Annotated in this window: 75 protein-coding genes and 31 pseudogenes (1 of these 106 cut by a window edge); 61 read left to right on the top strand and 45 right to left on the bottom strand. The window is 64.0% G+C overall.

Annotation, left to right across the window (positions count from 1 at the left end):
* Positions 1-326: 326 nt before the first annotated feature.
* The 9 genes and pseudogenes from LN139_RS05875 to LN139_RS05920 all read left to right on the top strand — a co-directional run bounded on the left by LN139_RS05875 (position 327) and on the right by LN139_RS05920 (position 7,172).
* Positions 327-1,076, top strand: a complete 750-nt coding sequence (locus LN139_RS05875; RefSeq protein ID WP_236359136.1) for an electron transfer flavoprotein subunit beta/FixA family protein — start codon at positions 327-329, stop codon at positions 1,074-1,076.
* Positions 1,076-2,006, top strand: a pseudogene (locus LN139_RS05880) (electron transfer flavoprotein subunit alpha/FixB family protein). Before LN139_RS05875 ends, LN139_RS05880 begins: the two are co-directional and overlap by 1 nt.
* A 66-nt stretch (positions 2,007-2,072) precedes the next feature.
* A pseudogene (locus tag LN139_RS05885) lies at positions 2,073-2,874 on the top strand (ABC transporter substrate-binding protein).
* A 5-nt stretch (positions 2,875-2,879) separates the two neighbouring features.
* Positions 2,880-3,224: a DUF4398 domain-containing protein gene (locus LN139_RS05890; protein ID WP_442964389.1), complete on the top strand. Its 345-nt coding sequence runs from the start codon at positions 2,880-2,882 to the stop codon at positions 3,222-3,224.
* Positions 3,221-4,023, top strand: a pseudogene (locus LN139_RS25480) (OmpA family protein). The gene LN139_RS05890 and the pseudogene LN139_RS25480 overlap by 4 nt, the downstream one beginning before the upstream one ends.
* Positions 4,024-4,152: 129 nt before the next feature.
* Positions 4,153-5,600: pseudogene (locus tag LN139_RS05905) on the top strand (aminotransferase-like domain-containing protein).
* Between the two features lie 292 nt (positions 5,601-5,892).
* Complete coding sequence (locus LN139_RS05910; protein WP_236359139.1) at positions 5,893-6,195, top strand: translation initiation factor 2; 303 nt, start codon at positions 5,893-5,895, stop codon at positions 6,193-6,195.
* Positions 6,196-6,283: 88 nt separating this feature from the next.
* On the top strand, positions 6,284-6,538 hold the full coding sequence (locus LN139_RS05915) for a YkgJ family cysteine cluster protein (protein WP_236359140.1): 255 nt from the start codon (positions 6,284-6,286) through the stop codon (positions 6,536-6,538).
* A gap of 43 nt (positions 6,539-6,581) precedes the next feature.
* Complete coding sequence (locus LN139_RS05920; RefSeq protein WP_236360297.1) at positions 6,582-7,172, top strand: START domain-containing protein; 591 nt, start codon at positions 6,582-6,584, stop codon at positions 7,170-7,172.
* Positions 7,173-7,220: 48 nt separating this feature from the next.
* Here LN139_RS05920 and gltA read toward each other — a convergent pair.
* A pseudogene (gene gltA, locus LN139_RS05925) lies at positions 7,221-8,509 on the bottom strand (citrate synthase).
* A 349-nt stretch (positions 8,510-8,858) separates the two neighbouring features.
* On the opposite strand from gltA, the gene sdhC reads away from it, so the two are divergent.
* The 9 genes and pseudogenes from sdhC (at position 8,859) to sucD (ending at position 20,227) form a co-directional block, all read left to right on the top strand.
* Positions 8,859-9,245, top strand: a complete 387-nt coding sequence (gene sdhC / locus LN139_RS05930) for a succinate dehydrogenase, cytochrome b556 subunit (protein ID WP_236359141.1) — start codon at positions 8,859-8,861, stop codon at positions 9,243-9,245.
* The gene (gene sdhD, locus LN139_RS05935) at positions 9,239-9,607 is read left to right on the top strand and encodes a succinate dehydrogenase, hydrophobic membrane anchor protein (RefSeq protein WP_236359142.1); all 369 of its coding nucleotides are present in this window, start codon (positions 9,239-9,241) and stop codon (positions 9,605-9,607) included. The genes sdhC and sdhD overlap by 7 nt, the downstream gene beginning before the upstream one ends.
* Positions 9,608-9,610: 3 nt before the next feature.
* A complete protein-coding gene (gene sdhA, locus LN139_RS05940; RefSeq protein ID WP_236359143.1) occupies positions 9,611-11,383 on the top strand; it encodes a succinate dehydrogenase flavoprotein subunit in 1,773 nt (590 codons plus the stop codon).
* 11 nt (positions 11,384-11,394) lie between these two features.
* The gene (locus tag LN139_RS05945) at positions 11,395-12,099 is read left to right on the top strand and encodes a succinate dehydrogenase iron-sulfur subunit (RefSeq protein ID WP_236359144.1); all 705 of its coding nucleotides are present in this window, start codon (positions 11,395-11,397) and stop codon (positions 12,097-12,099) included.
* Between the two features lie 215 nt (positions 12,100-12,314).
* Positions 12,315-15,147 (top strand): annotated as a pseudogene (locus LN139_RS05950) (2-oxoglutarate dehydrogenase E1 component).
* Between the two features lie 40 nt (positions 15,148-15,187).
* Positions 15,188-16,411 (top strand): 2-oxoglutarate dehydrogenase complex dihydrolipoyllysine-residue succinyltransferase, encoded by a 1,224-nt coding sequence (gene odhB, locus LN139_RS05960; protein ID WP_236359145.1) that lies wholly within the window; start codon positions 15,188-15,190, stop codon positions 16,409-16,411.
* A gap of 111 nt (positions 16,412-16,522) precedes the next feature.
* The gene (gene lpdA / locus LN139_RS05965) at positions 16,523-17,959 is read left to right on the top strand and encodes a dihydrolipoyl dehydrogenase (protein ID WP_236359146.1); all 1,437 of its coding nucleotides are present in this window, start codon (positions 16,523-16,525) and stop codon (positions 17,957-17,959) included.
* 218 nt (positions 17,960-18,177) lie between these two features.
* Positions 18,178-19,343 (top strand): annotated as a pseudogene (gene sucC, locus LN139_RS05970) (ADP-forming succinate--CoA ligase subunit beta).
* On the top strand, positions 19,343-20,227 hold the full coding sequence (gene sucD, locus LN139_RS05975) for a succinate--CoA ligase subunit alpha (RefSeq protein ID WP_236359147.1): 885 nt from the start codon (positions 19,343-19,345) through the stop codon (positions 20,225-20,227). The pseudogene sucC and the gene sucD overlap by 1 nt, the downstream one beginning before the upstream one ends.
* Positions 20,228-20,320: 93 nt before the next feature.
* Here the strand turns inward: sucD and LN139_RS05980 are convergent.
* From LN139_RS05980 to LN139_RS06000, 5 genes and pseudogenes are all read right to left on the bottom strand, one after another.
* Positions 20,321-21,087, bottom strand: a pseudogene (locus LN139_RS05980) (class I SAM-dependent methyltransferase).
* Between the two features lie 57 nt (positions 21,088-21,144).
* Complete coding sequence (locus LN139_RS05985) at positions 21,145-21,930, bottom strand: sulfite exporter TauE/SafE family protein (RefSeq protein ID WP_236359148.1); 786 nt, start codon at positions 21,928-21,930, stop codon at positions 21,145-21,147.
* 123 nt (positions 21,931-22,053) lie between these two features.
* A complete protein-coding gene (locus LN139_RS05990; RefSeq protein WP_236359149.1) occupies positions 22,054-23,175 on the bottom strand; it encodes a M14 family metallopeptidase in 1,122 nt (373 codons plus the stop codon).
* A gap of 70 nt (positions 23,176-23,245) precedes the next feature.
* Positions 23,246-23,758, bottom strand: a complete 513-nt coding sequence (locus LN139_RS05995) for a DUF4880 domain-containing protein (protein ID WP_236359150.1) — start codon at positions 23,756-23,758, stop codon at positions 23,246-23,248.
* A gap of 360 nt (positions 23,759-24,118) precedes the next feature.
* Positions 24,119-24,406: a DUF6124 family protein gene (locus LN139_RS06000; protein WP_236359151.1), complete on the bottom strand. Its 288-nt coding sequence runs from the start codon at positions 24,404-24,406 to the stop codon at positions 24,119-24,121.
* Between the two features lie 146 nt (positions 24,407-24,552).
* On the opposite strand from LN139_RS06000, the gene LN139_RS06005 reads away from it, so the two are divergent.
* The 3 genes from LN139_RS06005 to LN139_RS06015 all read left to right on the top strand — a co-directional run bounded on the left by LN139_RS06005 (position 24,553) and on the right by LN139_RS06015 (position 28,307).
* Complete coding sequence (locus tag LN139_RS06005; RefSeq protein WP_236359152.1) at positions 24,553-25,209, top strand: LexA family transcriptional regulator; 657 nt, start codon at positions 24,553-24,555, stop codon at positions 25,207-25,209.
* A 1,374-nt stretch (positions 25,210-26,583) separates the two neighbouring features.
* A complete protein-coding gene (locus tag LN139_RS06010) occupies positions 26,584-26,907 on the top strand; it encodes a hypothetical protein (RefSeq protein WP_236359153.1) in 324 nt (107 codons plus the stop codon).
* A 692-nt stretch (positions 26,908-27,599) separates the two neighbouring features.
* Positions 27,600-28,307, top strand: coding sequence for a hypothetical protein (locus LN139_RS06015; RefSeq protein WP_236359154.1), 708 nt, complete (start codon positions 27,600-27,602; stop codon positions 28,305-28,307).
* On the opposite strand, the pseudogene xthA reads toward LN139_RS06015, so the two are convergent.
* Positions 28,299-29,110: pseudogene (xthA, locus tag LN139_RS06020) on the bottom strand (exodeoxyribonuclease III). The gene LN139_RS06015 and the pseudogene xthA overlap by 9 nt on opposite strands.
* Before the next feature lie 101 nt (positions 29,111-29,211).
* Between xthA and LN139_RS06025 the strand changes: the two are divergent.
* Positions 29,212-30,939, top strand: a pseudogene (locus LN139_RS06025) (autotransporter assembly complex protein TamA).
* Positions 30,936-34,612 (top strand): annotated as a pseudogene (locus LN139_RS06030) (translocation/assembly module TamB domain-containing protein). Before LN139_RS06025 ends, LN139_RS06030 begins: the two co-directional pseudogenes overlap by 4 nt.
* On the opposite strand, the gene LN139_RS24710 reads toward LN139_RS06030, so the two are convergent.
* From LN139_RS24710 to LN139_RS06055, 6 genes and pseudogenes are all read right to left on the bottom strand, one after another.
* Entirely contained in the window at positions 34,609-34,863 is a 255-nt protein-coding gene (locus LN139_RS24710; protein ID WP_268944826.1) for a hypothetical protein, read from the bottom strand. The pseudogene LN139_RS06030 and the gene LN139_RS24710 sit on opposite strands and share 4 nt — an antisense overlap.
* A complete protein-coding gene (locus LN139_RS24715) occupies positions 34,785-35,099 on the bottom strand; it encodes a DUF2589 domain-containing protein (protein WP_329611014.1) in 315 nt (104 codons plus the stop codon). The genes LN139_RS24710 and LN139_RS24715 overlap by 79 nt, the downstream gene beginning before the upstream one ends.
* An 89-nt stretch (positions 35,100-35,188) precedes the next feature.
* Positions 35,189-35,831: pseudogene (locus tag LN139_RS06040) on the bottom strand (DUF2589 domain-containing protein).
* A 61-nt stretch (positions 35,832-35,892) separates the two neighbouring features.
* Positions 35,893-36,264 carry a Mor transcription activator family protein gene (locus LN139_RS06045; RefSeq protein ID WP_236359155.1) on the bottom strand — a complete coding sequence of 124 codons (372 nt, stop codon included), beginning with the start codon at positions 36,262-36,264 and terminating at the stop codon, positions 35,893-35,895.
* Between the two features lie 128 nt (positions 36,265-36,392).
* Positions 36,393-36,884 carry a hypothetical protein gene (locus LN139_RS06050; RefSeq protein ID WP_236359156.1) on the bottom strand — a complete coding sequence of 164 codons (492 nt, stop codon included), beginning with the start codon at positions 36,882-36,884 and terminating at the stop codon, positions 36,393-36,395.
* A gap of 42 nt (positions 36,885-36,926) precedes the next feature.
* Positions 36,927-37,094, bottom strand: a complete 168-nt coding sequence (locus LN139_RS06055) for a hypothetical protein (protein ID WP_236359157.1) — start codon at positions 37,092-37,094, stop codon at positions 36,927-36,929.
* A gap of 154 nt (positions 37,095-37,248) precedes the next feature.
* Here LN139_RS06055 and LN139_RS06060 point away from each other — a divergent pair, with 154 nt between their 5' ends.
* Entirely contained in the window at positions 37,249-37,437 is a 189-nt protein-coding gene (locus LN139_RS06060; RefSeq protein WP_236359158.1) for a hypothetical protein, read from the top strand.
* On the opposite strand, the gene LN139_RS06065 is transcribed toward LN139_RS06060, so the two are convergent.
* Positions 37,427-37,789: a fe2+ zn2+ uptake regulation protein gene (locus tag LN139_RS06065; RefSeq protein ID WP_236359159.1), complete on the bottom strand. Its 363-nt coding sequence runs from the start codon at positions 37,787-37,789 to the stop codon at positions 37,427-37,429. The two genes, LN139_RS06060 and LN139_RS06065, sit on opposite strands and share 11 nt — an antisense overlap.
* Before the next feature lie 158 nt (positions 37,790-37,947).
* The gene (locus LN139_RS06070; RefSeq protein WP_236359160.1) at positions 37,948-38,265 is read right to left on the bottom strand and encodes a DUF883 family protein; all 318 of its coding nucleotides are present in this window, start codon (positions 38,263-38,265) and stop codon (positions 37,948-37,950) included.
* 114 nt (positions 38,266-38,379) lie between these two features.
* Here LN139_RS06070 and LN139_RS06075 point away from each other — a divergent pair, with 114 nt between their 5' ends.
* Positions 38,380-38,634 (top strand): hypothetical protein, encoded by a 255-nt coding sequence (locus tag LN139_RS06075; protein ID WP_236359161.1) that lies wholly within the window; start codon positions 38,380-38,382, stop codon positions 38,632-38,634.
* 6 nt (positions 38,635-38,640) lie between these two features.
* On the opposite strand, the gene LN139_RS06080 is transcribed toward LN139_RS06075, so the two are convergent.
* Positions 38,641-39,102, bottom strand: coding sequence for an LEA type 2 family protein (locus tag LN139_RS06080; RefSeq protein ID WP_236359162.1), 462 nt, complete (start codon positions 39,100-39,102; stop codon positions 38,641-38,643).
* A gap of 57 nt (positions 39,103-39,159) precedes the next feature.
* Positions 39,160-39,916: pseudogene (locus tag LN139_RS25485) on the bottom strand (SDR family NAD(P)-dependent oxidoreductase).
* A gap of 120 nt (positions 39,917-40,036) precedes the next feature.
* On the opposite strand from LN139_RS25485, the gene LN139_RS06095 reads away from it, so the two are divergent.
* From LN139_RS06095 to LN139_RS06115, 5 genes are all read left to right on the top strand, one after another.
* Positions 40,037-40,891 carry a LysR family transcriptional regulator gene (locus LN139_RS06095; RefSeq protein ID WP_236359163.1) on the top strand — a complete coding sequence of 285 codons (855 nt, stop codon included), beginning with the start codon at positions 40,037-40,039 and terminating at the stop codon, positions 40,889-40,891.
* A gap of 71 nt (positions 40,892-40,962) precedes the next feature.
* Positions 40,963-42,252, top strand: a complete 1,290-nt coding sequence (locus LN139_RS06100) for an MFS transporter (RefSeq protein ID WP_236359164.1) — start codon at positions 40,963-40,965, stop codon at positions 42,250-42,252.
* 3 nt (positions 42,253-42,255) lie between these two features.
* Positions 42,256-43,152, top strand: coding sequence for a LysR family transcriptional regulator (locus LN139_RS06105; RefSeq protein ID WP_236359165.1), 897 nt, complete (start codon positions 42,256-42,258; stop codon positions 43,150-43,152).
* A 63-nt stretch (positions 43,153-43,215) separates the two neighbouring features.
* Positions 43,216-43,920: a YebC/PmpR family DNA-binding transcriptional regulator gene (locus LN139_RS06110; RefSeq protein WP_236359166.1), complete on the top strand. Its 705-nt coding sequence runs from the start codon at positions 43,216-43,218 to the stop codon at positions 43,918-43,920.
* A 432-nt stretch (positions 43,921-44,352) separates the two neighbouring features.
* Positions 44,353-44,670, top strand: coding sequence for a hypothetical protein (locus LN139_RS06115; protein WP_236359167.1), 318 nt, complete (start codon positions 44,353-44,355; stop codon positions 44,668-44,670).
* Positions 44,671-44,756: 86 nt separating this feature from the next.
* On the opposite strand, the gene LN139_RS06120 is transcribed toward LN139_RS06115, so the two are convergent.
* Positions 44,757-45,413 (bottom strand): glycosyltransferase, encoded by a 657-nt coding sequence (locus tag LN139_RS06120; RefSeq protein ID WP_236359168.1) that lies wholly within the window; start codon positions 45,411-45,413, stop codon positions 44,757-44,759.
* Positions 45,414-45,586: 173 nt separating this feature from the next.
* Between LN139_RS06120 and LN139_RS06125 the strand changes: the two are divergent.
* A pseudogene (locus LN139_RS06125) lies at positions 45,587-46,470 on the top strand (EamA family transporter).
* 52 nt (positions 46,471-46,522) lie between these two features.
* Complete coding sequence (gene aroA, locus LN139_RS06130) at positions 46,523-47,791, top strand: 3-phosphoshikimate 1-carboxyvinyltransferase (RefSeq protein WP_236359169.1); 1,269 nt, start codon at positions 46,523-46,525, stop codon at positions 47,789-47,791.
* 14 nt (positions 47,792-47,805) lie between these two features.
* On the opposite strand, the gene moaA is transcribed toward aroA, so the two are convergent.
* Positions 47,806-48,804, bottom strand: coding sequence for a GTP 3',8-cyclase MoaA (moaA, locus tag LN139_RS06135; protein ID WP_236359170.1), 999 nt, complete (start codon positions 48,802-48,804; stop codon positions 47,806-47,808).
* A 177-nt stretch (positions 48,805-48,981) separates the two neighbouring features.
* On the opposite strand from moaA, the gene LN139_RS06140 reads away from it, so the two are divergent.
* From LN139_RS06140 to LN139_RS06180, 9 genes and pseudogenes are all read left to right on the top strand, one after another.
* Complete coding sequence (locus tag LN139_RS06140) at positions 48,982-49,848, top strand: alpha/beta fold hydrolase (RefSeq protein ID WP_236359171.1); 867 nt, start codon at positions 48,982-48,984, stop codon at positions 49,846-49,848.
* Between the two features lie 96 nt (positions 49,849-49,944).
* Entirely contained in the window at positions 49,945-50,415 is a 471-nt protein-coding gene (gene tpx / locus LN139_RS06145; protein ID WP_442964415.1) for a thiol peroxidase, read from the top strand.
* A gap of 263 nt (positions 50,416-50,678) precedes the next feature.
* Positions 50,679-51,974 carry an MdtA/MuxA family multidrug efflux RND transporter periplasmic adaptor subunit gene (locus tag LN139_RS06150; protein ID WP_236359172.1) on the top strand — a complete coding sequence of 432 codons (1,296 nt, stop codon included), beginning with the start codon at positions 50,679-50,681 and terminating at the stop codon, positions 51,972-51,974.
* A pseudogene (locus LN139_RS06155) lies at positions 51,971-55,162 on the top strand (efflux RND transporter permease subunit). The gene LN139_RS06150 and the pseudogene LN139_RS06155 overlap by 4 nt, the downstream one beginning before the upstream one ends.
* Positions 55,159-58,264: pseudogene (locus LN139_RS06160) on the top strand (efflux RND transporter permease subunit). Before LN139_RS06155 ends, LN139_RS06160 begins: the two co-directional pseudogenes overlap by 4 nt.
* Entirely contained in the window at positions 58,261-59,703 is a 1,443-nt protein-coding gene (locus LN139_RS06165) for an efflux transporter outer membrane subunit (protein WP_329611015.1), read from the top strand. Before LN139_RS06160 ends, LN139_RS06165 begins: the two are co-directional and overlap by 4 nt.
* A 129-nt stretch (positions 59,704-59,832) precedes the next feature.
* Positions 59,833-61,665: a glycoside hydrolase gene (locus LN139_RS06170; protein WP_236359173.1), complete on the top strand. Its 1,833-nt coding sequence runs from the start codon at positions 59,833-59,835 to the stop codon at positions 61,663-61,665.
* Between the two features lie 87 nt (positions 61,666-61,752).
* Positions 61,753-62,457, top strand: a pseudogene (locus LN139_RS06175) (3'-5' exonuclease); the annotation flags it as partial.
* A gap of 296 nt (positions 62,458-62,753) precedes the next feature.
* Positions 62,754-64,148 carry a DNA polymerase II gene (locus LN139_RS06180; protein WP_236359174.1) on the top strand — a complete coding sequence of 465 codons (1,395 nt, stop codon included), beginning with the start codon at positions 62,754-62,756 and terminating at the stop codon, positions 64,146-64,148.
* On the opposite strand, the pseudogene LN139_RS06185 reads toward LN139_RS06180, so the two are convergent.
* The 4 genes and pseudogenes from LN139_RS06185 to LN139_RS06200 form a co-directional block, all read right to left on the bottom strand.
* Positions 64,096-64,874 (bottom strand): annotated as a pseudogene (locus tag LN139_RS06185) (class I SAM-dependent methyltransferase). The gene LN139_RS06180 and the pseudogene LN139_RS06185 sit on opposite strands and share 53 nt — an antisense overlap.
* Positions 64,875-64,972: 98 nt before the next feature.
* A pseudogene (locus tag LN139_RS06190) lies at positions 64,973-65,880 on the bottom strand (helix-turn-helix domain-containing protein).
* 82 nt (positions 65,881-65,962) lie between these two features.
* Complete coding sequence (locus tag LN139_RS06195) at positions 65,963-66,886, bottom strand: MurR/RpiR family transcriptional regulator (RefSeq protein WP_236359175.1); 924 nt, start codon at positions 66,884-66,886, stop codon at positions 65,963-65,965.
* 147 nt (positions 66,887-67,033) lie between these two features.
* Positions 67,034-67,384: a response regulator gene (locus LN139_RS06200; RefSeq protein WP_268944871.1), complete on the bottom strand. Its 351-nt coding sequence runs from the start codon at positions 67,382-67,384 to the stop codon at positions 67,034-67,036.
* 278 nt (positions 67,385-67,662) lie between these two features.
* Here LN139_RS06200 and LN139_RS06205 point away from each other — a divergent pair, with 278 nt between their 5' ends.
* The 5 genes and pseudogenes from LN139_RS06205 to LN139_RS06225 all read left to right on the top strand — a co-directional run bounded on the left by LN139_RS06205 (position 67,663) and on the right by LN139_RS06225 (position 74,189).
* Positions 67,663-71,160, top strand: a complete 3,498-nt coding sequence (locus LN139_RS06205) for a response regulator (RefSeq protein WP_236359177.1) — start codon at positions 67,663-67,665, stop codon at positions 71,158-71,160.
* On the top strand, positions 71,161-72,000 hold the full coding sequence (locus tag LN139_RS06210; protein WP_236359178.1) for a CheR family methyltransferase: 840 nt from the start codon (positions 71,161-71,163) through the stop codon (positions 71,998-72,000).
* A gap of 52 nt (positions 72,001-72,052) precedes the next feature.
* Positions 72,053-72,598: a chemotaxis protein CheB gene (locus LN139_RS06215; protein WP_329611016.1), complete on the top strand. Its 546-nt coding sequence runs from the start codon at positions 72,053-72,055 to the stop codon at positions 72,596-72,598.
* A pseudogene (locus LN139_RS06220) lies at positions 72,568-73,760 on the top strand (hybrid sensor histidine kinase/response regulator). Before LN139_RS06215 ends, LN139_RS06220 begins: the two are co-directional and overlap by 31 nt.
* Positions 73,761-73,811: 51 nt before the next feature.
* Positions 73,812-74,189, top strand: a complete 378-nt coding sequence (locus LN139_RS06225; protein ID WP_236359179.1) for a response regulator — start codon at positions 73,812-73,814, stop codon at positions 74,187-74,189.
* Positions 74,190-74,294: 105 nt separating this feature from the next.
* On the opposite strand, the gene LN139_RS06230 is transcribed toward LN139_RS06225, so the two are convergent.
* The 4 genes and pseudogenes from LN139_RS06230 to LN139_RS06245 all read right to left on the bottom strand — a co-directional run bounded on the left by LN139_RS06230 (position 74,295) and on the right by LN139_RS06245 (position 79,281).
* Positions 74,295-74,528 carry a YheU family protein gene (locus LN139_RS06230; protein ID WP_236359180.1) on the bottom strand — a complete coding sequence of 78 codons (234 nt, stop codon included), beginning with the start codon at positions 74,526-74,528 and terminating at the stop codon, positions 74,295-74,297.
* Positions 74,529-74,561: 33 nt separating this feature from the next.
* A pseudogene (locus LN139_RS06235) lies at positions 74,562-75,739 on the bottom strand (osmoprotectant NAGGN system M42 family peptidase).
* Positions 75,740-75,756: 17 nt separating this feature from the next.
* Positions 75,757-77,505 (bottom strand): annotated as a pseudogene (ngg, locus tag LN139_RS06240) (N-acetylglutaminylglutamine synthetase).
* Between the two features lie 3 nt (positions 77,506-77,508).
* Positions 77,509-79,281: an N-acetylglutaminylglutamine amidotransferase gene (locus tag LN139_RS06245; protein WP_236359181.1), complete on the bottom strand. Its 1,773-nt coding sequence runs from the start codon at positions 79,279-79,281 to the stop codon at positions 77,509-77,511.
* Positions 79,282-79,930: 649 nt separating this feature from the next.
* On the opposite strand from LN139_RS06245, the pseudogene LN139_RS25490 reads away from it, so the two are divergent.
* Positions 79,931-80,101: pseudogene (locus LN139_RS25490) on the top strand (hypothetical protein); the annotation flags it as partial.
* 137 nt (positions 80,102-80,238) lie between these two features.
* Here LN139_RS25490 and mnmC read toward each other — a convergent pair.
* Positions 80,239-82,172, bottom strand: a pseudogene (gene mnmC, locus LN139_RS06250) (bifunctional tRNA (5-methylaminomethyl-2-thiouridine)(34)-methyltransferase MnmD/FAD-dependent 5-carboxymethylaminomethyl-2-thiouridine(34) oxidoreductase MnmC); the annotation flags it as partial.
* 88 nt (positions 82,173-82,260) lie between these two features.
* Between mnmC and pap the strand changes: the two are divergent.
* Together pap and LN139_RS06260 are read left to right on the top strand one after the other, a co-directional pair.
* Positions 82,261-83,751 carry a polyphosphate:AMP phosphotransferase gene (gene pap, locus LN139_RS06255; protein WP_236359182.1) on the top strand — a complete coding sequence of 497 codons (1,491 nt, stop codon included), beginning with the start codon at positions 82,261-82,263 and terminating at the stop codon, positions 83,749-83,751.
* Between the two features lie 2 nt (positions 83,752-83,753).
* Positions 83,754-84,717, top strand: a pseudogene (locus LN139_RS06260) (ribonuclease Z).
* Here the strand turns inward: LN139_RS06260 and LN139_RS06265 are convergent.
* Both LN139_RS06265 and LN139_RS06270 read right to left on the bottom strand, forming a co-directional pair.
* The gene (locus LN139_RS06265; protein ID WP_236359183.1) at positions 84,701-84,895 is read right to left on the bottom strand and encodes a DUF6316 family protein; all 195 of its coding nucleotides are present in this window, start codon (positions 84,893-84,895) and stop codon (positions 84,701-84,703) included. The pseudogene LN139_RS06260 and the gene LN139_RS06265 sit on opposite strands and share 17 nt — an antisense overlap.
* A gap of 43 nt (positions 84,896-84,938) precedes the next feature.
* Complete coding sequence (locus LN139_RS06270) at positions 84,939-86,333, bottom strand: class II fumarate hydratase (RefSeq protein ID WP_236359184.1); 1,395 nt, start codon at positions 86,331-86,333, stop codon at positions 84,939-84,941.
* Positions 86,334-86,518: 185 nt separating this feature from the next.
* Here LN139_RS06270 and LN139_RS06275 point away from each other — a divergent pair, with 185 nt between their 5' ends.
* Together LN139_RS06275 and LN139_RS06280 are read left to right on the top strand one after the other, a co-directional pair.
* Complete coding sequence (locus tag LN139_RS06275; RefSeq protein WP_236359185.1) at positions 86,519-87,049, top strand: DUF2059 domain-containing protein; 531 nt, start codon at positions 86,519-86,521, stop codon at positions 87,047-87,049.
* Positions 87,050-87,172: 123 nt separating this feature from the next.
* Positions 87,173-87,468: pseudogene (locus tag LN139_RS06280) on the top strand (BolA family protein).
* Between the two features lie 6 nt (positions 87,469-87,474).
* On the opposite strand, the gene LN139_RS06285 reads toward LN139_RS06280, so the two are convergent.
* The gene (locus tag LN139_RS06285) at positions 87,475-88,626 is read right to left on the bottom strand and encodes an aldose epimerase family protein (RefSeq protein WP_442964390.1); all 1,152 of its coding nucleotides are present in this window, start codon (positions 88,624-88,626) and stop codon (positions 87,475-87,477) included.
* Positions 88,627-88,895: 269 nt separating this feature from the next.
* Between LN139_RS06285 and LN139_RS06290 the strand changes: the two genes are divergently transcribed.
* The 8 genes and pseudogenes from LN139_RS06290 to LN139_RS06325 all read left to right on the top strand — a co-directional run bounded on the left by LN139_RS06290 (position 88,896) and on the right by LN139_RS06325 (position 98,864).
* A complete protein-coding gene (locus LN139_RS06290) occupies positions 88,896-89,900 on the top strand; it encodes a substrate-binding domain-containing protein (RefSeq protein ID WP_236359186.1) in 1,005 nt (334 codons plus the stop codon).
* 60 nt (positions 89,901-89,960) lie between these two features.
* Positions 89,961-91,468: pseudogene (araG, locus tag LN139_RS06295) on the top strand (L-arabinose ABC transporter ATP-binding protein AraG).
* A 16-nt stretch (positions 91,469-91,484) separates the two neighbouring features.
* Positions 91,485-92,459, top strand: coding sequence for an L-arabinose ABC transporter permease AraH (gene araH / locus LN139_RS06300; protein ID WP_236359187.1), 975 nt, complete (start codon positions 91,485-91,487; stop codon positions 92,457-92,459).
* Between the two features lie 191 nt (positions 92,460-92,650).
* Positions 92,651-93,585: pseudogene (gene trhO, locus LN139_RS06305) on the top strand (oxygen-dependent tRNA uridine(34) hydroxylase TrhO).
* Between the two features lie 3 nt (positions 93,586-93,588).
* Entirely contained in the window at positions 93,589-94,212 is a 624-nt protein-coding gene (locus tag LN139_RS06310) for a DsbA family protein (RefSeq protein WP_236359188.1), read from the top strand.
* Positions 94,213-95,039: 827 nt separating this feature from the next.
* A pseudogene (locus LN139_RS06315) lies at positions 95,040-96,796 on the top strand (EAL domain-containing protein).
* A gap of 30 nt (positions 96,797-96,826) precedes the next feature.
* The gene (locus LN139_RS06320) at positions 96,827-97,621 is read left to right on the top strand and encodes a TenA family transcriptional regulator (protein ID WP_236359189.1); all 795 of its coding nucleotides are present in this window, start codon (positions 96,827-96,829) and stop codon (positions 97,619-97,621) included.
* Positions 97,622-97,730: 109 nt separating this feature from the next.
* Entirely contained in the window at positions 97,731-98,864 is a 1,134-nt protein-coding gene (locus LN139_RS06325; RefSeq protein ID WP_236359190.1) for a radical SAM protein, read from the top strand.
* Here LN139_RS06325 and LN139_RS06330 read toward each other — a convergent pair.
* The 4 genes and pseudogenes from LN139_RS06330 to LN139_RS06345 form a co-directional block, all read right to left on the bottom strand.
* Positions 98,861-99,604, bottom strand: coding sequence for a YciK family oxidoreductase (locus LN139_RS06330; protein ID WP_236359191.1), 744 nt, complete (start codon positions 99,602-99,604; stop codon positions 98,861-98,863). The genes LN139_RS06325 and LN139_RS06330 overlap by 4 nt on opposite strands.
* Positions 99,604-100,275, bottom strand: a complete 672-nt coding sequence (gene mupP / locus LN139_RS06335) for an N-acetylmuramic acid 6-phosphate phosphatase MupP (RefSeq protein WP_236359192.1) — start codon at positions 100,273-100,275, stop codon at positions 99,604-99,606. The genes LN139_RS06330 and mupP overlap by 1 nt, the downstream gene beginning before the upstream one ends.
* Positions 100,276-100,277: 2 nt before the next feature.
* Positions 100,278-100,976 (bottom strand): bifunctional 2-polyprenyl-6-hydroxyphenol methylase/3-demethylubiquinol 3-O-methyltransferase UbiG, encoded by a 699-nt coding sequence (ubiG, locus tag LN139_RS06340; RefSeq protein ID WP_236359193.1) that lies wholly within the window; start codon positions 100,974-100,976, stop codon positions 100,278-100,280.
* A 37-nt stretch (positions 100,977-101,013) separates the two neighbouring features.
* Positions 101,014-102,329 (bottom strand): annotated as a pseudogene (locus LN139_RS06345) (TRZ/ATZ family hydrolase).
* A gap of 113 nt (positions 102,330-102,442) precedes the next feature.
* On the opposite strand from LN139_RS06345, the gene mtnA reads away from it, so the two are divergent.
* A complete protein-coding gene (gene mtnA, locus LN139_RS06350) occupies positions 102,443-103,519 on the top strand; it encodes an S-methyl-5-thioribose-1-phosphate isomerase (RefSeq protein WP_236359194.1) in 1,077 nt (358 codons plus the stop codon).
* A gap of 41 nt (positions 103,520-103,560) precedes the next feature.
* On the opposite strand, the gene katG is transcribed toward mtnA, so the two are convergent.
* The 8 genes and pseudogenes from katG to ribBA all read right to left on the bottom strand — a co-directional run bounded on the left by katG (position 103,561) and on the right by ribBA (position 114,483).
* Complete coding sequence (gene katG / locus LN139_RS06355; protein WP_236359195.1) at positions 103,561-105,816, bottom strand: catalase/peroxidase HPI; 2,256 nt, start codon at positions 105,814-105,816, stop codon at positions 103,561-103,563.
* 114 nt (positions 105,817-105,930) lie between these two features.
* On the bottom strand, positions 105,931-107,955 hold the full coding sequence (locus tag LN139_RS06360) for a prolyl oligopeptidase family serine peptidase (protein WP_236359196.1): 2,025 nt from the start codon (positions 107,953-107,955) through the stop codon (positions 105,931-105,933).
* A gap of 67 nt (positions 107,956-108,022) precedes the next feature.
* Positions 108,023-109,267: an SLC13 family permease gene (locus LN139_RS06365; protein ID WP_236359197.1), complete on the bottom strand. Its 1,245-nt coding sequence runs from the start codon at positions 109,265-109,267 to the stop codon at positions 108,023-108,025.
* A 61-nt stretch (positions 109,268-109,328) separates the two neighbouring features.
* Complete coding sequence (locus tag LN139_RS06370) at positions 109,329-110,435, bottom strand: ABC transporter ATP-binding protein (RefSeq protein ID WP_236359198.1); 1,107 nt, start codon at positions 110,433-110,435, stop codon at positions 109,329-109,331.
* A pseudogene (locus tag LN139_RS06375) lies at positions 110,432-111,252 on the bottom strand (ABC transporter permease). The gene LN139_RS06370 and the pseudogene LN139_RS06375 overlap by 4 nt, the downstream one beginning before the upstream one ends.
* A gap of 3 nt (positions 111,253-111,255) precedes the next feature.
* A complete protein-coding gene (locus LN139_RS06380; protein WP_236359199.1) occupies positions 111,256-112,176 on the bottom strand; it encodes an ABC transporter permease in 921 nt (306 codons plus the stop codon).
* Complete coding sequence (locus LN139_RS06385; protein WP_236359200.1) at positions 112,161-113,189, bottom strand: ABC transporter substrate-binding protein; 1,029 nt, start codon at positions 113,187-113,189, stop codon at positions 112,161-112,163. The genes LN139_RS06380 and LN139_RS06385 overlap by 16 nt, the downstream gene beginning before the upstream one ends.
* A gap of 184 nt (positions 113,190-113,373) precedes the next feature.
* Positions 113,374-114,483 carry a bifunctional 3,4-dihydroxy-2-butanone-4-phosphate synthase/GTP cyclohydrolase II gene (ribBA, locus tag LN139_RS06390; protein ID WP_236359201.1) on the bottom strand — a complete coding sequence of 370 codons (1,110 nt, stop codon included), beginning with the start codon at positions 114,481-114,483 and terminating at the stop codon, positions 113,374-113,376.
* An 81-nt stretch (positions 114,484-114,564) separates the two neighbouring features.
* Between ribBA and LN139_RS06395 the strand changes: the two genes are divergently transcribed.
* Positions 114,565-114,855: a DUF1330 domain-containing protein gene (locus LN139_RS06395; protein WP_236359202.1), complete on the top strand. Its 291-nt coding sequence runs from the start codon at positions 114,565-114,567 to the stop codon at positions 114,853-114,855.
* Here the strand turns inward: LN139_RS06395 and sulA are convergent, their stop codons facing one another.
* Positions 114,856-115,329, bottom strand: a complete 474-nt coding sequence (sulA, locus tag LN139_RS06400; protein WP_236359203.1) for an SOS-induced cell division inhibitor SulA — start codon at positions 115,327-115,329, stop codon at positions 114,856-114,858. It lies immediately after the preceding gene.
* Between the two features lie 13 nt (positions 115,330-115,342).
* Position 115,343, bottom strand: partial view of a transcriptional repressor LexA gene (lexA, locus tag LN139_RS06405; protein ID WP_236359204.1) — a 1-nt sliver only. Its footprint extends 608 nt past the window's final position; only 1 of the gene's 609 nt is visible here; its start codon lies off the right edge, out of view; its stop codon straddles the right edge of the window (only 1 of its three bases is visible, at position 115,343).

The following is a 115,343-nucleotide window of genomic DNA, read 5'->3' on the forward strand; positions in this document are numbered from 1 at the left end:
AGTTCCGCGTATTGACCGAGGGTGCCTATGCAGTCAAGATACGAGCGGTTCGCGCTTGAGGGTGCCATTGGAGCGGGTGTTCAGCCCCCGCTGTTGGCCGCCGCTCAAGGCTGGCTGTTCAGTGGCATGTGCCATGCAGCCGAGCAGTTTACACCGGTTGGCCAGGCTTTGCCGTTGCGGCATCTGGCCACCGCCGCAGGCCCTGGATTGGCAGGGCGCTGTGCCGTTTCATTGATGCAGGGTGCAGCCAGTTTCGGAAGCTGCACCACAGCGCTCGCAGGGCCTGGCCCGGCGATACCCTTTCACCGGAGAGTAACGAGGAATCCATGAAGGTTCTTGTAGCTGTCAAACGAGTGGTCGACTATAACGTCAAGGTTCGCGTCAAGGCGGACAACTCCGGCGTCGATCTGGCCAACGTCAAGATGTCGATGAACCCCTTCTGCGAAATTGCCGTGGAAGAGGCTGTCCGCCTCAAGGAAAAAGGCATCGCGACCGAAGTGATCGCCGTGTCCGTAGGCCCGACCGCTGCGCAGGAGCAACTGCGTACTGCCCTGGCACTGGGCGCCGACCGCGCCGTGCTGGTCGCTACAGATGATGAGCTCAGCTCGCTGGCCGTCGCCAAGGCCCTCAAGGCCGTGGTTGATAAAGAGCAGCCGCAGCTGGTGATCCTCGGCAAGCAGGCCATCGACAGCGATAACAACCAGACCGGCCAGATGCTCGCTGCACTGACTGGCTACGCCCAGGGCACCTTCGCGTCCAAGGTCGAAATCGACGGCGGCAACGCGCGCGTTACCCGTGAAATCGACGGCGGCCTGCAGACCGTTTCGCTCAAGCTACCGGCAATCGTCACCACCGACCTGCGCCTGAACGAGCCGCGCTACGCGACCCTGCCCAACATCATGAAAGCCAAGAAGAAGCCGCTGGAAACCCTGGCACCGGCTGATCTGGGCGTTTCCACCGCCTCGACCAACAGCATCGTCAAGGTCGAAGCGCCTGCCGCTCGTGGCGCGGGCATCAAGGTGGGCTCGGTCGCCGAGCTGGTGGAAAAACTCAAGAACGAGGCGAAGGTGATCTGATGGCTATCCTGGTAATCGCTGAACACGAAAACGGCGCACTGGGCGCCTCCACCCTGAACACCGTTGCCGCAGCCCAGAAGATCGGCGGTGATATCCATGTACTGGTAGCCGGTGCCGGCATCGACGCAGTAGCGCAAGCCGCCGCGCAGGTTGCTGGTGTCGCCAAGGTGCTCAAGGCCGACAACGCCGCCTATGACCACCTGCTGCCCGAGAACGTTGCCCCGCTGGTTGCAGAATTGGCCAGCGGCTACAGCCACGTGCTGGCGCCGGCGACTACCAATGGCAAGAACTACCTGCCACGCGTGGCGGCATTGCTGGACGTCGACCAGATCTCCGAGATCATCGCCGTCGAATCGGCAGACACCTTCAAGCGCCCGATCTACGCCGGCAACGCCATTGCGACGGTCAAGTCCAGCGCGTCGGTCAAGGTGATCAGCGTACGCACCACCGGCTTTGACCCTGTCGCTGCCGAGGGCGGTTCGGCTGCCGTCGAAGCAGTCGGCAGCGCTCATGATGCTGGCCTGTCCAGCTTTGTCGGTGAAGAGCTGGCCAAGCTGGACCGCCCTGAGCTTACGGCCGCCAAGGTGGTGGTCTCCGGTGGCCGCGGCATGCAGAACGGCGACAACTTCAAGCATCTCTACTCCCTGGCCGACAAGCTCGGTGCTGCGGTGGGTGCTTCCCGCGCAGCGGTGGACGCAGGCTTTGTACCCAACGACATGCAGGTGGGCCGAGACCGGCAAGATCGTCGCGCCGCAGCTGTATATCGCCGTCGGCATTTCCGGCGCCATCCAGCATTTGGCGGGCATGAAGGATTCCAAGGTGATCGTGGCGATCAACAAGGATGAGGAGGCGCCTATTTTCCAGGTTGCCGACTACGGCCTGGTTGCCGACCTGTTCGAGGCCGTGCCGGAACTCGAAAAGCTGGTCTGATACACTGCCGCGCCAGACGAACCCGGGCTTGCCCGGGTTCTTCATTGCGCACAAGGACATGCACCGATGAAACCCATGATTGCCTTGCTGGCGATGGCTTTGCTGGTTGGGCAGGCTCAGGCGGCCGAGCATTGCACGCGGCTTGTCGCCACCGGCAGCCCGGATGCGCCTCCATTTCTGTGGCGAGACCCGGCCGACCCGCAGCGGCTGATCGGTGCGAGCGCCGATGTGCTGGCGGAAATCGGCAGCCAGGTCGGGGTGCGCATCGACGTGCTTTACGGCGGGCGCCGCAGTGAAGCGCTCGGGCAGGTGCGCAGTGGCCGCATGGATTTGCTGGCTGACCAGCCGCTCATGGATGCCGAGCTGGAACACCTCGATTATGCATACCCGGCGCTGGCCCGAAACGATTATCTGGTGTGGGAGCGCCGGGGTGCCAGTGAGCCTCTGGATCGGCTGGCGGATCTGAATGGCAAGCCGGGTGCGCTGTCGGCCCGCGCGCGCGTAACGCCGGCGCTCCTGGCGCTTGCCCAGGGCAGCCTGTCGCTGGAGCGCCCGAGAACCTGACGCGCACTTTTCAGCGCCTGGTGCTGGGGCAGGTTCAGTACATCCTTGCCCCGCGCTATGCCGGCCAGGCCACCGCCAGCGCATTGGGCATCGAGGCGGATGTTCAACCTCGCGAATGGGTGGTCGACCGCCCGGCCTTTACCTTGCGTTGGGGCATGACTCCAGCTGCAACGATGCCTGGCTGCGTGGGCAGCTGGCGAAACAGATGACCGAGCTGGCTGCCTCTGGTCGCTTGCCTGGCATTGTGCAACGCAACGCACAGCGCTGGGCGGCACAGCAGAAAGCTCCGCAACCCTCCAGGTAATGCTTGTGAATTCGATACGCTACACCTTTCTGTTGCTGGCGGCCCTCGCGGGCTGTTCCAGTGACCCATTGCCCACCGAGCAATTGCGCGTAACCGACGAGGCAATCACCCAGGCGGTCGCCAGCGGTGCTGAAGACCGCCGGGAGCTTGCTCAGGCACGTGAACACGCCGCACAAGCGCGGGCAGCATTGGCCAACGGGCGCAACAAGCCTGCGCGGCTCGAGGCAGAGCGTGCCGAGCTGGACGCCCGGCTGGCCGAGGCGCTGGTGCTGCGAACTCAGCAGCAGGCACGTACCGCCCAATTGCAGGGCCGTATCGCGCGGCTGCGTCAGCAACTGGAGGGGCGATGAACAAGCACGGGTTGATCATCGCTGGTGCGCTGATGTGTTCGGCATGCGTGCATGGCGGCAGTGAGCCTGAGGCGTTGCCACGCGCTACGGCCGATGTGGCGGCGCTGCAGCAGGATGCCGATGCCAGGCGGCTTGCGCCGCTGGACGTCACACGCGCCGAGGAGTCGCTGGAGCGTGCCGAGCGCCTGGCCGAGTACTGGGGCGGCGGCGCCGATGCGAACCACTATGCCGAGCTGAGCTTGCGTTACGCCCAGATCGCCCGTGTGCATGCGAGCACTGCGCTTGCCGTTGAGCAGGCAGGGCGGCTTGAGGCAGACCGCCAGCGCCTGCAGGTGGCGCTGCGGGAGTCGCGCCTGAGCAGCGTGCAGCGCCAGAGCCAGTGGGTCGAGCAGCAATTGCTGGCCCTCGCCGCGCCGGAAGACGACCGGGGGCTGGTGATCAACCTGGGTGAGGATCTTTCGACACCGGCGATGCCCAGCTCAAGCCTTCGGCCAACCGCGTGTTGTTGCAACTGGCGCAGTTTCTTCAGCTCAACCCTCGCCGTGCGCTTCGCGTGGAGGGTTACACCGACAGCACCGGCAACGCGAGCGATAACCGGGCGCTGTCCCAGGCGCGTGCGCAGGCGGTGGTCGACCTGTTGGCGAGCCTGGGGGTAGCTCCTGAGCGAATGGCCGTGCGCGGTTATGGGGGGCAGTTCCCGATAGAAGCCAACGCCAGCGAGCGGGGCAGGGCGCTTAATCGGCGGGTGGAGGTTGTGGTTTCCGATCGCCAGGGCCGCCTCGGTGCTGAGCGAGAATAACCGTTCGTGCTGTACGCGCAGGGCCTTTGCATGCCTGTAAACGACACGCCGGCATCGTTCGCTGCTATTTGCCGGGGGATGCGCTACAGTTCGCCTGTTCGATGATCCTTATCCGGCAAGGCGTGGTGGATGACGCAACTGCTGCTGTACCAACGTATCGCCCAACAGCTGGCTGACGACATTCGCCTGGAGTGTATCGCCCAGGTGAGAAGGTGCCTTCTGTACGCAAGATGAGCGTTCAGCTCAACGTCAGCCATGCCACGGTGCTTCAGGCCTACGCGAGCCTGGAGGATCAGGGCCTGATCCGCGCGCGGCCACAATCTGGCTACTACGTTCACCAGACCCCGGCATTGACCGCCCCCACGCCTGACATCGCCAAGGTCGAGCGGCCGGGGCTGGTCACGCGCAGCAGCATCATCCAGCAGGTGCTCGACGAGTCCCGCCGTGACGGTGTGTTCCCCTTGGGCTCAGCCGTCGCACACCCATCCTATTTGCCGGTGCGTGCCTTGCACCAGCAGATGGCGCGCGTCACTCGCTTCCAGAGCCAGCGCGCCTTCAGCTACATGTACAGCCCGGGCTACGAACCGCTTCGGCGGCAGATCGCGATCCGCATGCGCGATTCGGGCGTCGTGGTTGACCCCGGCGAGGTGGTCATTACTCACGGTGCGGTGGATGCGTTGCAAATGGCCTTGCGGGTGCTTACCCGGCCGGGCGACCTGATCGCCGCAGAGTCGCCTACCTATTACGGCTTGTTGCAAATGGCCGACTTGCTTGGACTGAAAGTCATCGAGATCCCCAGCGACGCGGCGCTGGGGATCAGCGTCGAGGCGTTGCAGCTGGCGGCCAATCAGTGGTCGATCAAAGCCTTGGTGCTCTCGGCGCGGTTGAGCAACCCGCTGGGCAGCACCATGCCGGAGGAGCGCCAGAAGCAGCTGCTGCGGCTGGCGGGCGAGTTCGACATTCAGGTGATCGAGGACGATGTGTCTGGCGAGCTGGTGTTCGATCCGGGACGGCACAAGGCGCTCAAGGCATTCGACAAGGCAGGGCAGGTCATTTATTGCTCGAGCTTTTCCAAGACGCTGGCACCTGGCGTTCGCATAGGCTGGATGCTGGCTGGCAAGTACCAGCCCGAAGTGCAGCGCCTGCAAACGTTCAGTACGCACTCGGCCTGCAGCGTGACCCAGGTCGCAGTGGCCGCTTACCTTGAACATGGCGGGCACGACAGGCACTTGCGCTACATGCGCCAGGAGTTTCGCAAGAACCTGAGCGTCTATCAGCTTGCCGTGCAGCAGCATTTCCCTGCCGGCACGCAGATGAGCCGGCCCGTGGGTGGTTTCGTGCTGTGGGTCAGCCTGCCGGGCAGAGTGGACGCGCAGGAGCTGCATGTGCGGGCGCTCGAACATGGTTTGTCCATCGCGCCCGGTTTGATCTTCAGCAACACCGAGCAGTTCAACCATTGCATTCGCCTCAATTGCGGCATTCCCTGGAATGCCGAGACCGAGCAGGCAGTGATGACGCTGGGGGTGCTGGCCACACAGCTGTGCGAGGAAAACGGGAACATTCCCGCTTACCCTTGAGTCGATTTCTTCATTAGCCCTGGCTTGCCAGCCTCGACCTGAGGGGGGAGCATGGGCGGGTCAGTCAACCGTGGTCGTGGCTCTGTGAAAACACGCATAGTTCTTTTGATCGTTCTGATACTCTCGGCGCCTATGGCCGGGGCTACATCGTTCGCCCAGGCCAGCGCATCGCTGGTGCAACTGCTGTCCGAGGTGGGCAAGGGTGCCACGCCTGCAGTGCAAGTGCCTTTGGATAAAAAGCCCGCTACCGTTGCTGCCGTAAAGAGCAAGCCAGCCGCCGTGGGGGAAAAAGGTGGCCAGCAAAACCGCATCGCGCAAGAAGGCAGATACCGTCGCCAACGAATTGCCCAAGCCCAAGCTTGATCTGAGCCTTCCCAAGGACATGGTCGATACCCTCAAACCCGAGCCCAAGGCCAATGCCACCACGGCGAGGGCCTCAAATCGGCTGCCGGCCATGTTCAGCTCCAAACCTGCGGGCCAGGAAGACTTCGAACTCAACGGAAGGCTGATCAGCAACGAGATGGAGCTGAACCTGCGCAACGATGCACGCAGGGATGTCGAAGGCGCTGCGCTCGACTTCAAGTTCCGCCAGTAACGATGCGTGATCCGAGGTTTCAAACGCCTGTTTGAGGCGTTACTATCGGCGCTGTCGTGGTTTTGACATGCGAGGCTTTCTGACCATCATGCAATGCCGTCCAACGTGCGGGGCTTGCTGCACCGCACCCTCCATCAGTTCGCCCATTCCTGGCATGCCTCACGGTAAGCCGGCAGGCATCGCGTGTGTGCAGTTGCTCAATGACTACCGCTGCGCGATTTTCGGCCAGCCTGAGCGCCCTGCGGTGTGTGCGGGTTTTCGGCCTGAGGCCGAGGTCTGTGGCGACAGCCGTGAGGCGGCTATCCGCCTGATTGGTTGGCTGGAGGCGGCAACGGCGGCATGAGGCCAGGGCTATCTGATCTTCAATAAAAAGGAAAACCCATGAGATCGATTCGCTCCATTGCAGTGCTGGCATTACTTGCTGCCCCCTTGCCCAGGCAGAAGACTGGCAGGTGGCCAAGCAGGCTGACGGTATCACCGTATCGCTCGCCGAAGTGCCCAACTCCACCTTCAAGGCCTATCGCGGAGTCACGCTGATTCACGCCAGCGTTGCGCGCATTCGTGCGTTGCAGGAAGACCTCACCGGTGCCTGCAAGTGGATTCACGAATGCAAGCTGCAGAAGTTGCTCAAGCATCAAGGCAACGAAGCCTGGACCTATGGGCAGTTCGACACTCCCTGGCCGGTTACGCCACGCGACTCGGTGCTGCACGTGATTACTCAGGAAGGCAGCGATGGCAGCCTCACCCGTACGCTGGAAGGTGTGCCGGGCTATGTGCCGGAGGAGAAGGGTTTTGTGCGTGTAACCGAGGTCAAGGGCTTCTGGAAGCTGGTGCCCAAAGGTGCGGACAACACCGAAGTGACGTATCAGGTGCACACGGAGCCTGGCGGCAGCGTGCCGGCCTGGGTGGCCAACAAGTTTGTGGTGGATGCGCCGTTCAACACCCTCAAGGGCCTGAAGGCTGCTGCCGAGCAGTGATGAGCGACAAGGCCGCCTTGCGGCGGCCTTGTGAGGTGTGGCGTTGTGTTACTTGCGTTGCTCCAGCTCGACCATGTCGCGCTGGGTGGCGCCGGTGTAGAGCTGGCGAGGGCGGCCGATCTTGTACGGGCTCGACAGCATCTCTTCCAGTGGGAAATCCAGCCGACGGTGCGTGCCAGGGCGAAGATCACCGTGAACATGCTGGTCGGAATGCCGATCGCCTTGAGGATGATGCCCGAATAGAAGTCGACGTTCGGGTACAGGTTGCGCTCCTTGAAGTAAGGATCGTTCCGTGCGATTTCGTCGAGCTTCATCGCCAGTTGCAACTGAGGGTCGTCTTTGACGCCCAGTTCAGCCAGGACTTCGTCGCAGGTCTGCTTCATCACCTTGGCGCGCGGGTCGAAGTTCTTGTACACGCGATGGCCAAAGCCCATCAACTTGAACGGATCGTTCTTGTCCTTGGCCTTGGCCAGGTACTTGTCGATGTTCGACACATCGCCGATCTCGTCCAGCATGGCCAGCACCGCCTCGTTGGCGCCGCCGTGGGCAGGGCCCCACAGTGCGGCGATACCTGCGGCGATACAGGCAAACGGGTTGGCGCCCGAAGAGCCTGCCAGGCGAACGGTGGAGGTGGAAGCATTCTGCTCATGGTCGGCGTGAAGGATGAAGATCCGGTCCATCGCGCGCGCCAGTACCGGGCTGATCGGTTTGATCTCGCACGGGGTGTTGAACATCATGTGCAGGAAGTTTTCGGCGTACGACAGATCGTTGCGCGGGTACATCATCGGTTGGCCGATGGAGTACTTGTAGACCATCGCGGCCAGGGTCGGCATCTTGGCGACCAGGCGGATCGCGGAGATCTCGCGGTGCTGCGGGTTATTGATGTCGAGCGAGTCGTGATAGAACGCCGACAGTGCACCGACCACGCCACACATCACCGCCATCGGGTGAGCGTCACGACGGAAGCCGTTGAAGAAGGTCTTGAGCTGCTCATGAACCATGGTGTGGTTCTTGACGGTGCTGACGAACCTGGCTTTCTGCTCGGCGTTGGGCAGCTCGCCGTTGAGCAGCAGGTAGCAGGTTTCGAGGTAGTCGGATTTCTCCGCCAATTGCTCGATGGGGTAGCCGCGGTGGAGCAGGACCCCTTTGTCACCATCGATATAGGTGATCTTCGACTCGCACGAGGCGGTGGACATGAAGCCCGGGTCGAAGGTGAACACGCCAGAGGCGGTCAGAGTGCGGACGTCAACGACATCAGGCCCAACGCTGCCAGTTAGAATCGGCAGTTCGACGGGGGCGGCGCCCTCGATGATCAACTGCGCTTTTTTGTCAGCCATGTGGCCTCCTGTTCATGCTACAAATCATCTGAAAGCCCCCACGCAGGGCCCGCACCACTATAGAGCCATAAATCTCAAAGTCAATTTGCGAAAGATTAGCCTTTAGCCGCACTGCGGCGGGCTTTTGCCGCCACAATCGAGGCCATTTACGCCTTTTGCCCGGCTATTGCAATGCGCCGTTCGGGGAGGTTCTTCGCGTTGTCATTAGTATCCTAACTGTCTATACTCGGCGTCCGACCGCCCTGGGCTTTTTTGGCCCGTTCCAGTGGCGTCGTCACTCCCTGGGTGGTGGGTACCTGACCAGTACACTTCCCGACAACTTGCCCTGCTTGCAAGGGGGCTCTTCAGTGTGAAAAAAGCCGTGAATAGCCAACGACCTGTAAACCTAGACCTAAGGACCATCAAACTCCCCGTCACTGCTTACACGTCCATCCTGCACCGTATCTCTGGCATCATCCTGTTCGTCGGCATTGCCATCGCGCTCTACGCGCTGGGCAAGTCGCTGGGCTCGGAAGAAGGCTTCGGTGAGGTGAGGGCGTATCTGACCAGTCCGCTGGCCAAGTTCGTGATCTGGGGGCTGCTCTCTGCCCTGTTGTACCACCTGGTGGCCGGTGTGCGTCACCTGGTCATGGATGCGGGTGTCGGCGAAACGCTGGAAGGCGGCAAGCTGGGCTCGAAAATCGTCATCGTTGTCTCGGTGGTGCTCATCGTTCTGGCGGGGATCTGGGTATGGTAACCAACGTCACTAACTTTTCTCGTTCCGGCCTCTACGACTGGATGGCCCAACGGGTTTCTGCGGTCGTTCTCGCGGCTTATTTCCTGTTCCTGATCGGCTACCTCGTAGCTCACCCGGGGATGGACTACGCCCAGTGGCATGGTCTGTTCTCCCATAACGCGATGCGCATTTTCAGCCTGCTGGCCCTGGTCGCCCTGAGCGCCCACGCCTGGGTCGGCATGTGGACCATTTCCACCGACTACCTCACGCCCATGGCGCTGGGCAAGTCGGCCACGGTCGTGCGTTTCCTGTTCCAGGCGGTATGCGGCGTCGTGATGTTCGCTTACTTCGTCTGGGGTGTGCAGATTCTCTGGGGTATTTGATTCATGTCTAGCATTCGTACACTCAATTACGACGCCATCATCGTAGGTGGCGGCGGCGCCGGCATGCGCGCCGCGCTGCAACTGGCCCAGGGCGGCCACAAGACCGCCGTGGTCACCAAGGTGTTCCCGACCCGTTCGCACACCGTTTCTGCCCAGGGTGGCATCACCTGTGCAATCGCTTCGGCCGACCCGAACGACGATTGGCGCTGGCATATGTACGACACCGTCAAGGGATCGGACTACATCGGTGACCAGGACGCGATCGAGTACATGTGCCAGGTCGGCCCGCAGGCGGTCTTCGAGCTGGACCACATGGGCCTGCCGTTCTCGCGTACCGAGACCGGCCGCATCTATCAGCGCCCGTTCGGTGGCCAGTCCAAGGACTTCGGCAAGGGCGGCCAGGCCGCGCGTACCTGCGCCGCTGCCGACCGTACCGGCCACGCACTGCTGCACACCCTGTACCAGGCCAACCTGAAGAACGGCACCACGTTCCTCAACGAGTGGTACGCGGTCGACCTGGTCAAGAACCAGGACGGCGCCTTCGTCGGTGTGATCGCCATCTGCATCGAAACCGGCGAAACCGTCTACATCCGTTCCAAGGCGACAGTGCTCGCCACCGGCGGTGCCGGCCGTATCTACGCCTCCACCACCAACGCCCTGATCAACACCGGTGACGGTATCGGCATGGCGCTGCGCGCCGGTGTGCCGGTGCAGGACATCGAGATGTGGCAGTTCCACCCCACCGGCATCGCCGGCGCCGGTGTGCTGGTCACCGAAGGCTGCCGTGGCGAGGGTGGCTACCTGATCAACGCCCATGGCGAGCGTTTCATGGAGCGCTATGCGCCCAACGCCAAGGACCTGGCCGGCCGCGACGTGGTCGCCCGTTCGATGGTCAAGGAAGTCCTGGCTGGCAACGGCGTTGGGCCGAACAAGGACCACGTACTGCTCAAGCTCGACCACCTGGGCGAAGAAGTGCTGCACAGCCGCCTGCCAGGCATCTGCGAGCTGTCCAAGACCTTCGCACACGTCGACCCTGTGGTCGCGCCGATCCCGGTCATCCCGACCTGCCACTACATGATGGGCGGCGTTGCCACCAACATTCATGGCCAGGCGATCACCATGGACGCAGACGGCACCGACCACATCATCCCGGGCCTGTTCGCCGTGGGTGAGGTCGCTTGCGTATCGGTCCACGGTGCCAACCGCCTGGGCGGCAACTCGCTGCTCGACCTGGTTGTATTCGGCCGCGCTGCTGGCCTGCACCTGGAGAAGGCACTCTCCGAAGGCATCGAATACCGCGACGCCAGTGACACCGACGTCGATGTGGCCCTGTCTCGCCTGGCTTCGCTCAACGAGCGCAACAGCGGCGAAGACGTCGCCACGCTGCGCCGCGAGCTGCAGAGCTGCATGCAGAACTACTTCGGCGTGTTCCGTACCGGCGAATACATGGAGAAGGGCATCGCCCAACTGGCCGGCCTGCGCGAGCGCATCGCCAACGTCAAGATCAACGACAAGAGCCAGGGCTTCAACACCGCGCGTATCGAGGCGCTGGAGCTGCAGAACCTGCTGGAGGTTGCCGAAGCCACGGCGATTGCCGCCAATACCCGCGAAGAATCCCGTGGCGCTCACGCCCGTGAAGACTTCGAAGACCGTGACGACGAGAACTGGCTGTGCCACACCCTGTACTACCCGGGTGAAAAACGCGTAGCCAAGCGCGCCGTCAACTTCGCGCCGAAGACAGTTCCTGCCTTCGAACCTAAAGTCCGGACTTACTGAGGGTGAACACCATGTTGCAAGTCAGCGTCTATCGTTACAACCCGGACCAGGACACCGCACCGAAAATGGTGGATTTCCAGGTCGACACCGACGGCAAGGACCTGATGGTTCTCGACGTACTGGCCCTGATCAAGGAACAGGACGAAGGTTTCTCGTATCGTCGCTCCTGCCGTGAGGGCGTATGCGGCTCCGACGGCATGAACATCAACGGCAAGAACGGCCTGGCGTGCGTGACGCCGCTGTCTGCCGTGGTCAAGGGTGGCAAGCTGGTACTGCGCCCGTTGCCAGGCCTGCCGGTCATTCGTGACCTGGTCGTCGACATGAGCATCTTCTACAAGCAATACGAGAAGGTGAAGCCATTCCTGCAGAACGACACGCCGGCACCTGCCATCGAGCGCCTGCAGACCCCGGAAGACCGCGAGAAGCTGGACGGCCTTTACGAGTGCATCCTGTGCGCTTGCTGCTCGACGTCCTGCCCTTCGTTCTGGTGGAACCCGGACAAGTTCCTGGGCCCCGCCGCGCTGCTGCAGGCCTACCGTTTCCTGGCCGACAGCCGTGACACCCGCACCAGCGAGCGGCTGGCGTCGATGGACGACCCGTTCTCGGTGTTCCGTTGCCGCGGGATCATGAACTGCGTGAACGTTTGCCCCAAGGGCCTGAACCCGACCAAGGCAATCGGCCACGTGCGTAACATGTTGCTGTCCAGCGGTACCTGATTCACCACGCTGTACCGCCAGTTGCCGGGCGAATGCCCGGCAACTGGCAACATCGGGTGGAGGCTCAAAAGGCCACTGCCTTTACTTTGAAGAAATGAGACCAGCAGGGGCTTCCGGGCTGGTACCCGGAACATCTGTGGGAACCTTGGCAGTTCGCGTGAGCGAGCAGGCGGGGATTTACCCGGATGATGGCCCCTAACCGAGGGTGACCAAGCATGCAAGAAAGCGTGATGCAGCGCATGTGGAACAGCGCCCACCTTTCAGGTGGTAACGCTGCCTATGTGGAAGAGCTCTATGAGCTTTACCTGCACGACCCTAACGCTGTGCCAGAAGAGTGGCGCACCTACTTCCAGAAGTTGCCCGCCGACGGCAGCACCGCCCCCGACGTTTCCCACTCGACCGTTCGCGATCATTTCGTCCTGCTGGCAAAGAACCAGCGCCGCGCTCAACCGGTATCGGCCGGGAGCGTGAGCAGCGAGCATGAGAAGAAGCAAGTTGAAGTACTTCGGATGATCCAGGCCTTCCGGCTGCGTGGCCACCAGGCGGCCCAGCTGGACCCGCTGGGCTTGTGGCAACGGCCCGCACCGGCAGACCTGTCGATCAATCATTACGGCATGACCAATGCCGATCTGGATACGACCTTCCGTACCGGCGACCTGTACATCGGTAAGGAGGAAGCAAGCCTACGCGAAATTCTCGATGCCTTGCAGCTGACATATTGCCGCACCATCGGCGCCGAGTTCATCCACATCGTCGATTCCGAGCAGCGCGGCTGGTTCCAGCAACGCCTCGAGAGCGTGCGCGGTCGTCCGGTGTATTCCTCGGAAGTCCAGGGCCATGTGCTCGAGCGTGTCACCGCAGCCGAGGGCCTGGAAAAGTACCTGGGCACCAAGTACCCCGGCACCAAGCGGTTCGGCCTGGAAGGCGGCGAGAGCCTCATACCGCTGCTGGACGAAGTGATCCAGCGCTCCGGCTCCTATGGCACCAAGGAAGTGGTTATCGGCATGGCCCACCGCGGCCGCCTCAACGTGCTGGTGAACACCTTCGGCAAGAGCCCGCGCGAGCTGTTCGACGAGTTCGAAGGCAAGAAGAAGGTCGAGCTCGGTTCCGGTGACGTCAAGTATCACCAGGGCTTCTCCTCGAACATCATGACAACCGGTGGCGAAGTCCACCTGGCCATGGCGTTCAACCCGTCGCACCTTGAAATCGTTTCGCCTGTGGTGGAGGGCTCGGTACGTGCTCGCCAGGACCGTCGCAATGACAAGAGCGGCGAAAAGGTCCTGCCGATCAACATCCATGGCGATGCGGCATTCGCAGGCCAGGGCGTGGTGCTCGAAACCTTCCAGATGTCGCAGACCCGCGGCTTCAAGACCGGCGGCACCATCCACATCGTGGTCAACAACCAGGTCGGCTTCACCATCAGCAACCCGCTCGATGCGCGCTCCACCGAGTACGCCACCGACGTTGCCAAGATGATCCAGGCGCCGATCCTGCACGTGAACGGCGATGATCCCGAAGCCGTACTGTTCGTCAGCCAGTTGGCCGTCGACTACCGCATGCAGTTCAAGCGCGACATCGTGATCGACCTGGTGTGCTACCGCCGCCGCGGCCACAACGAGGCCGATGAGCCGAGTGGCACCCAGCCGCTGATGTACCAGCAGATCGCCAAGCAGCGCACCACTCGCGAGCTGTTCGCCGAGCGCCTGATCACCAGCGGTGCGCTCAGCACCGAGGCGGTACAGGCTCAGGTCGACGAATACCGCAACGCGCTGGACAACGGCCTGCACGTGGTCAAGAGCCTGGTCAAGGAGCCGAACAAGGAACTGTTCGTCGACTGGCGCCCCTACCTGGGCCACACCTGGACCGCTCGCCATGATACCCGCTTTGACCTCAAGACCCTGCAGGAGCTGTCCGGCAAGCTGCTGACCATCCCTGAAGGCGTCGTGGTTCAGCGCCAGGTCGCCAAGATCCTCGAAGATCGCCAGAAGATGCAGGCCGGTGGCTTGCCGATCAACTGGGGTTACGCCGAGACCATGGCCTACGCCACGCTGATCTTCGAAGGCCACCCGATTCGCCTTACCGGCCAGGACGTTGGCCGTGGCACCTTCTCGCACCGTCATGCGGTGCTGCATAGACCAGAAGGACGCCACCAGCTACGTGCCGATGACAAACCTGTTCGAGGGCCAGCCCTCGTTCCAGCTGTACGACTCGTTCCTGTCGGAAGAGGCGGTGCTGGCGTTCGAATACGGCTACTCGACCACTACGCCAAATGCGCTGGTGATCTGGGAAGCCCAGTTCGGTGATTTCGCCAACGGCGCGCAAGTGGTGATCGACCAGTTCATCACCAGCGGCGAGCACAAGTGGGGCCGCCTGTGTGGCCTGACCATGCTGCTGCCACACGGTTATGAAGGGCAGGGCCCCGAGCACTCCTCGGCACGCCTTGAGCGTTACCTGCAACTGTGCGCCGAGCACAACATCCAGGTGTGCGTGCCCACTACGCCAGCACAGATCTACCACCTGCTGCGTCGCCAGGTCATTCGCCCGCTGCGCAAGCCGCTGGTGGTGCTCACGCCCAAGTCGCTGCTGCGCCACAAGCTGGCCGTGTCGACTCTGGAGGATCTGGCCGAAGGCTCGTTCCAGACCATCATCCCCGAGATCGATGCCCTGGACCCGGCCAAGGTCGAGCGCCTGGTGCTGTGCAGCGGCAAGGTCTATTACGACCTGCTGGAAAAACGCCGTGCCGAAGGCCGCCAGGACATCGCCATCCTGCGTGTCGAGCAGCTGTATCCGTTCCCTGAAGACGACCTGGTGGAAATCCTTGCGCAATACACCCAGCTCAAGCATGCGGTGTGGTGCCAGGAAGAGCCGATGAACCAGGGGGCCTGGTATCAGAGCCAGCATCACTTCCGCCGTATCCTGGCCAGCCACAACAAGGCGCTGGTGCTGGAATACGCCGGCCGTGACGCTTCGGCCGCGCCAGCCTGCGGTTATGCGTCGATGCACGCCGAGCAGCAGGAAAAACTGCTGCAAGATGCCTTTACTGTCTAACGCCTTCGAGCAAACGAACCCGAATTAAGGAATCCCTGCAATGGCTATCGAGATCAAAGCCCCCACCTTCCCGGAATCGGTTGCCGATGGCACCGTGGCGACCTGGCACAAGAAGCCGGGCGAAGCGGTCAAGCGCGATGAGCTGATCGTCGACATCGAGACCGACAAGGTCGTGCTGGAGGTCCTCGCCACCGCTGACGGCGTACTGGGCGCAATCGTCAAGAATGAGGGTGATACCGTGCTCTCGGACGAAGTCCTGGGCTCGATCGAAGCAGGCGGCGCTGCCGCGGCTCCGGCTGCTGCCGCACCTGCTGCTGCCCCTGCAGCTGCAGCGTCTTCTCCAGCTGCCGCCGACGAAGACGCCATCGGCGCACCTGCAGCACGCAAACTGGCCGAAGAAAACGGCATCGCCCTGTCGAGCATCAAGGGCACTGGCAAGGATGGCCGCGTGACCAAGGAAGACGTGGTCGCGGCTATCGATGCGAAGAAGAACGCACCGCAAGCGGCCGCCAAACCGGCCGCACCTGCCGCTGCAGCACCTGTGGTTCAAGGCGCGGGCGACCGCACCGAGAAGCGTGTACCGATGACCCGCCTGCGCGCCAAGATTGCCGAGCGCCTGGTCGAGGCTCAGTCGAACATGGCCATGCTGACCACCTTCAACGAAGTCGACATGACCGAAGTCATGGCCCTGCGCTCGAAGTACAAGGACCTGTTCGAGAAGTCCCACAATGGTGTGCGCCTGGGCTTCATGTCGTTCTTCGTCAAGGCCGCTACCGAGGCGCTCAAGCGCTACCCGGCAGTCAACGCCTCGATCGATGGCAACGACATCGTCTATCACGGTTTCGCCGATGTCGGTGTCGCTGTCTCCAGCGACCGCGGCCTGGTGGTTCCGGTGCTGCGCAACGCCGAGTCGATGAGCCTGGCCGAAATCGAGAACGGCATCGCTACCTTCGGCAAGAAAGCGCGTGACGGCAAGCTGGCCATCGAAGAGATGACCGGTGGCACCTTCACCATCACCAACGGCGGCACCTTCGGTTCGATGATGTCGACCCCGATCGTGAACCCGCCGCAAGCTGCGATCCTGGGCATGCACAACATCCTCCAGCGTCCGATGGCAGTCAAAGGCCAGGTGGAAATCCGCCCGATGATGTACCTTGCTCTGTCTTACGACCACCGTTTGATCGATGGCAAGGAAGCGGTAACCTTCCTGGTGACCATCAAGAACCTGCTCGAAGACCCGGCGCGCCTGCTGCTGGACATCTAAATCAGTGACAAGCTGCAAGCTCGAAGCTGCAAGCGGGTGCGCTCGGCACCCATGCATTGCGCTTCGGCTTGCCGCTTGAAGCTCGAAGCTTGCAGCTATTAAGGAACGAATATGACTCAGAAATTTGACGTAGTAGTGATCGGTGCCGGCCCTGGTGGCTACGTCGCCGCGATCAAGGCTTCCCAGCTGGGCCTGAAGACCGCGTGCATCGAGAAATACACGGACAAAGACGGCAAGCAGGCGCTGGGCGGTACCTGCCTCAACGTCGGTTGCATCCCTTCCAAGGCATTGCTCGACAGCTCCTGGAAATACAAGGAAGCCAAGGAAAGCTTCAACGTTCACGGCATCTCCACCGGTGAGGTGAAGATGGACGTGGGCGCGATGATCGGCCGCAAGGCCAACATCGTGAAGAACCTCACCGGCGGTGTGGCCACTCTGTTCAAGGCCAATGGCGTGACCTCCATCGAAGGCCACGGCAAGCTGCTGGCCGGCAAGAAGGTCGAAGTCACCAAGCCCGACGGCACCACCGAAGTGATCGAGGCTGACAACGTCATCCTCGCCTCCGGTTCGCGCCCGATCGACATCCCGCCGGCCCCGGTCGACCAGAACGTCATCGTCGACTCCACCGGCGCGCTGGAATTCGCGGCCGTGCCGCAACGCCTTGGCGTGATCGGTGCCGGTGTCATCGGCCTGGAGCTGGGTTCGGTCTGGGCCCGCCTTGGCGCTCAGGTCACCGTGCTCGAAGCGCTGGAAACCTTCCTGATGGCCGCAGACACCGCGGTTTCCAAGGAAGCCTACAAGACCCTCACCAAGCAAGGCCTGGACATCAAGCTGGGCGCTCGCGTGACCGGCTCCAAGGTCAACGGTGACGAGGTCGAAGTGACCTACACCGACGCCAACGGCGAACAGAAGATCGTGTTCGACAAGCTGATCGTTGCCGTCGGCCGCCGCCCCGTGACCACCGACCTGCTGGCTTCGGACAGCGGCGTGGACATCGACGAGCGTGGCTTCGTGTACGTCGACGACTACTGCGCCACCAGCGTGCCGGGCGTTTACGCCATCGGTGACGTGGTGCGTGGCCTGATGCTGGCGCACAAGGCGTCGGAAGAAGGCATCATGGTTGTCGAGCGCATCAAGGGCCACAAAGCCACCATGAACTACGACCTTATCCCGTCGGTGATCTACACTCACCCGGAAATTGCATGGGTCGGCAAGACCGAGCAGTCACTGAAGGCCGAAGGCGTTGAAGTCAACGTTGGCACCTTCCCCTTCGCCGCCAGCGGCCGCGCCATGGCCGCCAACGACACCGGTGGTTTCGTCAAGGTCATCGCTGATGCCAAGACCGACCGCGTACTGGGTGTGCATGTGATTGGCCCAAGCGCTGCCGAACTGGTGCAGCAGGGTGCGATCGGCATGGAATTCGGCACCAGTGCCGAAGACCTCGGGATGATGGTGTTCTCCCACCCGACGCTCTCCGAAGCCCTGCACGAAGCAGCCCTGGCCGTGAATGGTGGTGCCATTCACGTCGCCAACCGCAAGAAGCGTTAACAAGAAGAAACCACAACGGTACCTTGCCCGTCGTTCGCCGCCCAGGCGGCGAACCGCGGAACGGATATCGGACTCGACCTTGCAGTGCCAGGCATGCTTTGGGTGAACCACGCGATCCCTGAGCCTTGCCAGACGCTGCAAACGGAAGTCACAGGTGGCGCGGCACCCCACGGGGCGCAGCGCCGAAAGCGCAGTACCTAACGAAGACGGTAAAAAGCATGAATCTTCACGAGTATCAGGGTAAGCAGCTGTTCGCTGAGTACGGCCTGCCAGTATCCAAGGGCTACGCAGTAGACACCCCCGAGGCCGCCGCTGAGGCGTGCGACAAGATCGGTGGCAGCGAGTGGGTCGTCAAGGCTCAGGTTCACGCCGGTGGCCGCGGCAAGGCCGGTGGTGTGAAACTGGTCAAGAGCAAGGAAGACGCCAAGGCTTTCGCCGCCCAGTGGCTGGGCAAGCGCCTGGTGACTTACCAGACTGATGCCAATGGCCAACCAGTCACCAAGATTCTGGTCGAGTCCTGCACCGATATCGCCAAGGAGCTGTACCTGGGCGCGGTAGTGGACCGTTCGACCCGCCGCATCGTGTTCATGGCCTCCACCGAAGGTGGCGTGGACATCGAAACCGTTGCGCACAACACCCCGAGAAGATTCTCAAGGCCACCATCGACCCGCTGGTCGGCGCACAGCCGTTCCAGGGCCGCGAGCTGGCGTTCCAGCTGGGCCTGGAAGGCAACCAGATCAAGCAGTTCACCCAGATCTTCGTGGGCCTTGCCAAGCTGTTCAAGGACTACGACCTGGCCCTGCTGGAAATCAACCCGCTGGTCATCAAGGCTGACGGCAACCTGCATTGCCTGGATGCCAAGATCAACATCGATGCCAACGCCATGTTCCGCCAGCCCAAGCTGCGCGAGTTCCACGACCCGTCGCAGGACGACGCCCGTGAAGCCCACGCTGCGAAGTTCGAGCTGAACTACGTAGCGCTGGAAGGCAACATCGGCTGCATGGTCAACGGCGCAGGCCTGGCCATGGGCACCATGGACATCGTCAACCTGCACGGCGGCAAGCCGGCCAACTTTCTGGACGTTGGCGGCGGCGCGACCGAAGAGCGCGTGACCGAAGCGTTCAAGATCATTCTCTCCGACAGCAACGTGCAAGCCGTTCTGGTGAACATCTTCGGCGGCATCGTGCGCTGCGACATGATCGCCGAAGGCATCATCGGTGCGGTCAAGGAAGTGGGCGTCAAGGTTCCTGTGGTCGTTCGCCTGGAAGGTAACAACGCTGAGCTGGGTGCCAAGGTCCTGGCTGAGAGCGGTCTGAACATCATCGCGGCAACCAGCCTGACCGACGCTGCGCAACAAGTCGTCAAAGCCGCGGAGGGCAAGTAATGAGCGTTTTGATCAACAAAGACACCAAAGTCATCTGCCAGGGCTTCACCGGTTCGCAGGGTACTTTCCACTCCGAACAAGCCATCGCCTACGGCACCAAGATGGTTGGCGGCGTAACCCCGGGCAAGGGTGGCAGCACTCATCTGGGCCTGCCGGTGTTCAACACCGTCAAGGAAGCTGTCGAGGCCACCGGCGCCGACGCTTCGGTCATCTACGTTCCGGCTCCGTTCTGCAAAGACTCGATTCTGGAAGCTGCCAACGGCGGCATCAAACTGATCGTGTGCATCACCGAAGGCATCCCGACCCTGGACATGCTGGACGCCAAGGTCAAGTGCGACGAACTGGGCGTACGCCTGATCGGCCCTAACTGCCCGGGCGTCATCACCCCCGGCGAGTGCAAGATCGGCATCATGCCTGGCCATATCCACTTGCCAGGCAAGGTCGGTATCGTGTCGCGTTCCGGCACCCTGACCTACGAAGCTGTCAAGCAGACCACCGATGCAGGCTTCGGCCAGTCCACTTGCGTGGGCATCGGCGGCGACCCGATCCCTGGCTCCAACTTCATCGACATCCTCAAGCTGTTCCAGGATGACCCGAAAACCGAAGCGATCGTGATGATCGGCGAAATCGGTGGTTCGGCCGAAGAAGAAGCGGCTGCGTTCATCAAGGCCAACGTTACCAAGCCGGTGGTTTCCTACATCGCTGGTGTAACCGCTCCGCCCGGCAAGCGCATGGGCCATGCCGGTGCGATCATCTCCGGTGGTAAAGGCACTGCTGACGAGAAGTTCGCTGCGCTGCAAGACGCAGGCGTCAAGACCGTCCGCTCGCTGGCCGACATCGGCAAGGCACTCGCCGAGCTGACCGGTTGGGAAGTGAAGAAGTAAGTTCTGACGAACCTGCTGATTCAGACAAAGGCCACCTTCGGGTGGCCTTTGTCGTTTTTGCCTCGATGAAGCTTGCACGGTGATGAGCAGGCTTCAGCGCCGGGACCAGGCGTACGCTTGTGTCTGATAGGGAAAGGACACCTGTTGCTTGCCCCTGAGTTCCGGGTGCGTAGCAACCAGCTCTCGGAGTTGCCCTGCCACCAAGGCCTGCTCGGCCGGCGGCAGTGCGGCGATGAAACTGACCGACAGGAAACGGCCCACGATCACCTCTTCGGGCGTGCCTTCATGGCGGTGCTCCAGGGTGGTAGCGCGCTCGTTATCGAAGTAGCGGCCATCGAAGGCTTCGCGCCATTGTCCGGTGTGGAAGCGGGGTGCGTCGCCCTCATAGGGGGTGATGATGCGAGTGATCTGGGCAACCCAGTCGACCGACTCATCACGTACGTTCCATACCAGGCCCAATTTGCCTTCGGCACCAGCACTCGATGAAACTCGGCAAGAGCCTCGGTGCTGGCGAACCAGTGAAAGGCCTGGGCGCAGGTGACAACCTTGACGGTGCCGTCACCCAGTGGAAGCTGCTCGGCAGTGCCGTCCATCACCGGCACTTTAGGCAAGGCCAGTGACAGCTCCTCACGCATCTTTGCCACGGGCTCGAGCGCGGTTACGTCTGCCCCGAGCCCGGCCAGCAAGCGTGTGAACTTGCCTGTACCGGCCCCCACATCCAGTACGCGCAACGCTGGCGCTATACCCAGTTCCTGTTCAAGCCAGGGCTCCAGGGCTTTTGGATAGTCGGGGCGGGAGCGTGCGTACTGGTGAGCCTGGGCAGTAAAACCGCGCTGGGCAGCATCGTGAATAGTGTGCATGGCGAAAGCTCCGAGTGAGGGCTTGAGTGTTCGACCACCACCCAGGCCCGGGGTGCCTTACGCCATCATCTTCACGCCAATCAGGGCCAGCATGACCGCCAGGAACGGCCGGAGGAACGTATCGGGTACTCGCCCGGCCATGTGGCTGCCCATCCAGATACCGGGCAACGAACCGAGCAGCAGATGGCCGAGCAAGGGCCAGTCCATGTTGCCCATGCTGGCATGGCCAAGGCCTGCGACCAGGGTGAGCGGTACTGCATGGGCGATTTCAGTGCCGACCAGCCGCCGCGTAGGGAGAAAGGGGTAGAGCAGAAACAGCCCGACGGTTCCTAATACGCCGGCACCGATGGAGGTCAACGAAACCATTACGCCGAGCAACACGCCCGTGACCACGGTCAGCGCGTTCAAGGTAGCGGGCGTCAACACCGGGCGGTCACCGGCATGCCGGCTGGCAAGCTTTTGCAGCCAGGGTTTGAGCAGGATGGCGACTGCAGTGAGCAGCAACACCACTGCAAGTGCCTGCTTGATCAGGCTGTTGAGCGCCTTGGCATCGCCCGGCAGGTGCTGCAACGCCCAGAGGGTCAGGGCTGCGGCCGGGACGCTGCCCAGGCTCAGCCAGCCGGTAATGCGCCAGTCGATATTGCGATGGCGGCTGTGAACCCACACGCCGCTGCACTTGGTGATCGCGGCGTAGAGCAGGTCGGTCCCCACCGCTGTGGCAGGGTTGATGCCGAACCACAACAGAATAGGGGTCATCAGCGAACCCCCACCGACACCTGTCATTCCAACGATGAAACCGACCACCAGGCCTGCGAGGGTGAAACCGAGCAACGCTGTGTCCATCATCCCATCCGTACGGCTAATTCCACGCCGCGTTAGCGCGGCGGCGGCGCAGGATAGCAATTTTGCCTGGGAGCGGTGATAACCATGCGTTCTTAGCTTATGCCTGATGGTGGGGTGGCCCGTTTAGCGTAGGTCCCCCAGCAACTGACTGATCACATGCAGTACATCGCCCCCCAGGCGTGCCGAACGAGCCCCATTCCAGCCGGTTTGAGGCGAGGGGGCGTCATCATGATCCTTGAAGGGCATTTCGAGAGTGAGGGCCAGGCAGTCGTAGCGCTGCCCGACAGCGTGGCATGCCAACGCAGGATTCGCCTTCCCCGGTGCGCTGCGGGGATAGCCGTGGACCTGTTGAAAATCACGGGTCTGCTCGCAGAGCAGGTCGCGAAAGCGCGACTCCAGGCCCGCGAGCCGCGGCGTGTAACCGGGGTTGCCTTCACAGGCAGCGGTGAATACGTGCGGGATGGCTTCGTCACCGTGGGCGTCAATGAACAGGTCCACGCCGTTGAGCTGCATCTGCTGGTGGGCAAAGTACACCTCAGGCGCCTGTACCGGGTCTGGATCTTGCCAGGCTCGGTTCAGGTCCACGCCATGGAAATTAGTGCGCAGGTGGCCAAGGAATGCGCCGTCAGGGTTCATGTTCGGGATCAGGTAGAAGGTTGCCTGGCTGAGCAGGGCTTCGCTCGAGGCGCTGCTGTCCAGCAGCCGTTCCATCAGCCCTTCCATGAACCACTCGGCCATGTGCTCGCCCGGGTGTTGCTGTGCGATCACCCAGATTGCCAGCGGGCCGCTGCCCGCACGCAACAACTCGATGGGCCGCCCTTGGGCGCTGCTGCCTTCGGCGTGCAGGGCCGCTCCTCCTGCCAGAGCGCGTTGGATCAGTTCGGCATGGCGGGTACGGGTGTAGGGTTCGAAGTAGGCCACCGACAGGGCTTCACCGGTGGGGTGGGCCTCTATGGTCAAGGCCTGGCCATCGTACTGGGTAGGTACGCGGAACCAGTCCTGGCCGTTCTCGCTTGCCACGGCCCGATAGCCCGGCCAGCCGTCGTTGAAGGTGGCCTGGCCCGCGTTTTCGAGCACGAATCGATAAGGCTGGCCAGGCTCCAGGCCGGTCGCCCGGAAGTGGAACCACTGCAGGTGCGGGCTGTTTGTGTCAGGGCGGATGGCCAGGCGCAGGGCTGCTGGATCGGAAAGGTCGCGAACTTCGATGTTGCCGCTGTCGAAGCGGGCATCTACTTGGATGGGCATGAAAGATTCTCTAGGAAGCGGCGAACTTCCTTATAGGAGCTTGCGGGCCCGGCAGCAAGCGCAACGGTGCTCAGGAGCTGAGCCAGCTCAACAGCATCAGCGCGACCAACCCGGCGATCCAGCCACCGAGAGAGGCTTTGCGCCGCGCTTGCAAGTGAGCGCCGCCTGCCATCAGTGCCTGTACGGGGCTCAGCAGGCTGCGCCACAGCAGCTCGGTCTGATGAAACGCTTGCAGGTGCCCCGGTTGGGCATCCAGCCAGCGCCTGAAGTCGATACGCTCGCTGGGTGTGACGGCTGGATTCTGCAAGCGCGTGTACCAGGCACTGGCCTGCGTCGAGCCTGTTCGTTCGAGTTGGCCAAGCGTGTTCAGTACGCAGGTGAGGTCAGCTTCGACGCGTTCGGGGGTAACGCCCAGATGCTGGGCGATTTCCGCAAAACCCAGGCTATCCAGACGTGCCAGCAACAGCACTTGGCGCTGGCGCCGGGGCAGGGCGCGAAGAGCATGTGGCAGGGATGCGTTGCCAGATAATGAGCCAGGGCGACGCTGTAGCCAGCCAGGCAGAGGCGTAAGTGAACGGGCCATCAATGTGCTCCTGCGAAAAGGTCCTGCCGAGAGCCTAGTTAAGTCGAGAATCATTCTCAACCGATATTGAATCGCTGATCGTCGGAATCTATGAGAAAGGCGGCACTCCCAAGGGAGACAGCTTGGAAACATCGATGACGCCTTGATATCATGCGCGCATCGAGCGACTTCATTTAGCCTGATGAAGAGAAAAAAGACCCGGCCAAAGAGCCGGGTCAATAACCGTGATTAGCCTGATGAGGAGATAATCTGAAAACCCGACCAAGAGTCTTCAGGTTACCAACCGATCTCGCGACCAGTTGCGAGCAATAATAATCGTTATCATTTGAGGGTCAAGTGATTTCGACCTTTCTGTCGTTTTTATTTCCCCTCTGTCGTTTTCAGCCGCACCTCTTCCGCGTCCAGTGCGCTATCGACCAACGCTCTGGCCATTCCGACCATGTGCACTACCGCCATCGCCATATCCCGCGGAACGCCGCGTAGCTGATCTGCCGACTCATAAGCAGTAGCGCAAGCGCATTTGAGCAGTTCGCTCGCATGATTCAGGGCCTCCTGGTGCTTGAGGCCTGGCCGAACCTGCAAAGGAAGGGGTGGGCGGTGGGCTCGGGTTTGAAGTAATGATCGAGTGCGCGCTGCGTGGCGGCGCATCGATGGGTGGAAGAGTGGGATTTCATGGTATTGCCCTGCACGTGTTCAGCGAAGCGGACAGCATATAGCCTTATGTAATTGTTACTCGCCCTGTAATATTACAGTTTGTAATCAGCGCTGCAGGTGCTTGCAGTTAAGGTAGCGCCATGGACGAATGGATAACGATGGTCAAACGCGGCATGCGCGAGCAGCGCCTGACGCAGGAGCGGCTGGCCGAGCGCGTAGGCGCTTCGCAGGCTGCAATCAATCATTGGCTGAGCGGGCGCCGTGAACCCGGCCAGGCCATGATGAATCGGATTCTGCGTGCGGTGGGCCACCCCGAAATGGAGGTAGTTACAGTGCTGCGTGCCGCTGAGGCGCGTGCCACCTACGACACCGCCGTACAGTGTGCAATGGCTTTGGAAGATGGGGTGTGGCGCTACCCGTGCCTGAGCTGGGAGGCACTGGCGCAGCCTGATTTCAGCGAGTGCAAACCCTTGCGCTGGCTTGCCAGTGACTATCAGGCCGTGGGAACGGCATGTTGGGTCTGTGTGGCCACCGAGGCCATGCTTGCGCCTGTAGGTCTATGCGTGCCGGTGGGCAGTTGGGTTCTGGTAGACACGGGCCTGGCCCCGGTCAACGGGCAGCTGGCGGTGGTGCGGCCAGCCTCGGGCGGCCTGCCCAGGCTGCGACAGTGGGTGGAGGAGGGCGATACGGTGTGGTTGCGGCCACTGAACCCCACCTGGCCTACCGAGCAGGTTGCCCCGGGTTGCATACCGTGCGGGGTGGTGGTGAGATCACAAGCGTTGTGGGAAAAATCCTGAATGCACTGAGGGGAGCCTAGGCTCCCCTCAAAGGTATTGCGTGCGCTCTTGTTATTATGGCGATTGGGCTGTCGTCGTTATTGTTGCCTGCCTCGCAGTGGCCTTGCGGCCGGCCCTCATTCAGGGCCAAGAGCAAACGTATTTTTTTGAACGCTCGAACCGTTTCACACCGAGGTGGCCGAACCGGGCTGCTGATACGCAGTTTTGTTGTTCTGGGTCGGGCTCGGGAAACCTCCCGAGAAACGCCTGCATTCGTCAAAAAAATCTGTTGGCTTCGGATCTGCCGTCGTTGTTCTTGTTATGCCAGAGCCGTTCATGTTGTTTTTATTAGGGGTGGTGCTTTTTCTTGTTCTTGTTGTACGAGTGATAAAGCAGATGGCGTGCCAACTTTATAAAATTCTTTAAATTCAACAGGTTGGGTTTTTTGCGTTCCTTAGGGGTGCGACGTTGCGCCGCAGAGTGTTCCCGCGTTACCCGTTCCAGGTGCTGAGCCGGTAACACCTGTTTCCGTGCTTGGGGGCTCTAGCACGGGTGTTGGATGTGAACAATCGCTTCAGGTCATTCATGGCGCAGATTCTTGAAGATTCTAAGCTGGCCCAGCGCGGGGATCGTTCGGCAGGTCACTGAAGCAGGGCGCTCCTCTGGCCCTGGGGCCTATGGTGCTCCGTCGGCTATCCCTGTCGAGAGGGCACTCAGGCTTACCTTGTGCTGCACGATTCAGGCTTGGCCATCGAGAAGGGCAATATCTGCATGCTGCCCCGATAAGTGCGTGGTAGAGCGGTTTTATTCAGCGGCATAAACATCTGAAAAAAAGTTGGAAAAAGACCTAAAGTTATCGTGGCCGCTGCCGCTATGCACGGTATGACACTTGTGCGATTCCAGATCAGGAATCACGCTGAAAAGGATTTCAGCGCCCGTTCAATAGTTGACAAGGAGCCGTCCATGCCTCTCTTCCCAATCTGCGATTTCCTGCGCTCATTGATACTCATCAATGGATCTGCTACCTCTTCGTGTTTTGATAGTTTGCCGCCAGGCTAAACTTGCGCCTGGGCGATCTACGCCTATCCGCACTATTTAAAGACACTCTTCAATCCACGGCTGAAATGGATTTTGGCCCCTTTGTTCACAAGGAGCGTGCCATGCCATTCGCATGTCCACCTTACAACGTGCCTGACGCTTTATCAGCCACCCCAAACATGCCCATCCCCATGGGCAAACTCCACCCGTGCAGTTCTATGCCTGTGCGATTGCGGCGTCGTTGGCGATCAATCTTGCGCATTGCCTGAATTTCAAGTTGCAACACCCATGCCGGGCTGCACGCGCAGCGCACGGGCGGGCTCGGCTATTCCTAGAAAAGTAAAAAGGAGTTTCATCATGACTGCAGTCAATCTTACTTCGGCTTCTGTAGGCAACGTCGCCTCGAGCGCGCCAAGTTCAGTTAAAAGCAATATGGCGCACAAGGAAAAGCTTCAGGCTGCGCAAGTGTCGTCGAACACGGCAGCGCCGAAACCGAGTTACAAAGTTGACCTTTCGGAAATGTCGCGTCGCATGTCAGGCGGTGAGCAGGTGGAGGGAGGCAAGGAAACCGAGGGGATGGATATGCAGAAGATGGTTCAGCAGATGCAGCAGATGGCGAAGGTGCAGAAGGCTAAGCAGATAGCTGGTTCGATCGCGGGCGTGTCGAAGTCATTCACTTGAAGCTCTAGCGGAGCATTCGTGCCCGGGGACTGAATTATGGTCACTGCCGGTGCAGAGCTGCTAATTATCAATGGTTTCGCTAGCGACTATTCGCGGGTGTAGGCCTTACAGTCGCAGCATTATGAGAGGTGGTCTGAATGAAAAGGGTAGTTCTTTTGGTAGTAACGGCGCTTGTGGCTGTCGCGGGAAGTTCTGCATCAGCCAAGTGCGCGAATATGAATATTTCCGGAAGCGGCTACAGTATTCCGCCGGGGAGTGAGCGTATCGTATATGGGCCGATGAATATCACATGCTTGACCATGGTTAACTTAAAATTTTCGGATCTGTCAGGTTCGTCTGGTGGTTCGAATAAACTTAGGCACGTAATTGAATACAGTTCTGGTAGCGTATGGAGTCTGTATTCTGAGAGGGTTTCGACGGGTACTTCCAGCATGGATCGTAGCTTCTTTCCTGACAAGCCAGGGCAGTATCGTTATAAGGTTTTTAATATTGGATCTACTGAAGTCAGTAACTGGCGCATGGAAGGGCGCATGCCTCTTTACTCAATTCCTGGCACGTAATGGGTTGAGATGCCATTAGTGTCTGATGGCGGTCGGTGGATAGGCCGTGTCATGGGATAAAGACTCATGGCACGGCAAAAGAATCGAATGCATGAGGGATCCCATATGCCTCCTATAAGTGCTGTATCAACAATGCTCGACAGCCTGGCAACAGGCTACCTCAAGAGCGTCTACACCCCTGGAAAACATGAATCCTTCCAAGTCAAAATTGGCGATAAAACCGGGGAGGGTGGCGTATTAAGTGGCGTGCTGAGCGAAAAAGACCATGCGCAATTTCAGAGCATCATCAAAGGCCTGAATGTCAAGGATGCCAGCTACAGCGAGATGTCGGAAGTCTACCGAAAGCTGGGTGCGGCTGGGTTGATTTCGGAAAACGACATACTCAGCAGTTTCATGGGTTCATCCGAACATGACGCGGGAGGTTCTCAGGTCAATGCCGGCGCCAAGTACGACCAGTGGCAGTACCACAAGGACGGCTTGGCAAGTTATGCCGACCCCATGTTTTCTGAAACCCGCGAGCGGGCGCTGAACACCTTCAAGCTGATGGCAGCTATCGCCAATGCTTCGCCGGTGACTGGGCAGACGGTCGCTAGAGAGTCGGTATCTGCACAAGACCGTGAGCAGGCCGTTCAGGTCGACCTTTCTGAAGAAGCGCGCCGACGTGCTAGGAAAGAGGATTACGGCATCGATGATCGTGAGCCTGATGAGGCCAAATTCATGAATGACCTGATCGAGCAGATGCAGGAGATGGCGCAGGCTGCAAAAACAGCTCAGAACACCCAGGCCGCCGACGCCGCCACCGCAGCCTCGGCGCCCGCACCTGTCCCGCCTTCACCCTAGCTCTACCCAGATCGGCGCATGGTCCGAAGGCTTTTCCATCCCTCGCAGTTCGTAATCCACCCCCGCGGCCTTCACCCGTGGCAACAGCCCGGTGGAGGCCATGATCAGGTCGATGCGCAGGCCGCGTTTGGGGGCGTCTTCGAAGCCGCGGCTGCGGTAGTCGAACCAGCTGAAACGATCGTTCACCTCGGGGTTGAGGTGGCGGAAGGTGTCCACCAGGCCCCAGCCCTTCAGACGGGCCATCCACTCGCGCTCCTCAGGCAGGAAGCTGCATTTGCCGGTTTTCAGCCAGCGCTTGGCGTTGTCGGCGCCAATACCGATGTCACAGTCTTCGGGGGAGATGTTCACATCGCCCATTACCACGAGTGCCTGGCTGGGCTGGTACTGGCTTTCAAGCAGGGTTTGCAGGTCCTGGTAGAAGCGCTGCTTGGCGGGGAACTTGGTGGGGTGGTCACGGCTTTCGCCTTGGGGAAATACCCGTTCATGACCGTGACCGGTTGGCCGTTTTCGTCCTCGATGGTGGCATAGATGAATCGGCGTTGAGCTTCTTCCTCGTCGCCTGCAAAACCCTTGTGCACGCTCAGTGGCGCCTTACGCGAGAGCAGAGCGACACCGTAGTGGCCTTTCTGCCCATGGTAGTGAACGTGGTACCCCAGGGCCTGCACTTCAGCTAGAGGGAATTGATCGTCAGAGACCTTTGTTTCCTGCAGGCCGATCACGTCGGGCTGGTGGGTTTCAATCAAAGCAGCCAGTTGATGAGGGCGTGCGCGCAGGCCGTTGATATTAAATGAAACAATTTTCATGGCAGGCGGCCTCGGGATAAAACGCCCATCCTAGCGAAGGTCTTCCCGGCCGGCCACCCGGGGGCGGCAAAGCGCAGCGGTGCCGTGCTAGGATCGCCGCCATGACGTATTCAGGACGAATTCTCTCAGGTGGTTTGCTGGCCCTGCTGGCAGGGCTCGCGCATGCGCAGAGCGAACTGCGCGTGGACGTTCAACCGCCCGATGCCGCACTCAAGGCCAATATCCAGAACTACATCGGCGACCTCGGCCAGCGTGATGCCGAGGCCTTGGTGCAGTTCAGTGCGGGCGCTGAGGAGCAGGCCAACAAAGCGGCCCAGGCACTGGGGTTCTACCAGGCGCGGATCACCAGCGAGGTCAATGGCCAGGGGAACCCCCGGCCTGACCCTTCACGTGCAGCCCGGTGAGCCGGTGCGCTTGCGCAACGTGCGGATCCAGGTGCTGGGCCCGGCCACGCAACTGCGCGCATTCAAGGTGCCTTCCGGCAATGGGCTGGCGCCCGGCCAGCCACTGAACCATGGCCGTTACGAAGACGCCAAGCGCTCGATCCAGAACCAGGCCTCACGCTACGGTTTCTTCACCGGGCATTTCACCGCCCAGCGCCTGGCGGTAGACCCCGCGGGCGGCGTTGCCGACATCGACCTGGTCTATGAAAGCGGGCCGCGCTACACACTGGGCCCCGTGGCTTTCAGCGGCGACAGCATCATCGGCCAGCCGCTGCTGCAGCGCATGGTGCCTTTCAAGCCGGGCACGCCCTACGATTCGGAGCTGATCGCCCAGCTCAATCGCGATTTGCAGAGCAGCGGTTACTTCGAAAACGTGCGAGTCGATGCCGACCCCGCTACCGCCAGCCAACAGGTAGTGCCGGTGAACGTGCGGGTCGACAACCGCAAGCCGCGCACCATGGGCCTGGGAGTAGGCTACTCGACCGACGTGGGCCCGCGCGGCAAGGCCAACTGGACGCGCCATTGGGTCAACCCCGAGGGCCACAGCTATGGCGCCGAAATGGAGCTCTCGGCGCCGCGGCAGAACGTCGGCCTGTGGTACGACGTGCCGCTCGACCCTCCGCTCACTGACAAGCTGCGCTACGCCGCCGGCTACCAGTACGAAGAGCTGGCCAACACCGACAGCCTCAGCAAGCTGCTGACCCTGGGCCCGGAGTGGCACAGCAAGCTGCCCAGCGGCTGGACACGCGTGATTTCGCTCAAATGGGAGCGCGAGGAATATCGCCTGGGCGACGACAGTGGCCTGTCGAACCTGGTGATGCCAGGCATCAGCTACGGCTATCTGAAAGCGACAACAAGGTCGACCCGCACAACGGCTATCGCCTGCAGTTCGATGCTCGTGCTGCCCGCGAAGGCTGGCTATCGGACGCCAACCTGGTGCGCACCGATGTACAGATCAAAGGGCTGAAAACGCTCTGGAGCAACCACCGGTTCCTCGGCCGCCTGGAGCTGGGGGCAACTTCACCGATGCCTACAAGAACATCCCGCCTTCGCTGCGCTTTTTCGCGGGCGGCGATCAGAGCGTGCGCGGCTACGACTACCAGAGCCTGTCGCCTGGAGAATAACGACGGGGATCACGTCGGCGGGCGTTACCTGATCGCCGGCAGCCTCGAATACCAGTACCAGTTCGCCGAGAAATGGCGCTGGGCGACCTTCGTGGACCAAGGCAACGCCTTCAATTCGTTGGCCAACCCCACGGTCAAGACCGGGATTGGCATGGGCATCCGCTGGGTGTCGCCGGTCGGTCCGATTCGCGTCGACCTGGCTCATGCGCTCGATGACGACGGTGGCATTCGCCTGCACTTCTCCATGGGGCCTGAGCTATGAAACGCGCATTGCGCTGGGTATTGGCTTCGCTCGTGGTACTGCTGTCGATACTGGCGATCAGCGTGTGGACGGTACTGGGCAGCAGCGGCGGCGGCCGTTGGTTGCTGAGCCGAGTGCCCGGCCTGACGGTGGAAGGGTACGACGGCGCACTCGGCGGCCAATGGCATGCCCAGCGCGTGCGTTGGCAGGCGGGTGCGCAATGGCTTGAGGCTGATGACGTGACCCTGCGCTGGTCACCGGGGTGCCTTGCCCGGTTTACGCTGTGTGTCGACTCACTCGAGGTGGGCCGGCTGGCGATGGACTTCCCTGCACAGGCCGACGCGCCACCCAGCGGCCCTATGGCGCTGCCCAACCTGCAATTGCCGTTGGCCGTTGAGCTGGCCGAGGTCCAGGTGCACAGCCTGGTGTATGCCGGCACCGAGCAAGCCACGGGCCTGAGCGTGAGCGCACGCTGGACGGCCGACGGTATCGAGCTGCACACACTCAAGGTGCGCCGCGAAGCACTGCAGTTGATCCTTGCCGGCCACTTGCGACCCGCTGGTGAATGGCCTTTGGTGGCCGCAGCCCGGCTGCAATTGCCGGACACCGACGGCAAGCCCTGGTCCCTCTCGCTGCAAGCGCAGGGGCCTGTGGCGGGCGAGCTGGCGCTGCAAGGGCAGAGCGAGGGTTACCTGCAAGCCAGGCTGGCGGGCCAGTTGCGGCCACTGGCCGAGCATTTGCCGGCGAGCCTGGCAGTGGACGCCGAGCGCTTCGAGCCCAGCCGCAGCCTGCCGCCCACCCTGATGTTCGAGCGCCTGCACCTGGCAGCGCAGGGTGACCTGGCGCAAGGCTATGCCATCGACGGGCAGGCCAGCCTTCCGGCCGAACAGGGGCCGGTCGCTTTGCGCCTGGCGGGCAAGGCCGATGCCAGTGGCGCCAGCATTGCAGAGTTGTCGCTGGACGCCGGCCCCGGGCAACACCTGGCACTTGAAGGGCAGGCCAACTGGTCCGAAGTGCTTGAAGCGCAGGCAAGCCTTGATCGGCAAAACTTCCCCTGGACCCGCCTGTACCCCCAGCCGCAGCAGCCGCCGGTCGCCATCGAGCGGCTGAAGGCTGAGGTCAGCTACCGCGATGGGCATTACCTGGGCAACCTGAACGGTGCTTTCAAAGGGCCGGCCGGCGCCTTCACCGTCGTCACTCCCTTCAGTGGTGATCTACAGGCGCTGTATCTGCCGCAGCTGATGGTCAAGGCGGGGCAGGGAGAAGCCAGCGGTAGCGTGAAGCTGGGGTTTGCCCAAGGTGTGTCGTGGGATGTCGCGTTGCAGCTCTCACGGCTGAACCCGGCGTACTGGGTCGCGGAGCTGCCCGGCCGTCTGGCAGGCCCCCTGCGCAGCCAGGGCCAATGGCAGCAAGGCGAACTTGAGCTCTCGGCAGACGTTGCCATCACGGGCCAGTTGCGCGGGCAGCCTGCGCGCCTGTCGGCAAAGGCGCAGGGTCAAAGCCAGCAATGGGCCTTGCCCCTGCTGGATATACAACTGGGCGCGAACCGCATCCAGGGCCAGGGCGCGCTGGGCGAGCGCCTGGCCGGCAAGCTTGACCTGGCGCTGCCACGGTTGGGCCAGCTATGGCCAGGCTTGCGAGGGCAAGCCCACGGCGTGCTTGTACTGGCCGGTACGGACAGTGCGCCGCAGGGCCAATTGAAATTGCAGGGTCAGCAACTGGGCTATGCCGAACAGGCAATCGAGCAATTGAGCCTGCAAGCGGGCCTCGATGCGCGCCAGCGTGCCAACCTGTCCCTCAATGCCAGCGGGTTGCGCAACGGCGACATGGCGCTAGGTGTGCTGGCGATCCAGGGGCAGGGCACTGCCGAGCAACATCAGCTCACATTGAAACTCGACGGCCCGCAACTGTCGGCAGATCTCGCTGCCGATGGGCGCTGGAGTCAGGGTGCATGGAAAGGCCGCCTTGCGAGCGGCCAGTTGAGCAGTGGTGAGCAGCGCTGGCAATTGCAGGCGCCAGCGCCCTTGCAGCGCCTGGCTACCGGCGAGGTCGACCTGGGCGCGCATTGCTGGCGTTCAGGCAAGGCGAGCCTGTGTGCGGAAAACCAGCGCCTGGCGCCCGAACCGCGCATCCGCTACCAACTGCAGCACTTTGCGCTGGAGGGCCTTGCGCCCTGGCTGCCTGATGGGCTCTGCCTGGCAGGGCGAGCTCAACGCCACGGTCGCCCTGGACGTGCCAGCAAAAGGCCCCAGCGGGCAGATCAGCGTCGACGCCAGCGGCGGTACGCTGCGCCTGCGCAATGGCCGGCAGTGGCGCAGTTTCCCCTACCAGGCCCTGCGTTTGCAGAGCCAACTGGCACCGCGCCAGGTCGATGCCCAGGTCACTTTCGAGGGTGGCCCGCTTGGGCAACTGCAGGCAAGGGTCAGCATCGACCCGCTATCGCAAGCCAAGGCGCTGTCGGGTTCCTTTTCCTTGCAGGGCCTGAACATCGCCGTCGCTCAGCCGTTCCTGCCCGAGGCTCAGACCCTGGCCGGTACCGTCGCCGGTGAAGGGCGCCTGGCCGGCACGCTGGCCGCGCCGCAGGTGCTAGGCCAGTTGCGCCTCACAGGCGGTGCGGTCGCCGGGCCACAGTTGCCGCTCGCGCTGGAGCAACTGGCGGTATCGATGGACCTGAACGGCGACCAGGCGCGCCTGCAGGGCAGCTGGCGCAGTGGCGGCAGCGGCAGCGGGCGGCTCGAAGGAACGCTCGGCTGGGCACCTGCCCTGGCCATGGACCTGCGCCTGGTTGGCAGCCAGCTGCCAGTAACTGTCGAGCCCTACGCCCGCGTGGAAGCCTCGCCAGACCTGCGGGCCACCTTCGATGGCCAGCGCCTGGGGGTCAGTGGCCTGGTGCGCATACCGAAGGGGGCAATCACCGTGCGCCAGCTACCGCCGTCAACGGTCAAGGTATCGGATGACACGGTGATCGTGGGTCAGGAAGCCGGCAAGCCCTCGACACCCATGGCCATCGCGATGGATGTGAACGTCGAGGTCGGCCAGGACAAGCTCAGCTTCGAAGGTTTTGGCCTGCAAGCCAATCTCGCCGGCCATGTGCACATTGGCGACAACCTCGATACACGCGGCGAGCTGGTGCTCAATGATGGCCGCTATCGCGCCTACGGCCAGCGCCTGACACTGCGGCGGGCACGTGTATCTCTTTGCCGGGCCTATCGACCAGCCTTATCTCGACGTCGAGGCGATTCGCCAGACCGATGACGTTATCGCCGGCATTCGCTTGTCCGGCAGCGTCGAGCAGCCGGCCAGCGAAGTGTTCTCGGAGCCGGCGATGAGCCAGGAGCAGGCACTGTCGTACTTGGTGCTCGGGCGCCCGCTCAGTACCACGGGCGAAGACAACAACCTGCTCGCGCAGGCTGCGCTGGGCCTGGGTTTGATGGGTACTTCGGGCAAGGCGGGCGAGCTGGCCAGCAGCCTTGGCGTGCAAGACTTCCAGCTCGATACCGAAGGCAGTGGCAACAAGACCAACGTGGTCGCCAGCGGCAATCTTTCGGACAGACTGACGTTGCGTTACGGGGTAGGGGTATTCGAGCCGGCCAACACGATTGCGTTGCGCTACGCATTGACCCGGCGGCTGTACGTGGAGGTGGCCAGCGGCCTGGCCAGTTCGCTGGATCTGTTCTACAAGCGCGATTTCTAATCAGCCTGAGTGGGCAACGGGGCTATCGTGCGCGTGTACTCCTCGATGATTCGTTGCACGCCCTCGGGCGGGTCGCAGGCCTTGAAGGTAAGGCTGATACGCACTTCATCGGCGCGGCGTTTGTCAACGGCATCGCTGTGGCTTGAGAACGTCACGAAAAATCGCTCGCTGTTCAGCTCTCCGGTTTCCATGGCACAGCGGGCATCATCCAGCTCGGTGCCCTTGATCTTGACCGACAGGTCGACCTGCATGGTATCGAGCGCCAGCCCCGAGGCGTGACCAGGCTGATCAGAGGCACCTGCATATGGTGGCCTTGGTCCAGTGCAACCTCCACCATGCGAGCTTTCATGGGCGTGCCGAGGGCTTCGGGGTTGTAGTCGAAAAACTGGTCGAACAAGCGAATGTACTGCTGGGCGATCATCTGATTGGCGGACGTCGCTGCCTCATGCAGGCCGCGGGTGATCGCACGCAGGTCTGCCGCCATCATGGGCTTCTTCTTCGAAAAAAAGGCAAGTTCGCAACTCCACAGGCCCCTGCCGCGGCAAGCGGCCTGGCAGGGGGAGGTTCAGAGAGGGATCAGGAATTGGTCGATGGGGCAGGGGTGGCGCCCAGTACGCCGGCAGTCGGGAGTTTGTCGGTGCTGGTCAGCGGTTTGTCTTGCGCGGTGGTGATGGGTTTGATCGCTGCATTGGTGAGCGCGTCGATCACACGCATGATGGCCTCCGGTGGCTCCTGGCGGCGCACCTGTGTGGTGACCTTGTAGCGGGCTCGGGTGTCCGTACGGCGAGTCTGCTCCTTGGAATGGGACACGCTGCCTTTGACGCTGACGCTGAATGGGCCCCAACCGAGCGAGGCCTCCATGGAACCTTCCGCCTTGGGTGGCGGATTTGTCTTCGGCGAACTGTTCGATGGTCAGCTCGAAATCGATGGTGCCTTCTTCGATGGCGATGTTGGGGTGCGAAACCGCTGCCAGCAGAGGAATGCGCATCTTGCGAGTGGCAATGCCCTGATAGTCGCCATTGGCGTCGACGATCGCCTCGTCGTATTCGAATTCGATCGAAACGGCTTTGCCATCCTGAATGCAGACCCCCATCAGGAAGTCGGCGTAGGCCTTGCTGGCAGAGGTTTGCGCCTGAATCATCGCGTGCAGCGGGGTGCTGAAAATGCGGTCCATCGGCAGTGAGTTGAGCACTGAACCGATCAGGGAATTGTCGATCATGTGTGGAATGTCCTTTTCCTGAGAAGGATGAAATGCCGGGTTCGGCGGTGGTCAGGGCGTCTTACGCATCGAGCCGGCGGATGTTTCCGATCTGGCGCAAGCTCAGGCCGTACTTGTGTGCCAGCGCAGTGCGGGACAATCCCTCGTCGCTTTCGGCAAGGATCTGCTGGTTGCGCAGTTGCCGGAAGAAGTGGTCCGGTTTGGGAATCTCGAGCGCCGCACCGGCAAAGCGTTTGATCAGGGCCTTTAGCGTTTCGGCAGGGATCAGCTTGGCCAGTTGAGTGCGGGCAGGGTGTTTGGGTATGTACTTGGGGCAACCGCCGAAAAGGCAGGTCAGCCGATAGGCCTGTTCAACGCCTATGCAGTCGATCAGCAACTGAAGAGAGTGCGGCAGTTGGGTCACATCGATCCGTTCCAGTTGGCTCACGTCCATGAGAGATTCCTTGTTCCGGGCTGAAGTCAGGCACAGATTGTGGAAGGCTCTCCAGCTGGATGCTCAGGACGTAAATAGCTCGACGGGCTGCGGAAAGGGACGTGCGTTGCGTAGGAAAACTCTATGCCTCAGCAAGGCTCGATGGCCGACAGAGTGGCTTGTTCCAGAGGCTCCAGCCCGATGGTGTGGGGTGTGGCCATAAGCCCGTGCCAGCCAAGGGTCAGGCAAAGCCCGCTGGCCGGTTCGTTGCCCACCAGGCCGATCACTTGCGGCGCGAAGTCCTTGCGCAGTGCGGCCTGCCCGGTATGCTTGCGCACCATCCGATCCGGTGCGGCCAGTACCTGCCGGGCCAGGGCGGGAAGTTCACGCTGCGGCACGGTGAAGCGCGGCTGCATGCCGGCCTTTTGAAAACGCCCGCTGCTGCGAGCGTGCTGCCAGAGCTGTTGCCACTGAAAGTTGCTGGCCTTGGCAGCCACCTGGCTTGCGAACGTCCGCACGGTACGGTCGGGGACGTCCTGGCGGTCAGAGGCGTGGGAGGGCGAGCTGGCCGCAAACGCCAGCACGAGTAAAAAGGATGAGCGAGCATGATCGAGGTTCCAGGCGTCAGGGGCTGCGATCATCGCAGCCTGGCGCAGGCTCGCTACAGCCGGAAAGCTATCCGGTCAGCGCGCAGCTCCATTGAACGGATGCCCGCCGCCCGGGCCGCCTGGCCCGCCGCCGCCCCCAGGGCCACCATGCCCACCGCCACCGGGTGGCGGCATGAAGATCCAGCAACCGCTGAGCAGTGAAACCATCAACACAGGAATCAGCCAGGTGATTCGACGCAACATGATACTCAAGCCCTCATAGGATGAATGCGTGCCCCACCCACAGGGGAACGCTGTACCATCTGACCCGATTCACATCACGCTGTCCCCGCCATCGGGTATCGACCTGGTAGGCAGGGCGATACAAACACGACACATCGCAAGGCTTGGCTGACCCATGACTCAAAAACAACGTTTGCTCTACTCCCTGCTGATCGCACTGGTAGTTCTGATGACCATGCTCGGCTTGAGTTGGCTGCAGGCTCACAACCAGATCAGTGAGCAATTGTTCAAATACCTGGCAATCGGCGTTGCCCTGCTGACCGTGCTTGCCAATGCCGTGCTGCGCCGGCGCGTCAAGCGTTGAGGCGGTCAGCGCCCAGGTAATCCAGCACTTCGGGGGCGACGCTGAAGGTCTTGTCCCGGTGAAGCGTCAACAAGCGTTCCTGGCTCAAGCGCTTGAGCACTTCTCGCACGCTCAGGAACGACAGCGAAAGCTGCTCGCAATCCAGGCGGCCGTGGACACCGCGTACGCCGATGCGTGCACCTTCGTGGTGGGCTTGCAGCAGCGTGTCTATGACTTTCAGCCGGATCAGGCTGGTGCGCAGGCCAAAGTGCCGCAGCATGGCCTTGATCTGATCGTTGCCGTGGGCTGCTGGCCCTGAAGCGGATCGAGCAGTGTGGGGCGCGAGTGCGGCGTCGGGTAATGCATCGTGCATTGAAGGCTCCTTGGTCGCTGTGTGGGCATCAGTGAAGATGCGCTGTTACAGGTAAGGACGCACGAGAGAGGGAAAACCTGCACTTTTTGCAGGTAAAAATCTCGTCAGCTTGGTTGGCAAGCGTCAATCCGGGCTGCGAAGCCCGGATTGAAGGCGTATCAGCGGCGGCCCAGCAACAGGCCGATCACCAGCCCGAAGCCTGCAGCCAGGGCAACGGTCTGCAATGGATGGCCACCGATGTAGTCCTGGGTCGCTTCCAGTACCGGTTGCGCCTTGCCGCGTACGCCATCGACCGACTCACGCGCCTTGCGCAGTTTTTGTGTCAGCTGGTCGCGCAGGCTCTCGGCTTCATCGCCTACCAACGCTGCGCTATCCTTGAGCAGCTTTTCCGATTCGGTAATCAACGAAGCCAGTTCGCTGAAGGCTTGATCTTTGATCTGTTCCTCGACCGATGCCGTGGATGCTTTACGAGCCATGGTGTTCTCCTTGATGGCGAAAAATGCAGCACTTGGGCAATGGAGTCTGGCCGCTTTCGAAAGTTGCAGATTCCTTTACACTGGCGGGCCGCGAACATGAACAGGTGCACGGCAATGAGTTTCAACCTGGCCAACCTCAGCTTCGAAGAGCGCCAGACCATCGAGCAAGACAAAGCCCGCGCGTTCGAGAGCTGGAAAGCCAACATCGGCAAGGCCAAGGGCGAGGCCGCCCGGCTGATCGGCGAAAAACCTCGACGCAAGGGCAAATGGGCAGAGTGGGTGCGCGCCGAGCTTGAGCAGATGTCGCCGCCCGAGCTCGCCGACATGGTGCGCATCGAGGTCAACAAATTGATGGCCGCCTCACGCTGAGGCCGTCTACCACGCGCCGTTCCAGGCACTGCTGTCCAGCGTGCCACTTTCCTTGAAGCGCACCGTGCCCAGCAGGCCACCGGAGAGCTTGCCGCGCAGCACATAAGGCACTTGCGTGGCGGGCGTGGTGGTCGCAAACCCGAAGGCCTGGCGCAGCACGGAAAACGCCGAAATGCTGACGGGCACCGTCAGTAGTGCCTCGCCGTAGCGCCCCACCTGCCCACGCTGGTCGCTCACGCCACTGGCGAGCGGTTGGCCATTGACTTCCAGGCTCAGCGCCACGCCGTCGTAGTCGATCGGTGTGTCGTTGGGGTTCTGCAGGCGAAGGTGCACCGCCATTCGCGCTTCCAGGTCCTGGCCGGGCAACGGGTCGATACCTGCCACGCTCACGGTGACGGGGTCGCGTGGGTTGAACAGCGCGCAACCGCTCAACAGCAGTGCCAGGCTCACAGCCAACAAGGTTCGCATCAGAGTGTCCGGTGGCGAATGTACAACGTGAGACTGGCGCTCCGATCTGTGGTTCGGCTAGTGGGCGAAAGCGTGCATGCCGCCGTCTACCGCGATTACTTCACCGGTGATGTATCGCGCAAGCGGTGAAGCGAGAAAAGCTACCAGATAGCCGATGTCTTCCGGGTCGCCGAAGTAACCGATCGGGATGTGCCGTGCGATGAAGGCCTGGCGTGCCTCTTCGGTCGGGTGAACGCGCTCCAGGATCTGCTCGCTGTTGATACGCCCGGGAGATCGTATTGACCGTAACCCCGTCGCTTGCGACCTCGCAGGCCAAACCCTTGGCCCACACCTGAATGGCCGCTTTGGCGGCAGTGGCGGCATTGACCTGGCGCGGCTCCATGCTGCCGCTGAAATTCAGTACGCGGCCGTAGCGGCGCTCACGCATGGCCGGCAGCAGGGCCTGCGTCAACCGCCGGCCGGCGTGGAAGTTCAGGTTCAGTGCTTCGTCCCAGAAGGCATCGCCTGCGCCCAGTGACGTCGGCCGCGTACCGCCCGCAGTGTTGACCAGGATATCCACCTGGCCTAGTACCGCCTGCGCCTGCTCGGCAAGGTGTGCTACCTGTGAAGGGTCGCAGATATCAGCGGGCAGCACGTGAGGCCGATGCCCGCCGGCCGCTTCGATACGGTCGGCCAGGCGCTCGAGCCATTCGCCGCGCCGCGCGCTGATAGCGATGCGTACGCCTTGCGTGGCAAGTACTTCAGCGACGCCGGCGCCAATGCCAGTGCTTGCGCCGGTGATCAAGGCAGCGCGGTTATTCAGTTGCAGGTCCATGGAGCCTCCAGGGCAGTAGGGGTGACCAGGCGCTAGCTTGAATGCGCACTTCCATGCGATAAACCGGCAATCACTGCTTTGATCATGCACTGAGGCTGCGCAATGGACCGGCTTGAAAGCATGCGTGTCTTCGTTCTTATCGCCGAATACGGCAGCCTGGCTCGCGCAGCCCAGGCAGGCGGAATGTCACCGAGCATGGCCGGCAATCACCTGCGAGCACTGGAGCATCACCTCGGCCTGCAGTTGCTGGTGCGCACCACCCGCCGCCAGCAGCTGACGGCGTTTGGACAGGACTACCTGGCGCGCTGCCGTGAAATTCTGGCCCTGATAGACGACACCGACTTGCAGGCGGCCAGCCAACGCCTGGCGCCTGCTGGCCCGCTGCGGGTGTCGGCGCCCTTGTCGTTCGGCAGCTACGGCCTCACGCCCGCACTCGGCGATTACCTTCGGCAGTACCCGCAAGTGAGCCTTGAGCTGGACCTGACCGACCGCGTCGTGGACCTGGTGGAGGAGCGCGTGGATGTAGCGGTACGCATCGGCACGCTGAGCGACTCATCCCTGGTTGCGCGCCCGTTGAGGCCATATCGGGTGGTGTGTTGCGCCTCACCTGCGTATCTGGCCGAACACGGCGAGCCAGCCGACCTCGATGCACTGGGCAGCCACCAGTGCCTCGGTTTCGACCCGCTGCCCATCGCCCAATGGCGAGAGCAATGGGGGTTGCCGGCGGCAGCGCTGCCCTCCGGCCGGCTGCGCATCAACCACGGCCAGGCGCTGCGCCAGGCGGCCTTGCAGGGGTTGGGGATCATCTTGCAGCCGGATTTTCTGGTAGCGGCCGATGTGCAGGCCGGGCGACTTCGGATGCTGTTCCCCGGCCGCGAGCTGCGCCGTCCGCTGGGCGTAGTCTACCCGCAGGCACGCTACCGCTCGCCCGCAGTGCGCAGCTTCGTCGAGTTCCTGCTGGCGCGTTTCGGCTGAGCGCAGGGGAGTCTGGTATCCTGCGCCCCTTTGCCGACGGCGCACCTGCCAGCGCCATTGCGAGCCATGCCATGCCTGCCACTTCGCTGCCCCTGACCTTGAGCCGCGCCGACCACAAGACCCTGGGCCTGGCCGCCCTGGGCGGCGCACTGGAAATCTACGATTTCATCATCTTCGTCTTTTTCGCTGTCACCCTGAGCCAGTTGTTCTTTCCGCCGCACATGCCTGAGTGGCTTCGCCTGCTGCAGAGCTTCGGCATCTTCGTCACCGGTTACCTGGCGCGGCCGCTGGGCGGCATCCTCATGGCGCACTTCGCCGACCGCCTGGGCCGCAAGCGAGTCTTCAGCCTGAGCATCCTGATGATGGCGCTGCCGTGCCTGATCATCGGGCTGATGCCGACCTACGCGCAGATCGGCTACGCAGCGCCCTTGATGCTGCTGGGCCTGCGTGTGCTGCAGGGCGCGGCGGTCGGTGGCGAGGTGCCCAGCGCCTGGGTATTCGTGGCCGAGCACGTGCCCGCGCAGCGCCGCGGGTACGCACTGGGCATGTTGCAGGCCGGGCTGACGTTCGGCTACCTGATCGGCGCGTTGGTCGCCACGGCGGTGGCGCGCAACATGAGCCAGGAGCAGTTGCTGGATCACGGCTGGCGCTTGCCGTTTCTGCTGGGCGGGGTGTTCGGGCTGTTTGGTGTGTGGCTGCGTCGCTACCTGGCGGAAACGCCGATTTTCATTGCCCTGGGCGAACGGCAGCAGGCGCAACCGGCATTGCCGCTGGCGCAGGTGCTGCGTGACCATCGGCCTGCCTTGCTGCCGGCGGCGCTGCTTACCTGTGTGCTCACCAGCGCGGTGGTGGTGTTGGTGGTGCTGACGCCAACATTATTGCAGCAGCGGTTTGGCTACCCGGCCAGCGAGAGTTTTGCGTTGAGCAGCCTGGGCATCGTGTTCCTGAATATCGGCTGCGTGCTGGCCGGGTTGCTGGTGGACCGCGTCGGCCCCTGGCGTGCCTTGGCGCTCTACAGCCTGTTGCTGCCATTGGGCATGGCGGCGCTCTACGGCAACCTGATCGGCGGCTGGGGCTGGGCAGGGCTGGCCTACGCGGTAGCCGGCCTGTGCTGCGGCGTGGTGGGGGTGGTGCCTTCGCTGATGGTCGGGCTGTTTCCGGCGCGAGTGCGGGTCTCGGGCATTTCTCTGACCTACAACCTGGCCTATGCACTGTGGGCAAGCCTCACACCGCTGGCATTGCTGGCGCTGGCGCCTTCATCGCCCTGGGTGTGCGTAGCCTACTGCGCAGTGATGGGAGTGGTGGGGCTGGCCTGCGCCCTTTACTACGGCGCGCCGGCGCGGCAACTGCAAAAGGCCTGACCGATGCTCAACCTGTTTCAGTTGCGTGCGTTCGATGCTGTGGCTCGCGAGGGCAGCTTCACCCGCGCTGCCGAAAAGCTCTTCATCAGCCAGCCAGCTATCACCGGCCACGTCAAAGCGCTGGAATCGCATTATCAGGTGCGGCTGCTGCGGCGTGGGCCCGGCCGGGTCAGCTTGACCGCCGAGGGCGAGCATTTGGCGAGTATCACCCGCGCTCTGTTCGGGCTCGCCGAGGAGGCCGAAACCTGGCTGCAGGAGCGCCGCCAGGCATTGGCGGGGCAACTGACACTGTTCGCCGACAGCCCTCAGCAGGCCATGCCGCTGCTGGCACGCATGCGCGAGCGGCACCCAGGCGTTGCCTTGCGCCTTGAGCTGGGCAATGCCCGCCAGGCGCTGGAAGCGGTGCTCGACGAGCGCGCAGATATCGCGCTGACGACCGCGGCAACACCGCGCAAAGGCTTGTATCTGCAGGCCCTCGGGTGCTCGCGCCTGCTGTTGCTGCTGCCGGCCGGCCACCCATGGGCACAGCGTGCCTCTGTCGATCTGGCAGAGCTCGCCGGCCAGCCTTTGCTGCTTCGCGAGGCCGGTTCCGTCACCCGCCACGCGTTCGAGGCCGCCTGCACCGAGGCCAACCTGCCGCTCTCGGCGGCGCTGGAACTGGGCAGCCGGGAAGCGGTTGCCGAAGCAGTCGCCGCCGGGCTGGGGATCGGGGTGGTGCTGTCGGGCGAGACTGGCCAGGACGTGCGGCTAGCCACCGTGCTGCTGAGGGGGCTGGCGCCGCTGGCACCGCACATGCTGGCGTGCCTGGATCGCTACCGCAGCCTGCGCCTGGTGCGCACCTTCCTTGAATTGGCAGTGCCGGGCACCGATGGGGTCGATTGCGCCGCCAAGGCCGTATAGACTTTCGCCACCGCGCCGGCAGCGTGTGCCGGCGCTTTCGTACAGTGAATCAGAGAAACAGCCATGGGCGCACAGTGGAAAGCTAAACACAGAGAGGCAGCGGCCAACGCCAAGGGGCGTATTTTCGGCAAGCTGGCCAAGGAGCTGCAGATCGCCGCGCGCGGCGGTGCCGACCCTGAAATGAACGCCCGTCTGCGCCTGGTGGTGGAGCAGGCCAAAAAGGCTTCGATGCCGCGCGATACGCTGGAGCGCGCGATCAAGAAGGGCGCCGGCCTGTCGGGCGAAACCGTGCAGTACACCCTGGTCAAGTACGAAGGCTTCGCGCCGCATCAGGTGCCGCTGATCGTCGAGTGCCTGACCGACAACGTCAACCGCACCGTTGCCGAGATCCGCGTGCTGTTCCGCAAGGGTCAGTTGGGCGCTGAGGGCTCGGTGTCCTGGGATTTCAACCACGTCGGCCTGATCGAAGCCACCCCGGCGGGTGACGATGCCGACCCCGAAATGGCCGCCATCGAAGCGGGTGCCCAGGATTTCGAGCCGGCCGAAGAGGGTGCGACCCTGTTCATCACCGACACCACTGACCTTGATGCGGTGCAGAAGGCGCTGCCTGAGCAGGGCTTCACGGTCATCTCCGCCAAGATTGGCTACGTGCCGAAAAACCCGGTCACCCTGGGTGATGAAGAGAAGCTGGCGGAAGTCGAAGCCTTTCTGGATGCGATCGATGGCCACGATGACGTGCAGAACGTCTACGTGGGCCTGGCCGGCTGAGAAGCCGCGCCCCGAATCGTCCCGCGCCGCGAGCACCTGCTCCGGTGTCGGGGCGCGCAGTATGTCCAGTGTGTCACTGCCCAGCCGGATCAACTCGAGTTCCGCGAAGGCCTCCAGCCAATCCCTCATGGGCCACTCTCCCCAGCGTTGCCTGAAGCGCCGAGCATTGGCCACGATCGCTTCGAAGTGGTTGAGGGGCGGGCGCCATACCGGATGGTACTGGTGCAATGCCAGCGCCTCGCAGGCCAGCAACGGCACGCCGAGCTCACGAGCATTGAAGGCAAAGTCGGTATCTTCCGCGCCATAGCCACAGTAGCCCTCGTCGAAACCGCCCATGTGCTCGAGCACCGGGCCCATTACCGCAAAATTCAACGACCAGAACAGTGGATACGGCACCTCGCCGCCTGCTGCCGGGCGGTAGGTGGCTAATGGGTGAGCGACTGCCTGTCGTTGCAACGCATCGCCATGCGATCCGTTCAACTGGGCATCCCGTGGGAGGTAGCGAACCTGGCCCAACTGCAATGCATCGGGCCGCTCGCGCAGCGCCTCACGGTAAGCGGCCAGCCAGCCTGGCATCGGGATGCAGTCGACATCCAGAAACGCCCAGGCGCTTGCTGGGTCAATGGCCAGCGCCTGATTGCGTGCGGCAGCGAGCGGCAGGCCATCGGCGCTGTCCACTCGCCGTGTGTAAATCGGGAAACCCTGCGCGTGATGCTCGCGTGGTGCCTCGTTCATGTGTACTACCCATAGCGCCTCCGGCACCAGCGTTTGCCGCTCCAGGCCGGCAATCAGGTTGGCCAGGGCCCGTTCACGGCCGTGGGCGAGGGTAATGACATTCATGCACCTTCGCTCAGGCTTTGCAGATAACTGCCGAAGCCGCCTTGAGCGCGGAAGTCCACACGAGCGCTGGTGCGTACACGCACCGAGCGGCTCCAGGCGATTCGGGAGCCCTGGGCTTCCAGGGCGCGTACCAGATGTACGTCTTCATGGCACGCCAGTGCGGGGAAACCGCCTGCCTGCAGATACGCAACGCTGGTGACGCCCAGGTTGGCACCGTGGATGTGGCTGTGGCCATCGAGGTCGCGGTAGGCCGCCTCATAGCGAGCGCGCACCTGAGCATGGTGCGGGCTCCAGTCGTCCACCTCGACCACGCCGCACACCGCATCTGCCTGATGCGCGAGTTGAGCGGCCAGCCAGTCCAATGGCACGGTACTGTCTGCGTCGGTGCAGGCCAGCCAGCGGGCGCCGGCGTCGATCAGTGAACGAGCGCCGGCAGCACGGGCTGCGCCAACATTGCGTACGCTGACCTCCAGCACCTGCACAGGGTGTTGCTCGCAAATCGCCAGGGAGGCATCAGTGCAGTCGTCCAGAACCACCATCACTTGCACCGGCTCGCCACCCAGCAGCGGGTGGGCGGCTGCTGCAAGTACGCTTTGCAGGCAGCGGTCGAGGCAGGCTTGTTCGTTATGGGCAGGTATCACGATTCCGATCATGTGCGTTCCTCGCAGGGAATAACCTTATGTGAAACGTGGCAGTGCAAGGTCATACCCCGTAACATTTGCCTTGGCGCCCACGCTGTAACAGTCGACCGGAGCGCCGGTTGGCTGGTTTCAGCGAGCCGACCAACAGTCATTGGATGGGGACGAAGATGATCAAGGAGCAGGGGATGGCACCGCGGGACCTGATGTGGGCATTGGTGGTGATCGTCGCCTGGGGCGTGAATTTCGTGGTGATCAAGGTAGGCCTGGACGGCTTGCCGCCGATGCTGCTGGGGGCCCTTCGTTTTGCCTTGGTAGCGTTCCCGGCGATGTTTTTCGTGCGCCGCCCGCAGTTGCCCTGGCGCTGGCTGATCGCTTACGGAGCGACCATCTCGCTGGGCCAGTTCGCGTTCCTGTTCGAGGCCATGGCCCATGGCATGCCGCCAGGGCTGGCATCGCTGGTGTTGCAGTCCCAGGCCTTCTTCACGCTGATTTTCGCCGCGGCCTTTCTCGGCGAACGCCTGCGCGCGGCCAGTGTGCTGGGCTTGCTCATCGCCGCAGGCGGCCTGGCGTTGATCGGCCTGCAACACGGCGGCCAGGCGACGCCGTTGGTCGCAGTGATACTCACACTGTGCGGTGGTGCGTCCTGGGCGATGGGCAACGTACTGACCCGGCGCTTCGGCCAGGTCAATCTGATGGGGCTGGTGATCTGGGGCGCGGCGGTGCCACCACTGCCATTCCTGGCGCTCTCCTGGTACTTCGATGGCCCAGAGCGCATCGCCCATGCGCTGCTCAACATCGGCTGGTCGTCGATCCTGGCGCTGCTGTACCTGGCGGTGATCGCCACCATGCTTGGCTACGGCCTGTGGAGCCGGCTGTTGTCGCGCTACCCGGCCGGCAAGGTGGCACCGTTTTCGCTGCTGGTGCCGGTGGTGGGCCTGGCCAGTGCCGCATTGCTGTTGGGGAGCGCTTGTCGGCCCTGCAATGGTGGGGTGGGGCGCTGGTGATGCTTGGGCTGCTGGTGAACGTATTCGGTTCGCGCCTGGTGCGACGCATGGTGCCAGCCACCTGAGCCGTGGCATGATACCGGCCCTTTGCCCGCGCTGATTTTCCGGAGAATTGCCATGACCGCGCCCGCCACCGTTACCGTCACACCGCCCGGCCGGGCACTGGAAGGCCGCGTGGCACCCCCGGGCTCGAAGTCCATCACCAACCGCGCGCTGTTGCTGGCTGCGCTGGCCAGGGGCACCAGCCGCCTGACCGGCGCGCTCAAGAGCGACGATACCCGGCACATGTCCACGGCCCTGCGGCAGATGGGCGTAACCATCGAAGAGCCCGATGCCACCACGTTCGTGGTCACCAGCAGCGGGCAACTTCAGGCCCCGGCCGAGCCGCTGTTCCTGGGCAACGCCGGCACCGCCGTGCGCTTTCTCACGGCAGCGGTAGCCACGGTTGCAGGTGACGTGGTGCTCGATGGCGACCATTACATGCACAAGCGCCCGATCGGGCCTTTGCTCGACGCGCTTCGCGCAGGGGGTGTGGATGCCAGCAGCCCCACCGGCTGCCCGCCGGTCACAGTGCGCGGCAACGGCCAGTTGGCCGCCACGCGGTTCGAGATCGACGGCGGGCTGTCCAGCCAGTACGTGTCTGCGTTGCTGATGCTTGCCGCTTGCGGCCAGGCGCCGGTTGACGTGGCGCTGACCGGCAAGGACATCGGCGCCCGCGGCTATGTGGACCTGACCCTGGCGGCCATGCAGGCCTTTGGTGCGCAGGTGCAGATGATCGATGAGGTGACCTGGCGCGTGCAGCCCACCGGCTACCGCGCGACCGACTACCTGATCGAGCCCGACGCCTCTGCTGCCACCTACCTGTGGGCCGCCGAGGTGCTCACTGGCGGGCGCATCGATCTGGGCGTTGCCAACGATGCCTTCACCCAGCCGGATGCCCGCGCGCAGCAGTTCATTTCGCAGTTCCCGCGCATGGCTGCCGAGATCGACGGCTCGCAGATGCAGGACGCCATTCCCACACTGGCGGTGCTTGCCGCCTTCAACGAAACGCCTGTGCGCTTCACCCGACTGGCCAACCTGCGAGTGAAAGAATGCGACCGCGTGCAGGCCCTGCACGACGGCCTGAACGCCATACGCCCGGGCCTTTCGCGAGTGGAAGGTGACGACCTGATCGTTGAAGCCGATCCGGCATTGGCCGGCTCGCAGGTCAGCGCGCGCATCGACACTCATTCCGACCACCGCATGGCCATGTGTTTCGCACTGGCAGGCCTGAAGGTTTCCGGTATCGCCATCGAAGACCCGTTGTGCGTCGGCAAAACCTACCCCGAGTACTGGCGCGAGCTCGAAAGCCTCGGCGTGCGCTGCACCTTCCAGCCCGCACCGTAAGGCCGCCCGCCGAACTACCCGCCAGTCATGTTCATGAAGCGGACGATCTGCACCTGATCGTCCAGCTTGAAATCATGCCGCCAGGGTTTGCGTTCGATGGCCTCGCGGATAGCTTTCTCAAGCTTCTCCGGCTGGCCGGGGTTGGCGCGCAGCACTGCTTTGAGATCCGCCGAGTGCTCGTTGCCAAGGCACAGCAGCAGCCGGCCTTCGACGGTCAGCCGTACGCGGTTGCAGGTGGCGCAGAAGTTGTGGCTGTGCGGTGAGATGAAGCCGATGCGGCTGCCCGGCGCTTCGGCCGTGCGCCAGTAGCGCGAGGGCCCCTGAGTGGTTTCGGTGGAGGGTAACAGGCTGTAGCGCTCGGCGATCCGTTCGCGCACCTGGTCACTGGAAAAGAACGCCTCGGCGCGGCTGTGCTCGCTGATCTGGCCCAAGGGCATTTCTTCGATGAAGCTGATGTCCAGCTCGCGCTCCACGGCGAAATCGACCAGGTCGAGTATCTCGTCATCGTTGCGGCCTTTCATCACCACACAATTGAGCTTGGTACGTTCGAAACCCGCCGCGCGAGCGGCGTCTATGCCCGCCAGTACCTGGTCAAGCTCGCCGGTACGGGTGAGTGCCTTGAAGCGATCGGCGCGCAGGCTGTCGAGGCTGATGTTAAGGCGAGTGACGCCAGCATCGAACAGCGGCGCAGCCAGGCGGCCCAGTTGCGAGCCATTGCTGGTCATGCACAGCTCCTGAAGGCCGGGGAGGGCAGCGATGCGGCTGCACAACCCCACCACGCCCTGGCGCACCAGCGGCTCGCCGCCGGTGAGGCGGATCTTGCGGGTACCAAGATCGACGAACGCGCGCGCCATGGCCTCGATTTCTTCCAGGCTCAGCACCTGCTGGCGCGGGAGGAACTGCATGGTCTCGGCCATGCAGTACACGCAGCGGAAATCGCAGCGGTCGGTAACCGAGATGCGCAGGTAGTCGACCTTGCGGGCGAAGCTGTCGGTCAGAGTGGCCTGGGGCATGCACGCCTCTTGCGGTTTGAGGCCGCGACAAACGCGCTGCGGCCCGATGTTCGACAGGCTACGCGCGCGCCGGTGAGGCGTCCAATCGCTTGTTCCGATAAGCCTATCGAACAGCTCTATCGGCGCCGCGCAGCGCCGGGTATGCTGCGCCGGGCCTTGCAAATCAACGGTATAGCGATGAAGAAATGGTGGGCAGCGCTGCTCGGCGCTCTGATGTTGTGCGGGTGGAGCGTGGCCAATGCTGCGCAGGGTGAGGCGCGTTTGAGCGTTCAGGTGCGTGGGCAAGGGCCGGACGTGATCCTGATCCCGGGCCTTGCCAGCGGCCGAGAGGTATGGGACGGCCTGGCCGCTCAACTGCAGGCGGGCCACCGTGTGCACCTGGTGCAACTGGCCGGTTTTGCCGGCGAGCCCTGGGCTTACGGCGATGGCCCGTTCCTGCAGCCGGCGGTCGAGGCGTTGGCCGGCTATATCCGCGAGCAGCAGCTGGATCACCCGGCGATCATTGGCCATTCGATGGGCGGGTTGTGCGGGTTGATGCTGGCCCAGGCTTACCCCGACGAAGTCGGCCGGTTGATGACGGTCGATACCCTGCCGTTCTACAGCGCCTTGTTCGGCGCGCAAACCGTCGAGGATGCGCGCCCTGCGGCCGAGCGCGCGGCGCAGGAAGTGCTCAGCCTGGACGAGGCGACTTTCCGCCAGCGCCAGGCCCGGGTTGCCCAAGGCCTGAGCCTGTCGCCGTTCACCCAGGCGCAGATCGTCGGCTGGGCACAGGCCAGCGATCGCCACGCCCTGGCAGCAGCGCTCAAGGAAACCATGCTGGCCGACGTGCGCCCCGGCCTTGCCGCCATGCAGCTGCCGGTCACCGCGCTCTATGCCGACGCCGGCCGCCCGGCCGACGAGGTCGATGCGCTGTGGGCCGCGCAGTACCAGGGGCTGGTGGGGTTGAAGCGGGTGCGCATCCGCAACAGCTATCACTTCATCATGGCGGACCAGCCGCAGGTGTTTGCCGAGGCGGTGCAGCGGTTTCTCGCACCGGCAATGTGAATGGCTGCTTGCCGGATTTCGTGATTAACTCGGCGCTCTTTCCATCTTCCCGAGTAGGACGGTTCACATGGCTAACGTCACCGAGGCGGCAACCCCATCGAGATCAAGGGCGCGTTCCCGCAAAAAGGCGCCAAGGCACCTGCGTTCACCCTCACCGCCGGCGACCTGGTCGACAAGACCCTGGCCGATTTCGCCGGCAAGCGCAAAGTGCTGAACATCTTCCCAAGCGTCGACACCCCCACCTGCGCCACCTCCGTGCGCAAATTCAACGCCCAGGCAAACGCAGTGGCCAACACCGTGGTGCTGTGCGTTTCGGCCGACCTGCCGTTCGCGCAGAAGCGCTTCTGCGGCGCCGAAGGGCTGGAGAACGTGGTGAACCTGTCGACCTTCCGTAACCCTGGTTTCCTTGAAGGTTACGGCGTGGCTATCGCCAGCGGCCCGATCGCCGGCCTCACTGCCCGCGCAGTGGTGGTGCTGGACGAGAACGATGTGGTGTTGCACAGCGAGCTGGTGCCGGAGATCAAGCAAGAGCCCGATTACGAGGCTGCGTTGGCGGTTCTGAAGTAAGGCGGGCCTGTACGTTGCACATCGCCCGTTACACGGCGTCCGGCGAGCCGGCCTCCCACAAAAGCAGCTAGATCACCTAAGGCTGCTTCTGTGGGAGGCCGGCTCGCCGGACGACGTGCAACGGGCTACGCACCTCACATGTTTCAAAACCGAAACCAAGAATTTCGTAAGCGAGCGGTAAAGCCGCTTTGCTAAACCGCCCCGGGTGATTATCGTTCTGCCTCCTGAAAGGAAGCTTGTCGCCATCAAGGGCCTATCTCCCCATGCAATCGTCTGGTTCCCGCTTTACCCGTCGCCGGCTGTTCGGCCTGCTGCTGCTCGTTCTGATCGCTGTCGCCGCCTGGTGGTACTGGACTCATCGCACCTCCACTGAAACCACCGAAGCGGGCAAGCCGGCCGCTCACGGCCGCAGAGGCGGTGGCAACCCGGCGCGGGCAGGCTTCGGCGGCAGTGAAGGCCCCACCCCTGTGCGGGTGGCGCGCATCACAGCCGGTGACTTCCCTCTTTATTACAAGGCGCTGGGCACCGTCACTGCGCTCAACACCGTGAACGTGCGCACGCGTGTGGCCGGCGAGCTGGTCAAGGTGGCCTTCCGCGAGGGGCAGCCGGTGAAGGCCGGTGACCTGCTGGCGCAGATCGACCCGCGCAGCTACCAGATCGCCCTGCAACAGGCCGAGGGCACCCTGGCCACCAACCAGGCACTGCTGGCCAATGCGCGCACCGACTTCAAGCGCTACCAGGGCCTGTTCGCCCAGGACAGCATCGCCCGCCAGACCCTCGACACCCAGCGATCGCTGGTGGCCCAGTACGAAGGCACGGTCAAGACCAACCAGGCCGCGGTCAACGATGCTCGGTTGAATCTGGACTTCGCCCAGATCCGCTCACCCATCGCCGGCCGCGTTGGCTTGCGCCAGCTCGATGTCGGCAACTTGCTGGCCGCCAACGACAGTACGGCGGTCGCCATCGTCACCCAGATGCAGCCGATCAACGTCACCTTCACCCTGCCCGAAACCCAGCTCGATCCGGTACTGGAGCGCTACCGCGCCGGTGCCCACCTCACCGTCGAGGCCTGGGACCGTGGCGACAGCAAGCTGCAGGCAAGCGGTGTGCTGCAAAGCCCCGACAACCAGATCGACACCACCACCGGCACCCTCAAGTTCAAGGCAGCGTTCGAGAACAAGGACGAAGCGCTGTTCCCCAATCAGTTCGTCAATGTGCGCGTGCTGGTCAATACCTTGAAGCAAGTGGTGCTGGCGCCCACCGCCGCGATCCAGTTCGGTGCCGACGGCTCGTTCGTCTACGCGCTCGACGGCGAAGAAGGCAAGGTCAAGGTGCGCCAGCTCAAGCTGGGCCCGAGCGATGGCAGTTCCACTGTGATCCTTGAAGGCCTTGCCGCTGGCGACCAGGTCGTGCTCGAAGGCACCGACCGCCTGCGGGACGGCTCCAGGGTCGAGGTAGTGGCCGACCCGGCTGAAGAGCTGCCCAGCTCACCTGGTGAGCACCTGCAAGGGCAGGGCGGTACTGGCAAGGCCGGCCGCGCGGGCAAAACCGGCGCATGAACATCTCTCGCCTGTTCATCCTGCGGCCGGTGGCCACCACGCTGACGATGCTGGCCATCGTGCTCGCCGGCCTGATGGGATACAAGATGATGGCCGTCTCGGCGCTGCCTCAGGTCGATTACCCCACCATTCGCGTGATGACGCTGTACCCCGGCGCCAGCCCTGATGTAATGACCAGCGCGGTTACTGCACCGCTGGAGCGCCAGTTCGGGCAGATGCCCGGGTTGGACCAGATGGCCTCCACCAGTTCTGGCGGCGCCTCGGTGATCACCCTGCGCTTCAGCCTGGAGCTGTCGATGGACGTCGCCGAGCAGGAAGTGCAGGCGGCCATCAACGCCGCCAACAACCTGCTGCCCAGCGACCTGCCTGCGCCGCCGGTGTACAACAAGGTCAACCCGGCCGACACGCCGGTGCTCACCATTGCCGTGACCTCGAAAACCCTGCCGCTGCCACGCCTGAACGACATGGTCGAAACGCGCATGGCACAGAAGCTCTCGCAGGTGTCCGGCGTCGGCCTGATCACCCTGGCCGGCGGCCAGCGCCAGGCGGTGCGGATCAAGGTCAACCCGCAGGCCCTCGCCGCCAACGGCCTGAACCTTGCCGATGTGCGCACCTTGATCAGCGCCTCCAACGTCAACCAGCCCAAGGGCAACTTCGACGGGCCTACGCGGGTGTCGATGCTCGACGCCAATGACCAGCTGCGCTCCCCGAGGAATACGCCAACCTGATCCTGGCCTACCGCAACGGCGCGCCGCTGCGGCTCAAGGACGTCGCCAGCATCGTCGAGGGCGCCGAGAACGAGCGCCTGGCAGCCTGGGCCAACCGGCAGAAGGCAGTGCTGTTGAACATTCAGCGCCAGCCCGGCGCCAACGTCATCCAGGTGGTGGACAACATCCGCGAGGTGCTGCCGTCGATCACCGAAAACCTGCCGGCCGGCATCGACGTGACGGTCCTCAGCGACCGCACCCAGACCATTCGCGCCTCGGTCAACGATGTGCAGAAGGAGCTGCTGTTCGCCATCGTGCTGGTGGTGCTGGTGACCTTCCTGTTCCTGCGCCGGGCCAGCGCCACGCTGATTCCGTCGATCGCCGTGCCGTTGTCGCTGGTCGGCACTTTCGGGGTGATGTACCTGGCAGGCTTTTCCATCAACAACCTGACGCTGATGGCGCTCACCGTCGCCACCGGTTTTGTGGTCGATGACGCCATCGTGATGCTGGAGAACATCGCTCGCCACATCGAGGAGGGCGAAACACCGCTCAATGCCGCGCTCAAGGGCGCGCAGCAGATCGGCTTTACCCTTGTGTCGCTCACCTTTTCGCTGATTGCTGTGTTGATCCCGCTGCTGTTCATGGCCGACGTAGTGGGGCGCCTGTTCCGCGAATTCGCCATCACCCTGGCCGTAGCCATCCTGATCTCCCTGGTGGTGTCGCTGACCCTCACGCCGATGATGTGCGCGCGATTGCTCAAGCGCGAACCGCCGCCCGAGCAGCAGGGCCGCTTCTATCGCGCGAGCGGTGCGTGGATCGACTGGCTGGTGGCGCGCTACGACAGCGCGCTGGGCTGGGTGCTGCGGCACCAGCCGTTCACCCTGATGGTGGCGCTGGCGACGCTGGGGCTTACGGTGGTGCTGTACCTGGCGGTGCCCAAAGGGTTTTTCCCGGTGCAGGACACCGGGTTCATCCAGGGCATTTCCGAAGCGCCGCAGTCGATTTCGTTCAAGGCCATGGCCGTGCGCCAGCAGGCGCTTGCCGACATCATCCTGCAAGACCCCGCCGTGCAGAGCCTGTCGTCCTACATCGGCGTGGACGGCGATAACGCCACGCTCAACAGCGGCCGCCTGCAGATCAACCTCAAGCCGCGCAGCGAGCGTGACGCCACTGCCAGCGAGGTAATCAGGCGCCTGCAACCACAGGTCGATGGCCTCCCGGGTGTGCGGCTGTTCATGCAGCCGGTGCAGGACCTCACCATCGAGGACCGGGTGAGCCGCACCCAATACCAGTTCAGCCTGTCGTCGCCAGATGCCGACCAACTGGCGCTGTGGAGCGGCAAGCTGGCCGATGCCTTGCACCGGCAACCGGAGCTGCGTGACGTGGCCAGCGACCTGCAGGACCGCGGCCTGCAGGTGTATCTGGACATCGACCGCGACAGCGCCAAACGCCTGGGGGTGAACGTCTCGGACATCACCAACGCGCTCTACGATGCTTTCGGCCAGCGGCAGATCTCCACCATCTACACCCAGGCCAGCCAGTACCGCGTGGTGCTGCAATCGGCCGATGGCGGCAGTATCGGCCCCGAGGCGCTCGAGCAGCTCTACGTCAAAGCCTCCGGCGACAGCTCGGTGGGCACCAACAGCACCGGCACGGGCAACACCAACAACACCGCGAACAAGGCCAGCACCACCAGCACCACCGTCACCAGCACCGAAGGCGGCGGGCAGGTGCGGCTGTCGAGCCTGGCGCGGATCGAGCAGCGGCAGGCGCAACTGGCCATCGCTCACATCGGCCAGTTCCCGGCGGTGATGATGTCGTTCAACCTGGCCCCCGGCGTGTCGCTGGGCGAGGCGGTCAAGGTGATCGAGCGCACCCAGCAGGCCATCGGCATGCCGGTGGGTGTGCAGACGCAGTTCCAGGGCGCCGCTGAAGCATTCCAGGCGTCGCTGTCGAGCACCTTGCTGCTGATCCTCGCTGCGGTGGTGACCATGTACATCGTGCTGGGCGTGCTTTACGAGAGCTTCATTCACCCGGTGACCATCCTCTCGACGCTGCCCTCGGCGGCGGTGGGTGCATCTGCTGTCGCTGCTGTTGTCGGGCAACGACCTGGGGATGATAGGCATCATCGGCATCATCCTGCTGATCGGCATCGTCAAGAAGAACGCCATCATGATGATCGACTTTGCCCTGGAGGCCGAGCGAGAGCGCGGGCTGGCGCCGCTGGAGGCGATTCGCGAGGCTGCGCTGCTGCGCTTCCGGCCGATCCTGATGACCACGCTCGCGGCGCTGTTCGGCGCCTTGCCGCTGATGTTCGCACAAGGCTCGGGCGCCGAGCTGCGTCAGCCGCTGGGCCTGGTGATGGTCGGCGGCCTGGCGCTAAGCCAGGTGCTCACGCTGTTCACCACGCCGGTGATCTACCTGGGCTTCGACCGCCTGGCGCGGCGCCTGCGCCGTAACGGCCAGGAGCACGCGGCGTGAACCTGTCGGCACCTTTCATTCGCAGGCCAGTGGCCACCTTTCTGCTGTGCGTGGCGATCATGCTGCTGGGGGCGGTGAGTTTTCGCCTGCTGCCGGTGGCGCCGCTGCCGCAGATGGACTTCCCGGTGATCGTGGTCAGCGCCAGCCTGCCGGGGGCCAGCCCCGAGGTGATGGCCTCCACCGTGGCAACGCCGCTGGAGCGCGCGCTTGCAAGCCTGGGCGGGGTGCAGACGCTGTTCAGCCGCTCGAGCCAGGGCTCCACGCGGGTGATCATGAGCTTCGAGCAGGGCCGCGACATCGACGGCGCGGCCCGTGACGTGCAGGCCGCGATCAATGCTTCGCGCTCGCTCATGCCCAGCGGCATGAAAAGCCTGCCCACCTACAAGAAGATCAACCCCTCGCAGGCACCGATCATGGTGCTGGCGCTCACCAGCGACGTGCTGCAAAAGGGCCAGCTGTACGACCTGGCCTCGACCATCCTGTCGCAGAGCCTGTCGCAGGTGAACGGGGTGGGCGAGGTGCAGATCGGCGGCAGCTCGCTGCCGGCGGTGCGGGTGGAACTGCAACCGCGCTTGCTGGAGCAATACGGCGTGGCCCTGGACGATGTGCGCACGGCCATCACTACCGCCAACGTGCGCCGGCCCAAGGGGTTCGTCGAAGACGGCGACCGCGCCTGGCAGGTGCAGGCCAGCGACCAGCTGGAAAAGGCCGAGGACTACCGGCCGTTGATCATCCGTGCCCGCGACGGCGCGGTGCTGCGCCTGTCGGACGTGGCCAAGGTAAGCGACGCGGTGGAGGACCGCTACAACAGCGGTTTTTTCAATCGCCAGGACGCGGTGCTGCTGGTGATCAACCGCCAGGCCGGCGCCAACATCATCGAAACCGTGCAGCACATCAAGGACCAGCTGCCGGCGCTCAAGGCGGTGATGCCGGCCAGCGTAAACCTCACTGTGGCCATGGACCGTACCTCGGTGATCAAGGCCACCCTGCACGAGGCGGAGGTGACCCTGCTGATCGCCGTGGTGCTGGTTGTGCTGGTGGTCTACCTGTTCCTGGCCAGCGCCCGCGCGTCGTTGATCCCGACGCTGGCGGTGCCTGTTTCGCTGATCGGCACCTTCGCGATCATGTACTTGTATGGTTTTTCGCTAAACAACTTGTCGCTGATGGCGTTGATCCTGGCCACCGGCCTTGTGGTGGACGATGCCATCGTGGTGCTGGAGAACATCGCCCGGCACATCGACGACGGCGTGCCGCCACTGGAAGCGGCCTACTGCGGGGCGCGTGAGGTGGGCTTCACCCTGCTGGCGATGAACAGCTCGTTGGTGGTGGTGTTCCTGTCGATCCTGTTCATGGGCGGCTTCGTTTCCAACCTGTTCCGTGAGTTTTCCATCACGCTGGCGGCTGCCATCGTGGTGTCGCTGCTGGTATCGCTCACCCTCACACCGATGCTCTGCGCGCGCTGGCTCAAGCCCCACGGCAGCCAGCGCAGCCGCCTGCAGCAGTGGAGCGAACGCGCCAATGCACGCCTGGTGGCTGGCTACGATCGCAGCCTGGGCTGGGTGCTGCGCCACCCGCGCCTGACCCTGTTGAGCCTGTTGGCCACCATCGTGGTCAACGTCGCGCTGTACGTTGTGGTGCCCAAGACGCTGATGCCCGAGCAGGACACCGGCCAGTTGATGGGCTTCATTCGTGGCGATGACGGGCTGTCGTTCGGGGTGATGCAGCCCAAGATGCGCCAGTACCGCGACGCCATCCTCGCCGACCCGGCAGTTGACAGCGTGGCGGCCACACTGGGCGGCAACAACGGCACCAACAATGCCACCGTGCTGGTGCGGCTCAAGCCGCTCAAGGAGCGTGGCGTTTCGGCCAGGCAGGTGATCGAGCGCATCCGCAAGAACGCGCCGAAAATCCCCGGAGCGCGGCTGTTCCTGGATTCGGACCAGGACCTGCAGTTCGGCGGCGCCCGCGATGACACCACCTCGCAGTATCAGTACACCGTACAGAGCGACGACCTGGCCCAGCTGCGCCAGTGGTTCCCGAAGATCGTGCAGGCGCTGCACAAGGTGCCGGAAATCACCTCCATCGACGCCCGCGAAGGCGCCGGTACTGCGCAGGTGACGCTCAAGGTCGACCGCGACCAGGCCGAGCGTTTGGGCATCGACATGAGCACGGTAATGACGGTGCTCAACAACGCCTACAGCCAGCGCCAGGTCTCCACCATCTACGACAGCCTCAACCAGTACCAGGTGGTGATGGAGGTCAACCCGCAATACGCCTGGGACCCGGTGACGCTGGAGCAGATCAAGGTGATCACCAGCAGCGGCGCACAGGTGCCGCTCTCGGCCATCGCCCGCTACGAGAACAGCCTGGCCGATGACCGCGTCAGCCACGACGAAGGCTTCGCCTCCGAGGACATCTCCTTCGATGCCTCACCCGGCTACACCGTCGACGACGCCACCCGCGCCGTGGACCGGGCGCTGGCCGGCCTTGGCCTGCCGGACGGGCTGATCGTCAAGGTCGCCGGCAATGCCGATGCCTTCATGAAGGCCCAGCAAGGGCAGCCGCTGATGATCCTCAGTGCGTTGGTGATGGTCTATCTGGTGCTGGGGGTGTTGTACGAGAGCTACATCCACCCGCTGACCATTCTTTCCACCTTGCCCTCGGCAGGGGTGGGCGCGCTGCTGGCCATATGGCTGACCGGCGGCCAGTTCAGCCTGATTTCGTTGCTGGGGCTGTTCCTGCTCATCGGCGTTGTGAAGAAGAACGCCATCATGATGATCGACCTTGCGCTGCAACTGGAGCGTGAACAGGGCCACGCGCCGCTGGAGGCGATCCGCCAGGCCTGCCTGTTGCGCCTGCGGCCGATCCTGATCGACTACGCTTGCCGCCGTGCTCGGCGCCTTGCCGCTGTTGCTCAGCCGCGGCGATGGCGCGGAGATGCGCACGCCGCTGGGCGTTGCGATCATTGGCGGCCTGCTGCTCAGCCAGGTGCTGACGCTGTACACCACGCCTGTCGTTTACCTGTCCCTGGACCGCCTGCGCCACCGCTTCAACCGCTGGCGCGGCATCCGCACCGACGCTGCCCTGGATACACCGCTATGACCACGCCTCACGCTCCGTTCCCTTTGCGCCTGCCGGTTGCGGCGCTGGCGTTGGCGCTGCTCACCGCCTGCGCCGTAGGCCCCGATTACCACCGCCCCGAAGCTGCTGCGCCCGCGCAGTTCAAGGCCGCACACGGCTGGGCGGTAGCCGTCCCAGCCGACGCGCAGGCCAAGGGCGCCTGGTGGGCGGCCTATGGCGATGCCCAGCTCAACGCTCTGGTGGATGAGCTCAACCGTGGCAACCAGAGCATCGCCCAGTACGAGGCGCAATACCGCCAGGCCCAGGCCGCCGTGCGCGGCAGCCGTGGCGCATTGTTCCCCAGCGTTTCGGCCAGTGCCGGCAAAACCCGTGCGGCTCAAGGCACCGGCAGCAGCGGCTCGAGCCTGTCCAACGCCAGCACCGGCATCCGCACCACCTACAACGCGCAACTGGGCGTGAGCTGGGAACCCGACCTCTGGGGCCGCCTGCGCCGTACGCTCGAGGCCAACGAGGGCAACGCCCAGGCGAGCCTGGCCGATTGGGCCAACATTCGCCTGTCCATGCAGTCGCAGCTGGTGCAGAACTACCTGCAACTGCGCGTGCTGGATGCCGAGAAGCGCCTGCTGCAATCGACGGTCGACACCTACCAGCGCTCCCTGCAACTGACCACCAACCAGTACCAGGCGGGAATCTCCGGCCCCGACGCAGTGGCCCAGGCGCGCACCCAGCTCAAGAGCGCCCAGGCCGACCTGATCGACCTCACCTGGCAGCGCGCTCAGTATGAAAACGCAATCGCAGTGCTGATGGGCAAGGCCCCGGCCGACTTCTCGTTGGCCGAAACCGACCAGGTACCGGCCTTGCCGGCGATCCCGGTGGGCCTGCCGTCGCAATTGCTGCAACGCCGCCCCGACATCGCTGCCGCCGAACGCGCGGTGATGAGCGCCAACGCCGGCATCGGTGTGGCCAAGGCCGCCTATTACCCCGACCTCACCCTGAGCGCCAGCGGCGGCTACAGCTCCAGCAGCTTCGCCGACTGGATCAGCCTGCCGAACCGCTTCTGGTCGGTAGGCCCGAGCCTTGCGCTGACCTTGTTCGACGCCGGCCAGCGCAGTGCCGAGGTAGACCGCACCGTGGCCGTCTACGACCAGACCGTGGCGCAATACCGCCAGGCGGTGCTCGACGGCCTGCGCGAAGTGGAAGACTACATGGCGCAACTCAAGACCTACCAGGACGAAGCCGTGGTGCGCCGGGAGGCGCTGGAGGCCGCGCGCGAGTCGCTGCGCCTGACCACCAACCAGTACCGCGCCGGGCTGATCGGTTACCTGGACGTGGTCAATACCCAGGCCACCGCGCTGTCCAATGAGCGCAGCGTGCTGGCGCTCGACCAGAGTCAGCTGGTGGCCAGCGTGAACCTGATCGTGGCTCTGGGCGGGGGCTGGGAGGGCAATCTCACACCTTGAAACGCACGCGCCCTTGGGAATCATCGTAAATCTCACCACAATGCCGCCCTTTTCGACGGGGAGCACAGCATGGCTCGGTGGTGGTTGTGTCTAGGGTTTTGTCTCTTTTGTGCTCCAAGTTGGGGGCTGGTGCTGGAAAACGCCTCGTGGCGGGTCGTCGTCGACCCTCGCACTCTGGCGGTCGAGGCGGCACCTGCGCAGGGCCGCCCCTGGGTGGTGTCTGCACCGGTGGCGCCAGCCCGCGTCAACCGGGTCGAACGGCGTGCCGGCAACGCTAGCTGGCAATGGGGCGACTATGCCGTGCGAATGCATCTTCACGCCCAGGTGCTGGATGTCACCTTTACTCCGGTAATGCCAGGTGAACTCACTTGGCCGCGGGTACCCCAAACCTTGAATGGCCTGCTGTTGCCCCTGAAAGAGGGCCACTACGTTCGTGCCGGTGACCGTGCCTGGCGTGAGGCGCTGGCAGCGGAGCACGCGCAACTGAGCACAACCGAAGACCTGAGCCTGCCTGCGCTGGGCGCCGAAAACGGGCAGCACAGCCTGAGTTGGCTGTTCCCGGTGGCATTCGACAACACGTTGCACTTCGACGTTGGCGAGGCCGGGGTGGGCTGGCACGTGAACCACCGCTTCACTGCGCTTGAGCCACAGCGGCGCTACCACGTGCGTGTGGTGTTGAGCGATCACGATTTGCTGGCACCGGGCAAAGCCTGGCGGCAGTGGTTGCTCGGGCAGGCCAGGTTCGTGTCGCTCGAAGAGAAAATTCACGCAAACCCCGCTGCAAAGCGGCTGATCGGTGCCTCACACCTCTATCTGTGGGGTGGCGACTGGGCCCAGGCGCTCACTCCTCTCATCGCTGCCGGGTTGCCGCGCCTGTGGCTGGGGTTGCCGCAATGGACCCAAGGTACCCATGCGCCGGCTACCGTCGCCCAGGCAGTGGCCGCCGGCTACCTCATAGCACCCTATGATTCCTATGACACCGCATTGCCGCCCGGCAATGCCCGGCCGACCTGGCTCACCGCACAGTTGGGCGAGCAAGCCTGGCGAACCTGCGCCGTGGTGCGCGAAGACGGCTCGCGCCAGCCCGGTTTCGGTGGTGAGGGCGTTTACACCCACACCGGCTGCGTGCGGCCCCTGATGGAAGCCAGAGTGGCTGGGCTGCTCGCTCAGGCACCCTTCAACAGTTGGTTTCTGGACGTGGCCGCCACCGGCATGCTGTTCAACAATCACGACCCCGCACAGCTCACCACCCAGCGCCAGGATGCCGATCATCGGCTGGCCGCCATGGGTTGGCTAGGCCAGGCCAAGGGGCTGGTGGTCGGCTCGGAGGTGGGTGGGGCTGTGGTCGATGAAACCGCACTGTTCGCCCACGGCATGCAGACCTCCGGGTTCGGATGGAACGATCCGCACATGCGCCAGCAGCGCAACTCACCCTATTATCTGGGCCGCTGGTGGCCGGAGCAGGCGCCTGAAGTGTTCTTCAAACCCGCGCAGCTCAAGGCCAGGTATCGCCAGTTGTATTTCAACCCCGCCTCACGCTTGCCGCTGTTCCAGGCGGCCTATCACGACAGCGTGATCACCACCGACCACTGGACGCTCGACGGCCTGAAATTCCCCGAAGTGCAAACCACGCGGGCGTTGCTGGGGCAGCTCTACAACGTGCCCCCTCTATTGAACCTGGCAGCGGGCAACGCCGCTGCGCGCATGGGCTGGCTGCGGGCCAACGATGCGTTCTTCAGGCCACTGCATCTGCGGCTTCACAACCAGGCGCTGGTCGACTTTCGCTGGCTGAATGAGCACGGGACTGTGCAGCAGGCAACCTATGCCGATGGCACGCGTATCGTCGCCAATTTCACCCGCGAGCCGTGGGATGGGCAGCCGGGCCAGTCGGCATTCGCCTATGCGGAGCAAGGGGCTGAGCCGATACGCTGGCAAGTGCCTCTGGTTCAACCCGCAGGCTGATCGGCGCCCATTGCACGGAACCGGCGCCTTCAAAGGTCACGGCGCTCGACCTATACTGGCCGCCTTTTCAACCGCGGTGCGGCCAGCGTGCAATCAGGTTTCATACTCACCCGCCACTGGCACGACACCCCACAGGGCTGTGTGCTGGAGTACTGGCTGGCCACCGACCACGGCCCGCTTTGCGTGCGCACGGCGCCGCAACCTCAGGTGGCGTTCGTGCCGGCGGCCCAGCAGGCCAGGGCGCAGCAGTTGCTGGCCGAGGTGCCTGGGCTCAGTTGGCAAACCCTTGCCTTGAAGGATTTTCGCCAGCGCCCGGTCGTGGGCCTCTACGCCGAGCAGTACCAACAGTTGCTCACCGCCCGGGCAAGCTTGCGCGCCAGCGCCGTGGACCTCTACGAAGCCGACATTCGCCCGCCTGACCGCTACCTCATGGAGCGCTTCATCACCGCGCCCGTGCGCGTGGCCGGGCAGGGCGATGGCGCGAGCCGCCTGGCCAATGCGCGCCTGCGCCCACAGGACGGCTATCGCCCAAGGCTGCGCATGGTGTCTCTGGATATCGAGACCAGCGAACGCGGCGATCTCTATTGCATCGGCTTGCAGGGCTGCGGGCAGCGGCAGGTGTTCATGCTCGGGGCGCCGGTCAACCCGCCTGAGGCACTGGGGTTCGACCTGGCCTGGCGGCCCACCCGTGCAGCCTTGATCGAAGCGCTCAACGCCTGGCTTGCCGAACACGACCCGGACGTGATCATCGGCTGGAACCTGGTGCAGTTCGACGTGCGCGTGCTGCATGAGCAGGCCCGCCGCGAAGGTGTGCCGCTGCGCCTGGGCCGCGATGGCCAGGCCTTGCGCTGGCGCGAGCATCCCGACGGTAACCACGGTTTCGCGGAAGTGGCCGGGCGCTGGCTGGTGGATGGCATCGAGGCACTGCGTTCGGCGACCTGGAGTTTTCCGTCATTCAGCCTGGAATACGTGGCGCGCCAACTGCTGGGCGATGGCAAGGCCATTTCCACGCCCTATCAGCGCATGGACGAGATCAACCGGATGTTCGCCGAGGACCAGCCCGCGCTTGCCCGCTACAACCTGCAGGATTGCGAGCTGGTGACGCGAATCTTCGAGCGCACCGACCTGCTGGCGTTTCTGCTCGAACGCTCGAGCGTCACCGGCTTGCCGGGCGATCGCAGCGGCGGCTCGGTGGCAGCCTTCACTCATCTGTATTTGCCGCCGATGCACAGGCAGGGTTTCGTGGCGCCCAACCTGGGCGAGAAATGCCTCAGGCCAGCCCTGGCGGCTTCGTCATGGATTCCCGGCCCGGGCTCTACGATTCGGTGCTGGTGCTGGACTACAAAAGCCTTTACCCCTCGATCATCCGCACCTTTCTGATCGACCCGGTAGGGTTGATCGAAGGCTTGCGCGAGCCGGAGCAGGCGGTGCCCGGCTTTCGCGATGCGCTGTTTTCCCGCACCGCCCATTGCCTGCCGGCCATCGTCGAGCGGGTCTGGCAGGGCCGGGAGGCCGCCAAGAAAGCCGGCAATGCGCCGCTGTCGCAGGCGCTGAAGATCATCATGAACGCCTTCTACGGCGTGCTCGGTTCCAGCGGCTGCCGATTTTTCGATACGCGCCTGGCCAGCTCCATCACCTTGCGCGGCCACTGGATCATGGCCCAGACCCGGCAGTGGATCGAAGCCCAGGGTTATCAGGTGATCTACGGTGACACCGACTCCACCTTCATCTGGCTCGGCAAGGCCACGCCGCACGTGCAGGCCTGTGAAATCGGCCAGGCGCTGGCACGTGGCATCAATAGCTTGTGGCAGCAGAAGCTTGCCGAAGAGTTCAACCTGAGCAGCGCGCTGGAGCTTCAGTTCGAAACCCACTACCAGCGCTTTCTGATGCCGACCATCCGCGGCACCGAGGAGGGGAGCAAGAAGCGCTACGCGGGGCTGGTCGGTGGCGAGCAGGGAAGGCTGGTGTTCAAGGGGCTTGAAACGGTGCGCAGTGACTGGTCGCCGCTGGCGCGGGAGTTTCAGCAGGCACTCTACGAGCGGATCTTCAAGGGCGAGCCGTTCGAGCAGTGGCTGCGCGAGTACGTGGCAAGCACCCTGGGCGGCGAGCTTGACGACAAGCTGGTGCTGCGCAAGCGCCTGCGCCGGCCGTTGGCCGAGTACCAGCGCCACGTGCCGCCCCATGTACGCGCCGCGCGCCTGGCGGATGAGGTAAACGCACGCCTCGGCCGGCCGCTCCAGTACCAGCGTGGCGGCTGGATCGACTATGTGATCAGCACCGCCGGCCCTGAACCACTGGAGGCACGCCGAGCGCCCCTGGACTACAGCCATTACCTGGAGCGCCAGTTCACGGCCGGTCGCCGAGGCGATCCTGCCGTTCGTGGGCGTGCGTTTCGAAGCGTTGATCGACGGCCAGTTGGGGCTGTTCTGATCAGGGCAGGATCTTCACCGTGTGCACTGCCACCGTATGGTAGGGCACGCTGACGATGTCGCGCCCGGCCAGCTCAGGGTCCTCGGCGATCAATTGGCGTACATCGTCCATCAAGGCGGCGCGTTGATCGTCGGGCAGGGCCGCGATGAAGCTGATCGAACCGATCCGCCGCACGATCACGTCCTCCGGCGAACCGGTATGGTTGTGCAGCCAGTCTTTTTCGCTGAGCGGTGCGTATTTGCCGCCGAAATGCTGGTTGAGCACCTGCCGCCACTGCCCGCTGTAATAGCGCGGGAAGTCACCGGCGTGGCGGTTGACGATCGCTGCCAGCCGCTCCACCCAGGGCACGCGGGTATCGCGCAGGTTCCAGACCATGCCCAGGCGCCCCCGGGTTTGAGCACCCGATGGATTTCGGTCAAGGTCTCGGGGTTGGCGAACAGGTGGAAGGCCTGGGCACATATCACCACGTCGACCCGCCCGGCCGGCAGCGGAATGGCTTCGGCCTGGCCTTCGAGCAGGCGCACCTCCGGGTGCTTGCGCGCGAATGAATAGCGCATGCGCGGCTCAGGCTCCACGGCAATCACATCGGCGCCCACCTCCAGCAGGCGGCGGGTGAACTTCCCGGTGCCGGCGCCCAGGTCCAGCACCGTGACACCGGGGCGAATCTGCAAATCGCGGCGCAGCCAGTCGTTGATCGCGTCCGGGTAACCCGGCCGGCCTTTTTCATAAGTGTCGGAGACTGCGCCAAAACCTTTGAACAGCGGCGGCAGGTGCAGCATTTCACGCAGGCTTTTCATGATGGCTCCCTCGCTCGGTGCATCTGGCGCGAACACGATGGGCCTTTACAGGCGCCAGAGGCGGTACCGCACAGCCTAGTTCACGCGCGCAGGTTCTGTTCTGTCAGGCGCTGGACGGCGAGGCGGCGGTAATCGGTAGGGGTCATGCCTTTGAGCTGTTGAAAGCGGCGGTTGAAGTTGGAGAGGTTGTTGAAGCCCGATGCGAAGCAGATATCGGTCACTGGCTTGTCGCCTTCGACCAGCAGCTCGCAGGACTTGCTGATGCGCAGCCGATTGACGAATTCGACGAAACTGCGCCCCGTTGCCTGTTTGAAGACGCGGGAGAAATAGGTCGGCTTCATGTTCAGGTGGCCCGCCACTTCTTCGAGCGACAGCTCCCGGCCATAGTGGCTGAAGATGTAGTCCACCGCGCGGTTGGTGCGCTCGACGTGGCTTTCGTCGGCGAGCGCCGAAGCGCTGGTGGCGGAGAGCAACTGATAGTCTTCGCTGCCGGCCAGCAACTCCATGAGAATCAGAAACCAGCCGAGCCGGCTACCGCCCTGGCTGTTCTCGATGCGCTGCATCAGCCGGGTGGCCTCGGCGATCAGTGCGCGGTCGCGAAACTCGATGCCATAGCGGGCGCGCTCGAGCATCGGTGCCATCGGGCGCAGCTCGCTGAACACCTGAGCGGCGCTGTCGAACAGCTCGTCGGTGAAGTTCACCAGCATGTCACGCCGGCCTACGTGCTCGCCTTCAGCCAACTGGCTGATCCAGTTGTGGGGCAGGTTGGGCCCGGTGAGAACAGGCTGCCGGGGTGGAAGTTGCCGATGTAGTCGCCGATGAACACCTTGCCGGCACTGGCCACGATCAGGTGCAGCTCGTATTCCTTGTGAAAGTGCCAGCGCACCAGGGGGCTGGGGAAGCCGTGCTGGCGATAGATGATCGACATGCCCCCGTGGTCGTCCATCAACTCATAGGAAGGCTCGGTGATGCGCGGGGTTCGGCTCATGTGCGTGCCTGTTGTTATCGGCGTTCTGCGGCGAGCATAAGCGGCAGCCACGCGGCTGTACAAGCCCGCATGGCGCGAGTGGTCAGCGCCCTGGGCGGCCGAACGCGTAGGCCTGTGCGCCTTGCTGCAGGTGGTCGCGGGCATCTTCGACCAGGCGAACGGCTTCGCGCATCTGCTCCTGGCTGCCATTGCCCGAGCCTTCGTCGCGATGGCGCAGGCCAGCGATCAACGTATCGATCAGCGTGAAAGCCGACCACAGGCCGCTGCCGCGGGCCTTGGGCCCAACCGGTGCGAACAGTGTTCTGGTCGTGGCGCGCGCTACCGGTGCGGCGGGGGAGTCGGTGATGCTCACCACCGTGGCCCCTTGCCGGGTAACCAGCGTCGCCAGTGCTTCGACCTCGGGGTGATAGGGCGGCAGGCTGAAGATCAGCACCACATCCTGTGCGCCAGCGTGCAACAGGCGGCTGACCGCAGGTTGCAGACCCGAGGCCAGGGTGACCGTCTGGCAGGTGCGATTCAGCGTTTCCAGTTGTGAGGCGGCCAGGTGTACCAGCGAGCAGCATTGCGCTGCGCCGACGACATACACTTCCCGGGCGCCAGCCAGGATGTGGAGCACCTCATCGAGCATCCCGGTGGAGTTATGCCGGCGGATCAACGCCAGCTCCCCGTGTGCCAGGTTCAACTGATGTTCGAGCGAGAAGCTTTCCGAGGCGGCGCTGGTCACTGGCGCCTGAGGTGAAATCACTGTCAGCAAATGGTGGATCAAGGCGTTGCGCAGGCCGGTGAAACCATTCATGCCCATCTTGTTGCCCAGCCGGTTGACTGCTGCCGGCGACGTGCCGCTCTCCCGGCCGATTTCGCTGATGCTCAGCATGGCCGCGCGTAACGGATTACGCAGGATGAAATCGGCAACCTTGCGCTGCGCCGGTTTCAACGTTTCAAGGATATCCGTAAGTTTGCGCATCACGGGTGTGTCGAACACCGGGATACCCGTTGTGTCGTTCATACTTTTGCGCTCCTGCGATAGGGCTGGTGGGAACATCTGCAAGACATTTCACCGGCAGGAGTGTAGTTGCAGATGCAACCAGATCCAAGCCAAAGATTTTGACGCTACAAGGGCTGGCGCTGGGCCGTTGACGGCAGCCTGGCGCCATCAGGCGAGCATGGCGTGGACCCGGTCGCGCAGTTGGTCGATGGAGAAGGGCTTGCTGATCAGCTGTGCGCCCTCGGGTACGTCAAGCCCGGCATAACCACTGGCCACAAGTACCGGCAGGCCCGGGCGCAATGCACGCGCGCAACCGGCCAGTGCCAGGCCGTCACGCTCCTGAGCGTCACGCAGGCCGACGTCGGTAACCATCAGCGCCAGCGCCTGGCCGAGGTTCTCCAGCACCGCCATCGCACTGTCCCAGTCCTCTGCCTCAAGGACAGTGAAGCCTTCTTCCTCCAGCACATCGACCATCAGCATCCGTACGATCGCGTCGTCTTCGACCAGCAGCAGGGTCAGGGGCTAATGCAACATCAGGCATGGAGTAAAGGGTCCGGATAATGGGAAATGAGGCGAGTGGGCATTGAGTGCGCCAGGCACAGCGTAAGTTCCGTTTTCCTGCAAGTTTTGCGGAAACGTCTGATTGACACGCAGGAAATGTTACTCGATGTAAGCGATATCCTACGTCAAATCAGCCTGATGAATAAGACTTTTCATCGGCTCGTGTAGGAAAAATCTTCGCGCCCGTCAGATTTACGGCAGAATCTGCGCTCTCGTATTTGACACAGGCCACGGACATGCCCCGTTCCCACTCCATTGACGAACAAGGCTTTCGCAAACTGCTTACGCGCAATATCAGCTTGCCCCTGGGCGTGGGGCTGCTCAGCGTCATCGTATTCGGCCTGATGCTCAAATACCTGTTGTCGGTGATCGGCTGGGTAGACCACACCGACCGGGTCATCAACAACGCCAACGAAACCATGCGCCTTTCCGTAGACATGGAAACCGGCATGCGTGGCTTTTTGCTCACGGGTGAAGAGCGCTTCCTGGACCCCTACTCGGTGGCAAAGCCGCGAGTGATCGCGCAGTTGCAAAGTATGAAGGAAATGGTGAGTGACAACGGCGAGCAGGTCGATCGCCTCACCCGGATCATCGCGCTGCAGGAAGAATGGATGCGAGTGGCCGACGAAATCATCACTCTGCGCCGCCAGCAGGGCGACTATGTAAAGCCGGTGAGCGCCGGGCGTGGCAAGCGCCTGACCGATGCCATCCGCGATGAGTTCGACAAACTGGTCAACATGGAACAACAACTGCGCGTGGGGCGCAGTGAAGAGGTGACTCGCACCACTTATGTTTCGGTGACCCTGTACCTGTTCTTCATCATCGGCCTGAGTGCATTGCTGGCTTACCTGGGCCGCCGCGACCTGGTCAACCTCTCTCACCAGTACGGCGAGAACCTCGATGCGCAACTGCGCAGCGCCGAGCGCCTGGAACATCAGGCCTGGCTGCGCAATGGCCAGAGCCAGCTGGCCCAGGCGATGCTCGGCCAGCTCACGGTTCAGGCAGTGGGCAACAATGTGCTGGATTTCTTCGGGCACTTCCTCGGCGCTGCGGTTTCGGCAGTTTATGTGCGCGACGACCAGGGCAACCTGCGTCGCGTTGCCAACCTGGGCTTCTCTGCCGAACAGGCCAACCGCGAGCAAGTGGTGCGTGCAGGCGAAGGCGTAGCCGGGCTTGCGGCCGCCACCGGCAAGGTGCAGCGCCTGGACAACCTGCCGCAGGACTACTTCACCAAGGTCTCCTCTGCGCTGGGCGAAGGCCTGCCGCACAGCGTCGCCATCGTGCCGGCGCGCAACGACGGGCACGTTAATGGCGTGGTCGAACTGGGCTTCTTGCGGCCGCTGACCGAGCGTGACATGGAGTTCCTCGACCGGGTCAGCGACAACATCGGCAACTCGCTCGAAGCGGCGCGGTATCGCCAGCGGCTGCAGGAAGTACTGGCCGAGACCCAGCAGCTCAATGAAGAGCTGCAAGTGCAGCAGGAGGAGCTCAAGACCGCCAACGAGGAGCTCGAAGAGCAGTCGCGGGTGCTCAAGGAGTCCCAGGCGTATCTGGAAACCCAACAAGCCGAACTGGAACAGACCAACGAACAATTGGCCGAACGCACCGATGCGCTTTCCCAACAACGTGACGAGCTGGCTGCTGCCCAGCAGGAGCTGGGCTACCGCGCCGAAGAATTGCAGCGCTCCAGCCGCTACAAGTCAGAGTTTCTGGCCAACATGTCCCACGAGCTGCGCACGCCGCTCAACAGCTCGCTGATTCTTTCCAAACTGCTCTCGGACAACACTCACGGCAACCTCACCGCCGACCAGGTCAAGTACGCCGAGTCGATCTACTCGGCCGGCAACGACCTGCTCAGCCTGATCAACGACATCCTCGACATTTCCAAGGTCGAGGCCGGCAAACTGGATGTGCGCCCGGAAAATCTGTCGGTGATGCGCCTGGCCGACAGCCTGCGCATGACCTTCCAGCCGCTCGCCGCCGACAAGGGCCTGACCTTCGACATCACGGTCGATGCCGCCACGCCTGCAACGATGTTCAGCGACCGCCAGCGTGTGGAGCAGATCATCAAGAACCTGCTGTCCAACGCGGTGAAGTTCACTGACGCCGGCACCGTGAGCCTGGCGATCAGCGCGCGGCCGGGGGAGGGCATCGCCTTTGCCGTGCGCGACTCCGGCATCGGTATTGCGCCCGATCAGCAGCAGGCGATCTTCGAAGCGTTTCGCCAGGCCGACGGCACCACCAGCCGGCGCTACGGTGGCACAGGCCTGGGCCTGTCGATTTCTCGCGACCTCGCCACCTTGCTCGGCGGCCACATCAGCGTCAGCAGCGCCCTGGGCCAGGGCAGCGTGTTCACCCTGGTGTTGCCGGAACACTACGAGGCCAGCCTCAATGCACTGCCGGTGCCTGCACCGGTTGCGGTGGTCGGGCAGGCTTACACGGCGCCTGCGCCAGTGGTGCAGGCCAGCTACGTCGAGCCCAGTGCGCGTGCCGAGCTGGTCGAGGCGATCCCGCGTTTTGCCGACGACCGTGACGAGCCCGCCGGCGGGCGCCGTTGCATTCTGGTGGTCGAGGACGAGCCCAGTTTCGCGCGCATCCTCTATGACCTGGCCCATGAGCTGGGCTACCGCTGCCTGGTCGCCCACGCCGCCGACGAAGGCTTCGACCTGGCCGTGCAACAGCACCCGGACGCGGTGCTGCTGGACATGCGCCTGCCCGATCACTCCGGCCTGACCGTGCTGCAGCGGCTCAAGGAAAACGCCGACACCCGCCACATCCCGGTGCATGTGATCTCCGTGGAAGACCGCGTCGAGGCGGCGATGCACATGGGCGCTGTGGGCTATGCGGTCAAACCCACTTCCCGCGAGGAGCTCAAGGGGGTGTTCGGCCGCCTGGAGGCCAAGCTCACGCAGAAGCTCAAGCGCATCCTGCTGGTCGAAGACGACGACCTGCAACGCGACAGCATTGCCTTGCTGATCGGCGATGAAGACGTCGAAATCACCGCCGTCGGCTTCGCTCAGCAAGCCCTCGACCTGCTGCGTGCCAACGTCTATGACTGCATGATCATCGACCTCAAGCTGCCCGACATGCTCGGCGGTGAGCTGCTCAAGCGCATGAGCACCGAGGACATCCGCGCCTTCCCGCCGGTGATCGTCTACACCGGTCGCAACCTCACCCGCGAGGAAGAAACCGAGCTGCTCAAGTATTCGCGTTCGATCATCATCAAGGGCGCCCGCTCGCCAGAGCGGTTGCTCGATGAGGTGACACTGTTTCTGCACAAAGTCGAAGCGCAGCTGTCTGATGATCGGCAGAAGATGCTCAAGACCGCGCGCAGCCGTGACAAGGTGTTCGAAGGCCGCAAGATCCTGGTGGTCGACGACGATGTGCGCAACATCTTCGCCCTCACCAGCGCGCTGGAGCATAAAGGCGCTGTGGTGGAAATCGGCCGCAACGGCCTGGAAGCGATCGACCGCCTCAATGCGGTGGGCGATATCGACCTGGTGTTGATGGACGTGATGATGCCGGAGATGGATGGCTTTGAAGCGACACGCGAGATCCGCAAGGACCCGCGCTACCGCAAGCTGCCGATCATTGCCGTGACCGCCAAGGCGATGAAGGATGACCAGGAACGTTGCCTCAATGCGGGCGCCAACGATTACCTGGCCAAACCGATCGAGCTGGATCGGCTGTTCTCTTTGATTCGAGTGTGGTTGCCACAAATGGAGCGTATCTGATTGTCGACTGAGCAGGCCCCTGTACCCGAGCGCAACACCGATATCGAAATTCGGCTGTTGATCGAGGCGATCTACTTGAAGTACAGCTACGACTTTCGCGACTACTCCGGCGCCTCGATCAAGCGCCGGGTTGCCCATGCGCTGCGCCAGTTCGAGTGCCGCAGCATTTCGGCATTGCAGGAGCGTGTGCTGTACGAGCCCAGCGTGTTCCTGCAGTTGCTGCAGTACCTGACGATCCCGGTCAGCGAGATGTTCCGTGACCCGGAGCACTTTCTGGTGCTGCGCCGCGACGTGGTGCCGCTGCTCAAGACCTACCCCTCGCTCAAGCTGTGGGTGGCCGGTTGCAGCACCGGCGAGGAGGTCTACTCGATGGCCATCATGCTGCTCGAAGAAGGGCTGCTGGATCGCACGCTCATCTACGCGACCGACATCAACCCCACCTCGCTCGAGAAAGCGCGGCAGGGCATCTATCCGCTCAAGCTGATGGAAGACTGGGCCGACAGCTACCAGCGCGCCGGTGGCCGCCGGCAATTGGCCGACTATTACACCGCCGCCTACGACCGCGCCATCATGGACAGCCGGCTGCGCGAGAACGTGACCTTCGCCGACCACAGCCTGGCGACCGACAGCGTGTTCTCCGAGACGCACCTGGTGAGCTGCCGCAACGTGCTAATCTATTTCAACAAGCCGCTGCAGAACCGTGCGTTCGGCCTGTTTCACGAATCGCTCTGCCACCGCGGCTTCCTGATGTTGGGCAGCCGGGAAACCCTGGATTTCTCCGCCTACAGCGAGCGTTTCGAAACCCTGGCCAAGCCTGAACGGATCTATCGCAAGCTATGAAGAACCGCTACCAGGCGGTGGTGGTGGGTGCTTCGGCCGGGGGGTCGAAGCCTTGTTGGCACTTTTTGGCCGGCTGCCGGTCGATTATGCGCTGCCGATCATCACCGTGCTTCACCTGCCTGACGGCCGCCACAGCCAACTGGCTGAGGTATTCGAGCGCAGGCTCGGGCGGCCGGTACGCGAGGCGTGTGACAAAGCCTGCGTGGAGCCGGGGCTGATTTATTTCGCCGGGCCCAGCTATCACCTGTCGGTGGAGCGGGACCTGACGTTTTCGCTGAGCCAGGAGGAGCGCGTTCATTACTCCCGGCCTTCTATCGACGTGCTGTTCGAGTCGGCCGCTGATGCCTGGGGCAGCGCCCTGGCCGGTGTACTTTTGACCGGCGCCAATGAAGACGGCGCCCAGGGATTGGCCTGCATTGCCCAACTGGGCGGCCTGACACTGGTTCAGGACCCGGCCGAGGCGAGGGTTTCGGTGATGCCGGAAGCCGCCCTGAAGCTGATTCGCCCTGATTATCTTTTGCCCATCATGGGCTTGGCCGATGTGTTGGCCGAACTGGGACCTGGAACATGCAAAGCGCTATCCAAGCCAAACTGCTGATCGTCGACGACCTGCCGGAGAACCTGCTGGCACTCGAAGCATTGATTCGCCAGGACGACCGGCAGGTCTTCCAGGCCCGCTCGGCCGACGAGGCGCTGTCGCTGCTGCTGCAGCACGAGTTTGCGTTGGCCATTCTGGATGTGCAGATGCCTGGCATGAACGGCTTCGAGCTGGCCGAGCTGATGCGCGGCACGGAAAAGACCAAGCACATCCCCATCGTGTTCGTCAGCGCGGCGGGCCGCGAGCTGAACTACGCCTTCCACGGCTACGAGAGCGGGGCGGTGGACTTTCTGCAAAAGCCGCTCGACACCCTGGCGGTCAAGAGCAAGGTCGCTGTGTTCGTCGACCTGTATCGGCAGCGCAAAACTCTCAACGAGCAGCTTGAGGCGCTGGAACGCAGCCGTCAGGAGCAGGAAATTCTCGTGCGCAGGCTGCAGGTGGCGCAGGCCGAGCTGGAGCACGCCGTGCGCATGCGCGACGACTTCATGTCGATCGTTTCCCACGAGGTGCGCACCCCCTCAACGGCCTGATACTGGAAACCCAGCTGCGCAAGCTGCACCTGGCCAAGGGCAATGCCGGCGCGTTCACCCTGGACAAGATGGAGGCGATGGTCGGGCGCGATGAGCGGCAGATCCAGAGCCTGATCCGCCTGATCGAAGACATGCTCGATGTGTCGCGTATCCGGACTGGCAAATTGTCGATCCGGCCAGCGCGGTTCGACCTGGGGCAGATGGTCGGCAACGCCGTGGAGCGCTTCCTGCCCCAGGCGCAGGCGGCCGGCGTACCGGTTCGCTTCGACTGCGATGAGCCACTGGTGGGCGAGTGGGACGAATTCCGTGTCGAACAGGTGGTGGCAAACCTGCTGACCAATGCGCTGCGCTACGGCGGCAAGGGCCCGATCGAGGTGGCTGTGCGCCAGGGCGGTGAATTTGCCCGGGTCGAGGTGCGCGATTACGGCATCGGGATCAGTGAAGCTGACCAAGCGCGCATCTTTCAGCAGTTCGAGCGAGTATCATCGCGCCACAGCGTGGCGGGCCTGGGGCTGGGCCTGTTCATCTCAGAGCAGATCGTCAGCGCCCATGGCGGGCGCATCGAAGTCAAGAGCGCGCCAGGGGAAGGCGCGCTGTTCAGCGTGCTGTTGCCGCTGGCGCGCAACCTCTGACAACGCCCATGGTCACATGGGCAGCACCGTAGACAGACATAGGCAACACCCATGAGTGGAGATGCACAAGACGTGGTACTGGTGGTCGAAGACGAGCCGGTGATTTTGCGGGTTCTGACCGACTATCTGATGGGCGAGGGCTACCACGTGCTTCAGGCCGAAAACGGCACTCAAGCCTTCGAGATCCTGGCCAGCAAGCCGCACCTGGACCTGATGGTCACCGATTTTCGCCTGCCTGGCGGTATTTCCGGGGTCGACATCGCCGAGCCTGCGGTAAAACTGCGCCCGGACCTGAAAGTGGTGTTCATCAGCGGCTACCCGGCGGAGATCCTCGACTGCGACCACCCGATCGCACACCGGGCCCCGATCCTGGCCAAGCCGTTCGACCTAGATGAACTGCAGCGGGTGATTCGCAAGGAATTGGCCTGAGGGGTGGCGGCGAGCCGTCGCGCGGCAAGCCGCCCTCCCACGGTTCGAGGCGCGCTGCCAATTTCGAGTGGGAGGCCGGCTGGCCGGGCGACGGCTGCTTGGCACCTATAGCCCCTCCAGCAGCTCCTTCGGCACATCATGCCGGGCCATCAACTGGCACTGCTGGCTTTCAGGATCGAACACAATGAACGCCTGGCTCTTGGCCAACGCCTGGCGCACGCGCAGCACACGGGTGGGCAGAGGTGTTTCATCGCCATTGTCGGTGCCGTCACGGGTGACGAAGTCTTCGATCAGGCGGGTGAGGGTGTCGGGCTCGAGTGCATCGAATGGAATGATCATGGGCGCGAGTGTACTGCGCCCATGCCATGACCGTCACTTGTTGATCAGGGTCTCCACCGGCGGTACACGCGTATCGCTTTCCATCTGCGTCTCGTGCTCCAGCTGCTTGCTGAAATTCTTCAGCGAAGCACTGGCGGGCTGCGCGTCGCTGTCGAACACCGGCGGGCTGAGCAGGTAGGCGGTCAGCAGCCGCGAGAGGGCGTTGAGGCTGTCGATGTGGGTTCGTTCGTAGCCATGCGTGGCATCGCAGCCAAAGGCGACCAGCGCCGTGCGGATGTCGTGCCCGGCAGTGACGGCCGAATGCGCATCGCTGTAGTAGTAGCGGAACAGGTCACGCCTGAGCGGCAGGTCATTGTTCTGGCCCAGCGTGAGCAGGTGGCGCGACAGGTGATAGTCGTACGGCCCGCTGGAGTCCTGCATCGCCACACTCACCGCGTGCTCGCTGGAGTTCTGCCCCGGGCGACCGGGGCGATGTCGATGCCGACGAACTCACTCACATCCCACGGCAAGGCAGAGGCCGCGCCAGAACCGGTTTCCTCGGTAATGGTGAACAGCGGATGGCAGTCGATCACCGGCTCCTGGCCGCTTTCCACCACAGCCTTGAGCGCCGCCAGCAGCGCGGCGACACCGGCTTTGTCATCCAGGTGGCGGGCGCTGATGTGGCCGCTGTCGGTGAATTCGGGCAGCGGGTCGAACGCCACGAAATCGCCGACGTTCACGCCCAGGCTTTCACAGTCGGCACGCGTGGCGCAGTAAGCGTCCAGGCGCAGCTCGACGTGATCCCAGCTCACCGGCATCTGGTCGATGGCGGTGTTGAAGGCATGCCCACTGGCCATCAGCGGCAGCACGCTGCCGCGAATCACGCCGGTGTCGGTGAACACGCTCACGCGGCTGCCTTCCGCGAAGCGGCTCGACCAATGGCCGACCGCCGACAGGCCCAGGCGGCCGTTGTCCTGAATCGCCCGCACCGAGGCACCGATGGTGTCCAGGTGAGTGGCCACCGCACGGTCGGGCGAGCTCTTGCGGCCCTTGAGCGTGGCGCGGATGGTGCCGCGGCGGGTCAGCTCGAAGGGTATTCCCAATTCGTCCAGGCGCTCGGCCACGTAGCGCACGATGGTGTCGGTGAAGCCTGTGGGGCTGGGAATGGCGAGCATCTCCAGCAGCACCTTCTGCAGGTAATGAGTATCGGGTTGGGGTAATGCTTGGCTCATGGTGCCTCCCAATCGGATCAGCGCACGGGTTGAATGTGCGGGAACAACAAATCGATGAATTCTTCGGCAGTGGGCTGCGGCTCATGGTTGGCAAGGCCCACGCGCTCGTTGGCTTCGATGAACACGTAGTCGGGCTGGTCAGCGGCCGGGACCAGAAAGTCCAGGCCCACCACCGGGATATCGAGCGCACGTGCCGCGCGCACGGCCGCCTCGGCCAGCACTGGATGGAGCAGGGTAGTCACATCCTCCAGGTGCCCGCCGGTGTGCAGGTTTGCAGTCTTGCGCACCGGCAGCACCTGGCCCTGGGGCAGCACGCTGTCGTAGTCGAAACCGGCCAGTTGCAGCAGTACGCTCGGTTTCGCGGTCCAGCGGGATACGGCTCTCGCCAGCCGTGGCGGCCTGGCGGCGCCGGCTCTGCGCCTCGATCAGCTCGCCGACGGTACGCCTGCCGTCGCCCACTACCTGCGCCGGGCGGCGAATGGCAGCGGCCACCACCTCGAAACCGATCACCACAATGCGCAGGTCGTGGCCTTCGTGGAAGCTTTCCAGCAGCACCCGGCTGTCGAACTGGCGGGCCTGTTCCACCGCATGCTGCACATCCTCGAAGTTGCGCAGGTCGACCGCCACGCCCTTGCCCTGCTCGCCGTCGAGCGGCTTGACCACGATGCGCTCGTGCTCGTCGAGAAAGTCCTGGTTATCGTCGGCGCTGCCGGCCAGTTGCTGCGCCGGCAGGCGTACGCCTTCAGCCGCGAGCACCTTGTGGGTCAGGCTCTTGTCCTGGCACAGCGCAACACTGATGGCGCTGGTCAGGTCCGACAGCGACTCGCGGCAGCGCACGCGGCGCCCGCCATGGCTGAGGCTGAACAGCCCGGCATCAGCGTCGATCTCCTGCACCTCGATGCCGCGCCGGTAGGCCTCATCGATGATGATGCGCGCATAGGGGTTGAAGTCCCCGGCAGGGCCGGGGCCCATGAACAGGCGCTGGTTGATCGCGTTGCGGCACTTGACCGCAAACGTGGCGAGGTTGCGAAAGCCCAGCTTGGCGTAAAGGTTCTTGGCCAGCCGGTTGTCGTGCATCACCGACAGGTCGAGAAAGGCCAGGCCCCGGCTCATGAAGTGTTCGATCAGGTGGCGCACCAGCACTTCACCCACGCCTGGGCGGGTGCAGCGCGGGTCCACCGCAAGGCACCAGAGGCTGCTGCCGTTGTCCGGGTCGTCGAAGGCCTTGGCGTGGTTCAGGCCCATCACGCTGCCGATCACGGCGCCTGTGTCTTCGTCCTCGGCCAGCCAGTACACCGGCCCACCCTGGTGGCGCGGGGTCAGCCGCTCGGGGTTGACCGGCAGCATGCGCCGCTTGAGGTAAAGGCGGTTGATCGCCTTCCAGTCGGCCTCGGTGTGCGCACGCCGAATGCGAAAGCCACGAAACACGCGCTGCGCCGGGCGGTAATCGGTGAACCACAGGCGCAGGGTGTCGGAGGGGTCGAGAAACAGCTGCTGTGGCGCATGGGCCAGCACCTGCTGCGGCGCGGCCACGTAGAGCGCGATATCGCGCTCCCCGGGCGCTTCGGTGAGCATGTCCTCGGCCAGCACCTGTGCAGAGGCATACGTGTGGCCGATCAGCAGGCGCCCCCAGCCGCAATGCAGTGGCTGCGGCGCGCTGTCGTCCGCCGCCTGGCCATCTTCGGCCAGGCGCGCTTGCAGCCGCTCGTAGAGGGCGACTGGCCACGCAGCAGGCGCTGGTTGAGGGCGTTGTTCTGGGGTTTCATCACTTACAGCCCCTGCTCGCTGAGCCACAGGTTCAATGCCGCCAGTTGCCACAGCTTCGAACCGCGCAGTGGCGTGAGCTGGCCTTGCGGGTTGCTCAGCAGGCGGTCGAGCATGGCCGGGTCGAACACGCCGCGGTCCTGGCTTTTGTCCAGCAGCAGGTCGCGCACCCAGCCCAGGGTGGCACCTTCGAGGTGCTTGAGGCCTGGCACCGGGAAATAGCCCTTCTTGCGGTCGATCACCTCGCTTGGGATCACCCGGCGTGCAGCTTCCTTGAGCACGTGCTTGCCGCCGTCAGGCAACTTGAAGCGCGCTGGCACCCGCGCCGACAGCTCGGCCAGGCGGTAGTCCAGGAACGGCGTGCGTGCCTCCAGGCCCCAGGCCATGGTCATGTTGTCCACACGTTTGACCGGGTCATCCACCAGCATCACCGTGCTGTCCAGGCGCAAGGCCTTGTCCACGGCGGCGTCGGCGCCGGGCATCGCGAAATGCTGGCGAACGAAATCACCGGCGGCGTCCTCGGCCACGCGCCATTTCGGCTGCACGGTGGCGGCGTATTCGGCGTAATCGCGGTCGAAGAACGCCGCGCGGTAGGCTGCGAACGGGTCGCTGGCGCCGTCCACCTGCGGGTACCAGTGGTAACCGGCGAACAGCTCATCGGCGCCCTGGCCACTCTGCACGACCTTGCAATGCTTGCTGACCTCGCGCGAGAGCAGGTAGAAGGCGATGCAGTCGTGGCTGACCATCGGCTCGCTCATGGCGCGGAAGGCCGCTGGCAGTTGCTCCAGCACCTCGTGCTCGCCGATGCGCAATTGATGATGGCGGGTGCCGTAGTGCTTGGCGATCAGGTCCGAATATCGGAACTCGTCGCCGCGCTCGCCGCCGGCGTCTTCGAAGCCGATGGAGAAGGTCGACAGGTCTTCCACACCGGCTTCGCGCAGCAGGCCCACCAGCAGGCTGGAGTCCACGCCGCCGGAAAGCAGCACGCCCACGTCCACCGCCGCGCGTTGGCGGATGGCGACCGCTTCGCGGGTGCTTTCGAGCACGCGGTCGGTCCAGTCATTGAGGTTGAGGTTGCGCTCGTCTTCGGCCGGGCCGTATGGCAGCGTCCACCACACCTTCTGTTCGGTGTGGCCATTGGCGTCGATGCGCATCCAGGTGGCCGGCGGCAGCTTTTGCACATTGGCCAGAATGGTGCGTGGCGCAGGCACCACCGCATGGAAGTTCAGGTAGTGGTTCAGTGCCACCGGGTCGAGCATCGGGTCGATGTCGCCGCCTTGAAGCAGGGCGGGCAATGCCGAGGCAAAGCGCAGGCGCTGGCCGGTGCGCGAGAGGTACAGCGGTTTGACGCCCAGGCGGTCACGGGCCAGGAACAGGCGCTTGCTGTCGCGTTCCCATACGGCGAAGGCGAACATGCCGTTGAGCTTGGGCAACAACGCTTCGCCCCAGGCGTGGTAGCCCTTGAGCAACACTTCGGTATCGCCGCCTGAGTGAAAGCGATAGCCCAGTGCTTCGAGCTCGGCACGCAGCTCGGGGTAGTTGTAGATGGCACCGTTGAAAGCCAGGGCCAGGCCGAGGTCGGCGTCGGTCATCGGCTGCGCCGAGCCGTCGGAGAGGTCCATGATCTTGAGCCGTCGATGGCCCAGAGCGATCGGCCCCTGGCTATGAAACCCCCAGGCATCCGGGCCGCGAGGGGCCAGGTGGTGGGTAATGCGTTCGATGGCCGCCAGGTTCGCGGGCTGTTCGTTGAAAGTCAGTTCACCACTAATTCCGCACATATTTCCTTACCGGTGTAGCCGTTGGGGAGTGTGAGGAACTGACCGAGCATGGCAGCAATCGTTTTATATCTAAAAGTTATAAGCGTGGATTGCGCCGTCCGGGGTGCTTTCTGCCAGGTGCTTTACCGAGGTTCTATCTGTGGTACCTGTGTACAAGGCAATGGGGCCTACCGATCACGCAAATAACTGACCTGGCTGCACTTTTCAGCAAGTTTGCAGGTGAAAATTTCTATTCATTTGCACCGTTATGTTTTCGTTTCGGATAGCATCGGCCGCTCATGATTGCGAGAAACAGGATTAATGAGTGGATAGCTTGCCGAAGCTGGCACGGGCACTCGTGCCGCACCTGGACGCCTTTTGCGAGGGTGCGGGATTCGATTACTGGAGCTTCTACCGCGCCACTTCTGCAGGCGCGGCCTATTACAGCAGCCTGCCGGTGCAGTGGCATGACTGGGCCCGGGCGCACGCTGAATGCATCTATGCGCCACTGCGCGAGGCTTCGCCACCACCGCTGACCCCTGTGTGCTGGAACCGCCAGAGCCTGGAACGCCACGCTCCTTTACCGGACAGCAGTACCAACGCGCAGCCTTTCGAGGGCCTGAGCCTGATCCTGGTCGACAGTGACACTCACTACAGCGTGTTCAGTGTCATGAGTTTCGGTGCTGCGCGGGACGCGAAGCTGGTCGACCCCCAGCACGGCCAACTGGCCTGGCTGGCGGGTGTGCTGCATTACCATCTGGGCGACGAGCCGGCCTCGCAGGTAGTACTGACCGGCCGCCAGCGCGATGTGCTGCGGCTGCTGGTGCATGGTTCGAGCCCCCAGCAGGTTGCCGATGAACTCGGTGTAACCTTGCGCACCGTGCGCTTCACCAGCGCCAGATTCTCGAACGCATGGAGGCCCGCACATTGGCGGTGGCTGCCTTCAAGGCGGGCATCATGGGGCTGGTCTAGCTTTTTCAGCGCCCGGATCGCAAACCGCTGCGGGTGGCACGCTTCGGCCACTTCACGCGGCACTGGCAAAGGCTCGCCGCACAGCCACGCGGCGAGCAATTCGCCGCTCAAGGGCGCTGTGATCAAACCGCGTGAACCGTGGCCACTGTTGACGAACAGGCCTGGCTGCCAAGGGCAGGGGGTGCCCGGCAGTTGCCGGGCATTGCGCGCCAGCCCCCGGTAGCAGGCGTCGAACGCCTCGGGGTCTGCCAGCGGGCCTACCACTGGCAGGTAGTCCGGTGTGGTGCAGCGCAGCCCGACGCGGCCTTGCAGCACTTCACCTTCGGCCTGCCATTGCCCCTCCAGAACAGGCGCCAGTTGCACCAGGCGCTCCAGATTGCCCAAGTGCTCTTCGTTGCTGGGAATGAGGTCGGTGCGCTCGAAGTCGAAGCTGGCGCCCAGGGTGTGCTCGCCATCGCGTGCCGGAGCCAGGTAGCCGTCGGCACACACCACGGTGCGCAGCGCCGCGCTGGCTGTGGTCACCGGCAGGCGGGTGACCTGGCCGCGAATCGGCTTGAGCGGCAGCCCGGTGAGGCGCGCAGCATCTTCAGCGTTGGCCAGTACCATCACCGGTGCCTGTGCCAGGCAATGCTCGCCGTCGAACGCGCGCCACAGCCCGCCTTCGTGGGCAATGCGCAGCACAGCGCTATGGGGCAGCAAGGTGACCTGCGGATGTTCGGCCAGCCATTGGCACAGCGCGGGAGGGTGCACCCAACCTGCTTCGGGGTAATGGAGCCCGCCCTGTGGTACCTCCAGGCCGGCCACGGCTTGCGCCTGTTCACGGCTCAGTGGTTGCAGCAGGCCGGGGTCGAAGGCTTCGGCAAGCCTGGCCTGGCGCTTGGCCTCGGCGTCGTCATACGCCAGTTGCAGCACGCCGCAGGCCTGCCAGGCGCTGCCGGTTTGAAGGTGCTCCAGCAAGCGGCGGGTGTAGCCGAAGCCACTGACGATCAATTTCGACAGTGCCGTACCGTGGGCCGAGAGCTTCAGGTACAGCACCCCTTGAGGGTTGCCGGACGCCGCACTGGCCAGCGCACCCTCGCGCTCCAGCAGAGTCACGCGCCAACCGCGGGCGGCCAGACTTGCGGCCGTGGCGCAGCCGGCCAGGCCCGCGCCGACAACCACTGCATGGCGCTCCCCTTGATGCAGCGGCGGGCGGGAAAACCAGGGCGCCGGCGCGGACGCAGCGCTCTGCTGCTTTGCCGTGGCTGGATACGTCCCGCGCATCGCTTCCCACTTGGTCCCGTAGCCAGGCACTCGCTTCATGACGAACCCTGAGGCGACCAATCCACGGCGCACGTCGCCTGCTGCCGTGAACGTGCCCAGCGTAGCGTCTGGAGCCGAGAGCCGTGCCAGTTGGGCGTACACGGCTGGCGTCCACATCTCCGGGTTTTTCGCAGGCGCGAAACCGTCGAGGAACCAGGCATGCACCTGGGCATCGAGCAGCGGCAATTGCGTTTGCACATCACCGATGAGCAAGGTCAGCGTCACGCGCCCGCCCGCCAGCCGAAGTTGCTGGAAGCCCGGCTCCACCACCCGGTACTGCGACAGCAGCGCCTGCCCCCACGGGGCCAGGGTGGGCCACAGCGCGATCGCCCGCTCCAGGTCAACGCGGCGCAAGGGAAACTTCTCCACACTGATGAAGTGCAGCCGAGCATCCTGCGGCGCGTGCGCCTCGAACAGCTCCCAGGCGCAGAGAAATTGAGCCCGGTGCCAAAACCGGTCTCGCCGATCACGAAGCACTCACCGCCTGCCAGCGCCTCGAAGCGCGGCACCAGGCGGTTCTGCCCGATGAAGTTGTGCAGGGTTTCCGCCAGCCCCGCCTCTTTGGAGAAATACACATCATCGAAGGCCTGCGACAGGGGCAGGCCGTTTTCATCCCAGTGGATGCGGGCGTGGTTCATGAAAAGCTCGAAGGTATGGGGCTAAAAACGCAGTATTTTGCCAGAGACGCAGGTCCAGATACTGCAATGATCGACAAGGAGTTAGCGAATGTTCGAATCCGCCGAGATCGGCCACGCCATCGACAACGATGCCTACGACAAGGCCGTGCCCAGGCTGCGCGAGGCGCTGCTGGAGGTGCAGTACGAACTCAAGGAGCAGGCCCGCCGCCCGGTGATCGTGCTGATCAACGGGGTCGAGGGCGCTGGCAAGGGCGAAACGGTCAAGTTGCTCAACGAGTGGATGGACCCACGCCTGATCGAGGTGCGCACCTTCGACCGCCCCAGCGACGAGGAGCTGGCCCACCCGCCGGCCTGGCGCTACTGGCGCCAGTTGCCCGGCAAAGGCCGCATGGGGGTGTTCTTCGGTAACTGGTACAGCCAGATGATCCAGAACCGGGTACACAAGCGCATCAAGGATGCCGAGCTGGACCAGGCGATCAACGACGCCGAGCGCCTCGAGCAGATGCTCTGCGATGAAGGCGCGCTGATCTTCAAGTTCTGGTTCCACCTGTCCAAGAAACAGATGAAGCAACGCCTCAAAGAGCTGGAGGACGATCCCGTCCACCGCTGGCGCATCAGCCCGCTGGACTGGCAGCAATCGAAAACCTACGACCGCTTCGTGCGCTTCGGCGAGCGCGTGCTGCGCCGCACCAGCCGCGACTACGCCCCGTGGCACGTGATCGAAGGCAACGACGCCAACTACCGTAGCCTGGCGGTGGGCAACATCCTGCTCGAAGGGCTGCGCGCGGCATTGGCGCAGCCAGCCACCACGGTGCACCAGGCCATGGCGCCGCTGGGCGCGAGCCTCGACCGGCGTAACCTGCTCGATTCCCTCGACATGCGCCTTGCGCTGGACAAGGACGCTTACCGCAAACAATTGCTTGAGGAGCAGGGCCGCCTGGCCATGCTGTTGCGCGACAAACGCATGCGCCGCCACGCACTGGTGGCCGCGTTCGAAGGCAACGACGCTGCTGGCAAGGGCGGTGCGATCCGCCGCGTGGCTGCCGCTCTCGACCCACGCCAGTACCATATCGTGCCCATCGCCGCGCCCACTCAGGATGAGCTGGCCCAACCTTACCTGTGGCGCTTCTGGCGCAAGATCCCGGGGCGTGGCCAGTTCACCATTTTCGACCGCACCTGGTACGGGCGCGTGCTGGTGGAGCGCGTGGAGGGGTTCTGCAGCCAGAGTGACTGGATGCGCGCCTATGGCGAGATCAACGACTTCGAGGAGCAACTCACCGATGCCGGTGTGGTGGTGGTGAAGTTCTGGCTGGCGATCGATGAGAAAACCCAGTTGCAGCGCTTCAATGCACGGGAGAAGATCCCGTTCAAACGCTACAAGATCACTGATGACGATTGGCGCAACCGGGAAAAATGGCCTGCCTACCGCGAAGCGGTGGGCGACATGGTCGACCGCACCAGCACCGAGATCGCCCCCTGGACGCTGGTGGAAGCCAACGACAAGCATTGGGCGCGGGTGAAGGTGCTGCGCACGATCAGCGATGCCCTGGAAGCTGCCTTCAAACGCGATAAGCACTGACCATGTTCGAACTGCTGTTTCTCGGCACCAGCGCCGGGGTGCCCACCCGGGCGCGCAACGTCTCGGCCACCGCCTTGCTCGAAGGGCAGGGCAAGGGCTGGTTCCTGATCGACTGCGGCGAAGCCACTCAGCACCAGCTGCTGCGCACGCCGCTGGCCTTGAGCACGCTCAAGGCCATTTGTATCACCCACGTGCACGGTGACCACTGCTATGGCCTGCCGGGGCTGCTCAGCAGCGCGGCGATGAGTGGCCGCCAGGCGCCACTTACGCTGATCGGCCCGGCGGCGCTTGAACCGTGGCTGGAGATGACCTTCCGGATGAGTGGTTCGTATCTGCCGTTCGAGCTGCGGTTTCACCCGGTGGAAGAGGGCGGCCCCTGGTTGCACGGCGGGGTCGCCATCGACTGCACGGCGCTCTCGCACCGAGTGCCCAGTTGGGGCTATGGCTTCACCGAGACGCGGCCCGAATCACGCCTGAATGTCGAGCGCCTGAGCGCAGAAGGTGTCCCGAGCGGCCCGGTGTCGGGGGGCTCTGATGCGCGAGGGCGATCAGATGTTCGAAGGCCGGTTGCTGCGTGCGCAGGACTACCTCATCCCTGGGCGGTTGCCGCAGCGGGTGGTCATCTGTGGTGACAACGACACGCCACAGCTGCTGGCGCAGGCTTGCCAGGGGGCCAATGTGCTGGTGCACGAGGCGACCTGTACGCAGGCCGTGCTGATGGATGGCAAAGCGGATTTCGGCCACTCCAGCGCTGAAGCTGTCGCGAAATTCGCGGCGTCTGAGGGCCTGCCCAATCTGGTGCTGACCCACTTCAGCCCGCGTTATCAAAGCGTTGCCGGCCGGGAGCCGCACGTCAGCAGCCTCGGTGAGGAGGCTGCGGCCCATTACGCCGGCGCTGTCTGGCTGGCTCGAGACTTTCTGCACCTGGCCCTGAGCCGCGACGGCTCGCTCAGCGAGCGGTACTAGAGCGCTGGCTACGCATGATGTAAGCCTGGCTCTCCAGCTCTGCGGCCGCGCGGGTCGGGAAAGGCCCTTCGAGCGTGTGCTCGCGCGTACTGAAGTAGAACTTACCGTTCACATTCGAGATGCGGTCGGCGCGGAAGTGGATGGCTTCGGCGGGGTCGAGCTCGCGTTTTCCAAGCATGTTGCCTCCTGTGCTAACGAGGTGTCTGTCAGGGCGCCGGTGCTCAGCCTTTGCCGCCGGCGTGCAGCATGTTCTGCGGGCGTACCCACTCATCGAATTGCTTGTCGGTCAGAAACCCCAGCGCCAGCGCGGCTTCGCGCAGGGTGCTGCCCTCCGCGTAAGCCTTCTTGGCGATCTGCGCGGCCTTGTCGTAGCCGATGTGCGGGTTGAGTGCGGTCACCAGCATGAGGCCACGCTCCAGGTGCTCGGCCATTTTCGCTGCATCCGGCTCCAGGCCCGCCACGCAGTGGGTGTTGAAGTTGCGGCAGCCATCGGCCAGCAGCCGGATCGACTGCAGCACGTTATGGATGATCACCGGCTTGTAGACGTTGAGCTGCAAGTGCCCCTGGCTGGCCGCCATGCCGATGGCGACGTCATTGCCCAGTACCTGGCAGGCCAGCATCGACAGGGCCTCGCACTGGGTAGGGTTGACCTTGCCCGGCATGATCGAGCTGCCCGGCTCGTTGGCTGGCAGGCGCACCTCGGCGAGGCCACCACGGGGGCCGGAGCCCAACAGGCGCAGGTCATTGGCGAGCTTCATCAACGCGACCGCCAGCGTTTTCAAGCCGCCCGCCAGATGCGTCAGCGGCTCATGGCCGGCCAGCGCGGCGAACTTGTTCGGCGCGGTCACGAAGGGCAAGCCCGACAGCGCGGCAAGTTCTGCGGCGATGGCTTCAGCGAAGCCTTGCGGCGCATTCAGGCCCGTGCCTACGGCGGTGCCGCCCTGGGCCAGTTCGCACACAGCGGGGAGGGCGGCCCGTACTGCGCGGTCGGCGTATTCCAGTTGCGCGACGAAGCCTGAGAGCTCCTGGCCGAAGGTGATCGGCGTGGCGTCCATCATGTGCGTGCGGCCGGTCTTGACCAGCCCCTGATGGCGAGCCGCTTGCTCGGCCAGGCCGTTGGACAGCTCGGCAATCGCCGGCAGCAAGTCGTGGTGCACTGCTTGCACGGTTGCGATGTGCATGGCGGTCGGGAAGCAATCGTTGGAGCTTTGCGAGCGGTTGACGTGATCGTTGGGGTGCACCGGCGCCTTGCCGCCCCGGCCCTGGCCGGCCAGCTCGTTGGCGCGGCCAGCGATGACCTCGTTGACGTTCATGTTGCTCTGCGTGCCGCTGCCGGTTTGCCACACCACCAGCGGGAACTGATCGTCATGCTTGCCGGCCAGCACCTCGTCGGCTGCCTGTTCAAGCAGGCGGGCGACATCGGCGGGCAGGTCGCCGTTGCGCGCATTGACCCGCGCAGCGGCCTTTTTCACCAGTGCCAGCGCATGCGCCACAGGCAGCGGCATGCGCTGTTCGCCGATGGCGAAATTGATCAGCGAGCGCTGAGTCTGCGCGCCCCAATAGGCGGTTTCAGGAACTTCGATGGGCCCAAGGCTGTCTGTCTCGGTGCGGCTCATGGGGGCATGCCTCCTCGCGTTGCGGTTAACGTAACGTCATAGCCAAGTTAGGCCGCGCCATGCCCGCCAGGGTTCAACCGGCAAGCCCACTATTGATTCCATGGGCTTGAGCCACTTCGCCATCAGGCGCAAAATGCCCTCTCTTCGGGGCCCGAGCGCCCACCTGCCACGTTTAAGGAAACCTGATGACTCGTCTTCGTGCCCTCTGCACTGCAGCTGTTCTGGTTTGCGCCAGCGGTTCGGCTTTCGCTGACCAGGCCAGCCACAACGCCGCCGCCGAGAAATTCCTGATGATGGCCCACGCCGACAAGCTGGGCACGCCGGTCTACATGCAGGTGCAGGAGATGTTCGCCCAGCGCTTCGCCCAGGCCCAGGCGCCTGCCGAGAAGCGCGCGCTGCTCGACACCTACACCGCCAAGGCCAACGCTGCGCTGGATTCGGCCATCGGCTGGAACAAGCTCAAGCCGGACATGATCAAGCTTTACACCGACAACTTCACCGAGGCCGAACTCAAGGACCTGGTCAAGTTCTACCAGTCGCCTCTGGGCCAGAAAGTGCTGCAGAAAATGCCGCAGGTTACCCAGCAATCGGCTGAGCTGACCCAGCAGAAGCTGCAGCCTGCCGTGCCGGTGGTGAACAAGCTGCTGGCCGACATGACCAACGAAATCGCCCCGGCCAAGGCGCCGGCCGATGCCAAGGCGCCTGCCAAGAAGTAATCAGCTGCCGCTGATTTCAGTGTCGCGCGGCGCAGCCGCCCTCCACAATTCCGGATCGGAAGACGTGGCAGGGCGGCTGCGCCGCGCGACGATTGCATCCACCGAACGTCGAGGTCCGGTTTCATGACCATGCAAACCCGCATCGAAAGCACCCTGGGCCTGCTCCAGCCCACCCACTTGCAGGTGCTCGATGAGAGCCACATGCACAGCCGTGGCCAGCAGACCCACTACAAGGCTGTGGTGGTCAGCGAGCGCTTCGCCGGGCTCAACAGCGTCAAGCGCCATCAGTTGGTGTACGGCACGCTGGGCGAACTGATGGGTGAGTTTCACGCCCTGGCGCTGCACACCTACACCCCGAGGAGTGGGCGCAGGTGGGCAGCGCGCCGGCATCGCCGGTGTGTGCCGGCGGGCATCAGTAAAGCGGCTTACATCGCACTGAACTTGAACACCGTGTCCTGCTTGTAAACCTGCCCCGGGTCCAGCCGCGTGCTCGGAAAGTTCTTCTGGTTCGGCGAGTCCGGATAATGCTGCGTCTCCAGCGTGAATGCCCCCCAATGCGGGTACACCTGCCCGCCCTTGCCCTTGATCGAGCCGGTCAGGAAGTTGCCGGTGTACAGCTGCACCCCCGGTTCACTGGTGAACATCTGCAGGCGCCGGCCTGATGCGGGGTCGGTGACTTCCGCCGCCAGCTTGTGTACGTCGCCTGCGGTGTCCAGCACCCAGTTGAAGTCAAACCCGCCTTGCTTGGGCTCGGCGAATTTCAACTGAGGGTGGTTTTCCCGAATGTGCTTGCCGAATGCCGTGGGCTGGGTGAAGTCCATGGGCGTGCCGGCGACTTTCGCCAACTCGCCCGTAGGGATGAGCGTTGCGTTGATCGGCGTGTAGCGGCTGGCGTTGAGCTGTGCCACCTGGTTGAGCACATCGCCATTGCCGGCGCCGGCCAGGTTGAAGTAGCTGTGGTTGGTGAGGTTGAGCACCGTGGGCTTGTCGGTGTGGGCCTGGTACTGGATGCGCAGCTCGTTCTGTTCATTGAGGCTGTAGGTCACCTCTACGTCCATGTTGCCGGGGAAGCCCATTTCACCGTCCACCGACCGGTAACTCAGCGTCACGCCCACCCAGCCGGGGCCTTGCGCGGGCTTGGCGCTCCATAGCTGATGGTCGAAGCCCATGGGCCCGCCGTGCAAGGCATTGGGGCCGTCATTGAGCGGTACCTGGTAGGTTTTGCCGTCGAGGCTGAACTTGCCGCCAGCCAGGCGGTTGCCGAAGCGGCCGATGGTGGCGCCGAAATGCACGTCGCCGTTTTCCTGATAGCTCTGCGCGTCATCGAAGCCCAGCACCACATCGGCCAGCTGGCCGTTGCGGTCGGGCACTTTCAGCGCCTGCAACACCGCACCGTAGGTGATGACAGTGGCCTGCATGCCGTGGCTGTTGCGCAGGTCGTAACGCTCCACGGCGCTGCCGTCCTTGAGCGTGCCGAAGGCACTGTGCTGGCTGCTGAGCGCAGCCTGGGCCGAGCCTGCAAGGCCGGTAAGCGCGGTGGCCATCAACAGCCCACCCAAGCGAGAGATGTGATGCATCCCGGTACCTCCTGATTGTTGTTGTAATGAGGCTGCGGGGGAGGGTAAGCGTTCATATAGTCATACATGAAACGTTTTTGAATCGCTATGAACGGCATTTTTCCCCGCTTGCCGTCTAAACAGTAATACTATTTAATGGATTTTGCATGTCGCGCTGTGTCGATGCAGCCGCCGCCTGCCGGGTGACAATTCGTTACCTACAGTGGCGCCACGCTCTGCTATCACTCATGGCGCGACAACAGGCTTCTAACAAAAACAAGGAGTGAGCCATGTTTCCAACCCGAGGGTTACGTACCCTGTGCGCGGCCGCCTGCACCGCCGCAACCCTGTGCGCGTCGTCCCTGGCGCTGGCTGCAGACCCGGTAAAAATCGGCTTTCTGGTCAAGCAACCGGAGGAGCCGTGGTTTCAGACCGAATGGGCCTTCGCCGAAAAAGCCGCCAAAGACAAGAACTTCACCCTGCTCAAGATCGCCGTGCCGGACGGCGAAGAAACCCTCGCCGCCATCGACAGCCTGGCCGCCAACGGCGCCAAGGGCTTCGTCATCTGCCCGCCAGATGTGTCGCTGGGCCCCAGCATCGTGGCCAAGGCAAAGATGGCCGACATGAAGGTGATGGCGGTGGATGACCGCTTCGTCGATGCCAATGGCAAGTTCATGGAAGACGTGCCGTACCTCGGCATGGCCGCCTTCGAAGTCGGCCAGAAGCAGGGCAGCGCCATGGCCGATGAAGCGAAAAAACGCGGCTGGCAGTGGGCCAACACCTACGCGGTGATCAACACCTTCGACGAACTCGACACCGGCAAGAAGCGCACCGATGGCTCCGTAGACGCCCTGAAGAAAGCCGGGATGCCGGCTGACCACATCGTCTTCGCCCCGCAGAAAACCCTCGACGTGCCCGGTGGCATGGACGCCGCCAATGCCGCGCTGGTGAAACTGCCCAGTGGTGCCAAGCACCTGCTGATCGGCGGCATGAACGACAACACCGTACTCGGCGGCGTACGCGCCACCGAAACTGCAGGCTTCAAGGCCGCGGACGTGATCGGCATCGGCATCAATGGCACCGACGCCAAGGAAGAGCTGAAAAAAGCCGACAGCGGCTTCTACGGCTCGCTGCTGCCCAGCCCGCACATCGAGGGCTACAAGACCGCCGAGATGATGTACGAGTGGGTCACTACCGGCAAAGAGCCGCCCAAGTACACCGCGATGGATGAAGTGACGCTGATCACTCGGCAGAACTTCAAGCAGGAACTGGAAAAGATCGGCCTCTGGAACTGACAGCCCGCGCCGCCCGCCCGGCAGCCGCCGGGCGCGGTGGCCCGGCTTGGGAGCCTCACCATGCATCAATCCTCCAGCGCAGCACTGCGGTTCGACGGGATCGGCAAGCAGTTCCCCGGCGTGCGCGCCCTCTCGGGCATCAGTTTCGAAGCCCGCCCCGGCCAGGTGCACGCCCTGATGGGCGAAAACGGCGCCGGCAAGTCCACTTTGCTCAAGATCCTGGGCGGCGCCTATGTGCCCAGTGACGGCCGCCTGCTGCTAGGCGAGCAGCCGCTGGCGTTCAAGAGCGCTGCTGACAGCATCGCCCGCGGCATCGCGGTGATTCACCAGGAGTTGCACCTTGTGCCGGAAATGACCGTGGCCGAGAACCTGTTGCTCGGCCACCTGCCCAACCGCTTCGGCCTGGTCGACCGCCGTGCGCTTCGCCGCCGCGCCAGCGAGCTGCTCAAGGGCCTGGCCGAAGAGATCGACCCGGGCATGCGCCTGGGGGCTTTGTCGCTGGGCCAGCGGCAACTGGTGGAAATCGCCAAGGCGCTGTCGCGCGACGCCCAGGTGATCGCCTTCGATGAGCCCACCAGCAGCCTGTCGGCGCGGGAGATCGACCGCCTGATGGAGATCATCGCCCGCCTGCGTGACGAGGGCCGGGTGGTGCTGTACGTGTCGCACCGCATGGAAGAGATCTTCCGCATCTGCGACGCCGTTACGGTGTTCAAGGACGGGCGCTTCGTGCGCACCTTCGAGGACATGAGCCAACTGACCCAGGACGAGCTGGTCACCAGCATGGTCGGGCGTGATATCGAGGACATCTACGACTATCGCCCGCGCACCCACGGTGAAGTCGCCCTGGCGGTGGACGGGCTGACCGGCCCGGGGTGAGGGAGCCTGTCAGCTTCAGCGTGCGCCATGGCGAGATGCTCGGCTTCTTCGGGCTGGTCGGTGCCGGCCGCACCGAATTGCTGCGCCTGCTCAGCGGCCTCGAACGCCACAGCACCGGGCACATCAGCCTCGATGGCAAGCCGTTGCACCTGCGCACCCCGCGCGATGCCATAGACGCCGGCATCCTGCTGTGCCCGGAGGACCGCAAGAAGGAAGGTATCGTGCCGTTGGGGTCGGTGGCCGAGAACATCAATATCGGCGCTCGCCCGGCCCATGCGCGGTTCGGCTGCCTGCTGCGCAGGCCCTGGGAGCGCAGCAATGCCGAGAAGCAGATTCGCGCGCTGAACGTGAAAACGCCGTCGGCCGACCAGGCGATCCTTTATCTCTCAGGCGGCAACCAGCAAAAGGCCATTCTCGGCCGCTGGCTGTCGTTGCCGATGAAAGTACTGCTGCTCGACGAGCCGACTCGCGGCATCGATATCGGCGCCAAGTCCGAGATCTACCAGATCATCCACAACCTCGCCGCCGATGGCGTGGCGGTGATCGTGGTGTCCAGCGACCTGATGGAAGTGATCGGCATCAGCGACCGCATCCTGGTGATGAGCGAAGGCGCCCTCACCGGTGAGGTGATGCGCGCTGAAGCTGAAGAACCGCGCCTGCTGCAGCTGGCGCTGCCGCGAGCCCGCCAATAAGAACAATGAGGTGAACATGGCTACCGTACCGCATCAAAAAAACCTGGGCCTGGGCGGGCATCGCTTCGACCTGCGCCGCTTTCTCGACGACTGGGCCATGCTGCTGGTGGCTGTGGTGGTGTTCGCAGCCTCCGCGCTGCTGATCGACAACTTCCTCTCGCCGCTGAACATGCGCGGGCTGGGGCTGGCGATCTCCACCGTCGGCATTGCCGCCTGCACGATGTTGTTCTGCCTGGCGTCGGGGCATTTCGACCTGTCGGTCGGCTCGGTGATCGCCTGCGCCGGCGTCATCGCGGCGGTGGTGATGCGCGACACCGGCAGTGTGGGCCTGGGCGTGTGCGCGGCACTGGGGATGGGCCTGCTGGTGGGGCTGATCAACGGCATCGTGATCGCCAAGTTGCGCATCAATGCGCTGATTACAACGCTTGCGACCATGCAGATCGTGCGCGGGCTGGCGTATATCTTCTCCAGCGGCAAGGCCGTGGGTGTGGGCCAGGAAGGCTTCTTCGTGTTCGGCAACGGCCAGCTTGGCGGGGTGCCGGTGCCGATCCTGATCACCGTAGCCTGCTTTGCCTTTTTCGGCTGGTTGCTTAACTACACCACCTATGGGCGCAACACCATGGCCATCGGTGGCAACCAGGAAGCGGCACGGCTGGCCGGGGTGCGGGTGGACCGCACCAAGATCGTGATCTTTGCGGTGCACGGGCTGATCGGTGCGCTGGCCGGCGTGGTACTGGCCTCGCGCATGACCAGCGGCCAGCCGATGGTAGGGCAGGGCTTCGAGTTGACGGTCATCAGCGCGTGCGTGCTGGGCGGCGTGTCGCTGGCGGGCGGCATCGGCATGATGCGCCACGTGATTGCGGGGGTGCTGATCCTGGCGATCATCGAGAACGCGATGAACCTGAAGAACATCGACACCTTCTATCAGTACGTGATCCGCGGGACCATCCTGCTGCTGGCTGTGATCATCGATCGCCTGAAGCAGCGTTGATCTGGGGCAATACACCGGCGGGCGGGCGTTCTGGTAGAATGCGCGCCCGTTTTTGTATTGAAGAAGGCTGCGTCGCCCGGCTAGCCGGCCTCCCACAGGTGTCCAATCTTCACTGTGGGAGGCCGGCTAGCCGGGCGACGTACCTACCACCCCGGTTCGCCCCTTACGAGGGCAGCCACTGGAGATCGAAGATGTCCCAACCCATCGTCGTGGCGGCGCTGTACAAGTTCGTCACCCTCGAAGACTTCACCGAGCTGCGCCAGCCGCTGCTCGACGCCATGCTCGCCAACGGCGTCAAAGGCACCTTGCTGCTGGCCCACGAAGGTATCAACGGCACTGTCTCGGCCACCCGTGAAGGCATCGACGGCCTGCTCGCCTGGCTGCGCCAGGACCCACGCCTGGCCGATGTCGACCACAAGGAGAGCTACTGCGACGAGCAGCCGTTCTACCGCACCAAGGTCAAGCTCAAGAAAGAGATCGTGACCCTGGGCGTGCCTGGCGTCGACCCGAATCTCAAGGTCGGCACCTACGTCGAGCCCAAGGACTGGAACGCACTGATCAGCGACCCCGAAGTGCTGCTGATCGACACGCGCAACGACTACGAGGTGTCCATCGGCACCTTCGAGGGCGCCATCGACCCCAAGACCACCACCTTCCGCGAATTTCCCGACTACATCCGCGCGAATTTCGACCCGGCCAGGCACAAGAAGGTCGCCATGTTCTGCACCGGCGGCATTCGCTGCGAGAAGGCCTCCAGCTACATGCTGGGCGAGGGTTTCGAAGAGGTCTACCACCTCAAGGGCGGCATCCTCAAATACCTGGAAGAAGTGCCCAGGAGCAGACGATGTGGCAAGGCGACTGCTTCGTCTTCGACAACCGTGTGACCGTGCGCCACGACCTGTCCGAAGGTGAGTACGACCAGTGCCACGCCTGCCGTGCACCCATCAACGCCGAAGACCGCGCGTCGGAGCACTACACCCCAGGAGTGAGCTGCCCGCATTGCTGGGATAGCCTGCCCGAGAAAACCCGCCACGCTGCGCTCGAGCGGCAAAAGCAGATCGACCTGGCCAAGGCTCGCAACCAGCCCCACCCGATTGGCTACAACTACCGCAAAGCCGAGGCCTGAGCCATGCGCCGCCTGCTCTATGTGATGGACCCGATGTGCTCCTGGTGCTGGGGTTTTGCGCCGGTGGCGCAGGCGCTGTTCGAGCAGGCCGCCAATGCAGGCGTGGCCGTGCAACTGGTGATGGGCGGCCTGCGAGCGGGAGGCGCGGGGCTCGATGACACCACTCGTGACTACATCCTCCAGCACTGGCACGCCGTGCAGGCCGCTACCGGCCAGCCGTTTCGTTTCGAAGGCGCCCTGGCCGAAGGCTTCGTCTATGACACCGAGCCGGCCTGCCGGGCCGTGGTGACGGTGCGTGCGCTGGCAGAAGACCTGGCCTGGCCGATGGCCCGCCGTATCCAGCAGGCGTTCTACGCCGAGGGCCAGGACGTTACGCATGCATCGGTGCTGGTAGCGCTGGCCGAGGAGGTCGGTGTGCCGCGTATCGAGTTCGCCGACGCCTTCGACGCTCAGGCCCAGGTGGACGCCACGGCGGCGGATGTCGCCTGGGCGCGTGACCTCGGCATTGCCGGTTTCCCGACACTGCTGGCCCAGCACGGCACACCGCTGGCCTTGCTGACCAACGGTTACCAGCCCTTGGAAGCCCTGAAACCGCTGCTTGCGGCGTGGCTGATGCACAACGCTTGACAGCGGTCAACTCCCTGAAAAATCCCTCACCGGGTACTGGCTCTCTGCTAGTCTGCTGAGAATGCGCCGCAAGCGTGGGTTTGCTGCTGTCTGTTGCGCCGCGCCAAGGCGCCATACTCTCTACGGCAAGGGGCCTGATGAACCCATCGACTCATTACCCGCAGCGCCCGTCGTCCTGGGCGATCGCGTGGCCTTTCATCACTGTTGTGGTGCTGCTTGCGGCACTGGGGCTGTTCAGCTTCCAGGCGCTGTCGGCCATGCGGGCCTATGTGGCCGGTGAAAGCCTCTGGTCCAAGGGCCAGAAGGACGCGATCTACTACCTGAGCCTGTATGCCGACACCCGCGACGAGCAGCTCTATCGTCAGTATCAGCAAGCGTTACAGGTGCCCGAAGGGGGCCACGCGTTGCGCCTGGCGCTGGACCAACCGGTGGCGGATATCGCGGCAGCCCGTGAGGGGCTCGCGAAGGGCGGCAACCACCCGGACGACTTCGAAGGCGTCATCTGGTTCTTCCAGACCTTCCGGCATTTTTCCTACTTCGCCCATGCCATCGACCAGTGGACGGTGGGTGACGCCTGGCTGAGCCGCCTGGACGACCTGGCTCAGGCCATGCACCGGAGCATCCAGGGTGGTAGTGCCTCAGCCACCGACGTGGTGCGCTGGAAGCGCGAAATCTACAGCATCAATCAGGGCGTGACCCCCGTCGCCACCGGCTTCAGCATGGCGCTAGGGGAGGGCGCGCGGTTCCTGCTGCGCCTGGTGATACTGGTCAATGCCTTTACGGCCCTGATGCTGATTGCGCTGGCCTTGTGGATCACCCGCCGGCTCATGGCTCAGCGCCATTCCATCGCCCAGGCTTTGCAGGCCGAACAGGACCGGGCGCGCGTGACCCTGGCCTCCATTGGCGATGGCGTGATCGCAACCGACGCGCAGGGCGCAATCACCTACATGAACCCTGCCGCCGAGCTGCTGACCCAGTGGAAGGCCGACCATGCCACCGGGCTGCCGCTGGCCTCGCTGTTCAACTTGCTTGAAGAGAGCGGCGACGCAGGGCCAAGCCTGGCCGAGCGCATCCGTACCGGGCAATTCCCGGTTGGCCCGGAGCCTGCCCGGCTGATCCAGCGTCTGGACGGAAGCACTGTGGTGGTCGCCCTCAATGGCGCGCCGCTGGCCAGTGAGGGCCGTGCGGCCGGCACCGTGCTGGTGCTGCATGACATGACCCAGGAACGCCAGTACATCGCTAACCTTGCCTGGCAGGCTACTCATGACGCGCTCACCGGCCTTGCCAACCGCCGCGAGTTCGAGTTCCGCCTGGAGCAGGCGCTCAATGGCCTGTGCGAGCCGTTGGTGCAGCACAGCCTGCTGTTCCTGGACCTTGACCAGTTCAAACTGGTCAATGACACCTGCGGCCACGCCGCCGGCGATGAGTTGCTGCGACACGTCTGCGCGCTGTTGCAGAGCGCGATGAACGAGGGCGATACCCTTGCGCGCCTGGGTGGCGACGAGTTCGGCGTGCTGCTTGAGCGCTGCACTGCCGAGCGCGCGGAACAGGTGGCCGAGCAGCTGCGCGAGCGAGTGCAGCGCCTGCACTTCGTCTGGCGCGGCCGGCCGTTCATGGCCACCCTGAGCGTGGGCATGGTGCAGCTCAACCACAGCGGCATGACACTGGAGGAGGCGCTGCGTGCCGCCGACCTTGCCTGTTACATGGCCAAGGAAAAAGGCCGCAACCGGGTGCAGCGTTATCACGAAGACGACCTCGAACTGTCACTGCGCCACGGCGAAATGGCCTGGGTGCAACGGCTGCGCCAGGCGCTCGAGGAGGACCGCTTCAGGCTGTACGCCCAGGCGATCGAGCGCATCGGCCCGGGCGGTGAAACCCGCGGCCATGTCGAGATCCTGCTGCGCCTGAGCGATGAGCAGGGGCGGCTGATTCTGCCGGCGCAGTTCATTCCGGCCGCCGAGCGCTTCGGGCTGATGCCGGAGCTGGATCGCTGGGTGGTGCGCAATGTGTTCAAGGTGCTGCGCCAGTGCTTGGACGAGGGCGGCAAGGTGCCGATGGCGGTGTGCGCGATCAACCTCTCTGGCCTGAGCCTGGGCGATGAGGGTTTTCTTGACTACCTGCGCCAGCAGATGCAGCTGTATCGGATACCTCCTGCGCAGCTGTGCTTCGAAATCACCGAAACCAGCGCCATCGCCAACCTCTCCAAGGCCATCACTTTCATCGAAGAGCTCAAGGCGCTGGGGTGCGAGTTTCTCTGGATGACTTCTGCGCGGGCATGTCGTCGTTCGGCTACCTCAAGCACCTGCCGGTCGATTACCTGAAGATCGATGGCAGCTTCGTGCGCGACATGCTCGATGACCCGGTGAACCGGGCGATGGTCGAGGTGATGAACCACATCGGCCACGTGATGGGCAAGAAAACCATTGCCGAATTCGTTGAAACACCGTTGATCCATCAGGCGCTCCGGGAAATCGGTGTCGACTACGCCCAGGGCTACCTGATCGAACGGCCCCAGCCGCTGACCTGCGAAGGCCTGCGGCGCTTGCCATTGCCCCAGCCTTCGCTGGAGGTGCCCGGCGTCTGAGCCATCACTTTTGCAATAAGGACATTGTCGATGATCGACCCAACAGCGTTCACCCGTACTGGCCCTTTGATGGATGCCAGCAGCTACCCCGCCTGGGCCCAGCACCTGATCGCCGATTGCAGCGAAGCCAAGCGGCGGGTAGTGGAGCACGAGTTCTACCGGCGCTTGCGCGACAACCAGCTCAGCCCTGCTGCCATGCGCCAGTACCTGATCGGCGGCTGGCCAGTGGTTGAGCAGTTCTCGCTCTACATGGCGCAGAACCTCACCAAAACCCGCTATGGCCGCCACCCGGGCGAGGACATGGCGCGGCGCTGGCTGATGCGCAACATCCGCGTCGAGCTCAACCATGCCGACTACTGGGTGCATTGGGCCGAAGCCCATGGTGTGACCCTGGAGGAACTCAACGCGCAGCGCGTAGCGCCGGAGCTTGCCGCGTTGGCGCACTGGTGCTGGCACAGCAGTTCCTCCGACAGCCTGATGGTGGGCATGGCCGCCACCAACTATGCCATCGAAGGTGCCACTGGCGAGTGGGCGCACCTGGTGTGCTCAGGGCAGGCGTACACCGAGTCGTTCCCGCCCCAAGGCCGCAAACGGGCGTTGCGCTGGCTGGCGTTGCATGCCGAATATGACGACGCCCATCCCTGGGAGGCGCTGGAGATCATCTGCACCCTGGCAGGCACCCAGCCCTCGCGCATGCAACAGGCGGAGCTGCGCCAGGCCATCTGCAAGAGCTACGACTACATGTTCCTGTTCCTGGAGCGGTGCCTTGCGCTGGACGAGCAGGCTATCGCAGAACCCGGCAGGAGCCTGGCCGCTGCTCACTAGGCCGGCATGAAACTCGCATAGGGCATGGCCTTACCGTGGCAGTGCTGGCTTATTGGCGTTTGCCAGGCGGCCAGCAGTGCAACAGCCAACCTTATTGCGAGCGCTATCGATGACTGCCATTCCCGTTCACAACGACTCGACGCTCGACGATCTGTATCGCCGTTGCGAAACCCAGACGCTGGCGAAAATCGCTGAGGGCCGGGAAGGGCACTTGAACCTGGCGCCCCGGTCGATCTGGCTGAATATCTCCGACAACTGCAATCTGCGCTGCGTCGGCTGTTACTCCGAGGGCAAGTTTCGCAAGCACTACGTGCCCCTGGAGGAAGTGCGCAAGTCCATCGACTTCAGCGGCGAGATTCAGGAAATCAGCCTCACCACCAACGAAGCGCTGTTGCACCCCCAGTTCTGCGACATCATCGATGAATGCCGGGCGCGCCACCCCAAGGCCAAGATCTGGATCATCACCAACGGCACCATCCCGATCAAAGGGCGTTACAAGGACGCCATCAGCAAGCTGGACAAGGTCGGCCTGTCGATCGACGGTGCTACCCGCGAGACGTTCGAGAGCATCCGCGTGGGGGCACGCTTCGACGACTTCATCACCAATGCCAAAGCGATCATCGAGATTCGCCGGCAGACCGGGCAGCCGAAGGAGATCACCTTCGGCTTTACCGCCACCTCCACCAACCTGCATGAACTGATCGATGTCGTGCGGCTGGCGCATTCGCTGGGTGCAACCGATGTGTGGGCACAGGCGATGGAGTCCAAAGACCAGATTATCGCGTCACGTATTTCAAGCATCCTGATCGACCGGCTGGAACCGGCTCGTCGCACCGCGCTGATCGATCAGGCGCGTGCGGAAGCTGCGCGGCTGGGCATTGGCCTTTACTACTCGCCTGGCATCTACCCCGCCACCCCTGCTGCCGCGCCGGCTGAGGCCCAGGCGACGGTAGACCCTCGCCACGTGCGCATGTGCCAGTACCCGTGGACGCAACCTGTACAGGTGAGCAAGGCGCAGGGTGGTTATGTAGTGCGCCCGTGCTGCTACATCTCCACCACCAAGGTCGAGGTGCTGGCGCGCGAGCACGGGCTGATCTTCCCGGAGGTGCTGCCGGGCGAGCAGATCTACAACTCGCCGCAGCTGTGGCAGTTCCGTGAAGACCTGCTGCTGGGCAAGACCGAGAACGTCTGCGGGCAATGCAGCGCTGCGCGGGGCTTTGCCTGGCAGCCGCAGCAGGGCTAGGCCCGGGCGTTCAGCGCCTGGCCGTTGACCCCGACGCTGCCCGGCCCCATCAGGTACAGGTACACCGGCATGATTTCCCAGGGCGCGGGGTTGCGCGCCGGGTCTTCGGCCGGGTAGGCCTGGGCGCGCATGTCGGTGCGGGTGCCGCCTGGGTTGATGCTGTTGGCGCGCAGGGGGCTGCCTGCCAGTTCATCGGCCAGCGTTTGCATCAGGCCTTCGGTCGCGAATTTCGAGACGGCGTAGGCGCCCCATTCGGCGCGGCCCTGGCGGCCGACGCTGCTGGAGGTGAAGATCACCGAGGCGTCGGCTGGTGCGCGTTCGAGCAGTGGCAGCAGCGCCTGAGTGAGCAGGAAGGTGCCGTTGACGTTGGCCTGCATCACCTCGGCGAACGCGTCGCCCGGTAACTGGGCAATGGGCAAGCGCGGGCCGATCAGCGAAGCGTTGTGCAGCACACCGTCGAGGTGCCCGCCAATGCGCTCGGCCAGTGCCTGGCAGCCTGCGGTGCCGGCAGTGAGCAGGTCGTGCTCCAGGCACTCCGGCAAACCGTGGCCGGCTGCGGCGATGGTTTCGGCGGTGCGTTGCAGGTGCGCAAGCGTTCTGCCGAGCAGCAGCACTTCGGCGCCGTGGGCGGCGTAGGCGAGCGCTGCGGCTGCACCGATGCCGCGGCCGGCACCGGTCACCAGAATGCGCCGGCCCTTGAGCAGATCAGCTGGGGCCTGATAGTCGAAAAAGGTGATCATCAGCAGCCACACACGGCCTGGTCGAGCACTCGGCGCAGGTCCAGCGGTTGGTCGATGACGACGTCCGCGCCCCAGTTCGAGGGGTTGTCGTCGGGGTGGATGTAGCCATAGCGCACCGCCACGGTGCGGGTGCCAGCGGCCTGGCCGGATTCGATATCGCGCAGGTCATCGCCTACGAACAGCACCGCGCTCGGGTCGATGCCCAGTTGCGAGCAGGCCAGGCGCAGTGGCTCGGGGTCGGGCTTGCTGCGCGTCACGTGGTCGGGGCACACCAGCACACGGGAGCGCTCGGCCAGGCCCAGGCGCTGCATGATCGGCTCGGCGAAACGCACGGGCTTGTTGGTCACCACGCCCCAGATCAGGCCGGCATGTTCGATGTCGGCAAGCACCGTGGCCATGCCGTCGTACAGGCGCGTGTGCACCGCGCAATCGGCCTGATAGCGCTCCAGGAACTCCAGGCGCAGCGCTTCGAATTCGGCACTTTCGGGGGCCAGGCCGAAGGTGGCGCTGACCATCGCCCGCGCACCGCCCGATACCACGTCACGCACCGTTTGCTCTGCCACCGGCGGCAGCCCGCGCGCCTGGCACATGGCCTGGCACACCGCGACGAAATCCGGAGCGGTGTCGAGCAAGGTGCCGTCCATGTCGAACAGAACTGCCTGCAGGCGCATGCTCAGGCCTCCCGTACGGTCTGGATCATGTAGTTGACGTCGACGTCGCGGGCGAGCTTGTAATGCTTGGTCAGCGGGTTGTAGGTCAGGCCGATGACGTCCTTGACCGCAAGGTTGGCCGCGCGGCTCCAGGCGCCGAGCTCGGAGGGGCGGATGAATTTCCTGAAGTCGTGAGTGCCGCGCGGCAGAAGCTTGAGCACGTACTCGGCACCCAGAATCGCGAACAGGTAGGCCTTGGGGTTGCGGTTGATGGTGGAGAAGAACACCTGGCCGCCCGGCTTGACCATCGTTGCGCAGGCGCGGATCACCGAGGCGGGGTCGGGTACGTGCTCGAGCATCTCGAGGCAGGTGACCACGTCGAACTGGCCCGGTGCCTCGGCTGCCAGTGCTTCGGCGGTGATTTGCCGATAGGTGACTTCCACGCCCGATTCCAGCTGGTGCAGGCGCGCCACCGACAGCGGCGCTTCGCCCATGTCGATGCCGGTGACCGTGGCGCCGCGCTGGGCCATCGCCTCGCTGAGGATGCCGCCACCGCAGCCGACGTCCAGCACGGTTTTGCCGGCAAGCTTCACGCGCTCGTCGATCCAGTTCACCCGCAGCGGGTTGATTTCGTGCAGCGGCTTGAACTCGCTTTCACGATCCCACCAGCGGTGGGCGAGGGCTTCGAATTTGGCGATTTCCGCGCGGTCGACGTTGCTCATTGGGGCTGTTCTCCAGAAGTTCGCGTAAGAGGATGGGCTAGCGTGCCGCAGCGATGCGCTCACCGAACGCCCGGGCGCTGGCCACCAGGGCAGGCTCGTCGAGGGTGGTGAGCTGGCCATCGCGCAGCAGCGCCTTGCCGGCTACCCAGACATGCCGCACACACTCGCGGCCGCTGGCGTAGATCGATTGTGAGACCGGGTCGTAGACCGGCTGTTGCGCCAGGCCCGACAGGTCGAAAGCGGTGATGTCGGCGGCCTTGCCCACCTCCAGCGAACCGATGCAGGGCGCAAGGCCCAGCGCACGGGCGCCGTTGAGGGTGGCCATGCGCAGCGCCCGGTGTGCGCCCAGCGCGGTCGCCGAGCCCGCCACCGCCTTGGCCAGCAGCGCAGCGGTACGGGTTTCGCCGAGCAGGTCGAGGTCGTTGTTGCTGGCCGCGCCGTCGGTGCCGATGGCGACGTTCACCCCGGCCTGCCAGAGTTTTCGACCGGGCAGAAACCGCTGGCGAGCTTGAGGTTGGACTCGGGGCAGTGCACCACGCTTGCGTTGTAGGCCACCAGCAGGTGCAGGTCGTCGTCGCTGACCTGGGTCATGTGCACGGCCTGGAAGCGTGGGCCGAGCAGGCCAAGCCGAGCCAGGCGCGCCAACGGGCGCTCGGCGGTGGCCGCGACGGCCTGTTCGACCTCGAAGGCGGTTTCGTGCACGTGCATTTGCACCGGCGCCTGCAACTGTTCGGCGAGCATGCGCACCTGTTCCAGGTGCGGGTCGCTGACGGTGTAGGGCGCGTGGGGGCCGAAGGCGATGCTGATGCGTGGGTGCTGGCGGTGCGCATCGAACAGCGCGACCGCCTGGCTCAGTGCCTGTTCCGGGGTGGCTGCGCCGGGGATCGGGAAGTCGAGGATCGGCGCACTGATTTGCGCGCGCATGCCGCTGCGGTCGACCTGTTCACAGGCCACGCGCGGGTAGAAATACATGTCGGAAAAACAGGTGATGCCACCCTTGAGCTGCTCGGCGATGGCCAGTTGCGTGCCGGTGGCGACGAAAGCCTCATCGACCCAGCGCGCTTCGGCCGGCCAGATGTGTTTCTCCAGCCAGTTCATCAAGGGCAGGTCGTCGGCCATGCCGCGAAACAGTGTCATCGCCGCATGGCCGTGGGCGTTGATCAGGCCGGGGCTGAGCAGGCAGCCGGGCAGTTCCTGAACCTCGTGCGCTGGGGGGGCCTTGTGGCGTGGGCCGAGCCAGGCGATCAGCCCGCCGCGGATGCCCAGCGCGTGGCCACTCAGCACCACGCCGGCCGGCTCCACCGGCACCACCCAGGTGGGCACGATCAGCAGGTCCAGAGGGGTATCGGGCATGGCGGGCAGGTCCGTCGCGGTGGTTTTGGCAAGCGGGAAGTATACCGAGCACCTGCAGCAACGGGGGCGTATGATCACGGCCTTTTGAGGCGGTTGGATTGCGGGAGTGTGCCATGCGTGAGCGCTTGTTGGCTGCGGAAAAGGTAAAAGCCATCGACTGGCGTGACGGGGCGCTGTACCTGCTCGACCAGCGGGTGTTGCCGCACAAGGAGCAGTGGTTGCGCTACGACAGCGCAGGGGCGGTGGCCGATGCCATTACCAGCATGGTGGTGCGCGGCGCGCCGGCCATCGGCATCGCTGCGGCCTGGGGCGTGGTGCTCGGGGTGCGCCAGCGCCTGGCCGAGGGCGGCGACTGGCGGGCCGCTGTGGCTGCCGACATCGCCCTGCTGGCCGACTCCCGGCCCACCGCGGTCAACCTGTTCTGGGCACTGAACCGCATGCGCGAACGCCTGGAGCGCCTGCGCCCGCAGGATGACCCGGCCACATTGCTCGAAGCCGAGGCGCGGCTGATCCACGAGAGCGACCGTGAGGCCAACCTCACCATGGCGCAGCTGGGCACCGACCTGATCCGCAAGCACCAGGGCAGCCAGCAGGCGCTGCTGACCCACTGCAACGCCGGCGCCCTGGCCACCGGCGGCTTCGGCACCGCCCTGGGGGTGATTCGCGGGGCCTTCCTCGAAGGGATGGTCGAACACGTCTACGCCGACGAAACCCGCCCGTGGCTGCAAGGCTCGCGCCTGACCGCCTGGGAGCTGGCGAACGAAGGCATCCCGGTCAGCGTCAACGCTGACAGCGCCGCAGCACGTATCATGAAAACCAAAGGCATCACCTGGGTAATCGTGGGCGCCGACCGCATCACCGCCAACGGCGATGTGGCCAACAAGATCGGCACCTACCAGTTGGCGGTCAATGCAATGCACCACGGCGTGCGCTTCATGGTGGTGGCGCCCAGCTCGACCATCGACATGAGCCTGGACAGCGGTGAGCTGATCCCGATCGAGGAGCGTGATGGCGCGGAGCTGCTGGAGGTGGGCGGCCAGTTGCTGGGCGCGCAGGTGGAGGCGTTCAACCCGGTGTTCGACGTCACCCCGGCCGACCTGATCGATGCCATCGTTACCGAGAAGGGCGTGGTGGAGCGGCCTGACACCGCCAAGCTCGAACAACTGATGTGCCGCAAGCGATTGCACTGAGAAGAAGGCGCCCGGCGCGGGGCGCCTGTTGCATGCCTGCCTCAGCTGCGCAGGTCGAAGCGGTCCAGGTCCATCACCTTGGCCCAGGCCTTGATGAAGTCACTCACGAACTTTTCCTGGGCATCCTCGCTGGCGTACACCTCGGCGATCGCGCGCAGCTGCGCATGGGCGCCGAATACCAGGTCGACACGGGTCGCGGTCCAGCGGCGCTGGCCACTGGCCCGGTCGAACCCGGTGAAGGTCTCCGAGGCGTCGCTGTCGGCTTTCCACTCGGTGGCCATGTCCAGCAGGTTGACGAAAAAGTCGTTGCTGAGCGTGCCTGCGTGTTGCGTGAGCACGCCGTGCTGGCTTCCTGCAGCATTGGCGCCCAGCACGCGCAGGCCAGCGACCAGCACGCTCATTTCCGGCGCGGTGAGCGTCAACAGTTGCGCGCGGTCTACCAGCAACGCCTCACTCAGGTGCCCGTAAGCGCCTTTCTGGAAGTTGCGGAACCCGTCCGCTGCTGGCTCCATCACGCTGAACGACTCCACATCCGTCTGCGCCTGGCTGGCGTCGACCCGGCCCGGGCTGAACGGCACTGGCTGCGCATGGCCGGCGGCTTTGGCCGCCTGCTCCAGCGCCGCACAGCCGCCGAGCACGATCAGGTCCGCCAGCGACACCTGCTTGCCGCCACTGGCCGCCTGATTGAAGCGCGCCTGGATCGCTTCCAGCACCGGCAGCACCTTGGCCAGTTCCGCCGGCTGGTTGACCGCCCAGTCCTTTTGCGGCGCCAGGCGCAGCCGGCCGCCGTTGGCGCCGCCGCGTTTGTCCGAGCCACGGAAGCTGGCCGCTGCGGCCCAGGCTGTGCTGATCAGTTGCACGGTGCTCAGGCCGCTGTCGAGCAGCTCGGTTTTGAGGGTTTCGATGTCGGCAGCGTCCACCAGCGCGTAGTGGCGTGCCGGCAGCGGGTCTTGCCAGAGCAGTTCCTCGGTCGGGGTTTCCGGCCCGAGATAACGCGCCAGCGGGCCCATGTCGCGGTGAGTGAGCTTGAACCAGGCGCGGGAAAAGGCTTCGGTCAGTTCCTCGGGGTGCTCCATGAAGCGGCGAGCGATCTTTTCGTAAGCCGGGTCGAAGCGCAGCGCCAGGTCAGAGGTGAGCATGGTCGGGGCGTGTCGCCTGGCCGGGTCGTGCGCATCGGGCACGGTGCCAGCGCCGCCGTTGTTCTTCGGCCGCCACTGGTGAGCGCCGGCGGGGCTTTTGGTCAGTTCCCACTCGAAGGTGAACAGGTTGGTCAGGTACTCGTTGCTCCAGCGCGTCGGCGTGGAGGTCCAGGTCACTTCCAGGCCGCTGGTGATCGCGTCCTTGCCCACGCCGCTGTTGAAGCTGCTCTTCCAGCCCAGGCCTTGCTGCTCCAGGGGCGCGGCTTCAGGCTCCGGACCCACATGGGTGGCTGGGCCTGCGCCATGGGTTTTGCCGAAGGCGTGGCCGCCGGCGATCAGGGCCACGGTCTCTTCGTCGTTCATGGCCATGCGGCCGAAGGTTTCGCGGATGTCCTTGGCCGAGGCGACCGGGTCGGGGTTGCCTTCCGGCCCTTCGGGGTTCACGTAGATCAGGCCCATCTGCACCGCAGCCAGTGGGTTTTCCAGGTTACGCCCGGCAGGGCCGGTGCGGCTTTGTTCGCTGCCGTGCAGTTCTGCCTCGGCCGTGGTGGTGCCGGAACCCGCGCTTGCGTAACGGCTGTCGCCGCCCAGCCAGGTAGTTTCCGAACCCCAGTACACGTCCTCCTCAGGTTCCCATACGTCGGCCCGCCCGCCCGAGAAGCCGAAGGGTTTGAGCCCCATGGTTTCCAGCGCGACGTTGCCGGTGAGGATGATCAGGTCGGCCCAGGAAATCTTGTTGCCGTACTTGCGCTTGATCGGCCAGATCAGCCGGCGCGCCTTGTCGAGGCTGACGTTGTCGGGCCAGCTGTTGAGCGGGGCGAAGCGCTGCTGGCCGGCGCCAGCGCCGCCACGGCCGTCACCGACGCGATAGGTGCCGGCGCTGTGCCAGGCCATGCGCACGAACAGCGGGCCGTAGTGGCCGAAGTCGGCCGGCCACCAGGGCTGGGAGTCGGTCATCAGGGCGCGCAGGTCTTGCTTTACAGCTTCCACGTCGAGGCTCTTGAAGGCCTTGGCGTAGTCGAAGGCTTCCCCCATCGGGTCGCTGAGCGAAGAGTGCTGGTGCAGGATCTTCAGGTTCAGTTGCTTGGGCCACCAATCCTTGTTGGTGGTGCCTCCACCCGCTGCATGCTGGAAGGGGCATTTGGGTGTGTTGGACATCGGGGCTTTCCTCTTTGGAGGTCGCCGGCAGCGCCCAGGCGCGCCGGTGACGGGTTATCCCTGGCATGACGGCACGGTCCGTCGCTCACAAGCATAGCCATTGTCTGTGAAGGTTCAGCCCTGTTCGAGCTGGGTGATCAGAAACGCCAGCCGCTCGGCCGCTCGCTGCTGCTGGTTGGCCTGCGCCGCGCTGCCGGCGTGGCCGCCGTCCATTTCGGTATGGAACACCAGCCAGTGGTTGTCAGCCTTGCGTGCTCGCAGTTTGGCGACCCACTTCGCCGGCTCCCAGTAGGGCACCAGCGGGTCGTTGAAGCCGGCGGTGACCATCAGCGCGGGATAGGCTTGGGCAGTGACGTTTTCGTAGGGGGCGTAGGCGGCGATCACCCTGTAGGCGTCAGGCTCCTGTGGATTGCCCCACTCGGCGTAGTCGGGGATGGTCAGTGGCAGGCTGTCGTCGAGCATGCTGTTGAGCACATCCACGAACGGCACCTGGGCGATGGCCGCTGCGAACAGCTCCGGCCGCTGGTTGAGCACAGCGCCGACCAACAGGCCGCCCGCGCTTTCACCCTGGATGGCCAGCCGGCCTGGCTGGGTAAAGCCTTGGGCGATCAGGTGTTCGGCGCAGGCGATGAAATCGCCGAAGGTATTGGGTTTGTTGCCCAGCCGCCCAGCGTGGTGCCACTGCGGCCCAAGTATTCCACCGCCGCGCACGTGGGCGATGGCCAGCACATAGCCGCGGTCGAGCAGGCTCAGCTCTGCAAGCTTGAAGCGCGGATCTTCGCTGATGTTGTAGGCGCCATAGCCGCTGAGCACGGTGGGCGCCGGGAATCGAGCATCTGTGCGATAGGCCAGGCTGATCGGCACCTGGGTGCCGTCACTGGCGCTGGCCCAGAGGCGTTGAATGCGGTAATGGCCGCTGTCGAAGCCGCCGCCGACGTTTGCCTGCTGGAGTAAGCTGCATTGCAGCGTCTCCAGGTCGAGCTCCCAGATTTGCTCCGCAAGCGTGAAGCTTTCCAGGCTCAAGCGCAGGCGCGGAAGTTCGAAGCCGAGGCTGTCGGTGACCTGCAGGCTGTAACTTTCATACGCCTGGGTCACTCGGCACGAGGCCTGGCACGGCTTGTGGATTTCCAGCTGCGCCAGGCCCTGTTCGCGCAAACTCACTACCAGCGCTGTTCGTTCGGGGTAAAGCTCGGTGAGCACGATGCCTGGCCGCGCTGCAATCAATGTCGCCCATTGGGCCTGGTTGGGTAGGGAGCCTGCGGTGCTCCACTGATAGTGCACTTCGCCTTCCAGTGCGGTGGCGTGGTCGCGCATGAACCAGCAGGGCGCGCCGTTCATGCAGCCGTGGTCCACGTAGTAACGTGCGTTCTCAGCCCGTTGCCGTACGCGGGTCGGCGGCCTTTCGAGGTGGTGCGCATCGAGCACCCAGGCTTCGCTGCTGGCCGGGCTCTCGATACTCAGGATCAGGTAATCGCCGGATGCGCTGCGCTGGCAGCCGCTGGGGAGGTAGGCGGGGTCGTGCTCCTCGATCACGCTCAACGGCTGGTCGTCACCCAGAGTGAAGCGGTAGAAGGCGTTCGGGCGCCAGCCATCGCTGGCCAGTGCGATGTAAAGGATGCTCCGGCTGTCGTTGCCCCAGGCCAGCAGGCCAAGGCTGTCGGGGCCGGGTACGACGGTGGTATGGCCGGTGTCCAGGTCCTTGATGTGCAGGCGATAGCGCTGGCTGCCGTCGTCGGCGAGGCTGTAGGCGAGGTAGCGGTGGTCGGGGCTGGGTTGCGTCTGGCGCACATCGATGTGGTCGCCTTCGCCGAGGGTGTTCACATCCAGCAGCAGCTGCCCGGTGGCCTCCGGGTTGGCGACCGGCCGGCGATAGTGCCTGGAGTAGGGCTCGTCGGTGCCCTGCTGCTGGTAGTAGGCCCAGGGACCGATCACCAGGCCCAGGTCGGGTTGAGTTGTGCCGGGTTGACGCTGCTCGAACTCCCACAGCAGTTGCTGCTGCAAGGTCTCGGTGCTGGCCAGGGTGGCTTGGTAGTGTGCGTTTTCCTCGGCCAGGTACGCCTTGGCGGCCTCCTGATCGGTGCGCAGCCAGGCATAGGGATCGTTGCCGTCGGCCACAGTGGCCACAGGTGCGGTTGGCATCTCGGGTTACCTCTTGAAAAGGGGCCCGGAGCATGTTTTGCCGCACGCGTTCGTTGGCTTTAGAAAGCTACCACACCATCCACAGCGCCGCGATCAAGGCCGGGGGCATTACCAGCGCACCGATGCCCAGAAAACGCCAGGCGCCCATGTGCAGGCCTTCACGGCGCAGCGCAGCCAGCCAGAGCAGGGTGGCCAGCGAGCCGGTGATCGAGAGGTTCGGCCCAAGGTCTACACCGATGGCCAGTGCTGCGACGCTGGTTTCCGGTAGCGGCGCCAGGTTCGGCAAGGCACCCGCTGCCAGGCCTACTGGCAGGTTATTGGCCAGGTTGCTCGCCAGCGCAGCACCGACCCCGGCCAGCCAGGGTGCCCACTGCGGGTGCTGTTCGGCCACAGTATGCAGCTGTTGCGCCAGCAGGCTCAGCCAGCCGTCGCGCTGCACCGCCTCCACCAGCACGAACAGTGCCGCCACCAGCGGCAACACGCTCCAGCTCACAGCACGCAGTTCGGCCCACGGCGCGCGGCGCTGCACCAGTGCGACCACCAGGGCGGTGCCGGCGCCGGCAAGCAGGGTCGGCAAACCCAGCGCCCAGCCTTGCAGCGACACCACTACGAGCCCTACCGCGGTCAGGCTCAAGCCCAGCGCCGCCACCTTGGCCGGCGCTTCCAGCGGCTTTTGTGCAGGCGCTGCCGCCACGGGTGCCCGCAGGTGCTGGCGCTGAATCAGCCGCAGCACTGCCCAGGTCAGGCCGATGGCTGCCAGCGACGGCAGGCCGAAACGTGCCAGCCAACTGGCCAGCGGCGGCATGGCATGGCCGAAGATCACCAGGTTGGCCGGGTTGGAAATGGGCAGCACGAAGCTGGCGGCGTTGGCCACGAAGGCGCAGATCAACAGGTAAGGCAGCGGCTCCACTTTGGCCTGGCGCGCGGCGGCGTACACCGCCGGCGTCATCACCACCGCCGTGGCGTCGTTGGAGAGGAACACCGTTACCACTACGGCCACTACATAAAGCAGATCGAACAGCCGTGTGCCGCTGCCGCCTGCCTGGCGCAGCGCCAACGTGGCCAGCCAATCGAACAGGCCTTGTTCGCGGGCCACTTCAGCGAGCAGCATCATGCCGATCAGGAACAGGTAGACATCCAGGCCTTCACCCACCGCGTGCCAGGCCGCCTGCCACGGCAGCAGGCCGGCCAGCAGCAGGATCAGCGCGGCTGCGCTGGGCCAGATGAATTCGGGCAGGCGCCAGGGGCGCATCAGCAGGAGGAGGGTGCTGGCCAGGGAGATGACCAGGGTCAACAGGGCAGGGTTCGGCATCAAGGCAGTGCGCCACACAGGGGAGGAATGTGGCGCACTGTAGCCTAACGGCGAAGCGGCGTCAGGCGCTGTATATGCAGGCGTCCGCTGCGGCCCAGCGCACCTTCACCGTGTCGCCGGGCTTGAACGGCAGGCCGGTGGCCGACAGCGCGCGCACGGTCAGTTCCGTGCCACCGGCAGTGACCACCGAACAGGTCTGGCTTTCACCCAGAAACAGCAGCTCGCTGACAGTAGCACTCACCTCGTTCCAGCCCGGCGGCAGCGGGTTGGTGGCCGCATCCGCCTGGCTCAACGCCAGGGCTTTCTCTGGCCGCACCATCAGGCGCAGCGCATCACCGGTACGGTGCTCGCTGCTCAAGCGCATGGCCAGGCCCTGGCCCTCGAAACTGGCCGCGCCTTGCCCGGTGGCGGTCACATCAAGGAAGTTGGAGTTGCCCAGGAACGAGGCAACGAAGGCATTGGGCGGGTCCTGATAGAGCGACACGCCGCTGCCCAGGCCGACGATCTTGCCGTGGCTGAAGATCGCGATGCGCTGCGACAGGCGCATGGCTTCTTCCTGATCGTGGGTCACGTAGACGATGGTCAGCCCGAGGCGACGGTGCAGCTGGCGCAGCTCGTCCTGCAGGTCTTCGCGCAGTTTTTTGTCCAGTGCGCCCAGCGGTTCGTCCATCAGCAGGATGCGTGGCTCGTACACCAGCGCCCGGGCAATAGCGACGCGTTGTTGCTGGCCGCCGGACAGTTGCGCCGGGCGGCGGTTGGCGAAGGCCTCCAGCTGCACCAGGCGCAGCATGGCGTCGACCTTGCGTTCGCGCTCGGCCGCGTCGAGTTTGCGGATGGCCAGCGGGAAGGCGATGTTGTCGCGCACCGACAGGTGCGGGAACAGCGAGTAGCGCTGGAACACCATGCCAATGCCGCGCTTGTGCGGCGGTACGTTGACCAGGTCCTTGCCACCGACTTCGATGGCCCCGGAGCTGGGCGTTTCGAAGCCGGCGAGCATCGACAGCGTGGTGCTTTTGCCCGAGCCGCTGGAGCCGAGGAAGGTAAGGAACTCGCCCTCCTGGATGTCCAGCGACAGGTTGTCCACGGCCACGAAGTTGCCGTAATGCTTGTTAAGGTTGCGCAGGCTCACCAGGGGCTGGCGCGAAGAGTCTTGGAAGATGGCGTTCATGGCAGTTCCTGAAGTCGAGCTTCGGAGCGCCGGCGCAGGCCGGCAGCAATCAGCATCACCAGCACCGACAGGCCGATCAGCAGCGTCGAGGCGACGGCGATCACCGGGGTCAGGTCCTGGCGCAAGGTGGTCCACATTTTACCGGCAAGGTCTGCAGGCTGGGGCTGGCCATCATCACGCTCAGCACCACTTCATCCCAGGAGATCAGAAAGGCGAACAGCGCACCGGCCACCATGCCTGGGCGAATGGCCGGGAAGGTCACTTTCGCCACCGCCTGCCAGCGTGAGCAGCCGCAGATCACTGCGGCATCCTCGATGGAGCGGTCGAACAGCTTGAGCGAGTTGATGATCGAGATCACCGTGAAGGGCAGGGCGACGATCACGTGGCTCACCACGAAAGCGAACAACGTGCCGGTCAGCCCCAGCTTGAGAAACAGCGCATACACCGCCACGGCGATGATCACCAGCGGCACGATCATCGGCAGGGTGAACAGCCCGTAGAGCAGGTCACGCCCCGGGAACTGGCCGCGCACCAGGGCAAAAGCGGTGGGCAGGCCCAGGGCCACGGCCAACACGGTGGTCAGCACCGCCACCTTCAGGCTGGAGAGTGCCGCGTCCATCCAGTCGGGGTTGGCGAAAAACTGCCCGTACCATTTGAGCGTCCAGCCCGGTGGCGGGAACACCAGCCACTGGGAGGAGCCGAACGACAGCAGCACGATGAACACGATCGGCAGCAGCAGGAACAGCGCGATGATCGCCGTAGTGCCGTACAAACCCAGGCGCAGCTTCCGGCCCAGGGCATTGGGGGTCAACAGCATGGGTCACCTCCCGTGGCTGGAGCCGACCGGGGATTCCGGTTGCAGCTTCAGGTAGCAGTAGAACAGCACCAGGGTAATCAGGATCAACAAGGCCGCGGCGGCACTCGCCAGGCCCCAATCGAGGAACGATTGCACCTGCTGCACGATGAATTCCGGCAACATCATGTTTTGCGCACCGCCCAGCAACGCAGGCGTGATGTAGTAACCCAAGGCCATCACGAACACCATCAGCGCCCCGGAGAACAGCCCCGGCCGGCACAGCGGAATGAACACCCGCCAGAAGTTGGTCCAGGGGCTGGCGCCACAGACGGCACCGGCTTGCAGCACCATCGGGTCGATGGCCTGCATGGTCGCCTGCAGCGGCAGCACGATGAAGGGGATCATGATGTAGGTCATGCCGATGGTGACGCCGGTGAGGTTATGCACCAGTTCCAGCGGCTGGCTGATGATGCCCAGCGCCATCAGCGCCTTGTTCACCACGCCCGAGGCTTGCAGCAGCACCAGCCACGCATAGCTGCGGGCAAGCAGGCTGGTCCACATCGACAGCAGCACGATATTGAGCAGCCAGCGGCCCCAGCCACGCGGCACCAGGGTGATCGCCCAGGCCAATGGAAAGCCCAGCAACACACTGAACACCGTCACCAGCGCAGCTACCGAGAAGGTGTTGAACAGCACACGGGCGTAGGCCGAGTTGGCGAACAGCTCGGCGTAGTTGTGCAGCCCCGGGGTGGGTTCGAGCACCCCGCGCAGCAGCAGCCCGATCAGCGGGGCGAAGAAGAACAGGCCAAGAAACAGCAGCGCCGGCACCAGAATGCGGGCACCGCGCCACGGGCTGCGGGCATGGCTCTGCCCAAGGGCGGCGCCAGAGGCGCCCCCCGAGGTCAGTGCGTGAGCGCGCGATTGCACTTTCACTTCACCAGCCATTCGTTCCACCGTGCCGCGATCGCAGGGCCGTTCTTGGCCCAGTACGCGTAGTCCAGAGTGATCTGCTCGTCTTTGTAGGCAGAAGGCTGGCTCTTGGCCAGGGTCGAATCCAGGCGCGCGGTGCTGTCGACGTTGACCGGTGCATACGCCGTGGCGTTGGCAAAGTCAGCCTGGCCCTTGGCACCGCTGGCGGTCGCCAGGAACTTCATCGCGGCGTCCTTGTTCTTGGCACCTTTGGGCACCACAAGGAAGTCGGCCATGATCAGGTTCTGCTTCCAGCTCACGCCGACCGGGGCGCCGTCCTGCTGCAGGGCGAACAGGCGGCCGTTCCAGAACTGGCCGAGGCTCGCCTCACCCGAGGCCAGCAGTTGCTGGGATTGGGCGCCACCGCCCCACCAGACGATGTCCTTCTTGATGGTGTCGAGCTTTTTGAAGGCGCGGTCCAGGTCGAGCGGGTAGAGCTTGTCCTTCGGCACGCCATCGGCAAGCAGGGCCAGTTCGAGCACGCCGGGGCTCGCCCATTTGTACAGCGCGCGCTTTCCGGGGTATTTGGCGGTGTCGAACAGCGCGCTCCAGTCCTCGGGCTTGTTGGCGCCGAGCTTGGATTCGTTGTAGCCCAATACGAAGGAGAAGTAGAAAGAACCGACGGCATGGTCGGAAACGAAGCGGGGGTCGATCTTGCTGCGATCGATGGTGTTGAAGTCGAGCGGCTCGAGCAGGCCTTCACTGGCAGCGCGCAGGGCAAAGTCGGCTTCTACGTCGACCACATCCCATTGCACGTTGCCACTTTCGACCATGGCCTTGAGCTTGCCGTAGTCGGTCGGGCCGTCCTGGACCACCTTGATGCCGGTGGCTTTGGTGAATGGCGTCGCCCAGGCGTCTTTTTGCGCATCCTGGGTGGTACCGCCCCAACTTACGAAATTCAGGGACTGGTCGGCCGCTTGCGCCGCGCCCATGCCCATCGCCAGCACGCCGGCGGCCAGGGCCGACATCGCCCACTTGTTGAACACCATGTTGTACGCCCTCGCTTTGTTGTGTTTATGCGGGCTTCGCGCCCGCGTTCTTTCGGGAGCAGTTGGTCCAGGGGACTCAAGAATCGACCTGATCGGGCGCCATTGTTGGTGCGTTTCTGGCAGCGCCCTGATCGCCTACAGTCTGGAATGTCATATTATGGTATTCCAAACTTTGTGCAAGCCCTCAGCCGGTGAAAGGGATGTTCTCCACCACCTCCAGATCGTAGCCGGCAAGGCCGGTGTACTTGATCGGAGGGCCGAGGTGCCGCAGTTTGCCCACGCCCAGGTCTTGCAGGATCTGCGCGCCGGTGCCCACTTCCGAATAGCTGCGAGTGGCGCCTGGGGTAAAGCGCTTGGGGGGCTGGGTGAGCTGCGGCACGCGCTCGAGCAATGCCTGAGAGGATTCGTGGTTGGCCAGCACCACGACGACACCATGGCCCTCGGCGGCCACTTTTTCGAGCGCCGCCCACAGCGTCCAGTTGGCGGGGCCGGTGTATTCAGCGCCGACCAGATCGCGTAATGGGTCGATCACGTGTACCCGAACCAGGGTAGGTTGGTCGTGGCGAAGCTGGCCCATCACCATGGCCATGTGTACGCCGCCGGTGAGGCGGTCCTCGTAGCTGATCAAGCGAAACTCGCCGTGCACGGTGGGCAGGTCACGCTCACCGATCCGCGCGACGGTGTGTTCGTTGGCCAGGCGGTACTGGATGAGGTCGGCGATGCTGCCGATGCGCAGCCCGTGCTGGCGGGCGAAGGCTTCCAGCTCCGGGCGCCTTGCCATGCTGCCGTCTTCGTTCATTACCTCGACGATGACCGACGCAGGCGTGAGGCCGGCAAGGCGCGCCAGGTCGCAGCCCGCTTCGGTATGGCCGGCGCGAGTGAGCACACCGCCTTCGCGGGCGCGCACCGGGAAGATATGGCCGGGTTGCACGATGTCATCGGCACACGCGTTCGGCGCCACGGCAGCCGCCACAGTGCGGGCTCTGTCAGCGGCGGAAATGCCGGTGGTCACACCGGTGGCGGCCTCGATCGAAACGGTAAAGGCGGTGGAGAAGCCACTGCCATTGGTGGGGACCATCTGCTCCAGGCCCAGCCGAATGCAGTGCTCGTCGGTGAGGGTGAGGCAGATCAGCCCGCGCGCCTCTCGGGCCATGAAGTTGATAGCGGCTGCGTCGCAATGGTCGGCGGCCAGCAGCAGGTCACCTTCGTTTTCGCGATCTTCGTCGTCGACCATCAAGACCATCTTGCCTTGGCGAAAGTCTTCGATGATTGCGTCTATGGAGTCGAATGGCATGGCGTATTCTCACGGTGTGCGGCAGTTGAAAACCGTGGTATACCATAATACGTAAAGCTCGACAGCATGGAGAACAAACACATGAAAGGCTATTGGATCGCGCAGGTCGAAGTGAGTGACCCAACGCAATACAGCGAATACACAAGCCGCGCACCGGCGGCGTTCAAGAAGTACGGTGGGCGTTTCCTGGCCCGCGGCGGGCGAAGCGAAGCCTTGGAAAGCGGCCCGGCGGCGTCGCGCAATGTAGTGATCGAGTTCGACTCTTACGAGCAAGCGATCGCGTGCTATCGCTCGGCTGAGTATCAGGAGGCGATGGCCCACCGGCAGGGTGCGGGGTCGGCGAAAATCACCATCGTCGAAGGGGTGGAGTGATTACCCCAGGCGAATATTCAGGCTTTGCGCCTGGCCTTGCTCTGCAGCGCGTGCCAATTGCCGGCGGGCGGTCACATTCAAAGGGTTGAGCCAGCTCACCACCGTGTGGCTCTTGCCCAGCCGTAGCACGTCGCACACCAGTGCCTGGGACGACTGGCCGGCCCTGGGTTGCAGCAACAGGATGCGTTCACGGTTCAGGCCCGCATCGCGCAACCAGGCGTGGGTGAGTGCCGCAGGTGGCGCGACCAGCGTGAGCCAGCGGCTTTCGCCAGCCTGGCTGAGGGCGCTCAGAATTGGGGCCATCAGGCTCATGCAGCTTCCCGCGGACCCTTTCAACGCCAGTTCGCTGAAGACGTCTTCCATGGTGTGCTCAGGCTCCGTGGGTTCGAACAGCGGCTTGGCCGCTGGCGCCATGAACGCTTCGAACAAGGGCAGTTGGCCCTGCCCGGTTACCGCGGGAATACACTGCTGCATATGCTGCCTCCGGT

Source organism: Pseudomonas sp. KNUC1026 (genome assembly GCF_021650705.1).
GTDB lineage: Bacteria > Pseudomonadota > Gammaproteobacteria > Pseudomonadales > Pseudomonadaceae > Aquipseudomonas.

Bases quoted from the DNA above. Each gene is read 5' to 3' on its own strand.
- LN139_RS06290 (WP_236359186.1), top strand. From the start codon at position 88,896: ATGTTTCCAACCCGAGGGTTACGTACCCTGTGCGCGGCCGCCTGCACC.
- pap (WP_236359182.1), top strand. From the start codon at position 82,261: ATGTTCGAATCCGCCGAGATCGGCCACGCCATCGACAACGATGCCTAC.
- LN139_RS06195 (WP_236359175.1), bottom strand. From the start codon at position 66,886: ATGAACGACACAACGGGTATCCCGGTGTTCGACACACCCGTGATGCGC.
- LN139_RS06320 (WP_236359189.1), top strand. From the start codon at position 96,827: ATGATCGACCCAACAGCGTTCACCCGTACTGGCCCTTTGATGGATGCC.
- LN139_RS05915 (WP_236359140.1), top strand. From the start codon at position 6,284: ATGCAATGCCGTCCAACGTGCGGGGCTTGCTGCACCGCACCCTCCATC.
- LN139_RS06140 (WP_236359171.1), top strand. From the start codon at position 48,982: ATGAAGAAATGGTGGGCAGCGCTGCTCGGCGCTCTGATGTTGTGCGGG.
- LN139_RS06075 (WP_236359161.1), top strand. From the start codon at position 38,380: ATGAGTTTCAACCTGGCCAACCTCAGCTTCGAAGAGCGCCAGACCATC.
- sucD (WP_236359147.1), top strand. From the start codon at position 19,343: ATGAGCGTTTTGATCAACAAAGACACCAAAGTCATCTGCCAGGGCTTC.
- LN139_RS06285 (WP_442964390.1), bottom strand. From the start codon at position 88,626: ATGCATCACATCTCTCGCTTGGGTGGGCTGTTGATGGCCACCGCGCTT.
- ubiG (WP_236359193.1), bottom strand. From the start codon at position 100,976: ATGAGCAACGTCGACCGCGCGGAAATCGCCAAATTCGAAGCCCTCGCC.
- LN139_RS06070 (WP_236359160.1), bottom strand. From the start codon at position 38,265: ATGGCTCGTAAAGCATCCACGGCATCGGTCGAGGAACAGATCAAAGAT.
- LN139_RS06230 (WP_236359180.1), bottom strand. From the start codon at position 74,528: ATGATCATTCCATTCGATGCACTCGAGCCCGACACCCTCACCCGCCTG.
- LN139_RS06330 (WP_236359191.1), bottom strand. From the start codon at position 99,604: ATGATCACCTTTTTCGACTATCAGGCCCCAGCTGATCTGCTCAAGGGC.
- LN139_RS06150 (WP_236359172.1), top strand. From the start codon at position 50,679: ATGCAATCGTCTGGTTCCCGCTTTACCCGTCGCCGGCTGTTCGGCCTG.
- LN139_RS05985 (WP_236359148.1), bottom strand. From the start codon at position 21,930: ATGGACACAGCGTTGCTCGGTTTCACCCTCGCAGGCCTGGTGGTCGGT.
- mtnA (WP_236359194.1), top strand. From the start codon at position 102,443: ATGCGTGAGCGCTTGTTGGCTGCGGAAAAGGTAAAAGCCATCGACTGG.
- LN139_RS06105 (WP_236359165.1), top strand. From the start codon at position 42,256: ATGCTCAACCTGTTTCAGTTGCGTGCGTTCGATGCTGTGGCTCGCGAG.
- lpdA (WP_236359146.1), top strand. From the start codon at position 16,523: ATGACTCAGAAATTTGACGTAGTAGTGATCGGTGCCGGCCCTGGTGGC.
- LN139_RS06045 (WP_236359155.1), bottom strand. From the start codon at position 36,264: ATGGACGTGAGCCAACTGGAACGGATCGATGTGACCCAACTGCCGCAC.
- katG (WP_236359195.1), bottom strand. From the start codon at position 105,816: ATGTCCAACACACCCAAATGCCCCTTCCAGCATGCAGCGGGTGGAGGC.
- LN139_RS06010 (WP_236359153.1), top strand. From the start codon at position 26,584: ATGACTGCAGTCAATCTTACTTCGGCTTCTGTAGGCAACGTCGCCTCG.
- LN139_RS06060 (WP_236359158.1), top strand. From the start codon at position 37,249: ATGACTCAAAAACAACGTTTGCTCTACTCCCTGCTGATCGCACTGGTA.
- LN139_RS06225 (WP_236359179.1), top strand. From the start codon at position 73,812: ATGAGTGGAGATGCACAAGACGTGGTACTGGTGGTCGAAGACGAGCCG.
- sdhD (WP_236359142.1), top strand. From the start codon at position 9,239: ATGGTAACCAACGTCACTAACTTTTCTCGTTCCGGCCTCTACGACTGG.
- LN139_RS06370 (WP_236359198.1), bottom strand. From the start codon at position 110,435: ATGAACGCCATCTTCCAAGACTCTTCGCGCCAGCCCCTGGTGAGCCTG.
- LN139_RS06120 (WP_236359168.1), bottom strand. From the start codon at position 45,413: ATGATCGGAATCGTGATACCTGCCCATAACGAACAAGCCTGCCTCGAC.
- LN139_RS06110 (WP_236359166.1), top strand. From the start codon at position 43,216: ATGGGCGCACAGTGGAAAGCTAAACACAGAGAGGCAGCGGCCAACGCC.
- LN139_RS05945 (WP_236359144.1), top strand. From the start codon at position 11,395: ATGTTGCAAGTCAGCGTCTATCGTTACAACCCGGACCAGGACACCGCA.
- LN139_RS24710 (WP_268944826.1), bottom strand. From the start codon at position 34,863: ATGCAGGTCGACCTGTCGGTCAAGATCAAGGGCACCGAGCTGGATGAT.
- LN139_RS05990 (WP_236359149.1), bottom strand. From the start codon at position 23,175: ATGCCCATCCAAGTAGATGCCCGCTTCGACAGCGGCAACATCGAAGTT.
- LN139_RS06100 (WP_236359164.1), top strand. From the start codon at position 40,963: ATGCCTGCCACTTCGCTGCCCCTGACCTTGAGCCGCGCCGACCACAAG.
- LN139_RS06080 (WP_236359162.1), bottom strand. From the start codon at position 39,102: ATGCGAACCTTGTTGGCTGTGAGCCTGGCACTGCTGTTGAGCGGTTGC.
- LN139_RS06165 (WP_329611015.1), top strand. From the start codon at position 58,261: ATGACCACGCCTCACGCTCCGTTCCCTTTGCGCCTGCCGGTTGCGGCG.
- araH (WP_236359187.1), top strand. From the start codon at position 91,485: ATGGCTACCGTACCGCATCAAAAAAACCTGGGCCTGGGCGGGCATCGC.
- sulA (WP_236359203.1), bottom strand. From the start codon at position 115,329: ATGCAGCAGTGTATTCCCGCGGTAACCGGGCAGGGCCAACTGCCCTTG.
- LN139_RS06000 (WP_236359151.1), bottom strand. From the start codon at position 24,406: ATGCGCCGCCACGCAGCGCGCACTCGATCATTACTTCAAACCCGAGCC.
- LN139_RS06380 (WP_236359199.1), bottom strand. From the start codon at position 112,176: ATGGCTGGTGAAGTGAAAGTGCAATCGCGCGCTCACGCACTGACCTCG.
- LN139_RS06385 (WP_236359200.1), bottom strand. From the start codon at position 113,189: ATGGTGTTCAACAAGTGGGCGATGTCGGCCCTGGCCGCCGGCGTGCTG.
- LN139_RS06050 (WP_236359156.1), bottom strand. From the start codon at position 36,884: ATGATCGCAGCCCCTGACGCCTGGAACCTCGATCATGCTCGCTCATCC.
- LN139_RS06360 (WP_236359196.1), bottom strand. From the start codon at position 107,955: ATGCCAACCGCACCTGTGGCCACTGTGGCCGACGGCAACGATCCCTAT.
- odhB (WP_236359145.1), top strand. From the start codon at position 15,188: ATGGCTATCGAGATCAAAGCCCCCACCTTCCCGGAATCGGTTGCCGAT.
- ribBA (WP_236359201.1), bottom strand. From the start codon at position 114,483: ATGCCATTCGACTCCATAGACGCAATCATCGAAGACTTTCGCCAAGGC.
- LN139_RS06310 (WP_236359188.1), top strand. From the start codon at position 93,589: ATGCGCCGCCTGCTCTATGTGATGGACCCGATGTGCTCCTGGTGCTGG.
- LN139_RS06265 (WP_236359183.1), bottom strand. From the start codon at position 84,895: ATGCTTGGAAAACGCGAGCTCGACCCCGCCGAAGCCATCCACTTCCGC.
- LN139_RS06325 (WP_236359190.1), top strand. From the start codon at position 97,731: ATGACTGCCATTCCCGTTCACAACGACTCGACGCTCGACGATCTGTAT.
- sdhA (WP_236359143.1), top strand. From the start codon at position 9,611: ATGTCTAGCATTCGTACACTCAATTACGACGCCATCATCGTAGGTGGC.
- LN139_RS06245 (WP_236359181.1), bottom strand. From the start codon at position 79,281: ATGTGCGGAATTAGTGGTGAACTGACTTTCAACGAACAGCCCGCGAAC.
- LN139_RS06005 (WP_236359152.1), top strand. From the start codon at position 24,553: ATGGACGAATGGATAACGATGGTCAAACGCGGCATGCGCGAGCAGCGC.
- LN139_RS06365 (WP_236359197.1), bottom strand. From the start codon at position 109,267: ATGCCGAACCCTGCCCTGTTGACCCTGGTCATCTCCCTGGCCAGCACC.
- LN139_RS06055 (WP_236359157.1), bottom strand. From the start codon at position 37,094: ATGTTGCGTCGAATCACCTGGCTGATTCCTGTGTTGATGGTTTCACTG.
- LN139_RS06205 (WP_236359177.1), top strand. From the start codon at position 67,663: ATGCCCCGTTCCCACTCCATTGACGAACAAGGCTTTCGCAAACTGCTT.
- LN139_RS06065 (WP_236359159.1), bottom strand. From the start codon at position 37,789: ATGCACGATGCATTACCCGACGCCGCACTCGCGCCCCACACTGCTCGA.
- LN139_RS05875 (WP_236359136.1), top strand. From the start codon at position 327: ATGAAGGTTCTTGTAGCTGTCAAACGAGTGGTCGACTATAACGTCAAG.
- LN139_RS06015 (WP_236359154.1), top strand. From the start codon at position 27,600: ATGCTCGACAGCCTGGCAACAGGCTACCTCAAGAGCGTCTACACCCCT.
- mupP (WP_236359192.1), bottom strand. From the start codon at position 100,275: ATGCGCCTGCAGGCAGTTCTGTTCGACATGGACGGCACCTTGCTCGAC.
- LN139_RS05995 (WP_236359150.1), bottom strand. From the start codon at position 23,758: ATGGCCCGTTCACTTACGCCTCTGCCTGGCTGGCTACAGCGTCGCCCT.
- LN139_RS06395 (WP_236359202.1), top strand. From the start codon at position 114,565: ATGAAAGGCTATTGGATCGCGCAGGTCGAAGTGAGTGACCCAACGCAA.
- LN139_RS06095 (WP_236359163.1), top strand. From the start codon at position 40,037: ATGCGTGTCTTCGTTCTTATCGCCGAATACGGCAGCCTGGCTCGCGCA.
- LN139_RS06270 (WP_236359184.1), bottom strand. From the start codon at position 86,333: ATGAGCCGCACCGAGACAGACAGCCTTGGGCCCATCGAAGTTCCTGAA.
- LN139_RS06275 (WP_236359185.1), top strand. From the start codon at position 86,519: ATGACTCGTCTTCGTGCCCTCTGCACTGCAGCTGTTCTGGTTTGCGCC.
- LN139_RS24715 (WP_329611014.1), bottom strand. From the start codon at position 35,099: ATGATGGCGGCAGACCTGCGTGCGATCACCCGCGGCCTGCATGAGGCA.
- moaA (WP_236359170.1), bottom strand. From the start codon at position 48,804: ATGCCCCAGGCCACTCTGACCGACAGCTTCGCCCGCAAGGTCGACTAC.
- aroA (WP_236359169.1), top strand. From the start codon at position 46,523: ATGACCGCGCCCGCCACCGTTACCGTCACACCGCCCGGCCGGGCACTG.